This is a genomic window from Streptomyces sp. NPDC048337 (genome assembly GCF_043201175.1).
Lineage (GTDB): Bacteria > Actinomycetota > Actinomycetes > Streptomycetales > Streptomycetaceae > Streptomyces.
The window spans coordinates 1-111,990 of sequence record NZ_JBICYR010000021.1 but is presented as its reverse complement, the minus strand read 5'-3'; the positions used below and the strand labels follow the sequence as shown (position 1 = coordinate 111,990).

Below are 111,990 nucleotides of genomic sequence, written 5' to 3'. Positions count from 1 at the left end.
GTCCTTGGCCAGGGTTTCGTCGTGCATGACGCGTCCGGTGCAGTCGGCCAGGGTGTAGTCGGACTGGAAGTCCTTGTAGCAACCCGTGGTCAGATCCCGCGGGATCAAGCGGGCCGCCTGGGCCCGCCAGGCGTTCGTCCCCAGGGTGCTGTAGCGGCGGATGTCGAAGAAGGGGGCCACGGCGGTGCGGTGCAACCCAACGGGGTTGGTCACGCCGACGGGCCGGGTCGGGTCGTGTTCGTCGGCGTAGTTGCTGTGCGAGTAGAAGTCCTCGATGGGATGCCATCCCCGGCCGAGGTGTTCGAGGACGTTGCACTTGGCCGTGCCCCGATCGCTGTCGTCGAAGTCACACGGCGCGAACAGGTCCACCTGGTTGGCCCGGACGCGGCCGTCCGGGTCGACGAGGCCGTCGGCGAGGGACAGGGCCCTTTTGAACCGGGCGACGGAGCTCCCAACGCACGCCAGGAGCTCGTCGGTGGCCTGCTCGCGGGTACGCGGGTAGGGCGCGGCACCCGGGGGGCTCTGGAGGAAGTCGGCGTTGTCGCAGTGCATGGGACCCAGGTCGAAGTAGGGGCCCTGATCGTCGGCGACGATCGCACCGCTCTTGGCGTTGGCGAGCAAGTCCAGCGACACCGGCTCGAAGCCGTCGAGCGCCTCGCGCGTGATGCGCTCGTGGTTCCCACCGGTGAACGCGTACGCGGGCGGCGCCATCGGAGCCAGGCCGAGGAGCGCAGATGCAAGGACGGCGCCCGCCGCCCAGGCGAGGTAGCGGCAGCGGAACGAGGGAGTCCTGGTAGTCAATGCCATGCGAGCGGTATCGCTCATGGTGTGCCTCCGAACACGAACGGGCGCGCCGCCGGACACGGTGGCGCGCGAACCTGACTGTGATGCGACCGGCGCTCACCGCGCCACGCGTGGGTTGTAGCGGTGCCGAGGTCCCCGCGCACAGGCCCCGGGAGCGCAACTCACCCGGCTGAGGCTCAGCATTCACCGCAGAAACGATCAGTAGATGGGCCAACCGGCGGTGCGGCACGTGTGGTGCACGACGCGCTCGTTCGGGTGCACCGCGTCTCCTGAACCGTGCCGTCGGCCGGAGAGCCGGAACAGGTGCGCTACCCATGAAGGGACGGAGCCTTCGGCTTCGTCGCAGCCACCGGGTCAACGGGCTGGAGGCCCGATGGGTAGCAAAAAAAAGACACGTACCACTACGCCCTGATCGAAACGACCGAGGGCAGAAAGCTCTACGTGCGGTTTTCGAAGGCGGACGAGGCTTCGGTAGCAGCGTCAACTCGGCCCTAGTGATCTGGTTGTGAGTTCGCTGGGCACCACGTGAGTCGCTTTGTGTACCAGTTCGCAGGTTTGCCTGACGGGTGCCGGTTGGCTTCGGTCTGCTGTCGGTTGTGGGTGACAGCAGGCTGGAGCCGCTGGTCCTGAGTGAGACCGAGCGGCAGGTGTTGAGCAACTGGGTCAAGCGCCGCACGACCGCGCAGGGTCTGGCCCTGCGGGCGAGGGTCGTGCTGGCGTGCGCGGAGGGCGGCCCCAACCTGGCGGTCGCCGCCCGGCTGGGGATCAGCCGGGGCACCGTCGCGAAATGGCGCACGAGGTTCCTGCGGGACCGCCTCGACGGGCTCGCGGACGAACCGCGGCCCGGGGTGCCGCGGACCATCACCGACGCCCAGGTGGAAGAGGTGGTGGTCCGCACCCTGGAGGAGACACCTCCCGGCGGGACACACTGGTCCAAGCGGGAGCTGGCCAAGGTCGTGGGCATCTCCCCGGCGAGTGTGCTGCGGATCTGGCACGCCTTCGGCCTCCAGCGGTGGCGGACCGAGACCTTCAAGATCTCCCCGGACCCGTTCCTCATCGACAAGATCCGCGACGTCGTCGGCCTCTACTTCGCCCCGCCGGCGAACGCCGTCGTATTCGCCGTGGACGAGAAACCGCAGATCCAGGCCCTTCAGCGGACCGCCCCGGTACTGCCCATGATCCCGGGAGTGCCCGAGCGGCGGAGCTTCGACTACGTCCGGCACGGCACCGTCGACCTGTTCGCCGCCCTGAACACCGCGACCGGCAAGGTGATCACGAAACTGTCCGCGCAGCAATGGGCCGTGGACTTCCGCGACTTCCTCGACGAGATCGACCGCCAGACCGACAAGGCCCTGGCGGTCCACGTCATCTGCGACAACCTCTCCGCCCACAAGGCACCCGTGGTGCACAAGTGGTTCCTCGCGCACCCCCGCTTCCAGCTCCACTTCACCCCCACCTACTCGTCCTGGATCAACCAGGTCGAGCGGTGGTCCGCCGAGCTGCAACGACGCTGCCTCGAACGCGGAGTGTTCTGCTCCCTCGACGACCTCAAGACCGCACTCGAAAACTGGATCAAGGTCTGGAACGACGACGCCCGGCGCTTCAAGTGGACCAAGACCGCCGACCAGATCCTCGATCGCATCTGCCGCTACTGCTCACGTATCTCCGAACCAGATCACTAGCCGTGGAGCGACAGGCGACTACTGTTGGTAACGCATAGTCAGGACGCGGCCGAGGGGCACTGCGGAGGCTCCTCGAGGGCGAGGCCGGCGGATTCAACGCCGACCCGAACCAGAGTGTCGACGACTATCTGAGCACCTGGCTGGCCGCCAAGGCGCTCGTGCTCAAGCCGACCATCCTGGCGCGTTACCCGCCGACATCTACAGCCACCTCACCCAACAGGCCGCCCGCGAAGCCGTCGACACCATCGACCGCACCTCCCAGAAGCGAAACGACCGACGGGCATGGCTGGAACGGCTGCGACCACCAGCACTCCGGGCATGGAAAAAGCCGTCCTCCCATGTGTGAGAGAACGGCCTCCGACTGCGTAAACGCTGTCGGGACGAAAGGATTTGAACCTGCGCGACGAGGAACGGGAGTGGTACGACCGCGCCCGAAATCTCCGCTCCGGACGCCATGAGCACTGGCGCCGACTGCACTCCTACCTGACACGGAGCAACGAGGCCGTAGCCGAGTACCCGTTCCTCGCCCCGTGGGCCGACGGTCTGCAGAGCCGCCTCACCGCCATCCTCGAGGCAGAGACTCCCGCCCCCTCGACCACGTGGTCCCGTACGCCGCCGCCACATAGTTGCCTGCCTGGTTCTGGCACAGCCGGCCGTCCGGGGCGACACCGAAGCACTCGCGGGGCGGTGTCGTCTGGTTATGACTGTTCTCGGTCCCGACTGTCCCGCTTACGAGCGAGGGTCAGCCCATCGGCGACGGGCAGCATGACGGCCTCTACCCGGTCATCGGCCTGAACGCGTTGGTTGAAGGCCCGGATGGAGGCTGCGTTCCCGGTGGCCTGCGAATGGGCTGCTTCGCCCGCGTACAGGACGTTGTCGGCGAGCAGAAGCCCACCAGGGCGCACGCGCGGGACGAGCTGCTCCCAATAGTCGACGTAGGAAGGCTTGTCGGCATCGATGAAGACGAGGTCGAACACGGGCTCGTCGGGCAAGGCGCGCAATGTTTCGGCGGCGTCGCCCAGGCGGAGATCCACACGGTCCGCAACGCCGGCCGCCGCCCAGGCTTCCTTGGCGATGTCGGTCCATTCCGAGGACAGATCACAGGTGATCACCCGGCCGTCAGGCGTGGTGCCCAGGGCGAGGGCGAGGGTGGAGTATCCGGTGAAGGTGCCCACTTCGAGAATGCGTCGGGCTCCGATCAGGCGGGCGAGCAGGGTGAGCAGGACTCCTTGCTCGTGTGGGATCTGCATTTGGGCGTGGCCGCCGAGGGCGCGGGTGCGTTCGATCAGGTCGAGCTGGACCGTGGTCGGAGGTTCGGCTTGCTCTTGCATGTAGCGGTGGAGCACGGGGGCGAGCAGGACGGTCTTGGGGGTGTCCGCGAGGGCGGTCATCGGTACTCCGTTCACAGGGCGTGCGGGGATGGAGAGGGCAGGAGGGGATGGCCGCCGTACTCGGTGGCCGTATCGGCAAGGTGGAGGAGCAGTTCGGTCGCCTCGTCGTGCAGCCCGCGGATGGCGGGGTGCTGCGGGGCGGCGATCGGGCTCTCCGAGTTCAGGCCGTGGGCGGCGATGTCGCACCTGATCTGAGCGAGCCGAAGCACGATCTGGGCAGCAAATCCGTCGCGGCAAAGGGGGCGCCGGCGTACGCGAAAGTAGTCGTCGGACAATTCGCGCTCGGCTTCGGTGGGCTTCTGGGCCGCGTCGCGGCCGGTCTGCTGGAGAAGGGAGACCCCGTCGGGCACCAGCAGTTCGGCGACGGTCATGTGCACGCGGTGGTTGAGCCGGGCCGCTCGGGTGAGGAGGGCGACGGAGGCCGCCGGGAAGGCTCGGCGCACCTCCCGCTGCAGTTCGAGCACCGGTGTGTGGTCGCGGGTCCACTGCCCGCTGAAGGCGGGGTCGAGGGCGGCCATGTCGGCCCGCACCGTGGCGGCGTAGCGCTGGGCCGAGCAGCTTCCCGCGTAGAGGAGCAGGAGCGAGTACGTGTCGTACAGCCGAGCGGCCCGGCGGATCAGCCGGGGCCGGGGCGTGCGGCCCTCCAGGAGCGCCCGCAGTACGTCGGCCAGCAGCCGCCAGACGGCAAAGGCAACCTGGTGTCCCACGAGCCACCGGTGGCGGGTGCGCTGGTCCGGGTCTGCCGGGGCCCGTAGCAGGGCTGGGGGGTGCGGGTGCCCCGCCTGCTCCAGCAGCCGCTGGTGCTCTTGGAGCGACCGGGCGCAGTCTGCCGGGTTGCGGGAGGCGGTGGAGCAGGAGACGAAACCGGCTCCGGGCATGGGCAGCACGAGCTCATCGGCCGCACCGGCAACCGGGAGGTCGGGGCTCCCCTCGGCTTCGCCACGGAGGGTCGGCGGAGCAGTCGGCATGAGTGGGGTCCTCCTGGCGGGGTGGTTTCAATTGGCCGGAGAGGGTGTCGATGTGGTGGCGGTCCGCCGGCCTGGCATCACTCGGGGGCGACGGGCAGCGTGTGCAGGGAAGGAGCGACCCAGCCGTGGCGCCACTGTGGCGCGCCCGCGAGGGTGAGAGGGGGGTGTCTGGAGAGGGCGGTGAGGACAGCAGCGAGGATGGCGCGGGCGAGGTGGCTGCCGGGGCAGTAGTGGATGCCGTGCCCGAAGGCGAGGAGCGGGCCCGCGGGCCGGGTGAAGTCGAGTCGTTCGGGGTCCGGATGGACCAACGGGTCGTGGTCGGCGGCGTACGAGGAGACGACGACCGTGTCGTCGGCGGGGATGCGCACTCCGGCGATGCGGGTGTCACCGGTCGCGACGCGAGGGGCCAGGTCACTGGGGTACTTCTCGTGACGCAGGAGTTCCTGTACGGCCCGGGCGATCAGTGACGGGTCACTGCGCAGTAGGCGGTACTGGTCGGGGTGGCTCAGGAGGGTGTGGATGCCGGTGGCGATACGGCGGGCGGTTTCGTGCCAACCGACGATCACGAGGTCGCGGACGAGGCCCGCCAGCTGGGTGTCGGGCAGGCCACCGTCGTCGGAGATGGTGATGAGCCGGTCGAGGAGAGTGCTCTGGGGGCTCCGTCGGCGCTGCTCGATGAGTTCGATCACCCGGGACGTGATGCGTGCCAAGGCGGCGGCGATCTCCTGGGTGGTCGCCCGCTCGGTAGCGGAGATGTCGGCATCGGCCGCGATCCGGGGAAGGAGGTCTGGGTCGAGGCCGAGCAGCCTGCTGACGGCTGCCATGGGCAGGGGCCGGGCGAGCCCAGCGACGACGTCGGCGTGGGGCCGGGCGACGCAGAGGTCTGCCACCATGCGATGCGCGGTCTGCTCCAGCCACGGTGACAGAGTCCGTGCTTGGCGTGCGGTGAACGCCGGGGCGAGGGCGCGGCGCAAGACCAGGTGCGTTTCGGAGTCGTGGGGCTGTCCTCCGCGGCGGGCGAGCTGAGCCGGGGTCGCTGCGACGGAGCGCTTGGCGGCGACGGCCCGCGACAGCAGGGGATCCGCCATGGCTTGGAGCGCCTCCGAGTGGCCGCAGACCAGCCACATGCGCTCGCCGGTCGGCACCACGACCGGTGCCACCCGTTGCCGGGCCAGGCGCAGGGCGGTCTCCGCCGGATCCAGCCAGGGATAGAAGTCCGGCGCAGCCGGACAGCCGTTGCTCGGGACCGGTGCCGCATGGTCGGTGAGTTCAAAGGCCTGGAGGGTGTCAGGCATGTCGGGTGCCTGTCCTTCGCTTCGGCTGGGGGTGGTGGGTGCCGGTGCCGGGCTTCTCGTGGTGGCGTTGGCAGAGCTTCTGGCTGCGCGCGTCGGCGACGATGACGCAGCCGAGGACGAGTTGGGTGAGGCTTCGGGTGAGGTTCTCCCAGTCGTCGCGGATCCGCATCAGCCGCAGGACGCCTGTCGGGCGCGGCGAGGCGGGGGTGCGGAGCGTCAGGACGCAGGGGGCGCGGTTGGGCATGGAGCGGGTGTGGCCGGCGCTGGAGTACAGCGCGAAACGCGGCAAGATCTCGGCGGTGACCGCACGCAGGAACGTGGTGGACAGTGCGCGGGCGGGACAGGGCCGGTTCCCGACGACGCCGAAGGGGATGAAGGTCGCGTCCCTCGGTGACAGGCTGAGCCACCGGTCCGGGTCGAAGCGGTCGGGATCCTCGAATCCGGAGCGTTGGTACGCCTCGTAGTCGAAGACGAGTACGGATCCTGCGGGGAGGGTGTCGCTGCCGATGTCGATGGGGCCGGTGGTGATGCGCTGGGAGATGCCGAAGAGGGGGTACATGCGCAGCGACTCGTTGATCGCACGATCGTAGAAGGCAGTGTCCCCGGGCTCGTCCGCCATCCGCTGCTGGATCTCCGGGTGGTGCGCGAGGGCGAGCAGCAAATGGCTCACGCCCTCGGCGAGTTGTGCGACACCGGTGGTGAAGAAGTTGCTCTGGAGGTACAGGGCGCGGTGTTCGTCGTCGAGCGATGGCGGCAGGTCACAGTTCACCCCGCCCACCCGGATCCGTTCCATCAGGTAGTCGGTCAGGGCCGCCCGCCGGTCCAAGTGACGCAGCGTGCTGAATTTGAGCGTTCCCAGCAGGTCATCGGTGTTGGCAGTGATCAGTTTCCGGGCCCCGGGTGGGCAGGGGGTTCGGAAGACGAGCTCGTGGAAGAACTCGGCGGCCATCTGCATCGCCAGGTCCCGCAAGCGCAACGTCCTGGAGGTTGTGAGGTTCATCCCCTCCATCACCCGACGGGCGCAGGCGCGGGCCAGGGCGTCGACGTCCTGCCCTGCAAGGGCGAGGATGCCTCGTGTGCACCGTGCGAGCTCACTGTGGAACGGACCGGACGACGCTTGCTCCTGGTGCACCTGGGAGCCGGGGTGGAACCAATACCAGATGAGGTCGGAGAGTTTTGAACCCGGGCCGCGCCCATGGGCATGCGGGTGTGCGTAGACCTCCGGCAGCCGGGAGGCGTCGACACGAGGGCCCGGGATGGCGACGCTGTCGTCGCCGTTGATTGCCGAGAACACACGGTTGCGTGCGGTGACGACCATGCGGGGCAGGCGGCCCCGCTGCGGGGCGACGCCCACGGAGGTGTCGGTCGTGCCGAACTCGGTCAGACCGGATCCCGCGTCGGATCCCCTGGACTCACGGGTGTCAGGCATGCCGGGTGCCTGTCTTTCGCTTCGGCTGCGCGTGGTGGGTGCCGACGCCGGGCTTCTCGTGGTGGCGTTGGCAGAGCTTCTGGCTGCGCGCTTCGGCGACGATGACGCAGCCGAGGACCAGTTGGGTGAGGCTTCGGGCGACGTTCTCCCAGTCGTCGCGAACCCGCATGAGCTTGAGAGCGGCAGTGGGGCGTGGCGAGGCGGGGGTGCGGGGGAGCATGATGCATGGGGCTCGGTTGGGCATGGAGCGGGTGTGGCCGGCACTGGAGTGCAGTGCGAAACGGGGCAGGACGTCGGCAGTGACCGCGCGCAAGAACACGGTGGACAGCCCGCGGGCGGGACAGGGCCGGTTCCCGACGACGCCGAAAGGGATGAAGGTGGCGTCCTTCGGAGACAAGGTGAGCCATCGGTCGGGGTCGAAACGGTCCGGGTCCGTGAACCCTGACCGGTGATATGCCTCGTAGTCGAAGAACAGTACGGATCCTGCGGGAAGGGATTCGCTGCCGATGTCGACGGGGCCGGTGGTGATGCGCTGGGAGATGCCGAACAGGGGGTACATGCGCAGCGACTCGTTGATCGCACGATCATAGAAGGCAGTGTCCCCGGGCTCGTCCGCCATCCGCTGCTGAACCTCCGGATGGTGCGCGAGGACCAGGAGGAGGTGGGTCAGCCCCTCGGCGAGCTGCGCGACACCGGTCCCAAAGATGTTGCCGTGCAGGTACAGCGCTCGCTGTTCGTCGTCGAGGGACGCCGGGAGGTCGCTGGAGATCGCACCCACTCGGATCCGTTCCAGCAGGTAGGCGGTCAGTGCGGCCCGCCGGTCCAGGTGACGGAGCCTGGTGAACTTGGTCGCGCCCAGGGCATCGTCGGCGTTGGCGGTGATCAGTCCCCGTGCCCCGGGTGGGCAGGGGGTTCGGAAGACGAGTTCGTGGAAGAACTCGGCCGTCATCTCCATCGCCAGGTCCCGCAGGCGTACGCCTCTCAGGCGCGCGGGATCCGTCCCGTCCAGTACCCGGCGGGCACACCGCCGGGCGAGGTCTTCTACGTCCGCCCCGGAGCCCGCGAGGATTCCCCGGGTGCAGGCCGCGAGCTCGCTGTGGAACGGCCCGGAGGACATGTGCTCCTGGTGGACGTGGCCGACCGGATGGATCAGGTACCAGATCAGGTCGGAGAGCTGCGAACCAGGGCCGCGCCCGTGGGCGTGGGGATGGGTGTAGACATCCTTCAGCCGGTCGGCACCGATGCGCGGTCCGGGGATGGTGACGCCTTCCGTGCTCCCCGCAGCCGCGAGGACGCGGTTGCGTGCGGTGATGACCAGGCGCGGCAGCCAGCTCGGCAGGCTGGCGGCGACGGCCGTGCCCGCGGCGATCAAGACGATGCGCTTCATCATCGGAGTTCCGCGAGTGCGTTGATCGCAGCGGTGATGTGCTCGGGGCCGTTCATGAGCCCCGCGCACAGTCGTGCGGCCGGATCGTGCATCTCCGGGGTGATGGTTCCGTATACCTTGCGCTCCGCCAGGAAGCGCAGCACCTCACGGGCAGGGAGGTCTCGGTGGCGGAAGCACACCAGTTGGGACGCCACGGACTGTTCCAGGGGGCTGACCAGTTCGAGATCGGGGAGCGAGTGCACTTGCAGTCGCAGTGAGGAGTTCAGCTCGGCGATCCTCGTCGAGACACGGTCGCGTCCGAGGGATTGGTGGAAGGCCACGGCATCGGCCACGGCGAACCGGTTCTCGAATGCCTGGAATCCCCCTGGCGACATCCATGCGGCCCTGGTCGGTGGCAGTTCGGCATCGGTCTTGAGGGCCTGCCAGTAGTCGCGGTCGAGGATGATTGCCGGGAAGACCGGTTCCAGCTGGGCCCACGCGTCCTCAGTACCCCACACGAATCCGGTGCCACGCGGGCCGAGAATCCACTTGTGCGTCCCGGACGCGAAGAAGTCGATGCCGGTGCGCGCGACATCGACGTCCTCCACTCCGAGCCCGTGCACGCCGTCGATGACCAGTAGGCAGCGGTCCTCGTCCGCCCGGCCTTCGTTGGCGACGGCGACGGCCTCCGCGAGGAGGGGGAGGGAGGCCTTCACCCCGGTGCACGAGTGCACCCATGGGAGACCGACCACTCGTGTTCGCGGTCCGATGGCCGCCGCAACGCGTTCTGCGATCTCGTGCTGGGTGACGTGTGCGGGATCGTCGTAGAGCCGGATGGACCGCATGGTGGCACCGTGCCGCCGGGTGGCGAATCGCGCCGCCTCTTCGTGAACCAGGTGGTCGTGGACGCTGAGCACGATCTCCTGGTCCGGGCGCAGCCTCAGACCGCTGTACACGACCCCGAGTCCGGTGGTGGTGTTCGCGGTCAGCGCGATGTCCTCCGGCCTGCCGCCAATGTACTCGGCGAGGGCTCGTACGACATCGCCCTGCAGCCCGTTGTGGATGCCGTACAGGTCCTTCTCGGCCCACAGCACGTTGCGCTCGAAGGCGCGGCGGTGGCGTTCCACCGCTTCCCTGACCGGCAGCGGGAGCGGCGCGAGGAAGCAACACGTCAGATGTGCCTCCGCCGGGTCGAGCGCGAATTGCGCACGCACCTCGTCCCAATCGGGGCCGGCCTCCCGGCCACCCCGCGCACCGGCCTCGACAGGCGGCGCCATGGTCGTCGTGCCACCGACGGACATCATCACCATTCCTCTCCCTCGTCATGTGTGGGCGGACGCCACCCGGCGTCCCGCCATGTCTCCTCGCAGGCTCGCGCGACCGACAGGAGCGCGCTGTCCGTGCCGGGCGGGAACTGCAGGTCGATACCGAAAGGAAGCCCTTCGTCGTCCCGTCCCGCAGGAAGGCTGACGGCGGGCCAGCCCAGCAGACTGGACGCGTGGGTATTACGGGCCAAAGTCCGAAACGTGGCCCAGTAACGGTCGGCCGACTCGTCGAAGACCGCGGGCCGGGGGGCGGGGATCGGGCTGGTGGGCACGATGATGCCGTCCAGCCGCTGATCCTCGAGGAATCCGCGCAGCAGACAGCCGAGGTGTGCCCGCTGGTCGAGCGCTGCCGCGTACGCGTCCTCGATGTCCCCGCCTGAAAGGCCGCGCACCAGCCCCGCGACATCGGGGGCGGCCACGCGCGCGGCGACATCGTGGAACCGCAGCGAGGTGGCGTGTGCCGCCAGGTAGCGGTCGACACCGCGGGAGGTCTCGTACAGCAGGATCGGCAGCCCGCATTCACCCGAGACCTCCCACGCGCCTGCGGGCAGGTCGCTCTCGACGATCCGGGCACCTGCCTCTTCCAAGGCGGTGAGCCGGGCTTCGAACACAGCTCGCAGCGCCGTCGTCATGCCCTGCCGAAACGTCGTCCGGGGGGAGGCCAGGCGTAGTCCCCGCAGGCCCGGATGCCGACTGACTTCCGGTGTGCCGGCTGACGAACGGATGACGCGGTCCAGGACTCGTACGTCATCGACGCTGCGCGCCAGCACGCCGATGGTGTCGCGCGTCCAGGACACGGTCACGACGCCCTCCACCCGGTAGGCGCCCACGGTGGGCCGGAACCCGACCAAGCCGCACAGCGCGGCCGGTAACCTCACAGAGCAGCCCGTTTCGGTTCCCAGGGCCGCGGTCACCACCCCCGCGGCCACCGCGGCCGCGGAACCCCCGCTGCTGCCACCGGCGATCCGGTCCGGCCGCACGGGATTGCGTACCAGCCCGAAGGTCGCGTTGTCGCTGGTCACTCCCAGCGCCAGCTCGTGCATGTTGGTCTTGCCCAGCACAACCGCCCCCGCCTCGCGCAGGACCCGTACGGCCGGGGCGTCGAGCAGGGGCCGGTGCTCGCGGAGGGCCGGTGTTCCCGCCGTCGTGGCGAACCCCGCGGTGTCGATGTTGTCCTTCACCGCCAGCACCACGCCCCGCAGCGGCAGCTCCGGGCTGTCACCCTGGTCGTCGAGCCGAGCAGCTGCATCGAGCGCCGCTGCCGTGTCGAGCTGCGTGAAGGCGCTCAGGCGGCGGTGCCGGAGCTCGGCCCCTGCGGACCGGCGGACCTGTTCCACCACCGTGGAGCTGCCCCGTGCCACCGCCTCGATCGCCTCAGAGACCGTGCGTGTGCCCGCGCGCCCCCTAGAAGACATGGGGGTGCCGGAGGACGACTGCGGCGTTGTGCCCACCGAACCCGAAGGAGGTGCTGACCGCGGTGTCGATGCGGCGCTCGCGAGGTGTCTTGGTGACGAGGTCGATGTCGAAGGCGGGGTCAGCCTGATCGGTGTGCGCGGTGGGGGGTACGAGGCCACGTTCGAGGGTGAGGACGGTCAACGCAGCCTCGATCGCGCCTGCTGCACCCAGCGCGTGGCCGAGACTGCCCTTGACGGAGGTGACGGGAGGCCGGTGGGGGAAGAGGCGGCCGATCATGAGGGCTTCGGCGGCATCACCGAGCCGGGTACCAGTGGCATGGGCGTTGACGTGCCCGATCGCCTCGGGAGCCAGACGGGCGTGCCGGAGCGCGGCCTCGACGGCCTGCTGGGCTCCGGCGGCGTCCGGGCGGGGAGAAGTGGGGTGATGGGCGTCGGTGCTCTGTCCGCAGCCGGCCAGAACCGCTCGGACGGGTGCGTTGCGGGCCCTGGCGGTCTCGGCGCGTTCCAGTACGAGGACGCCCGCGCCCTCGGCGACCACCAGGCCCGAGCGGTCAGGGGCGAAGGGGCGTGATGCGGTGGCAGGGTCGTCGTTGCTCGCGGCCAGAGCCCCGCACCGGTGGAACGCGGTGACGACGAGCGGGGTGGTCCCCGCTTCGGCGCCGCCGGCAAGGACGATGTCGCACTGACCGGTGACGAGCAGGTCGTGCGCCACGGCGAGGGCAGTGGTACCGGTGGCGCAGGCGGTGACAGGGGCGAGGCTGGGACCGCGGGCGCCGATGGCCAGTGCGACCTCACCGCAGGGGGTGTTGGTCAGGAGCATCGGAAGGCAGGCTGCAGAGATCCGGCCGGGACCGTGGGTGCTGAGCTTGCCCAGCTGGTCGTGCCAGACCGCAGCGCCACCGAGACTGGACCCGATGACGACTCCGATGCGCGGACCGTCCCACGTGTCGGGGTCGAGGCCGGCCTCGGCAATCGCTTCACGAGCGGCGGCCAGGGCGAGTTGCGAGCTGCGGTCCAGGCGCCACAGGGCCATGGGATCGACGGCGTGCTCGACGGCGGGTGCACGGCAGCTGAAGGTGACGGGCATTCCGGACAGTGCCGGGTCGGTGGCGGCCGTGGAATCACCCCGGCACACTGCCTCCCAGGTCGCTTCCATGCCGAAGCCGGCAGGGGTCACCGCCCCCAGGCCGGTGACGACCACGTGCGTCATGAGATTCCTTCGGTGGAGAGTTCTGATCCGGCGGTCGTACCAGCCCGGTGCCCGGGCCGGGGACGCTTGTCAGCAAGCCGCAGCGGCGGAGGCCAGCGACATGCCCGGGAGGAGCTCGGTGTCCCGCTCCGTGTGCTCGCTCACGATGACCGAGAGTTCGGCGACGGCGAGCGATTCCAGGCCCAGGTCGGTGAAGGTCGCCTCCGGGCACATCCTGTCCCGCGCCACCCCGAACTTGGTCGCCAGCATGTCGGTGAGCTCGTAGTACGTCATGGTGACCCGTTTCCTGCCGTCAGCGGGGGAGAAGGAAGAAGAGAACAGGTTTCGCCCCCCAGATTCAAGAGGGCATCCGAAAATACAAATGAATAACCGATCCGCTCGCCCCTTCTCGCATGTTCAAGGCGCGCGGGTCGCAACATAGTGGATCTCAAGCACCCCGCGCCAACGCACTAATCCAGCCCCCACGGCAGACATGCCGGGCAGTCATGTCAACAGCTCTGCGCCGTGATGCCACAGACGGGTGACCATTGCGCTTCAGGGGCGAACCTGGGCGGAGAATGGTGCATGATCGAACAACGAGCATCGCTGCACGGCTTCCACACCCACGACGAACCAACGGATGTATCGAATGGATTCCCGACTGGACCCCCAGTTGACCCAGGAATACCTCGACCGGATCGGCGTGACGACACTCCGCAGTCCGGGGCCGGAATTCCTCAGCGAGCTGCAGGAACAACACCTGATGTCGGTGCCGTACGAGAACCTCGGCATGCATCTGGGAGAGCCCGCACTACTGGGTGACGGCGCCATCGACAAGGTGGTACGGCAACGCCGCGGCGGCGGCTGCCAGGAGCTGAACGGCTCGGCTCTGTCCTCCCTCCTGCGCGAACTCGGATTCCGCATCACATTGTTGAGCGCCTACATGTTCAACGGGGGGCGTCCGAGTTTCGCGCTCTGCCACCCCCTGATCGTCGTCGACTGCACGTACCCGTGGTTCGTCGACGTCGGGTTGGGCGTATTCGGCCCTCGCTATCCCCTGCGGATGGATCTGGCCGGCCCGCAGCACGATCCACAGGGCACCTTCGAATTCGTTGCCGGCCCCGACGGTGACACTGATCTCCTGCGCAACGGCTCGCCGATCCTCCGCATCGAGCCACGCCCCCGGGCCGAAAAGGATTTCATGCCCGGATTTTGGTGGGTCTGGAGTTCACCCGAGTCCTACCACCGCACCCACGTGTACTGCACGCGATTGACCGAGAACGGATCACTCGCCTTGCGAGGTGACGTACTGACCCGCATCGAGGGCACACAAAAGGAATGGGCCGCACTGGCGGAATCCGAGCTCGCGCCGGCCTACGAAAAGTACTTCGGTATTACGTTGGAACGGCTTCCACCCCTTTACCGGCAGGACTGAAGACCACGCCGAGCCGTGTCCATGCGCTCGGCCCGCCCCTGCCCGGTGCCAACGTCATGCGGCTCCATGGGGACGGAGCCGTTCCCTCCCTCCCCCGCCCAGAAACAGGATCGTCCGTCATGACCTACGACGAGCTCACAGAAGTGCTGGCCACCACGTTCCGAGTGAAGCGGGAGCGGATGAACCCCGCGGCGACCTTTGCCGACCTGGGCCTTGAGTCTCTCGCGTTGGCCGAGCTCTCGGCCATCATCGGCGCTCGCGCGGCCCGGGACATCGAGCTCCATCCGACCATGCCCTTGCTGTCCGCGACCGGCAGCTCCTGAACCGACGTCGAGAGCCGGGGAATTTCATGGGTACGATCGCCACCGTCGACCTGGGGGCCCATGGCCCCGTCGTCGGCGTCCAGGGGCTCGGCTGCATGTCCATGAGCGGCTGCTACGGCAGCACTGATGCCGCCGAGGCGACGGCCACCCTGAAGCGGGCCCTGGAGCTGGGCGTCACGTTCCTCGACACCGCCGACATGTACGGCTTCGGAGGCAACGAGGAACTCATCGGCCCGTTCGTCCGGGCGCAGCGCCATGACATCGTGCTCGCCACGAAGTTCGGCGTCGAGCGAAGCAACGGCGACCATCTGCGCTATGTGCTCCGCAACGACCCGTCATACATCCGCCGGGCCGCGGACGCGAGTCTTCGCCGTCTCGGCGTGGAACACATCGACGTGTACTACATGCACCGCCGCGACTCGCGGATCCCGCTGGCGGAGTCTGTGGGTGCCATGGCAGAGCTGGTCCAGGCCGGCAAGGTGCGACACCTGGGCCTGTCCGAGGTCAGCGGCGACGAACTGCGCGAGGCACACGCGGTTCACCCGATCGCGGCACTCCAGTCGGAATGGTCCGTGTTCTCGCGAGACGTCGAGCAGAGTGCCGTACCGACCGCGGCCGAGCTGGGCGTGGCACTCGTCCCGTACTCGACACTTGCGCGAGGCTTCCTGGCCGGGACGTTCAGCCGCGCCGACGGCCTTCCGGTGAGCGACCCCCGGCGCTACCAGCCGCGCCTCACGGGCGACAACGCCGCACACAATGAAGCACTGCTGTGGCCCATCAGGGAGATCGCCTCGACGCACGGAGCAACCCCGGCGCAGGTGGCGTTGGCCTGGGTGCATCAGCAGGCGCACGTACACGGGTTGACCGTGGTGCCGATCCCCGGCACCCGCAAGCCCAGTCGCCTGGAGGAGAACACTTCGGCCTTGGCGCTGACGCTGAGCGCGGAGGAACTGGCCGACCTGGACTCGATCTCAGACCAGGTAGCGGGCGACCGCTATGCGGACATGAGCAGCGTCTCGCGCTGACCGCCTCCCGGACGCAAGCAAGTCGAGGCTGGCATACAACTGCTGCCTTCGGCAGTCTGGACGCGAGCGACACCCGTATTGCGGCCTGCACGTGACACGCCTCGCTGCTGCGCGTCAGACCCGGCCGACAAGGAAGGTGATGCGCTCCTCACCGGAGGCCGGCTTCACAAACCCGGTAATTTTGGTGACCCGTGTTCCGGCCGTGCACTGCACAGTCAATCCGTAGGCTCGCCCCCACGGGGTGTCGAAGGCGATGGCGCTCTGTCCGGAGGTGCGGGTGACCACGGCGAAGTCATACGTAATGGTGCTGTGGTCGCTGGGGCCACCATCGATCGTCGTGGAGAGAAGATTCTCGCCCGCGGCCACAGGCGTGACAGTCATCGGCCTGTCGCCCGTGCCGCCACGGTTGACCGTTCCGGTGAACGCCGCATCCAGGGCCCTGGCACCGACATAGTCGGCCACCCGGCCACCACACAGACCCGTGTTCGCCTTCTCGGCGGCCGCAGCCGGGACAGCACCCAGTACAAGGGCCCCGACCACCGCCCCGGCCACGAACCACATACGAGAGCAAGAAGACATCGAGCCTCCAAGAAGAGAGCCAGGGACCCTACGGCCCACAGTCCCCGCACTCTGCCCCCTCACCGCCGCGGAGCACTGCACGCCGTGCCGGGCAGCCGAAAACGGCACCCATTCCGCATAGTCCGCTACCGCTTTCAACCCACTCACACACGCACCCGCTTCAGCAACGGATCACACACCTCGGACGAACCTACCGAGAAGGTCGTAGCAACCAGCTGCACAACGACTGCCGCCGATGTTCACCACAGGCACGGCGCCAGCACCGAACGCAGCCTAGATCCACAGAAAACAGCAGGTCAACGAACCCTTCCCTTACCATCGCGACCCCTTCATCCAGTCTTCGCGGGCCAGCGACGCCATCCCCGCCTGAGGCCGACCCGGATCCGCCTTCGCCCACGCCGACGACTCTCCGCACACACCCACCGGCCCGCCCCCAACGCACTGCGCGCCGGGGCGCACTCGTTCGTGGACCCCAAGCCGGGGAGACGTTGCGAGGCCCTTGCCCGCCGCCTCGCAACAGCACGTCAATGAGGCATCCCTGCCTGGTGCGAGCCTGACGGCACTCACTCCCACTGCAGCCGAAGCATCACCTGAGCCGACACCGCCACACCAAGATCCGGACCATGTCCGGACCAACCCCCACCATATGGCCACGCCAACTAACATTTGGCCTGGTCAGCACGGGTGCAGCTGCTATACCACCAGGAGACGAAGGATCTGCTGCCACGCTCCCGGATAGGCCCCTTGGCGCTCAGACAAGGGAAACGCGCTGTTCACGGCGCCTCCACTGGGCGTGGTGGTCGCCTGTGGTCGCAGGCTGGAAGCACCCACCCGCTCCCCTCCGCTATCTGGAGGCGATCCCCATGCTCACCAGCGTCGGCCGCGGCCGGATCTACCGCCGCTGCGGCTGCAGGGACACCCACCGGCACCAGCTCGGTGCTCGTTGTCCTCACCTGGTCACTGACAGCAAGCACGGCACCTGCAGCTTCGCCGTCGACGTCCCCACCCCGGATCACCGCCGCATCACCGTGCGCCGGGGCGGCTTCCCCAGCCAGGACAGCGCCGAGCAGGCCCTGGGCCGATTCCTTGAGGGCGAGGCCGGCGGATACAACGCGGACCCGAACCAGACCGTCGCCGCCTACCTGAACGCCTGGCTGGCCGCGAAGGCCCTTGTGCTGAAGCCGACCACGATGGCCCGCTACCGCGACTATGTCCGCAACGACCTCATTCCGGCCTTCGGCACCCTCAAGCTCGACCAGCTCGCGCACCGGCACATCTCGGCCTACGTCACCTGCCAGCTCTCCGCCGGCCGCGGCGAGACCACCCTCTACCGCTGCCTGGCCACCCTCTCCAGCGCCCTCAGCGACGCAGTCCGCCAACACCGCCTCCCCCACAACCCGGCCAGTCCACCCGTCCTACGGCGACCGCCGGTGCCGGAACGACGGATCTGGACGGCGGAGGAGGCCGCCCGCTTCCTCGCGTACTGCCACCGGGCCGACCCCGAGATGGCTGACCTGTTCGAGTTCCTCATCGGCACCGGCATGCGCAAGGGCGAAGCCCTCGGACTCCACTGGAACGATGTCCACCTGACGGAAGGCGTCCTCTACGTTGCGCTGCACCCTCTCCGCGATCGACAACAACCGCCTGGTCATCACCACGCCGAAGACCCGGGCCAGCCGCGGCTGGGTCGCCATCTCACCCCGCGTCGACGCCGCCCTACGGCACCGTGCACTAACGATGCCCCGAACACGCGGCGACCCTGACGATCCGTTCGCCGGACTCGTCTTCTGCCGACCCGACGGCCGACCGCTCGGACCACACCAGGTTCTCGACCGGCTCCGCCGGCTCTCCGCCGAAGCCGGGGTCCCCCGGATCACGGTCCACGACCTGCGCCACCTGGCCGCCACCATCACCATCGCCGCTGGCGTGCCGCTGACCGTCGTCTCCAAGACCCTGCGGCACTCCACCCTGTCGACCACCGCCAACATCTACAGCCACCTCACCCGGCAGGCGGCCCGAGAAGCCGTCGACACCATCGACCGCACCCTCACCGGAGCCGAGAAGGCCAACCGCCAAACGGGCCGTGCGACGTGGCTGCGACCACCACGCGACCACATCCACCGGCTCCGCGAGACCTTCCGGCGGCTCCGCTCCCCCGCGCCGCCGGCCTTCAGCGCCACGGCCGACCGGCCACGGACTGGACGTGCGACCACATTGCGACCACCATGGCCCCGGACACACCAAAGGCCGCCCTCCCATGGATGAGAGAACGGCCTCCGACCTGCGTAAACGCTGGTCGGGACGACAGGATTTGAACCTGCGACCCCTTGACCCCCAGTCAAGTGCGCTACCAAGCTGCGCCACGTCCCGATGCCCGCTGACCTGGGGTTTCCCCTGGTTGAACGCGCAGGAGAACAATACCGCACTTCCCAGGGTGGTCGCGCGCACCTTTCCGTCACCGCTCCGGGAGGCGGCAGCTCAGGCCCGGTTCGGGGCCAGCTCGGGGTGGGCGGCGGCCAGGCGTTTCGGGGCCGCCTGGAGCCAGGAGTCAATCAGGATCGCGCGCAGCTCGGCCTCGTCCTGGACGGCGGCCAGGCGGACCCGGAGCCAGGCGTAGTTGTCGTCGTGGCCCTCGCGCAGGAAGAACTTCTCCGGCTCGGCGGCGATCAGCTCGGCCCGGTCCTCCTTCGGACATTTCACTCCGATCGAGGTGTCGTCGTCGGAAAGGGCGACGAAGATCTTCCCGCCGACCCGGAAGGTGGGCATGCCCCAGGCGAGCTTTTCGCTGCTGTCCGGGAGCGACAGCGCGATCGTGCGGACGTCCTGTGCGGTTGCGGCCATCCCGCGACTCCTCTTCGGCCGGCGGTGAACCTCTCCAGTCGACCGTAGACCCCGCCACCGACAATCTCAGCCCCGCCGGTCCTCCCGCTCGTGGAGCAGGGCCACCAGCTCCGCCGCCAGTGCCTTGACGGTGGCGAGTCCCGCCGTCCCCCACCGGCGCGGCACCACGTCCACCGCGCACACCGTGCCCAGGACGATCCCGCGCCGGTCCGTGAGCGGCGCGCCCACGTACGAGCGCGCCCCGCTCTCGTCCACCACCGCGTTGCCCGCGAAGCGCGCGAAGTCCCGTACGTCCTCCAGCACCAGTGCCCGGCGGCGCACCACCACGTGCGGGCACCAGCCGTGGTCGCGGGCCAGCACCCGGGCCGGGTAGCCACTGGCCGGGGCGTCGGCCGCGTGGTGCAGGCCGGCGAAGAACTGCCGTTCCTCGCCGATGAAGTTGACCCCCGCGTACGGCGCGGCCAGCTCGTCCGCGACGCGCCGGGCGAAGGCGTCGAGTTCGGTGTCCACCCGCTCCCCCAGGCCGAGTTCGCGCAGCCGGACGACGCGGGCCGGCGCCTCCCGGTCCACGGGCGTGAGCAGCAGGTGTCCGGTCGATTCGTAGTACGTCATGACGGTTCCCCCGGAGGACTGGCTATGGATGCGGACATGCACAGGAGGTGGCGGACGAGGGCGGCCAGCGCCCCCGTTCCCGAGCTGGCCAGGCGCGCGTCGCACCGTACGACGGGCACCTCGGGCCCGAGCCCCATCGCTTCGCGGACCTCCTCGGGCGGGTAGCGGTGACCGTCGTCGAACTCGTTGACGGCGACGATGAAGCCGATGCCGCGCCGCTCGAAGAAGTCCACGGCGGGGAAGCAGTCGGCCAGGCGGCGGGTGTCGGCGAGGACCACCGCCCCGAGCGCGCCCGCGCACAGTTCCTCCCACAGGAACCAGAAGCGGTGCTGCCCGGGCGTGCCGAAGAGGTAGAGCACGTTGCGCCGGTCGAGCGTGATCCGGCCGAAGTCCAGCGCGACGGTCGTCGTGGTCTTCGCCTCGATGCCGTCGAGCGGGTCGGCGGCCTCGCCGATGTCGCTCAGCAGCTCCTCCGTGCTCAGCGGGTCGATCTCGCTCACCGCGCCCACGAAGGTGGTCTTGCCCGCCCCGAAGCCCCCCGCCACCAGGATCTTCAGGGTCGCGGGAGCCGCGGGGGCGTCACAGTCGTTTGCGTAGGCCATCGAGCACCGCCTGGAGCAGGGACTGGTCGTCGGCGGCGAACGAGCCGCCGCCCGGGAACCGCGGCGCCTGCGCCATGACGGCCCCGTGTTCCATCAGATCGGACAGCAGCACCTTCACCACCACGGCGGGCAGGCGCAGCTGTCCGGCCACCTCGGCGACGGTGACCGCCGCGGCGCCGGCGCACAGCCGGAGCGCGAGGGTGTGTTCCGCCCCCAGCGGCACGCGCGGGCGTACGCCGGTCGCCGTCATCAGGGAGAGCAGATCGAGGGCGACGCCGGGCCGGGTCCGCCCGCCGCTGGCGGTGTACGGGCGCATCACCCGGCCGGCCGAGTCGTCGAGCCAGGGTGTGTCCCGGCCCCTCGGGTACGCCCCCGTCGCGCGGGTCCGCATCACTCCGGGTCGGCGGCGGGCCGCCGGGGCGGGGCCGCCAGGTACGGTCGGACGCTCTTGACCAGCATCGCCATCTCGTAGCCGAGCACCCCGGCGTCGGCCTCGCGGTCGGCGAGCACGGCCAGGCAGGTGCCGGATCCGGCGGCGGAGACGAAGACGAGCGCGGTGTCGAGCTCGACGACGACCTGCCGCACCTCGGCTCCGTCGCCGAAGCGGGAGCCGGCGCTGCGGCCCAGCGAGTACAGGCCGGAGGCCAGCGCCGCCATGTGGTCGGCGCTGTCCGGGTCGAGACCGTGCACGCAGGTCACGAGGCCGTCGGCGGTGAGGAGTACGGCGCTGCGGGTGTACGGCACGCGCTGCACCAGGCCGCTGAGCAGCCAGTCGAGATCCGAGAGCCGACTGCCGGTCTTCGTCGCCACTTCGCCGCTCATGGGGTGCGCTCCTTGCTGAGGTGGGGGGTCGGGGTCATACCTGGTTCTCCGACTGCGCGAGGCCGAAGCCCCGCTGGAAGGCGGCCATCAGGCCCGGGTCGTGCACGGGTTGCTCCATGTCCGGGGAGCGCCGGGGTGCGGGGGCCTCGCGCAGCTGCGGTGCGAGGTGGGTCTGCGCCCGCCGCTTGGGCAGCGGCGGCCTGGTCCCGCTCGGGGTCGCGGCCGGCGGCGCCGCCTCGGGCGCGGGGTACGGGGACTCGGGCCGCGCCCCGTACCGCTCGGCCGCGGGCCCGGCCGCCTGCCCGGGCAGCGCCACGGCCGCGGGCCCGGGACCGGCCTCCGGACCGGCGTGCCGGCCGGGCGCCGGTGGGGGCGGATTCGCGGGTGCGGGAGCGACCGGCTCCGGGGTCGGGGCCGGGGCCTGCGCCCGGACCCCGTACGGGTTCCCGGCCCGTGCCGCGCCACCCGGCACCGGCTCGGCCGTGGACGCGGAGCGGCGGTCGGGCCCCGGCCCGGCGACCGGCCCGGAAGCCGGGGCCGGGGCCGGGGCCGGGGCCGGCCAGGTCTCCGCGGCGGGCTCCCGCAGCGGGTGCGGTACGGGCTCCAGCGGCGGCAGCGGCGTGCCGCCCTGGCCGGTGCCCCAGGACGTGGCCCGGGAGCCGCCCGCCGCGTCGGCGCCGCTCGGGGCCTCCGCGCCCAGCAGCTCCTGCGGGAGCACCAGCACGGCGAGGACGCCGCCGTAGATGTTGGACTTGAGCTCGACGGCGATCCCGTGCCGCCGCGCCAGCGCCGAAACCACGAACAGGCCGATCCGCCCGTCGGCCAGCAGGTGCCGGACGCTGATCTGGTCGGGGTCGCCGAGCAGGGCGTTCATCCGGTGCTGTTCCTCGGGCGGCATGCCCAGCCCGCGGTCCTCCACCTCGACCGCGATGCCCGCGGTGACCCGTTCGGCGCGCAGCACCACGTCCGTGTCGGGGGCGGAGAACACGGTGGCGTTCTCCACCAGTTCGGCCAGCAGGTGCACCACGTCGGCCACGGCGTGTCCGCGCACGCTGCCGCCCGCCGGGGGCACGACCTTGACCCGCGTGTACTGCTCCACCTCCGCCACCGAGGAGCGGAGGACCTCGCTGAGGTCGATGGGCCGGGTCCACTGGCGGCGGGAGGCGGCGCCGCCGAGCACCGCGAGGTTCTCGGCGTGGCGGCGGATGCGGGTGGCGAGGTGGTCGACGTGGAAGAGCTCCTTGAGCAGGTCCGGGTCCTCGACCGTGTCCTCCAGATCGTCCAGGAGCGAGATCTCCCGGTGGACGAGGGATTGCAGCCGGCGCGCGAGGTTGACGAAGACCTCGACCTTGCGCTCGCTGTCGGAGGGGGCGGCCGGACCCGCCAGCCGTACGAGGGTGGCGTGGGCCTGTTCGCGGGCGCCGCGCAGCTCCTGCGAGAGCAGCCAGAACTCGTCCACCCCGGCCGGATCCGCCCCGAGCGGCGGCGCGCCGGGGCCGCCGCGCACCGGGCGGGGCGGGGTCTCGCCCCGCTCCAGCCGGTCGGCGGCGGTGCGCAGCTCCTGGCGGCCGCGCACGCTGGAGCGGCGCAGCGCCTCGCACCGGTCCCGGACGGCCTTGGCCGAGCGCTGGGCTCCGAGGAGGGCCGCCGCGAGGGCGCCGACGACGAGGAGCGCGCAGCCGGTGAGGACCGGCCAGAGCCGGGCGTCCCGCTCGCCCGCTCCGCCGCCGAGCTGGAGGGTGAAGATGACCGCGGCGGCGCCGCTGAGCCCGGCGGCGAGCGTGGGCAGTACGCCGGCGCGGAGCAGCTGGGGGCGTATCTGCCGGCCCGGACCGGTGACGGCGTGTCTCGACGAGGTGTGCCTCGTCGGGGCGTGGCGGGCGGCGCGGAGTCCGGACATCGGCGTCCTCGGTACGTGGGGCCCGGTGTTGATCACCGGGTACCCACGCTAGACCGCACCGTCCCGCCCCGGACTGCCAGTTGGGGAAGTTCGCGGGGCTGCTTCCCGCTCCCGGTGGAGCGCTCGTACGGGCGCCCGAATCCGCCGGGTCGCCTGCGGCGTGCTCGGCGGATCACGGGCGGTTCCGGCGGCGCCGGGCGCGCGCCGGGGCACCTCCTCGGACGGCGTCGGCGCCCTCGGGCTACGAGCCGACGGCCTCCGCCTCCTCTCGGATGACCGGGCGGGGGTGTTCCGCGGCGATCGGGCGCGGGGGCGCCGGCGGCGGGGTCGGGGGGCCGGCCACGAACGGGCGCCACCACGGGCTCGCCGGGGCGTCCGCGGTGCCCGGCTCGAACGGCTGGCCCGGGATCGGCAGGGCGACCTGGAGGTCGAGGTGGGCGCGCATGCCCTCCTCGGGCGTCATGTGGATGTCGGGTCACAACCCGTTACTCAAAGATCACCCGAGTGATCGGCATCGCGAAGCCGCTGAAGAGGTCAAGGTCAAACAGTCTGAAGCGCTCGCGGAGCACGCCGATGCCACTCATCGGCGTCTTCCATCCCACCACGCCGGTACGCGGGTCGTGACGAGCCACGGCTACGCCTGACGGGATGGATGATCGTGGAGATTTACCGTCCAGGACGCGCTGGGTGCGGCATAACCTGGGCCTGCATCCACTCTGGGTACGTTCGGCCCATGGTACCGGGCCGCGACCATGGAATAATCGATGCTTCCCGAGCACATGAACTGGCAAATGCGAACGTACTCCGCCATGCGGCTTCCAGCACCGAACTCCTCGCCGATCCAGCAGCCGAATTCGGCTAGCCGCCGTTCCGCATCTTCGACTGTAGAAGCGGTCAGATTAATTCCCTGCTGGCGACTCAGCCCCATGAGCATGTACTTGTGCACGAAATTGTTCTCGTGATCCCCATGAGCATATTCTTTGCCATATGAGTACAGGCCATTGGCTGCCAGGAAGTGGTCAGAGACCAGATCGCGAAGAATACTACAGAGGGTCGGGTGGCGGCGCATGTCATCACTTGCGTCGAGCGCAGAGCAGTATTCGGCCAGCATCATGCACAGCGACGTGCCCATGGAACGCGTACGCAGTTCTTGATAGGCGCCAGCGCTTGGCGTGAGGGCGCCGTACGAGTTCCGCTGGAACGCGTCCACCTCACTGCGATGCCCGTGCGTGTATTCGGCGAAGCCGAGGATGATCCTGCCTCTGAACCGTGCGGTCATCCTGGCGGACATCCCTTGCCACGCATCAGCCAAAAGCAGCGGCGCTGGAAATTCCGGATCGGCGGCCGGTTGCCCGCCTTCAAGGATCAAGGGCAGGCCCTCGATCGTTTCGATCCTGTGTGACGAGTCGTGATAGTGGATGTCATCGAAAAGGAAGAGTCCTGCAGAAATTCGCCCCACGTCGAGCAGTCGTTCGACACTTGCCTCAGGAAAGGCGGCGCACGCCCACAGGACGCCATCCTTGGCGGTGATCATCCTGTGGTCGCCAGATCCGAATCCAGTGAGGCTTCCCAGCCAGTCCTGCACTTCGTCGATGATTTCACGCGTATCGGCGTGCCAGGCTGCCGGAAGTACCCTGTCGACGGCAGGAATCGTGTACCGCATGTCCGGCGTATTCATGTCTGGTTCCTCGGCGTCAAGGCGGGAGTCACTGGGATCGCGGTCTCTGGGTGCGGGCGGTAGCGCGCATGTGCAGACCGCGAGGGTGCAGGACGGCTGCCCTGGCGGGACGGACGTTTCCGCCGGAGAAGGTGCGTAGGTGCCATCGGGCGGAGATGGTGGCCAGGGAGAGGGTGGCCTCTGTGACGGCGAAAACGTCGCCGATGCATTTGCGGGCGCCGCCGCCGAACGGGATGAGCGCGGTGCGGGCCGGCTGCGCCCGGCCGGGGTCCCATCGATCGGGATCGAAACAGTCGGGGTCTCTGTAGAGGTCGCCACGGCGATGGAGGGCGTAGGCACTGTAGGCCAGGTTGGTGCCTGCGCGCAGATGGCGCCCACCAAGTTCGGTGTCTTCGCTGACCACGCGCGTGAGAAGCCAGGCTGGCGGGTACAGCCGCATGACTTCGGTGATGATTCGGCCGGTCAACGTCAGGTGCGGCATGTCGGCGTGGCGGGCGGGGCGCCCGGCCAGGACGGTGTCGACCTCGTGGTGCAGCCGGTCGGCGATGCGGGGGTGCCGGTCGAGCAGGTACAGCGCCCACGCCAAGGCGCTTGCCGTGGTCTCGGTGCCGGCGCCGAAGAAGGTGATGATCTGGTCCGCGATGTCGGAGTCGCTCAGACCGCGACCGTCGGTGTCGCGGGCGGCCAGCAGCGCCGAGAGCAGGTCGCCGCGGTCGGTGATGTCGCGGCGGCGATCGGCGATGATCCCGTCGAGCGTGGCGTGCAGGCGGGCTCGGGCGTGGCCGAAGGCGCGGTTACCGGGTGTGGGCAGCCGGTCCAGCGGCGGTGGCATCAACATTCGCCGGAAGATGCCGCCAGTGAGGGTGTTGACGTCGTCGCCCGCGTGACGCCCAGTGGTGTCGTCGACCATGTCGGAAAACAGCGTGGTGGTCGTGACGGTCGAGGTGTGCCGCAGCAACTCGGAGTAGACGTCGAGGATCTGCCCGTCGCGCCACGTGTCGGTGAGCGCGGAGATCTGCTGGGTCATCACCTCCGCATAGCCGGGCATGCGCTCGCGGGCGAAGGACGGTTGCAGCAGTCGGCGCTGGCGGCGGTGCACGGAGTACGGGCAGGTGCCCATGCCGTTGCCGAGCACTTCCCGGGCGCGCTCGAAGAACGGTCCGCCCTTGTCGAAGATCCGGTCGTGGCGTAGGACGTGATCCGTCAGGTCGGCGTCGCACACCACCACGACCGGGACCGGACCCAGACCGATGCGGACCAGATCGCCATGGGCGGGCAGGCGGGTGAGGAAACGCAGAGGATCACGCAACAAGGGCAGGGCATGCCCGAGAACGGGGAGCGCCCCCGGCGCCACAGGAATGGAGTCCGACGGTTGTCGGGTGGTCTGCGTGTTCATTGGGTCCTCACCGTGCAGGTGTGGGCGAGGTGGCGCAGCGTCGTGGTGGCCGGAGGCGGGAACGGTGCCTGGTCGAGGGCATGTTCGGCCTGTCGGCGGCAGGCTTGGATGTGGTCTTCGACCTCTGCGTGGGCGCCGGTGGCGTCCAGGACGGCGCGGATGCGGGCGGCGCCGGTTTCGGTGAGGCGGGGGCTCCCGATAAGGGTGGCCAGGGTGTGCAGTTGGGTTGGGGTCGCGCGGTGCATGGCGAGGGCTGCGAGCAGGGTGTGCTTGCCGTCGCGCAGGTCGTCGAGGTGGGATTTGCCGGTCTGCTCGGGATTGCCGTAGACGCCAAGGAGGTCGTCGACGAGTTGGAAGGCCTCGCCGACCGGGTGGGCGTAGGCGTCCAGGGCGCTGAGTGTGGTCGTGTTGGCGCCGCCGAGGGTGGCGCCGATGGCCAGGGGGTGGCGGAGGGTGTAGCGGATGATGTTGCGGCACCGTTCGATGTCGTTTGTCGGGTGTCCAGCGGCGCAGAGGTCGAGGTATTGGCCGTACACCAGCTCGGTGCGCATGGTGTCGACGATGTCGAAGGTGGCGGCCAGTTGGCCGGGGACGAGGCCGGCGGTATGGAGAAGTTCGTCGGACCAGGCCAGGGCGAGATCGCCGAGAAGGATCGCACTGTGCATGCCCAGTTGCGCGGCATCCGGGCGGCCGGAGTGGCAGTCCGCCAGGGTGCGGTGGGCAGTCGGTCTGCCGCGACGAGTGGAACTGTTGTCCATGATGTCGTCGTGGATGAGGGCGAAGGCATGGAACATCTCCAAAGCGGCCGCAACCCGCAGGACTGGGTCCGGGGCGGGGCTTGGGCCTCCGGCCGCGTACCAGCCGATCACACACAGCACTGGGCGCAGCCGTTTGCCACCGGCTAGCAGGAAGTCGCCCAGGGTGGCGGTGATCTCTTCCGGCCATGCGCGTACCGCTGCGTACTGCGTCTTGGCCTGGATGAACTCGCCAAGGATCGTGTCGACTTGGGCACGTATGCGGGTCAGGTCGATGGAGGCGTTCTCCGTTGGCAGGGCGGTCAACGGAGGCCACCTGCCTTCGCTGAATCGTCCTCGTCCTGGTCGGTCAGGCACCGGGCCTCGTCGAGCGATACGTCGACGCTCTTGGATTCGGGGAGGTGTTCGATGACTTGGCCGTGGCCGTGGATCTGGCCTTTGCCGTTGCAGCAGGACACGCCGAGGTCGGCTTCGCGGGATTCTCCGGGGCTGTTGGCGACACGGCCCATGACTGCGATGCGCGGAGGGTGAGGGAAGCCGTCCAACACGGCATCGATCCGGTTGGCGAACGGGCGGATGCCAACTCCGAGGCGGCCGCAGCCGAGACAGGGGAAGATCTCCGAGTCGGCAATCACTGCCATCGTCGACTTCGCCACCATGGCAGGCAGGGCGCCGGCGTCCTCCGCGGAAGGGACGGCGGCACGGACGATGTCGCAGCCTGTGGCAGTGATCCTGGCGAGCTGGCGGAGGATGGCATCCGCGTCGCCGGTGAGGGTGGTGGTACTGGCCTGCACCCTGACGGATGCGCCGCCGCCCACGGGTACCGATTCGACGCGCAGTTGGCTGGTGAGACGGCGCCGCGACCGAACCCGCAGTGAGGGCAGGGTGGGCGGGCCGGGATCGATCGTGGTCACCGGACACCTCCTTCCCGCCCCGCGAGAGGCCCAGCCCGGCGTCGGCGAGCCCCGCGTGCGCTATGCACAAACGTCACCCTTTGCGCTCTGTCCGGCAAGCCCCTGTGCCGGTGTGGGTTGAAGCACCCGAGCGCACGGGCACTTTGACGTACGACAAGCGCACAATTCACGCACCCGCGCACGTCGGCATCGACTGACGCCGATGCGGTGCCGTGGATGCCGGTCGAGCGCCCCTTCCACGTCGTCTGCCTACTTCGCCGCCCGGCACGTCCGCCACACAGAGAGTCTGATCCGGTACTGATATCTGGGAGCCGTAGCGCTCACCGCACCACACCGGGGCGAGTGCCGCAGACGCCCGTCATGTGCTCTCTGTCCGCAGGCCCTTCGCGGGAGCGGAGAAGAGCCGCTGTGCCGGGGCGTTGAGCGCCGCGAATCCCTCGACGATCTGCGCTGCCACGCACCAGCGCCCGTCCTGAGGGAGCCGGCGCAGACGCCAGCGGTGGAACGCCTCTCCTGTGTACTCCTGGCTTCTGGCAGCACCGGTTTCGCGTCCGCGGAGGAAGAAGCGCAACCGGGTCCTTGCGGTGAGGGATCCGGGCGCCTCCCGGTGGATGTCGAGAATCTGCAGGATCTCGTGGGACTCGTCGAAGAAGACCGAGCGTTCCCGCAGGAAGTCGCGCAGTCCTTCCTCCCCTCGCCACATGTGCCCACCCTCGAATCCGGTCTCGAAGTCCCCGGTGAGGATGCCGGTGAGCATCTCCTCCGCCGGGACGTGGGCCTGCAGCAAGGTGAAGTACTGCTCGACCGTGTCGATGAAGACGGGCTCGAGGGCATCGTCGTAATCGGGCATCCGGACTCCTTTCAGGAAGGCGCGGACGGACGGCCGTGCTGCCACCACAGCAGCATCAGCAGACCCGCCGCTCCGAGGAACGCCAGCACCGCGGTCCCGCGCAGTACGGCTTCGATCGCGGGGCCGTCGGTAGCCGCCGTGGCGGCGGAGCCGCTGGCGGCCTCCAGCACGGTGGCCGCCACCGTGACAGCCACGGCTCCCATCAGGACGAGCGAGGTCAGGACCACGCCGGAGGCGGCCCCGCGGCGCCTCTCGGGAACGTACGACTGCGTGGCCACATTGGTCAGCGCCCACCCGAGACCGACCCCGATCCCGCACACGGCGAAGACCACGGCGAACCAGCCCAGCGGCTCCACCCAGGTCAGGGCCAGCAGGGCGGCCCCGCTGGTGAGCATGCCGCCCGCCATCAGCGCCTCGGCCCGCCACCGCTGGGCGAGGGGACCAGCCCAGTAACTGGCCAGTCCTGACCCCCCGGAGAGGGCAAGGAAGACCACACCCGCCAGCAACGGGGACAGCCCCCGCACCTGCTGGAGATACATCGCGACCAGGACCGCGATCAGGGCGTAGACGACGTTCGAAAGAGACCCCGCGAAGGTGACGACGTCGAACGGCGCGTTACGGAAGAGCTGCAGATCGATCAGCGGCTCCCGTACTCGCCTCTCCACGGCCACGAAGAGTACGAGCAGCGCCCCGCCCCCCAGCAGCAGGGTGAGAGTCGGCGCCGAACCCCAGCCCCATGAGCGTCCCTGGTCGACCCCCAGCATGATGCAGGTCAGGCCCCCGGCGACGGACACCACACCCGCTATGTCCAGGCCGCGGGAGGCGCTGGTGTCCCGCGTCTCCGACACGAAACGCAGCAGCAACACCACCGCCGCCGCGCACAGCGGAACGTTGAGCAGGAACACCGCCCGCCAGGTGACGTGTTCGGCGAAGGCCCCACCGACAAACGGCCCCAGAGCCGTACCGATCGCGCTGAACGCGAGTACGGTACTCACCGCCCGCCCTTGGCGGGCATCCGGGAAGTATGCTGCCGCCAACGCCACGGCCACGGGGAAAATCAGCGCTGCCGCGGCGCCCTGCACCACCCGGGCGGTGATCAGCCAGCCCGGGTTCTGCGCCGCGGCACACACGGACGACACCACGGCGAAACTCACCAGGCCGGTGACGAGGACGCGGCGCCGGCCCCGGACATCGGCCGCGCGACCGCCGACGATCATCAGCGCTCCGAGCGCCAGCATGTAGCCGCTGACCAGCCACTGCAGATCGGTCGAGGACGTGTCGAATTCTCGCCCGATGACGGGCAGCATGAGATTGAGGGCGAACCAGTCCATCTGCACGATGAACATCGAAAGCGCTGCGGCCGCGATGACCGCGCGTTCGCTGCGTGAGAAGCGGACCGGCGCCAACTGCTCTCCGGTGCTGCGCGAAGCCATCTTTCAAGGCTGACACGGCAGGGAATCCCTCGCATCCGGGCAGGGTGCGCGGTCTGATCCTGTGCGGCTTTGTCCATCGCGCGTCGTCACCAGCCCAGGAGAGATCGCAACGCCAGGTACCGCGGGCGCCGGGTCGGGTGGCCGCGCGTCACCGCTGCCCGGCACCAATTCCCGTACATCATCACGGCCGAGAGGGGCATGGCAGCAGACGAGCCGGTCGTCATCGTTCCGTACGACACGGCCGGCTGGGAGTACGTCTACCAGCAGAACCGTGACGCCATTGAGGACCCGCCCTGTTTCTCCGCCACCGGCTGCACCGTCCACGAGCGCCCCGGCTTCTGAGCCGGTTCGTCCGGTCCATGCGTCCGCCGACAGCCAACCCCATACACCGCAGGGGGACAGAATGGCCGGGCCTCGCCGCTCACCGATCCACCGCATCAACGCCGACATCGCACTTCACCCCGACCTCAGCCCGCTGGCCCGCCTCCTCTACGTCGCGGCCGCCATCAGCGTCACCTTGCCGCTCTCCCGGGCCCGGCTCCTGGAGATCCTCGGACTCCACGATGACGCCGACCTCGCCCCGCTGTTCGCCGAACTCAAGGCGCTCGGAGTCGTACCTGAGCATCTCCGCCAGGCCCACCCCCGAGATGCCCGAGAACGAGCGCAAGCTCCGCGAACTCCTCTCGTCCATCCACGAGGCCCACAAGGCGTACTCCCCAGGGGAGCCACAGCCCATCCGCTACGCGATCGTCGCCTTGGACGGCACCCTCACCTTCGGCAACGCGCCCCTCCACCGTGGGCTGCCTGCCTCAGCTCCGCATCCGGCGTCACCGCTCGCCCGCCAGGTCCAGATCACCAGCCAGGGGCTCACTCGGCACCGGTTCCACCAGCTTCGGGCGACGCCACGGGTGCGCGATCGGACGGGCGATCGGCCGCCACCAGGGATCCACAGGCAGCGTTCCCGCGGGCTCGAAAGGCTCGCCCGGGCGCGGCAGCGCCACCGGCTGGCCCGCCTCCTCCGCGGCGTCCACCGTCCACTCCCCCGGCTCCGCCCAGGCATGGAGGGACAGGTTGAAGGTGCCCCAGTGGATCGGGAGCATCACACCGTGCGGCTTGGATCCTTGCAGGTCAAGGTGGGCTTGGACGCCCTGCTGGGGGGTCATGTGGATGTCCGGCCAGCCGCCGGGCAGAGGGGAATAGTCCGTGTGGTTCTTGGGCCAGTACTCCGAGTACGCGCCGATCTGGATCATCGTCGCGTCGAAGGGCCCGTGCTCGGCGCCGATCTCCTTGAAGCCGGGGAAGTATCCGGTGTCCCCGCTGTGGAAGATCCGGTGCTCATCGCCCGCGACCGCCCAGGAGGCCCACAGGGTGTGCTGCTGGTTGCGCAGCCCGCGTCCGCAGAAGTGCCGGGCGGGGGTCGCGGTGAGCGAGAGGCCCGCGACCTTGGTGCCCTCGTTCCAGTCCAGCTCGCGCAGCCGGTCGGCCGACACGCCCCAGCGCTCCAGGTGCGCGCCGACTCCCAGCGGGACGGCGAAGACCGTGTCCGTACCGGCCAGGGCCTTGATCGTGGGGAGGTCGAGGTGGTCGTAGTGGTCGTGCGAGATGACCACGACGTCGACCGGCCCCAGCGAGGCCAGGGGCACGGGTACGGGGTGCAGCCGCTTGGGGCCGGCGAAGGGGAAGGGGGAGCACCGCTCGCCCCACACGGGGTCGAAGAGCACCCGGCGCCCGTCGATCTCCGCGAGCACGCTGGAGTGGCCCATCCAGGTCAGCCGCAGTCCGCTCGCGGGCGGCTTCGCCAGCTCCGCGAGGGTGGTCGGGTAGACGGGGATCGGCGCGCCGGGGCTGCGCCGCAGGCGCTGTTCCTTGTGGAAGTAGATCTTGGCGAACTCCCGCATCGACCCGGAGGGGCGGGTCCGGGCGCCGACCGGGTTCTGGAAGACGCCGTCGGCGAAGTTCGGCGAGCGGCGGATCCGCTCGAGCCGGGCGCCGGACGGGTCCGCGCCGAAGGCTTCGGGCCGCAGGGCACGCAGCCGAGGACGCAGGGGACTGGAGCCGGTCAAGGCGCCTCCTGGGAGGAAGGGGTCGGGATGGCCGTCGGTCTACGACCATCCCAACGCACACGTACCCCCAAGGATTCCGCTTGCGGCCCCCGCTCCCCTCCCGCCCCGCCTACAGCGGCAGCAGATCCGGCCGCTTCGCCTCGACGTGGTCCCCGGAGGACTCCCCGCGCAGGCGCCGGCCGATCCACGGCACCAGGTGCTCGCGCGCCCACTGGATGTTGTCCCGGGTCACGTCCACCGAGCCGCGCGGCCGCTGCGGCGGCCACGGCTGATCGGGGTCGGTGGGCACCTCCAGCCCGAGCACCTGCGCGGCGCGCAGCGCGACCCGCGTGTGCCCCTCGGGCGACAGGTGCAGCCGGTCCGCGTCCCAGGCCCGCCGGTCCTGTACGGACTTCAGCGACCAGAGGTCGAGCACGGGGCAGTCGTAGCGGTCGGCGATGGCGCGGACGTGCGCGCTGTACGTCGCCACCTTGCCCCGCAGGTGCTTGAGGACCGGCACGCCCCGGGTGTCGAAGCCGGTGGTGATCATGACCTGGCCGACGGCCCCGGTGAGGTCGGCGACGGCGGCTTCGAACCGCTCCGCCACGTCGTCGGGGTCGCTGCCGGGTCGGATGATGTCGTTGCCGCCCGCGCAGAAGCTCACGAGGTCCGGGGCGAGCTCCTTGGCCCGCGGGACCTGCTCGGCCACGATCTGGTCGAGGAGCCGGCCGCGCACGGCCAGGTTCGCATAACGGAAGTCGTGCTCTTCGCGCTGATCTGCCAGGAGCACGGCGAGGCGGTCGGCCCAGCCGAGATAGGAGTCCCCCGGCCCCGGGTCCCCCACGCCTTCGGTGAAGCTGTCCCCGATCGCCGCGTACGAGCCGATGGTCTTGAGTGTCGTCGTCGTCGCTGCCACGACGCCATCCTTCACTCCCGTTACCAACCTACGCCAACGTAATGAGGGGTTGACGGACCGTGATCTATACCACCCGGGGGATAAGGAATAAGTACACGTGAGGCCGGGACCCCCCTCGGGTCCCGGCCTGACGTGTGTCCGTGCTCCGACGGCGGGTGCCGTCAGATGGTGACGCCCTTGGAGCGGAGGTAGGCGATCGGGTCGATGTCCGAGCCGTAGGACGGGCCCGTGCGGATCTCGAAGTGCAGGTGCGGGCCGGTGGAGTTGCCCGTGGAGCCGGAGAGGCCGAGGGTCTGGCCGGCCGTGACGCTCTGGCCCACCGAGACGGAGAGCGAGGACAGGTGGCCGTACTGCGAGTACTTGCCGTCCTCGTGGCGGATGACGACCTCGTTGCCGTACGAGCCGCCCCATCCGGCGGAGACCACGGTGCCCGCGCCGACGGCCTTGACGGTGGTGCCGGAGCTGGCGATGAAGTCCACGCCGGTGTGGTAGCCGGAGGACCACATGGCACCGGGGGTCTTGTACTGGGTGGAGATCCCGCCGCCCACCGGGGCCACGAAGCCCGCGGCGCTCGGGGCCTTGGCCTCGGTGGAGGTGCCGGTGCTCTTCGGCTTCTGCGCCTGCTTCGGCTGCTGGGCGGGGGCCGGTGCGGGGGCGTCCTGCTCCTCGCCGGAGGCCTCGTCGGAGGAGGCCTCGGCCGGAGCGGGGGCCTCGGCCGGAGCGGACTGGGCGGCCGGGGCGGCCTCGCCCTTGGCGCCCAGCGTCAGCTTCAGGCCGGGGTGGATGAGGGAGGGGTCGCTGCCGACGGCCTCGCGGTTGTCGGCGTACAGCTGCTCCCAGCCGCCGGACAGGTGGCGCTCGGCGGCGATCTCGGAGAGGCAGTCGCCGGGGACGACCGTGTACACGGTCGGCGCGGCCTGGAGCGCGGCCGGAACCTGCGGGGCGGCGACCGGGGCGACGGCCGGGGCCACCGCGGGGGCCGTGGCCGGGGCGCCGGCCGCGTGGGCGCCGGCGGCGCCCAGCAGCGGCAGCGCGAGGGCGGCGCCACCGGTGCCGGCGGCGGCGAAGCCGCGGGATATCGAAAGGGACTTGGGGCGGCGGTGCTTACCCTTTGCAGGCATGGCGAATTCCTCTCCGGCGCCTGCGAGGTGAGCTGTCGGGTTCGGACTGGAGATGTCCGGCCGTTCATGTGCGGAACATGTACGGCTTCACCCCTAGCCGGGCCGGAACCAAAGATCCGGATCGGCGGCCTACCTGGTTCCCCCGCTCCTGCCGCGCGCGTGAATAGTCGGGTGCGGTTCCCGGGCGGCGGCAGGATTCGGCGGTCCACCCGGATCGATCGCGAAGGTAATCGAGTTCGGCCACACCTAACAAGCCATGAATTTCCTGACGGAATCACAGGGATGGGGAATCAATGGAATTCCGGTCACCCTCCGTCCATTCCCCACCGCCAACAACCGCCCCGGCCCGGCGATTCGGCTTTAGCGATCAGGCACTCACGGTCACCGTATGATCTGGCTCACGGGGACGTGCCCGATCTCGCCTCCGCTCACGGCAAGTTGGCGCCAAGTAGTGTAATTCGGACACCCTACGACGAAGCGGAGGAGTTCCTTGACCCAGCAGATACCCCCGGCCCCGCCGGCGCGCCCGGAGCCCGACCCGGAGCTGACCGGAGTGCGCAATTTCCGCGATGTGGGCGGATTGCCGACATCCGGCGGACGAAGGGTCAGGTCGGGACGACTGTTCCGAAGCGGACATCTCGCACATGCCACCGAAACCGATGCGGAGTTCCTCGGTTCGCTCGGCCTGCACACCGTCTTCGACTTCCGCAACGCGGCCGACCACGCCCTGGAGGGGCCCGACGTCGCGCTGCCCGGCGTGCGCAACGTCAACATCCCGCTGTCGGATCCGGCCGACGGCCGGGAGTTCTGGAAGATGGTCCGCGACGGCGACCTGGAGCAGCTCCGCTCGCTGCTCGGCGACGGCAAGGGCGCCGCCCGGATGTCGAACTCGTACCGCGGGATCATCAGGCACCGCACCGCGGAGCACAGCCGGGTGGTGCACGCCCTCGCCGAGGACAGCGTCCCGGCCCTGCTGCACTGCGCGGCCGGCAAGGACCGGGCGGGCCTGTCCATCGCCGTCACCCTGCTCGCGCTCGGCGTCTCGCGCGAGGCGATCGTGGCGGACTACCTGGAGTCGAACGCCCCGCACAACCGCTACCGGGTGCGCCGCAGCAGCGATTCCGCCGAGGCCCGCTCCCCCGAGGTGATGGAGCTGCTCGCACCGCTCTTCGACGCCCGCACCGAGTACCTGGTCGCGGCCTTCGAGACCATGGAGGAGACCTGGGGCGGAGTGGACGCCTACCTGTCGCGGGGGCTCGGGCTCGCCCCCGAGACGCTCGACCGACTCCGCGAGCGGCTGCTCGACTGAGCCCGGGCCGGAGGGGCGCCCGAAGCGCCCCTCCGGCCCGTCGTGCCCCGCGGGAGGCGGTCAGCGGTTGCCGACGGCCTGCTTCACCAGCGTTCTGCCGAAGTCCCACATCAGCCCCGAGCCGCCGTGCGCCTCGTCCATGACCTCGCGGAAGGCTCCGACGAACCGGTCGACGTCCCGCTCGTCCACGATCAGCGGCGGAATGAGCTTGATGACCTCCAGGTGGTCTCCGGACACCTGGGTGAGGATGCGGTGCTTCTGCAGCAGCGGCACCACGACCATCTGGGCGAAGAGTCCCTTGCGGGCGGCCTGGAGCATCGTCCAGCGGCTGCGCAGCCCCAGCGAGGACGGCCGGCCGAACTCGATGCCGATCATCAGCCCGCGCCCCCGCACCTCGTGCAGCAGCTCGTACTCGTCCACCAGGGCCGCGAGCCGACCGCGCAGCAGGTCGCCCATCGCCCGGGCGTTGGCCACGACCTCCTCGTCCTCCATGACGGACAGCACCGCCAGCCCGGCCGCCATCGCCTGCGCGTTGGAGCCGAAGCTCGCGGAGTGCACGAGCACCCGGTCCATGGACGAGTAGACCTTCTTGAAGATCCAGTCCTTGCCCAGGGTCGCGCCGACCGGCACGTAGCCGCCCGACAGGGCCTTGGCCACGCACACCAGGTCCGGTTCCACGCCCGGCTCGTGCTGGTACGCGTAGAAGTCGCCGGTACGTCCGAGGCCGGTCTGCACCTCGTCCGCGATCAGCAGCGCCTTGTGGCGGCGCAGCAGCTCCTGCGCGGCGGGCAGGAATCCGGGCGGGGCGGCGAGGACGCCCTTGCCCTGGATCGGTTCGACGACGAAGGCTGCCACGTCCCCGCGCCGCAGCTCCCGCTCCAGGGCGGTGAGGTCGCCGAGCGCGATCCTCGTGTCGGGGAGCAGGGGCGCGAAGCCGTCCCGGAAACCGCCTTCCCCGTTGACCGACAGGGAGCCCGTGGTGAGCCCGTGGAAGGCGTGGTCGCAGTAGAGGATCCTGGGCCGCCCGGTGGCGTACCGGGCGAACTTCAGGGCGGTCTCGACCGCCTCGGTGCCGCTGTTGCCGAAGAAGACCCGGTCCAGGTGCGGGCTGTACGGGAGCAGCTTCTCGGCCAGCAGTCCGGGCAGCGGCTGGCAGTCGAAGCGGGTGAGGTCGGCGAGCTGGGCGTCGAGGACGTCGTGCAGGGCGCGGCGGACCACCGGGTGGTGCCGGCCCAGGCCCATCACTCCGAAACCGGCGAGCATGTCGAGGTAGTCGTTGCCCTCGGCGTCCCAGAAGTGGGCGCCCTCGGCCCGTTCGTAGACCTTGTCGAAACCGATGGTGTGGAGCATCCGGGGCAGCTGGTGGTTGAGGTACCTGGCGTGCAGCTCGTAGCGTTCCGCGCCCCGCTTGTCGAGCAGGGCGCGGAGGTCGAAGCCGGTCACTGCTTGTCCCGGTTCCCGGAGACGGTCTCCCGGGCCGCGCGCAGGGATTCCTTGAGGGAGCCCATGGTGGCGAGGACGGCGGTGGGCTCGTAGCCGCAGTGCGCCATGCAGTTCGCGCAGCGCGGGTCCTTGCCGCGGCCGTACTTGCTCCAGTCGGTGTCCTCGATCAGTTCCCGGTACGTGGGCACGTAGCCGTCGCTCATCAGATAGCAGGGGCGCTGCCAGCCGAAGAGGGAGTAATTCGGAATGGCCCAGGCCGTGCAGGGGAAATCGGCCTTTCCTTCCAGGAAGTCGAGGAAGAGGGGCGAGTGGTTGAGCCGCCAGCGCCGCCGGTTGCCGCCCGCGAAGGCCTTCTTGAAGAGTTCCCGGGTCTGTTCGACGCCGAGGAAGTGTTCCTGGTCGGGGGCCTTTTCGTAGGCGTAGGCAGGCGAGATCATCATCTCGTCCACCTGGAGGTCGTCATTGAGGTAGTTGAGTACCTCGATGATGGTCTGTGGGGTGTCCGTGTTGAAGAAGGTGGAGTTGGTGGTCACCCGGAAACCGCGCCGCTTCGCCTCCTTGATGGCCGCGACCGCCTCGTCGAAGACGCCTTCCTTGGCGACCGACTCGTCGTGGCGTTCGCGCAGGCCGTCGATGTGCACGGCGAAGGCGAAATAGGGGGAAGGGGTGAATTTCTCGATCTTCTTGCGCAGGAGCATCGCGTTGGTGCAGAGGAAGACATACTTCCGCTTGGCCACCAACTGGCGCACGATCTCGTGGATCTGCGGGTGCATCAAGGGCTCGCCGCCCGCGATGGACACCATGGGCGCACCGGACTCCAGCACGGCGCCGACCGCCTGGGCGACCGGCATGCGCTGCTTGAGCACCCCGGCCGGATGCTGGATCTTCCCGCACCCCTCACAGGCCAGGTTGCAGGCGTAGAGCGGTTCCAGCTCGACGATCAGCGGGAACTTCTCACGCTTGCGGAGCTTCTGTTCGAGCAGATAGGTCCCGACCCTGATGGTCTGGCGCAGCGGCATGGCCATCTGGCTCACCTCCTGGGGAGCAGCAAAGAACGGTGCCAGTCATAGAACGCGGGCAGTACGGCACGCAGGACACGGAAGGCCGATATTCCTCCGCGGACCGTGCCGATACGGACGAGCTCATGCTCCGGAGCGTCCACGATCACCCGGACGGCCGCAACCGGACGTCCTCCACCCGATGCGGGGCAAAAACCGCGGGTGGCGGTCCAGAGCGTGGCCGCGGACTCCATGTCGACCGCGATGGCCCCGGTGGCGCGCAGCTGGGCGCGCTCCTCCTGGCCGCGGACGACGTGGTCGGATCCGGTCAGTGCGCCGAGGTGCACGGTGCGGCCGGGGGCGGCCCGGGCCAGTGCCTCGGCGAGCAGGGCGGTGCCGGTGCAGGGGACGGTGCCGTGCGGGTCCCGGGTCTCCTCGGCGACGACCAGGTCGCCGGGGTGCATGCCGGGGACCAGCCCGGCGCAGAATCCGGTGGCGAGGACCGCGGCCCGGTCCATCCCCGGCCGCTCCAGGGCCCGGCCGACGGCCCGCTCGGCCGCGCGCGGGCCCATCCCGGTGCGCAGGAGCCCGTACGCCTCCGGTGCGCCGCGGGCCGCGCTGCGCAGGGCCGCCTGCTCGATGCGCAGGGCGCAGGCGACCAGCAGCGGGTCCGGGTTCCCGGCTCTGTCGCCTCTGGAGGCCGACATCAGGACTCCCCGGCGGAGGCGAACGGTTCCCCGTACAGGTAGCGGCCGAGCGCGGTGAGCGGGAACACCTGACGGTACAGGTGGTAATTGATGGAGAAGTCCCAGGGGAAGCCGGTCCCGGTGAACCAGGGCTCGTCCCAGGATCCGTCCCGGCCTTGCGTCCGAACGAGGTAGTCGATGCCCCGTTCGACCGCCTTGCCGTCCCGCTCGCCGGCCGAGAGCAGGGCCATCAGCGCCCACGCGGTCTGCGAGGCGGTGGATGCGCCCTTCCCGGCCCACGAGCGGTCCTGGTAGGAGCGCTGGTCCTCGCCCCACCCGCCGTCCTCGTTCTGTACGGTTTCCAGCCAGTGCACGGCCCGCCGGATCGCGGGATGCGAGGGGGCGATGCCGGCTGCGGTCAGGGCCGGCACCACCGACCCCGTGCCGTAGACGTAGTTGGTGCCCCAGCGGCCGAACCAGGCGCCGTCCGGCTCCTGTTCGGAGAGCAGCCAGGCGATGCCGCGGCGGGTGCGGGCGTCTCCGGTCCGGCCTTCGAAGGCGAGCATCTCGACCACGTGGGCGGTGACGTCGGCCGAGGGCGGGTCGATGACCTCGCCGAAGTCGCAGAAGGGCAGCCGGTTCGGGAAGGGGCTGGTGTTGTCGGCGTCGAAGGCGGCCCACGCGCCGTTCTTCGACTGCATGCCGAGGTTCCAGGAGACGCCCCGGGCGATGGCGGCCTCGACCCGGGCCGGGTCGGGGTGCTTGATGCGGCGCAGGGCGAGGACGACCTCGGCGGTGTCGTCGATGTCGGGGTAGGTGTCGTTGTGGAACTCGAACGCCCAGCCGCCGGGGGCGAGCCCGGGCCGCCGGACCGCCCAGTCCCCCCGGCGGACGATCTCCTCGCCGAGCATCCAGTCGGCGGCCTTGACCAGCGCCGGGTGGTCGGGGCGCAGGCCCGCGTCGGCGAGCGCGATCGCGGCGAGGCAGGTGTCCCAGACCGGGGACTGGCAGGCCTCGATCATGCGGGCGCCGTCCTCGCGCCACACCGCGAACCGGTCCAGGGATTCCAGGCCGGCCCGCATGACCGGATGCCCGAGGTCGTAGCCGAGCAGGTGAAGGGCGATCACGGAGTACACGGCGGGTGGCTGGATCCCGCCCCAGCAGCCGTCGTTCTCCTGGCGTTCGACGATCCAGCGGGCGGCGGTGGCCATCGCGGCCTTGCGGAGCCTGCGCGGGGCGAACCGGCGGTAGACGTGCAGGGCCTTGTCCATCCGCTGGAAGGCGCCGTCCCAACTGGCCATCGGCGCGAGCGGTTTGGCGGGGTACGGGGCCCGGGCGTCGGTGTGCAGCTCGTCCAGGGCGAAGGGCGCCGGGCGGACGGGGCGCAGCGCGGACACCACGGTGAGCGGGACGATGGTCTGCCGGGCCCAGCAGCCGAAGTCGTAGATGTTCAGGGGCACCCAGGAGGGCAGGAAGACCAGCTCGGGCGGGAGTTCGGGCAGGTGGTCCCAGCTCCACCAGCCGAAGAGGGCCAGCCAGATCCGGGTGAAGACCCGGGCGGCGGCGATCCCGCCGTTGGCCCGGATCCAGACGGACGCGCGGGCCATGTGCGGGGCGTCCGGGGCGTCCCCGGCGAGTCGCAGGGCCACGTACGCCTCGATGGTGGCGGACAGTTCGGGCGGCCCGCCGTGGAAGGTGGCCCAGGTTCCGTCTTCGCGCTGCTCCCCGCGGATGAACAGGGCGGCGGCCCGCGTGGTGGCCTCGTCGCGGATCCCGAGGAACTGCCGCAGCAGCAGGTCCTCGGCGTCCATGGTGACGTTGGTCTCCAGGTCGCCCTTCCACCACCCCGCGGCGTCCTGCCGCTCCAACAGGTACCGGGTCGCGCGCGCGGCGGCCTCCTGAACGCCGTCCAGCGGGTCGCCGTCGGGTGGTTCGGGCAGGTCCGCGGCAGCCCGCCGCGCGCCGGGGTCGCACCCGGCCGGCGATCCGGCCTCCCGGCCGGGGTCGGGCGCCGTCGCGGCGCGCCGCGCGCCGCGCTCGGCCCGCGGGCCGGTGGGCGTGCGGGCTGGGCGCCCCGGCTCGGCTGTCCGGCCGGGCGGCGGGGCGCTCCCCTGGGCGGTTTCGCTGCCAGCGCCAGCGCCCTCGGCGCTGCCGTCGGTCGTCGCTGTCATGGCTTCCCCTTCGTGCAGTCTGTCCTCTGCTGTGCTGGGGTCTGCCGTCGGTCGGCGCCGCGCCCTTCAGTCCGAAGACTCCGAGGAGTCCGAAGAGGCGGCGCCGGCCGGCGACTCGCGATTCATATCCGCTTGTGCGCGGCGTTCACCTCTTGCGTACGACGACGAAGTCGGCGAGCGCGACGAGCTGCTCGCGGACCCGCTGCGGCATCTCGACGTCGTCCAGGGCCTTGATCGCGACGGCGTGCTGCCGACGCGCCTCGTCGGCGGTCCACTGGCGGCCGCCCGCCGCCTCGATGAGCGCCGCACGGGCCGCGAACTCCTCCTCGGAGAAGTTCTCGAAGTCGTTGCTCTTGGCGTCGGCGGCGAGCAGCTGGGCCAGCTCGACCGAGGCCGGGCCGCCGGCCGCGAGGGCGGCGACGACGGGCAGGGACTTCTTGCGCTGGCGCAGGTCGCTCCAGGTCTGCTTGCCGGTGGACTCCGGGTCGCCCCAGATGCCGAGCAGGTCGTCGATGGCCTGGAAGGCGAGGCCCAGGTGGTAGCCGTACTCCTCCAGCTTGTCGGCCGTACGGTCGTCCGCACCGCCGAGCACCGCGCCGATGGAGACCGCGCAGGCGAGCAGGGCGCCGGTCTTGTTGCCCTCCATCTCCAGGCACTCCTCGACGCTGACGCGCTCGCGGTGCTCGTAGGAGATGTCCTGGGCCTGGCCGTCGATGAGCTTGCGGGTGGCGGTGGTCAGGCGGCGCGTGGCGCGGCCCGCCTCGACGGTGCCGAGTTCCAGGAGCAGCTCGTTGGCCAGGGCGAACAGCGCGTCGCCGACCAGGATGGCCTGCGCCGGGCCGTGGACCTTCCACACCGTGTCGCGGTGGCGGCGCTGCTCGTCGCCGTCCATCAGGTCGTCGTGGAGCAGCGAGAAGTTGTGGACGAGCTCGACGGCTACCGCGCCGGGGACGCCGACCTCCGCGGCGACGCCGGCGGCCTCGGCGGAGAGCAGCGCGAGGGCGGGGCGGACGGCCTTGCCGCTGTCGGCGTCCGTCGGGTTGCCCTGGGCGTCGATCCAGCCGAAGTGGTAGGCGGCGACGGTGTCCATGGGCGGCGCGAGGCGGGCCACCGCCGCGCGGAGCACGGGCGTCGACAGCGTGCGGCCGCGCTCCAGGAGGGCGAGCGTGTCCGCCTTCTCCACTCCCCCGCCGGCTGTGCCCACACTGGCATCCGTGTTCTCGACAGCCGGATTCCCCGGGTTCACTGGCTCTCCTCTGGTTCCTGTACGTGCTGTGCCGGTCGTGCTGGTGGTGATCGTCGTCATGCCGCCTCCTGCAGAGGGTGTTCGCGGGGGCGGCCGAGCGAGGCGAGTGCGGCGTGCGCCGCGCTCAGTCCGCTGCGGACGGCGCTCTCCATGGTCGCGGGCCAACCGGTGGCAGTCCACGCACCGGCCAGGTAGAGCCCCGGCGTGTCGGTCCGCGCGCCGGGGCGCAGCCGGCCGACGCCGGGGGTGGGGGCGAAGGTTGCCGTCCGCTCCCGGGTGACGAAGAAGTCCCGTACCTTGGCGCCGCGCGCGGCCGGCAGCAGCCGCTCCAGCTCGGGCAGGTACTTGGCGCGCAGGACGGAGACGGGTTCGTCGATGTCGTCCTGGGCGACGGACTGCGAGAGCGCGAGGTACTGGCCGCCGTCGGGGAGTCCGGAGGAGTCGGTGCGGTCGAAGACCCACTGCACCGGGGAGCCGAGCGCCGCGAAGAAGGGCTGCTTGAGTACCTTGCGGTCGTAGACGACGTGGACGTTGAGGATCGGCGCGGTGCCGATGTCGAGGAGCTTGTCCGGATCGGCCAGTGCCCCGGCGGGGAGCAGTCCGTGCGCCTCGCGCTGCGGGACGGCGAGGACGACGGTGCCGGCGTCGAGGGACTCGTCCTCGGTGTCGACCCGCCAGTTCCCTTCGGGCGTACGGGAGATGGCGGTGACCCGGGTGCGCAGCCCGGTCCGTACGCCGGCCGCGTCGAGGGCCTTGCGGGCGAGGGTGTCGTGCAGGTCGCCGAGCGGTACGCGGGCCCAGCCGATGTCGGCGGCGCCGTTCTCGGAGAGCAGGCCGGTCTTGAAGACCATGGCGGCCAGGCCCAGGGAGGACTGCTCGGCGGTGGCGTTGAGCGTGGCGATGCCGACGAGGTCCCACAGGGCCTCGATGGTGCGCGGGGACTGGCCGTAGCGGCCGAGCCAGGTGGCGAAGTCCAGGCCGTCGAGGGCCGGGTCGGCGGGGTCGAGGCGGCGCAGCGCGAGGGCGGCGCGGCCGACGCTCACGCGCTCGGCGAGGGACAGGTGCGGGTAGCGGGCGAGGGAGCCTGCCAGGTGCAGGGGCACGGGCAGGGCGCTGCGGCGCAGCCGGCCGAGGCGGGGGCCCGCGGGGTGCGCGACGTCGAGGACGGGTACGTCGAGCCGGTCCTGGAGGGGGGCGAGGGCGGCGCCCCCGACGCGGTCGAGGAACCAGCGGTAGGCGGTGCAGCAGCGCAGGTAGACGTGCTGGCCGTTGTCGACGGTGAGGTCGCCCCGCTTGAAGGAGAAGGCGAGCCCGCCGAGCCGCGGGCGCCCTTCGAGCAGGGTGACGCGCAGTCCGGCGTCGGCGAGTTCGAGCGCCGCGGTGACCCCGGCGAGTCCGCCGCCCACCACGACGGCGCGGTTTTCGCTGCCGCTCATGAACCCTCCCCCGTGGTGCCGTGGCTCTGCGGGCCGGTCGGTCGCCGGTGCGCGGGCGCGGCCCCCGCCTGCCCGGCGCGGCCGGAGCCCGCCGGAAGAGACGCGCCCGCCGGCGCGCTGGTTGCCCGGGCGCGGCCCGGGGCGGTCCGGCCCGCCGGGCCCGGGTGCGGCGCGGCGGACGCGCACGCCCGGAGCACGCCCGCGGCGCCGCAGGTGCCTGCGATGTCGCCCGCGCGGCGCGGGGTGGCGGCCGCGGAGGCGCCGGTCGGGGCCGGGGACAGGATGGTCGGGGGCATCAGATCCGCCTCCGGGTGGTCTGGCGGGAGATGGTTCGGGCGTCGAGGCCGGAGAGCCCGCGTACGGCGACGTACGCCTTCTCGTGCGGCGGCAGCGAGACGCGGCCCCGCAGCACGGCCTCGGGCTCCCGCTCGATGCGGTCGAGGAGGCGGCGGTAGATGCCGGCCATGGCGGCCACGCAGGCTCCGCTGCGCCGGTCGAGCATCGGCAGCAGCCGGTAGCCCTCGACGAACAGGGCCCGGGCGCGCCGGACTTCGTGGTGGACCAGCCCGGCGAAGTCGGAGCCTTCGGGGGCCCGGTCGCTGTGGAAGCCTTCCGAGCAGCCGAACTTGGCGAGGTCCTCGGCGGGCAGGTAGGTGCGCCCGTTGCCCGCGTCCTCGCGAACGTCCCGGAGGATGTTGGTGAGTTGCAGGGCGAGGCCGAGGGTGTCGGCGTACTCCCCGGCGCGGTCGGCGTCCCGCGCGCCCGCAGTGGTGCCGAACACGCCGAGCGAGAGCCGCCCGATGGCCCCTGCCACGCAGCGGCAGTAGACCTTGAGGTCGTCCCAGGTCTCGTAGGTCTCGCCGCGCACGTCCATCAGGACGCCGTCGATGAGCTCGTCGAGGCCCCCGAGCGGGATGGGGAACCGGCGCGCGGCGTGCGCGAGGGCGACGGCGACCGGGTCGGTGTCGTCCTCGTCGATCTCCTCGGCCCGGATCCGCCCGAGCAGCGCACGGGTCTCCTCCAGCCGGGCCAGCTTGGCGTCGGGTGCCAGCGTGCCGTCGCCGATGTCGTCGACGCGCCGGGAGAAGGCGTACAGCGCGGACATCGCCTGCCGCTTCTCGGTGGGCAGCAGCCGGATCCCGTAGGCGAAGTTGCGTGCCTGCGATCCGGTGACGGCCTCGCAGTAGCCGTACGCCGCCAGGACCGGTGCGGACACGTGTGTGGGGCCCTCCACCGGGCTCACCCCTTTCTCGGCGCTGTGCGCAGGACGGCGGCCACCTCGCGGAGCAGGCCGCTCCTGGTGGGCTTGGGCGGGCCGGGAAGTACGTCGAAGCCGGCGGCGGTGACGGCTCGCAGGGCTGCGCGCCCCCCTCCCACGAAGCCCGCGAGGAGCAACCGGAGTCTGCCGTGCACGCTACCCACGAGCGGGGTGCCTTCATTCAGGAGCTCGCGTGCGCGTTCGGCTTCGAAGGCGACCAGGGCGCGTACGGACGCGCCGGCGCTCGGCGCCTTGAGGTCGGCCTCGGCCACATGGAAGCGCCGCATGTCCTCGGCGGGCAGGTAGATCCGGTCGCGGCCGAGGTCCTCGGCGACGTCCTGGAGGTGTTCGGCGATCTGCAGGGCGGTGCAGACGGCGTCGGAGCGGCGGATCCGCTCGGGGGTGCTGGTGCCGGTGAGCGACAGCACGAGCCGGCCCACGGGGTTGGCGGAGAGCTCGCAGTAGGCGAGGAGGTCCGCGTACGTCCCGTAGCGCGCGACCCGCTGGTCCTGGCGGTTGGCCTCGATCAGTCCGAGGAACGGCTCGGGGGTCAGCCCGTGGTCGCGGACGACGGGCTGCAGGGCGAGGAGCAGGGGGTGGCGCGGCGGGCCGTCGGTGCCGCCGAACACGCGCAGCAGGTCGGCCTCGAAGGCGTCGAGCATGGCGAGCCGGTCGTCGACGGCGGCCGGGTCGAGGCCGAGGAGGACGGCGTCGCGGCCGCCGGGGGCGAGGTCGCCGTCGCCGATGTCGTCGACGAGGCGGGCGTAGCCGTAGACCGCCGTCAGGCCGTCCCGCCAGGCGCGGGGCAGGAAGGCGGGGGCGACGGGGAAGTTCTCCGCCGCGGCCTTGTCGAGGGTGGCGCGCGCGTGGGCCGTGTCGGACTGGGGACGGATGCCGTGCCCCGGGGTCACCGCCCGCCGCCCGGGGCGGGGACGGCCGTAATGCCTGGGGGCCGGAGAATTCCCGTAGCCATTGCCGTCACATCTCCCGTTCTACACTGCTGACCCAATACATCCTATTTCGGACACGCCGCCGGGCTTTTGCCGGGGTGCTCCCAGGGCCGTTCACCTGCGGGGAATCGTCCCCTCTTGCCGCGATTCAGGACCGCTTCAGCTTACGCTGTACAACGCCGCGGAGGCCTCTCGGGTATTCGCTCCGCCACCTCATGTCGCCGGGCATGTCGCCGGGCATGTCGCCGGCGGAAGCGGCGGGGACACGCCGAGGCCCCCGCCGCGCGGAGCGGCGGGGGCCTCGGGCGGTCCGCCCGGGCACGGCCCGGGGACGGCGCGGCGGCTGTCAGCCGTTGGTCGCCTTCTCGTATGCCGAGACGACTTCCTCCGTGGGCCCGTCCATCAGGAGCTCGCCCTTCTCCAGCCACAGCACCCGGTCGCAGGTGTCGCGGATGGACTTGTTGTTGTGGCTCACCAGGAAGACCGTGCCGGCCTTCTCCCGCAGTTCGCGGATGCGGTTCTCCGAGCGCACCTGGAAGCTGCGGTCGCCGGTGGCCAGGGCCTCGTCGATCATCAGGACGTCGTGGTCCTTGGCCGCCGCGATGGAGAAGCGCAGGCGCGCCGCCATGCCGGAGGAGTAGGTCCGCATCGGCAGGGAGATGAAGTCGCCCTTCTCGTTGATGCCGGAGAAGTCGACGATGTCCTGGTAGCGCTCCTTGATCTGCTCGCGGCTCATGCCCATCGCGAGACCGCCCAGGACGATGTTGCGCTCACCGGTGAGGTCGTTCATGAGCGCCGCGTTCACACCGAGCAGCGAGGGCTGGCCGTCGGTGTAGACCTTGCCCTCCTCGCAGGGCAGCAGGCCGGCGATGGCGCGCAGCAGGGTGGACTTGCCGGAGCCGTTGGAGCCGATGAGGCCGATGGCCTCGCCGCGGTACGCCGTGAAGGAGACCCCGCGCACGGCGTGGACCCGGCGGACGCCGGGGGCGTCGCCCTTGCCCCGGCGGATTATCTTGCTCAGCGCCGCGGTGGCGCTGCCCTTGCCGGAGCTGCCGGTGTTGACGCGGTAGACGATGTGCACGTCGTCGGCGATGACGGTGGGGACGCGCCCCTGGGTGTTCTCAGCCACGGCCGTAACGCTCCTCAGCCTTCCAGAAGTACACGAAACCGCCGAAGCCGAACAGGACGGCCCAGCCGACGGCGAAGGCCCACACGTGCGGCGGAAGGTTGCTCGCACCGTAGTTGTCGATCAGCGCGAACCGGATCAGGTCCATGTAGATCGACGCGGGGTTCCACTGGAGCACGTCGGCGATCCACGCGGGCTTGTCCTTGAGCATCTCGCTGATCGAGAACATGACGCCCGAGGCGTACATCCACGTACGCGTGACGAAGGGCATCAGCTGCGCGAGGTCGGGGGTCTTGGAGCCCATCCGCGCGAAGATCAGCGCGAGGCCGGTGTTGAAGAGGAACTGCAGCACCAGGCAGGGGAGCACCAGCAGCCACGACAGCCGCGGGTAGTTCCCGAAGGACACCACGACGATGACGACGACGATCATCGAGTAGAGCAGCTGCTGGAGCTGCTGCATCGAGAAGGAGATCGGCAGCGACGCCCGCGGGAAGTGCAGGGCGCGGACCAGTCCGAGGTTGGCCGGAATGGCCCGGACGCCCGCCATCAGCGAGCTCTGGGTGAAGGTGAAGACGAAGATGCCGACCACCAGGAAGGGGATGTAGACCCCCTTCTCCATGCCCCGGCCCGCGTTCAGGATCAGGCCGAAGATCAGGTAGTACACGAGGGCGTTCAGCAGCGGCGTCGCCACCTGCCAGACCTGGCCGAGCTTGGCCTGGCTGTACTGCGCGACCAGCTTGGCCCGGGAGAAGGCCATGATGAAGTGGCGCCGGCCCCAGAGCTGCCGCACGTACTCGCCCAGACCGGGCCGCGCGCCGCTCACGGAGAGGCCGTACTTCCTGGCGAGCTCCGGGGCGCTCAGCCCGGCGTCTGCGGACGGCGGCCTGCTCGTGGCAAGTGCGCCATCGTGGGTTGTGTCACTCACAAGTTGAAACTTTCGTCTTCAAGATGCGGCAGGAAGGGCATCAGGCTGGTGGCGCGAGGCCCGTGATCGCGCCATGTTGCCAGACGCGGGCTCGTCAGATGACAGGTGGTCGGCCCAGTCGGGTCAACCGCCAGACCGTACGCCATCTCATCGGGCGGCGGGGACCGCAGGGAGTGGTCCATCCCTCCCTGAATCCGCCGAACCAGGCCTTGAGCGCCGGTACGGAAGGCCTGCGCAGGAGCGTCAGCAGGAGCCAGACGCCCAGGTAGACCGGCACCAGCGGAGCGGGCAGGTTGCGGCGGGCGAGCCACACCCGGTTACGGGCCACCATACGGTGGTAGACCGCGTGCCGGGAGGGGGCGGTCGTCGGGTGCAGCAGCACCATGTCCGCCCGGTAGTCAATCGACCACCCGGCGTCGAGCGCCCGCCAGGCCAGGTCGGTCTCCTCGTGGGCGTAGAAGAACTCCGCCGGCAAGGCTCCGACCTGCTCGAACACCGTCGTGCGGACGGCGTTGGCGCCGCCCAGGAAGGTGGTCACGCGGGAGGAGCGCATCGGGTCCGAGGCGCGCAGCCGCGGCACGTGCCGGCGCTGGGTCTCGCCGGTCTCCGGATCCGCGATCCGGAAGCTGATGATCCCCAGCCCCGGGTCCTCGGTGAAGGCCTGGCGGCACAGCTCGGCGGTGTCGGTGCGCTCCAGCAGCCCGTCGTCGTCCAGGAAGAGCAGGACGTCCACCTCGCGGCCGCCGGGGCCGAAGGCCTCGAGGCCGACGTTGCGGCCGCCCGGGATGCCCAGGTTCTCGGGCAGCGACACGGTGCGTACGCCCTCGGGGAGTCCGGTGACCTCGACGCCCTGGCCCACGACGACCACCTCGACGGGGTCGCCCTGCTGGCGGGCGACCGAGTCGAGGAGCGCCTTGAGGTCGTCGGGCCGGTTGCCCATGGTGATGATCACGGCGCCCAGCCGCATCGGGGCGGTCACTTGAGCCTGCTGGAGGCCAGGACCGACACCAGGTGCAGCAGCGTCTGGAGCAGCGCGATGCCCGCCAGCACGGCGACGCCGAGCCGGGAGAAGTACAGGTCGCCGCGGAGCTGGTCCAGGACGGCCAGCACCAGGATGAGCAGGGAGGCCTCGATGCCGAGGATCAGGCGGTGGAACTTCAGCGCGGCGGCGGCCCGGCGGGCGAGCGCCATGCCGGACGAGCGCGGCTCGGACGCGGACTCCTTGACCGGCTCCTTGCCGACCTGGTGCCGGGCGACGCCGACCAGGTCGGTCTCGGCCTTGATCAGGATCGCGCCGAGCGCCGCGAGGGTGCCCAGGAAGGCCCACAGCCAGTCGATCCGGCCGCCGCCCCACAGGTCGGCGGCGCGCAGGCCGAAGCCGACCAGGACCGCCGCGTCGCACAGGTACGCGCCGACCCGGTCCAGGTACACACCGGAAAGCGAGAACTGCTTCTTCCAGCGGGCGACCTCCCCGTCGACGCAGTCGAGCAGCAGGTACATCTGCACCGCCACCACGCCGAGGACGGCGCCCCAGACGCCCGGCACCAGCAGGGCCGGGGCGGCGAGCACGCCGGCGAGGGTCATCACGTAGGTCAGCTGGTTCGGCGTGACCTTGGTGGTGACCAGGAGGCGGGTGATGCGCAGGGAGATCTCGCGCATGTAGAGGCGCCCGCCCCAGTGCTCGCCGCTGCGCCGGTCCTTGACGCCCGGCGGGTGGACGACGGGCCGGAGTTCAGCTACGGATGGTCTGGGCATAGTCGGCGTATGCGTCCCTGATCTCGGCGGCGGACAGGTTGAGGTGCTCCAGGATCGTGAAGCGTCCCGGGCGGGTCTGCGGGGCGTACTCGACGGCCGTGACGAACTCGTCGACGCTGAACCCGATCTCCTCGGGCAGCACCGGCAGGCCGTGCCGGCGCAGCACCTCGGCGAAGAGCCCGGCCTGCTGCTCGGCCCCCCGCAGGTGCATCGCGAAGGCGGCGCCGATGCCGACCTGCTCGCCGTGGAGCGCGGAGCGCCCGGGGTAGAGCAGGTCGAAGGCGTGGCTGATCTCGTGGCAGGCGCCGGACGAGGGCCGGGTGTCACCGCTGATCGACATGGCGATGCCGGAGAGCACCAGGCCCTCGGACAGCACGGTGAGGAACTCGTCATCGCCGCAGCCGCCGGGGTGGCGCAGCACGGACTCGCCCGCCGTACGGGCCATGGCGGCGGCCAGGCCGTCGACGGGCTCGCCGTTGATCTGGTGGGAGAGCTCCCAGTCGGCGATGGCCGAGATGTTGGAGATCGCGTCGCCGATGCCGGCGCGGACGAACCGCACCGGGGCTTCCTTGATCACGTCGAGGTCGATGACCATGGCGATCGGCGTCGGGACGCCGTAGGAGCCGCGTCCGTTGTCGTTGTCCAGGATGGACACCGGCGAACAGATGCCGTCGTGCGAGAGGTTGGTGGCGACGGCCACTATGGGCAGTCCGACCCGCGCCGCGGCGTACTTCGCCACGTCGATGATCTTGCCGCCGCCCAGGCCCACGACGGCGTCGTAGCGGCGGCCCTTTATGTCGTCGGCCAGCTTGACCGCGGAGTCGATGGTGCCGTCGACGACCGGGTACCAGTCGGCGTTCGGCAGTACGGGCTCCAGCTTGGCGCGCAGCGCGACGCCGGAGCCGCCGCTGATCGCGATCGCGAGCGTGCCGGACGCGGAGATCCGCTGGTCGGCGAGGATGCCGTCCAGCTTGTCCATCGCCCCGCAGCTGATGTCGACGACGACCGGCGAGGGGATGAGCCTCGTCAGTACTGGCATGCGATCGTCCGGCCCTTGGCGAGGTCGTCGTGGTTGTCGATCTCGACCCACCTGACGTCGCCGATGGGGGCCACGTCGATGGTGAAGCCGTCGTTGACGAGCTGCTGGTAGCCGTCCTCGTAGTAGAGGTCGGGGTCGCGCTCGAAGGTGGTCTTCAGGGCCTCGGCGAGCTGCTCGGCCGCCTCGGGCTCGATGAGGGTGACACCGATGTACTCGCCGGTGGCGTCGGCCGGGTCCATCAGCTTGGTGATCTTCCGGACACCCTGTCCGTCGGCGGTGACGACCTTCATCTCCTCGTCGGCCAGGTTCTTGACCGTGTCGAGGGCGAGGATGATCTTCTGGCCGTTGCCGCGGGCGGCGAGCAGGGTCTTCTCGACGGAGACCGGGTGGACGGTGTCGCCGTTGGCGAGGATCACACCCTGCCCCAGGACGTCACGCGCGCACCACAGGGAGTAGGCGTTGTTCCACTCCTCGGCCTTGTCGTTGTCGATCAGGGTGATCTTGACGCCGTACTTGGCCTCCAGCGCCTCGCGGCGCTCGTACACGGCCTCCTTGCGGTAGCCGACGACGATGGCGACCTCGGTGAGGCCGACCTCGGCGAAGTTGCCGAGCGTCAGGTCGAGGACCGTGAGGCTCTCCTCCTGGCCCTCGGGACCGACGGGCACGAGGGCCTTGGGCAGGGTGTCGGTGTAGGGACGCAGACGGCGTCCGGCACCGGCCGCGAGTACAAGGCCGATCATGCTGGTTCTCCTTCGTCATGTACGGCGGGTGCTCCGGAGGAGACCCAGAAGCGGATGCTCTCCACGAGCACCACCAGTGCCACGAACACGGCCATGGCCGTGAGCGCGACGGGGAACGCGTCCCGGGGGAGGACAACGGCCAGGACCACGGTCAGCAGGACCCTGCCCTCGTGGCCGCCGATCGTCCGCACCAGCCAGTGCGGGGGCGCGCCCGAGCCACCGCGGATGCGGTAGACCGTGTCGTAGTGATGGTAGGCGACGGCCGCGACCAGTCCGAATGCCGCGGGAAGGGCCCTTGCGGCGTCCGCCTTGGCAGCGAGGATCAGTACGGTGCCGTACTCGGCGGCGCGGAACAGCGGCGGCAGCAGCCAGTCCAGGGGAGCCTTCAGCGGCTGCGCCACGGCAGCCCCGGCGGCCAGCGCGTACAGGCCTGCGAAGGCGATCAGCCAAGAGGCGGCGAACGGCATCGTGTAGGCGGCGGCCAGCAGCATGACGGTGGCGCCCACCCCACTCGCCATGAACGTGGGCGCGGTGTACGTGGGCAGCCTGCGCAGCGCCCCGGCGATCAGCTCGCCCACCGGGCCGGTGTCGGCCAGGTCTGCGAGCGCTCGGGCGGCCCTGTCGGTGCGCTTGGCCTTGCGGGTGAGCGAGCGCAGGACGCGGCCCGCGGTGGTGTAGAGCGCGCCGAAGGCGCAGCCGATCAGGAGGGCGTAGAAGACGATCCGGGGGGTGGTCGCGGCGGTGAGCACCGCGATCATGGCCCAGCGCTCGCCGATCGGGAGGATGATCATGCGCCGGACCCATACCGTCCAGCCGACGCTGTCGAGCCGGTCGGACAGGGCGGCCGTGGGGCTCGTGTTCGCAGTGGCGTCGTGGTTGGCCTCGTTGAACGAGAAGTCGACGACGTGCCGGCAGGTCATGAGGATCATCGCGCCGAGCGCGAGGGCCCACACGTCGTCGCCGCCCCGGGCGGCGCCGAGCGCGAGGCCCGCGTAGAAGGAGTACTCCTTCGCGCGGTCGAAGGTCGCGTCGAGCCAGGCGCCCATCGTCGAGTACTGGAGCGAGTAGCGGGCCAGCTGCCCGTCGGTGCAGTCCAGCACGAAGGAGACGAGGAGCAGCACGCCCGCGGCGACGTAGCCCCAGCGCTCGCCGGTGGCGGCGCAGCCGGCCGCGATCAGCGCGGTGATCAGCGAGGCGGTGGTGACCTGGTTCGGGGTCAGGCCGCGGCGCGCGCACCAGCGGGCGATGTAGCGCGAGTACGGGCTGATGAAGAAGGTCGTGAAGAAGCCGTCGCGGGACTTCACGGCGGTCCGCAGGCGTACGGCCTCGTCGTCGACGGCGGCGACGGCGGCGGTCGCCGCGCGGTGCTCCGCGTCGGTGGCCGGGACGGCGGCGACGAGCGTGCCGAGCTCCGGCCGCTGGACGGCGGTCCCGGCGGCCTCCACCTCGGCGGCGAGCAGGTCGGGGTACGGCAGCGGGCCGTGGCCGACGGTCGCGGCGGCCTTGTCCAGGGCGGCCCGGGCGGCCGGCTGCACGGTGACGGCGCCGGTGACGGCGCAGGCGTCGAAGCGGGGGTCGGTCAGCGCGAGGCGCAGGGCGTGCCGGTGTCCGACGAAGGCGCTGTCCACGACGGCCACCCGCTGGTCCGCGGGTACGGCGCCCAGCACGGCGGCGACGTCCTCGGGGGCCGCGGCGGGGCGGACCTCGAAGCCGAGGGAGCGCAGCTCGTCCGCGAGCGGTGATCCGGGGACCGGCAGGCCGGTGAGGATGACGGTCGGCAGACGAACTCACTCCTTGTAACGGGCGCCTCGGGGGGCGGCGGCACGTCGGCAGAGGCTATCGGATGAATGGAAGCGGGGGTTCACCGCCCGTTTACACCCCGATAAGCCGTACGTCCCGGGGCTCCGGGCCCTGCCGGGTCATCATTGACGATCACCGCGCGGTACCACAAACGGCGTCGGTGTTACGGTGGACACGCCCCTGATCGAGTCGAGTGGAAAGAGGTGGGTTGATGACCGTCGCAGTGGTCGCGGCCATGCGCAGCGAACTCCGGTGCATCCCCCCTCTCCTCCGGGCATCCGGCCAGGCCTGATCATCCGCTGATCCGCCTTGTCGGCCGGGGCCCCCGTTCTCAAGGGTTCACGTTGACCGACACCACCCACACCACCACCGACACCGGCACCATCACCGACGCCGCCTTCCGGGAGGCATTCTTCGAGCTGCACCGCGGCCTGCCCCGGCAGGCTCCCGGTTCCGACGCGAGCACCCGCCACCTGCTGTCCCTGTGCGGACCGCTCCCCGAGCGGCCGCGCGTCCTCGACCTGGGCTGCGGTCCGGGCCGCAGCACCCTGCTCCTCGCCGCCGAGGCGGGCGGGGCCGGCGGGGCCGGCGGGGCCGAGGTGACCGCCGTCGACCTCCACCGCCCCTTCCTCGATGAGCTCCGTACGGCCGCCGGGGCCCGCGGGCTCGCCGACCGCGTCCACCCCGTAGAGGGGGACATGGGCGCGCTCCCCTTCGAGGACGGCTCCTTCGACCTCGTCTGGGCGGAGGGCTCCGCCTACTGCATCGGCTTCGACACCGCCCTCGCGCGGTGGAAGCGGCTGCTGGCCCCGGGCGGCACCCTCGTGCTGACCGAATGCCAGTGGACCGTCGCGGAGCCGTCCGCCGGGGCGCGTGGCTTCTGGGACGGGGAGTACCCGCTGCGCTCCACCGCGCGGAACCTCGCGGCCGCCCGGGCCGCCGGGTACGGGGTGCTCGGCGTACACCAGCTGCCCGACTCCGACTGGGCCGAGTACTACGGCCCGCTCGCCGAGCGGGCCCGGGCCGCCGAGCCCTCGACCCCCGCGATGGCGGCCGCGCTGGCCGCCACGCGCGAGGAGCTCGACGTACGGGCGCGCCACGGGCACGAGTACGGGTACATGGGCTACGTCCTGCGTCCGTTCGGGGTCTGACGCCGGAGTCGGAGGACTCGATGTGATCTGCCCCTCGCCGCTTACCACGCGGCGGGGGGGCAGACATGCGCGGAACTCGTAAGTGCGGGCAAGCCTCTTTTGTACGGCAGACTGAAGGCCGAAGTCCGAAGCGAAGGATGGGTATGCCGACCACACCAGCCACCGCCGCGAACAGCGCGTCCACCGGCACCGGGACCCAAGAATCGATCATGCTCGAACTGGTCGACGAGTCCGGGAACACCATCGGCACGGCGGAGAAGCTCTCCGCCCATCAGGCGCCCGGGCAGCTGCACCGGGCGTTCTCCGTGTTCCTCTTCGACGAGCAGGGGCGCCTGCTGCTCCAGCAGCGGGCGCTCGGGAAGTACCACTCCCCCGGCGTCTGGTCGAACACGTGCTGCGGTCACCCCTATCCCGGGGAGTCCCCGTTCGCGGCCGCGGCCCGGCGGACCTACGAGGAGTTGGGGCTGTCCCCCTCGCTGCTGGCGGAGGCGGGGACCGTGCGCTACAACCACCCGGACCCCGCGTCGGGTCTCGTGGAGCAGGAGTTCAACCACCTTTTCGTGGGACTCGCGCAGGCGGCTCTGCGGCCGGATCCGGAGGAGATCGCGGACACCGCCTTCGTCACCGCCGAGGAGCTGGCGAAGCGGCACGCCGAAGCGCCCTTCTCCGCCTGGTTCATGACCGTGCTCGACGCGGCGCGGCCCGCGATCCGCGAGCTGACGGGTGACGCGGCCGGCTGGTAGCCGTTGTCGTCGCCGTCCCCCCGCGTCGTTCAGAGCGCGGGGGTGGCGGGGGCCGGTGCGGTGAGCGGCAGCGCCGCCCAGATGACCTTGCCGCCCGTCGAGGTGTGCTCGACGTCGCAGACCCCGCCGGCCTCCAGCGTGACCTCCCGTACGAGGAGCAGCCCGCGGCCGCCGGTCTGGCCGAAATCGGCCTCCAGCGCCTTGGGGCGGTACGGATGGTTGTCCTCGACGGCCACCCGTACCCACTCGCGGCCGATCGCGACCTCGACGGCGACCTCCGGCGAGAGCAGGGCGGCGTGCCGGACGGAGTTCGTCACCAGTTCGGAGACGATCAGCAGCAGGGAGTACACGAGGTCCTGGTGGGCCGGCACCCCCTGACGCCCGAGCAGGTCCCGGACCGCGCGACGCGCCTGCGGAACGGATTCTTCTACCGCGGGAGCGGTGAACCGCCACACTCCCTCGTACGCGAGGGGGTCGGCCGGAGCCTGCGGCTCCCCCTCCCTGGCTGGCGGGACGCTCCCGCTGACATCCATCTTCCGTCCCCCGTCTTCACGCTCGATCGTCTCCACGCCTCCAGAGTGGGGAACAGGCTGGTCCGGACCGAACCGCTGACCAGAAGTCAGCGTCAATCGGACACTTTCTGACCACTGGCGTATGACAGAGTCAGTTGTTCGACTGTTCCTGATCTTCCGTGGGGCGCTTCCCGGCCGCCTGGCGCACATCGTCCGCCGCCCCCGGAACAGGCTCCGCCTCGTCGTCCCTGACCAACCCCAGGATGCGCCGGGCGCCCATGCCCAGGGCCACCAGGCTCAGCCCGTCGAACAGGAGGGCGAGGGAGAAGAAGGTTCCGATCACGTACAGGCTGCTGCCGGGCCAGCTCGCCAGGATGAGTATGCCCAGCAGGATGCCGAAGGCGCCCTGGACGAGCGAGATCCCGAAGTTCGGGCCGCGCACCACCAGGGAGCCGGCCAGCCGGAACACCCCTCCGGTCAGGAAGAGCAGCGCGGCGAACATGGTCAGGGCCTCGGCGCTCGCCTCCGGGCGGCGCAGGATCACGAAACCGGCCGCCAGATTGATCGCGGCGACGATGACGGCGAGCCAGAAGTAGTTGCTCTTGCGGGACTGCACGGCGTGCAGCAGACCCACGACGCCGCCGACCAGCAGCAGCCAGCCGAAGAGGAACATCGAGGTCAGAGTGGCCACGCCGGCGTAGACCAGGCCGACCAGTCCCGCCAGTACGAGAATCACCCCGAGCAGGGCCAGCAGCCCGAAACTGCGGCTGAGCTGCTTCTTCTCCCGCTGCGGTTCGCGGCCCTTGGCGTCCTTCGGGTCGGTACGGTCCGCACCCATGAGCGTGCCACCTCCTCGCACCCCCCGGACGTACTCGCCTCGGTCCCTCTTGATCATAGGATCGGCTGCCCGGGATAGCATCCGGCGCATGGACGCAGCCCGGGACGCAGCCCTCCTGCACACGGTCTCCGACGGGGTCGCCACCGTCGTCATCTCGCACCCCGCCAAGCGCAACGCCATGACGGCCGCCATGTGGCGCTCGCTCCCCGGGCTGCTGGCGGGCCTGGCGGACGATCCCGCCGTACGGGTGCTCGTGCTGACCGGGGCGGGACCGACCTTCTGCGCGGGGGCCGACATCTCCTCCATCGGCGGTGACGACGACCCCCAGGCACTGGCCGTGGCGGCGGAGGAGGCGCTGGCCGCCTTCCCCAAGCCGACGCTGGCGGCGATCCGGGGCTTCTGCGTGGGCGGCGGCAGCCAGCTGGCGGCCGCGTGCGATCTGCGGTTCGCGGAGGAGGGGGCGTCGTTCGGGGTGACCCCGGCGAAGCTGGGCATCGTCTACCCGGCGTCCTCCACCCGGCGGCTGGCCTCGGTGGTCGGCCCGGCATGGGCCAAGTACCTGCTGTTCTCCGCCGAGTTGATCGGGACGGACGCGGCGCTGCGCGCCGGGTTCCTGAACGAGCTGCTGCCGGCCGGCCAACTGGACAAGCGGGTGGCCGAGTTCGTACGCGTACTCGTATCCCGGTCGCAGCTCACCCAGGCGGCGGCGAAGGAGTTCGCGGACGGCCGGACGGACCGGGACGCGTACTGGACGGCCCAGGCGGCCGGAAGCGGCGACACCGCGGAGGGGGTCGCCGCCTTCCTGGAACACCGGGCGCCCGCGTTCACCTGGACCCTGCCTACTGGAGGATGAACCGGCTCTTGCCGCGCCACTCCTCGACGATGTCGGCCGGGGCCTTGGCGGGCGAGCCCGCGTCGTAGGGCGGCTGGGGGTCGTACTCGGTCAGCAGCTGAACGGACTGGGCCAGCCGGTCCCCGCCGATCCGGCCGAGCAGGGTCAAGCCCATGTCGATGCCGGAGGACACCCCGGCGGCGGTCACGTACTTGCCGTCGGTGACGACCCGCTCCCCGGTGGGTTCGGCCCCGTACTTCGGGAGCTGGTCGAGGGCCAGCCAGTGGGAGGTGGCCCGCCTCCCGCGGAGCAGGCCGGCTGCGGCCAGCAGCAGCGAGCCGGTGCACACGGAGGTGGTCCAGGTGCTGGTGGTGTCGGCGGTCCGCAGCCAGTCGAGGAGGACCTCGTTCTCCATCTGGTCGCTCTGCCCGGGGCCGCCGGGCACCAGGATGACGTCGGGGTTCGGCACGTCGCCGAGCGCCTTGTCCGCGACGAGCGCGAGCGACCCGGAGTCGTTGCGCACGGGCCCGGGCCGCTCGGCGACGAAGACGGTCTCCGCCCCGGGCAGCCGGCCGAGGGTGTCGTAGGGCCCGACGGCGTCGAGCGCGGTGAAACGGTCGTAGAGCAGTACGGCGATCTGCATGACTCCTCCTGCGGAGCGTCTTGCCTCCCGGCGGGGGGGCGGATGGTCTGGGGCGAAGCCCGGGTCTTTCGGGCGCAGCCCGAGGGGCGGGCGGCGGGGTAATCCAGCCCCGCCGGCGTTTGAGGCGCGGGGTCTGGGGCGGAGCCCCAGGAAGCGGCGCCGCACCCAGCAGGCGGCGGACCGGACCGGCGGTCAGGGGCCGAAGCGACGGCGGTATTCGGCCGGGGATTGGCCCAGGGTTTTGACGAAGGCGCGGCGGAGGGCCTCCGGGGTGCCGTAGCCGCAGGCACGGGAGATCTGCGCGACCCCCTCGCCGCTGTCCTCCAGAAGGCGCCGGGCGTGCTCCACGCGGACCCGCTCCACGTAGCGGCCCGGCGTCACCCCCGTCTCCGACTGGAAGGCACGGGCGAAGTGCCGCGGGGAGAGCCGCGCCCGCGCGGCCAGGGCCTCCACGCTGAGGTCCCCGTCCGGGTGCTCCGTGATCCACTGCTGCACGTCCCGCAGCGGCTCCCGCCGCGCGGTCTGCGCCTCCAGCTGCGCGCTGAACTGCGCCTGGTTTCCGGGCCGCCGCAGGAACACCACCAGGTGCCGGGCGATCGTCAGCGCCACGTCCCGCCCGTGGTCCTCCTCCACCAGCGCCAGCGCGAGGTCGATCCCCGCCGTGACCCCGGCCGAGGTGGAGACCCGCCCGTCCCGCACGTAGATCGGGTCCGGCTCGACCACCACCGCCGGGTAGTCCCGCGCCATCCGCTCGCACGCGTTCCAGTGCGTCGTCGCCCGCCGCCCGTCCAGTAGCCCGGCCTCCGCCAGCAGCAGCCCTCCCGTGCACACGGACACCAACCGCTCCGCCCCACCCCCGTGGGCGCGCAGCCAGTCGACGAGCCGGGGCTCGAAGTCGGCCGTGTACCGGCCCCCGGGCACCAGCAGCGTGGTCCCGGCCCCGGGTCGGGCACTCTCCAGGTCCCCGTCCGGCATCAGCGTGAGCCCGCTGTTCGTCCGGACCGGCGCGCCCCCGAGGGACACCGTCCGGATCTCGTACCCCGACACCCCGGGGAACCGGGCCGCTCCGGCGAACACCTCCACCGGCCCGGTCACGTCCAGGCTCTGCACCCCGTCGTAGAGGACGACGAGCACGTTTCGCAACGACATGGCCTCATGGTGTGACGCGGACCCCGATGGCTGCAATGACGTGCTTCCCACCTTTACGGCCATGCCCCCCGGCGCGGATAGGATCGGCGGACCATGACTGCAACCCTCGTCGCCAAAAAGCTCACCGCCGCGCACGGTGAGCGCACGCTGTTCGCCGATCTCGACCTCGTCGTCGCTCCCGGCGACGTCATCGGCCTCGTCGGCGTCAACGGCGCCGGGAAGTCCACCCTGCTGCGCCTGCTGGCCGGGCTGGACACCCCCGAGACCGGTGAGCTGCGGCTCTCCCCGCCCACCGCCGCCGTCGGCCACCTCCCGCAGGAGCCGGAGCGCCGGCCCGCCGAGTCGGTACGGGAGTTCCTGGCCCGGCGTACGGGCGTGGCGGCCGCGCAGGCGGCCCTCGACGAGGCGACGCAGGGCCTGGTGGACGGCACGCCGGGCGCGGACGACGCGTACGCGACGGCGCTGGACCAGTGGCTGAACCTCGGCGGCGCCGACCTCGACGAGCGGGCCGAGGAGGTGGCCGCCGAGCTCGGCCTCACCGTCGGCCTGGACCTCCCCATGACGGCGCTCTCCGGCGGCCAGGCGGCACGCGCGGGCCTCGCCTCGCTGCTCCTGTCCCGCTACGACGTCTTCCTGCTCGACGAGCCCACCAACGACCTGGACCTGGACGGTCTGGAGCGGCTGGAGCAGTTCGTCAAGGGGCTGCGCGCGGGCACGGTCGTGATCAGCCACGACCGCGAGTTCCTGACCAGGACGGTCACCAAGGTCCTCGAACTGGACCTGGCCCAGCAGCAGATCAACCTCTACGGCGGCGGCTACGACTCCTACCTGGAGGAGCGGGCCCGGGCCCGCAGCCACGCCCGCGAGGAGTACGAGGAGTACGCGGACAAGAAGGCCGCCCTCGAAGGCCGGGCGCAGATGCAGCGCAACTGGATGGACAAGGGCGTCCGCAACGCCCGCCGCAAGGCGAGCGACAACGACAAGATCGGCAAGGCGCTGCGCGGCGAGTCGAGCGAGAAGCAGGCCGCGAAGGCCCGCCAGACGCAGCGGGCGATCGAGCGGCTGGAGGTCGTCGACGAGCCGCGCAAGGAGTGGGAACTGCGCATGGAGATCGCGGCGGCCCCGCGCTCCGGCTCGGTGGTCGCCACCCTGCGCGAGGCGGCGGTCAAGCGCGGGGACTTCGTGTTCGGCCCGGCCGGCCTGCAGATCGACTGGGCCGACCGGGTGGCGATCACCGGGGCCAACGGCGCCGGCAAGTCGACTCTCCTGGCAGTCCTGCTCGGCCGGCTGCAGCCGGACTCCGGCTCCGCCACCCTCGGCTCCGGGGTCCTGATCGGCGAGGTGGACCAGGCCCGCGGCCTCTTCCTCGGCGACGAACCGCTGCTGGAGGCCTTCTGCGCGGCGGTCCCGGACACCGAACCGGCCGAGGTCCGCACCCTGCTGGCCAAGTTCGGCCTCAAGGCGGCCCACGTCCTGCGCCCGGCGGCCACGCTCTCCCCCGGCGAGCGCACCCGCGCCGCCCTGGCGCTGCTCCAGGGCCGCGGGGTGAACCTGCTGGTCCTGGACGAGCCCACGAACCACCTGGACCTCCCGGCCATCGAACAGCTGGAGTCCGCCCTGGACGCGTACGAGGGCACGCTGCTCCTGGTCACCCACGACCGCCGCATGCTGGACGCCGTCTCGGTGACCCGCCGCCTCCGGGTCGCGGACGGCAAGGTGACCGAGCTCTAGGTGTATTGGCCACGGGGGCACGTCTCAAGGTGCCACAGGGCTCGAACGCGACTAGCCTTGGTGATTGAGAGCCGCAACCGCGGAGCACGCCCCCCATGGTCGGAGTTCCGCGCCGCCAGGGTGGACCCCCTGACGCGTGCCTGCTTCTGAACCGTGTGGCGGCCTGAGGCCCCCTGTGGCCGGACATCGTGCTCCCGCATTTCCCGCGGCCCTGTATCCGATCCGCGCTGCGCATTTTGATTCTGCGGCTGCGGTTCCGCCCCTCTCATGCCTCGAAGAGGTGCGAGCGGGTGGAAGGAAAGGGAATTTCTCATGCGTGCACTGAGAGCGAAGCGCCTCTTCGTGGTCTCCGCCGCCGGTCTCCTGATGGCCGGTGGAGCCGCGCTCGGCACCGCGGGGACCGCCTCCGCGGCGACCCCGACCCAATCCGTCAGTTACGTCACCGGCGGTGGCTGGGACGACGATGACGACGACGGCGGCTGGCACAACAGCGGTTGGCGTCACGGCGGCTGGGACGACGATGACGACAACGGTTACGGAGGACACGGTTGGGGCGGTCACGGCTACGGCCGAGGAGGACACGGAGGATACGGAGGGCACGGCGACTGCTGATCCGTCCCCTTCACAGCACACCGTGCGCGGACCGGTCACCGGGCCGCGCATCGGTCTGCCGCGGTGATGTCAGCGCTCCTGCGGCCCCTCTGCCGGGGCGCGCCGGGTGCGCGCCATCTTCCGGGCGACGAAGGCGCGCGGGAGGTGGCGGGCCGCCAGGGCGTAGGCCCGGTAGCGGCGGCCGGTGATGCTGAGCGGGCGGCGCAGGGCGAGGTCGCGCAGGGCGCGGGCGACCACGGCCTCCGGTTCCAGCCAGACCGCCTCGCGCAGGGAGCTGACGTCCATCCCGGCTCGCTCCTGGAATTCGGTGCGCGTGAAGCCGGGGACCACCGCCAACACCCGGACCCCGTACGGTTCCATGTCCACCCGTAGGGACTCGCTGAAGGCGGTGACCCAGGCCTTGGCGGCCCCGTAGGTGCCGGTCGGCAGGAGTCCGGCCACCGAGGAGACGTTGAGGACGGCGCCCCGGCGGCGTTCGCGCAGACCCGGCAGCAGGGCGTGGGTGAGCCGGAGTGGGACCTTGACCAGCAGGTCGAGCATCCGCTCCTCGTCCTCGACCGGGCTGTACGGGAAGGGCGCGGGCAGCCCGAAGCCTGCGTTGTTGACCAGGATGTCCACGGGCCTGGTCCGGTCGGCGAGCCGCTCGGCGACGGCCGCGCACTCCCCCGCGTCCAGCAGGTCGGCCGGCAGCACCTCGGACACCGTGCCGAACTCGCGGCCCAGTTCCGCCGCCACGGCCTCCAGCCGGTCCTTGTCGCGGGCGACCAGGACCAGGTCGCAGCCCTTGGCGGCGAAGCCCCGGGCGAAGGCCGCGCCCAGTCCCGCGCTGGCCCCGGTGATCAGTACGGTGGTGCTCACTACACCTTCACTTCCTCTTGTTCGCTGCCGCCCGCCGAGGTGTACGCCTGCGCGACGTCGACGAGGAAGCGCGCCTCGTCCGCCAGGTCACCGCCCTCGTGCGGGCTCTGGATCGCGGCGGGCAGTTCCAGCCCTGCCGACTCCCCCGCGTGCCCTGGCAGTCCGGCGAGCTTCGCCTGCCGGGCCTCCTTCAGTACGGAGGCCAGCGCGGCCGCGGTGCGCCGCTGCTCGGGGATCCCCTGCCCGGCGACCTGGCCGCGGGCCAGCTCCAGGGCGCCCGGAGCCACGTACTCCCCCAGGATCAGGATCGCGTCGCGCGTTTCGATGACCTTGCGGTACACGAGCATGTCGCGCGGGACCGGCGGCCACAGCAGCTCCACGATCCTCGCGGCCCGGGGCTTGTTGAGGGCCACGTGCGGGACGGCCTGGACCAGATCGCGCCACAGCGGCCACAGCCGCCACGCGGTGGCGATGTCGGCGGCGGTGCGGCGGAAGGTGAACAGGACCGGCACGAGGATCGCGGCGGCGCGCAGCAGGCCGTGCAGGTTCATCATCAGCGGCAGGGCGGGCATCGCCCAGGTGCTGCCGAAGAGGGCCTTGAGCAGGTACGCGAACCAGAAGAGGCCGGCGAGCAGGGTGCCGAGGCCGAACAGCCGCAGCCCTGCGGCCAGTCCGCGGCTCTCGCTGCGGCGGCTGTAACGCCAGCACAGGGAGACGCAGATGGTGTTGGCGACCACGTGCGCGGAGATCAGCACCAGCCAGTACGCGAGCGAGGGCACCGGATCGCCGACGGGCGGCATGGTGTGGGTGCCGTGCTCGGGCGCCGCCAGGTCCAGGGCGATCAGCGCGGCGAGCCAGCCCACCGTGGCGATCCACGAGGCGAGTTGGAGCCTGCGCCCGCGGGTGGTGGCGGCCACGAAGTAGATGACGGCGCCGGCGGACAGCACGCCGATGAGGTTGCGGACGAGGCCGATGGTGTGGGCGTAGCCGGCGCCCCGGCTCATGGCGTACGCGACGACGTCCGGAAGGTTCAGGGTCATCGCCGCGGCGGCGGTGGCGACGGCCAGCCACAGGCCGCGCTGCTGCGGGGAGCGCAGGGCTCCGGGGGCGCGGAGCAGCACCGCGGTCCACAGGATCACGACGCTCGGGACGGCGAGCGAGTTGCCGAATTCGGTCAGGTCGGCGGCGGTCATCTCTCTCCCCGCTCGTAGCCCATGGCGGACTCCAGCCGGGCCAGGGTGCCGTGGGCCCCGGCGGCCGTGTGCGGGCCGGAGTTCGCGGTGCGGATGCGGATCATGCTGGCGAGCATCTCCGCCTCCTGCTCCTGGCGGGTGGTGTAGTTGGTGCGCCCGAGCACGGTCGGGGCGCCGCTGTCGGACTCCTCGCCCTCCAGCGAGTTGTGGCCGAAGAGGATGTGGCCGAGCTCGTGGAGCACGATGTGCTCGCGGTGGAGCGGGGTGGTCTGGGCCTCGTAGAAGACGTAGTCGACGGTGGCGGTGCCCACCCACAGCCCGCAGACCCCGGATTCCGCCGCCTCCTTGGGGAGCGGGTGCAGCCGGATGGGGCGGCCGCGCTGCTCGGCTATTCGATTGCACAGCGCGTCGAGGGAGAACGGATGGGTCAGGTCCAGATGGCCGAGAATGTTCTCGCACCGTTTGCGGAGGCTGAGTTGCCGGTAGGGCATGTGATCCCTCTTCGGACCCTTTCTCGGGCAGCGTCGGTAGGCGTGCGTGGGCATGGGCATGGTGTCCTGTGCCTTCAAGGCGGCCTCGGGGAGTGCGGTCCTGAGGGGAAACGCGGAGGCCCGTCCGCCGGGTGACGAACGGGCGTTCCACCATGCCTACAGATCTTGTACGCGAGTTGGCAAGGCACCCCCACATCCGGGGAACCTATTCGGCCATTCCGCGGGAAGACCTCGCGCACCTGCGCTGACTAGCGCTTTCGCCGCTCCTCGGGGCCGGTCAGACCGGCCCGGCGCAGGGCGTCGGCCATGGCGCTGTTGGCCGGGGCGGGGGCGCTGCCCCCGCCCTGTCGGCGGTCCTGGCCCTGCCCGCGCTGGCCCTGGCCCCGCTGGCCCTGGCCCTGGCCCTGGTTCCGGCCGCCTTCGCGGGCGCCCGTACCGCCGCGCTGCTGGGGCGGACGGCCGCCGCCGCGCCGCTCCTGGCGTTCCTCGCGCTGCCTGGGCGCGCCGGCGGTGCGGTCCGCCTCGTCCTCCAGCCGCAGGGTGAGCGAGATCCGCTTGCGCGGGATGTCCACGTCCATGACCTTCACGCGGACGATGTCGCCCGGCTTGACCACGTCGCGGGGGTCCTTGACGAAGGTCTTCGACAGCGCCGAGACGTGCGCCAGGCCGTCCTGGTGGACGCCGATGTCGATGAAGGCGCCGAAGGCGGCCACGTTCGTGACGACGCCTTCCAGGATCATCCCCGGGGCCAGGTCGCCGATCTTCTCCACGCCCTCCTTGAAGGTGGCCGTCTTGAAGGCGGGGCGCGGGTCGCGGCCCGGCTTCTCCAGCTCGCGCAGGATGTCGGTGACCGTGGGCAGGCCGAAGGCCTCGGTGACGAACTGCTCGGGCCGCAGGGAGCGCAGGACTCCGGTGTTGCCGATCAGGGCCGCCACCTCGCCGCCGGCCGTCTTGCCCATGGCCCGGACCACCGGGTAGGCCTCGGGGTGCACGGCGGAGGCGTCCAGCGGGTCGTCCCCGCCGCGGATCCGCAGGAAGCCCGCGCACTGCTCGTACGCCTTCGGGCCGAGCCGGGCCACGTCCTTGAGCCCCTTGCGGCTGCGGAACGGGCCGTTGGCGTCGCGGTGGGCCACGATGTTCTCGGCGAGCCCGCCGCTGATGCCCGACACCCGGGAGAGCAGCGGCGCGGAGGCGGTGTTGACGTCCACGCCGACGCCGTTCACGCAGTCCTCGACGACCGCGTCGAGGGAGCGGGAGAGCTTCACCTCGGACAGGTCGTGCTGGTACTGGCCGACGCCGATCGACTTGGGGTCGATCTTGACGAGCTCGGCGAGCGGGTCCTGGAGGCGGCGGGCGATGGAGACGGCCCCGCGCAGGGACACGTCCATGTCGGGAAGTTCCTGCGAGGCGAAGGCGGAGGCCGAGTACACGGAGGCGCCGGCCTCCGAGACCATCACCTTGGTGAGCTTCAGCTCGGGGTGGCGGGTGATGAGGTCCCCGGCGAGCTTGTCGGTCTCGCGGGAGGCCGTGCCGTTGCCGATGGCGATGAGCTCGACCGCGTGCTCCTTCGCGAGGCGGGCCAGCTTCGCGAGGGACTCGTCCCACCGGTTGGCGGGGACGTGGGGGTGGATCACGTCGGTGGCCACGACCTTGCCGGTGGCGTCGACGACGGCGACCTTCACGCCGGTACGGAAGCCGGGGTCGAGGCCGAGCGTGGCGCGGGTGCCGGCGGGCGCGGCGAGCAGCAGGTCGCGCAGGTTGGCCGCGAAGACCCGTACGGCCTCGTCCTCGGCGGCGGAGCGCAGCCGCATGCGCAGGTCGATGCCGAGGTGCACCTGGATCTTCGTACGCCAGGCCCAGCGGACGGTGTCGGCGAGCCACTTGTCGCCGGGGCGGCCGCGATCGCCGATCCCGAAGCGGCGGGCGACGATGCCCTCGTACGTGGAGGGGCCGCCGGGCGTGTCGCTCGGCTCCTCCGGCTCCAGGGTGAGGTCGAGTACGTCCTCCTTCTCACCGCGCAGCATGGCGAGGACGCGGTGCGAGGGCAGCGCGGTGAACGGCTCGGCGAAGTCGAAGTAGTCGGCGAACTTGGCGCCCGCCTCCTCCTTGCCCTCGCGGACCTTCGCGGCGAGCCGGCCGCGGCCCCACATGCGCTCGCGCAGTTCGCCGATGAGGTCGGCGTCCTCGGCGAACCGCTCGGTGAGGATGGCGCGGGCGCCCTCCAGGGCGGCGGCCGGGTCGGCGACGCCCTTGTCGGCGTCGACGAACGCGGCCGCCACGGCGGCCGGTTCCACCGAGGGGTCGGCGAGCAGGCCCTCTGCGAGCGGCTCCAGGCCGGCCTCGCGGGCGATCTGGGCCTTGGTGCGGCGCTTGGGCTTGAAGGGGAGGTAGATGTCCTCCAGCCGGGCCTTGGTGTCGGCCGCGTTGATCCGCGCCTCCAGCTCGGCGTCGAGCTTGCCCTGCTCCCGTACGGAGTCCAGGATCGCGGCGCGCCGGTCCTCCAGCTCGCGCAGATAGCGCAGCCGCTCCTCGAGGGTGCGCAGCTGGGCGTCGTCGAGCATCTCGGTCGCTTCCTTGCGGTAGCGCGCGATGAACGGCACGGTGGAGCCGCCGTCGAGCAGCTCGACGGCGGCCTTGACCTGCCGCTCCCGTACGCCGAGCTCCTCGGCGATCCTGCCTTCGATGGACATCGTCACGATCGGGTCCCGCCTGCCTTCGTTTGCACTGGAAGGCTGCCAATTGTGGCAGGTGGCGGCGGCGGTCGGCGGGACCCCTGCCGATCGGCCTGTGGCGGTCAGCCCTTGCCGCGGAGGTCGGCGGGGAAGGCGCCGGCCGCGACGGCCTTCAGCACGAAGCCGCCGCCCAGCTCCGCCAGGCGGGCCAGGCCGGCCGCGCCGAGGTGCTCGTACGGGGCGGCGTCCAGCCGGTCGGTCTCGTTCTCCAGCCGTTCGCGCAGGGCCTTGCCCTCCTCGGTCAGCTCCCCGGCCCCGTCGAGCACGCCGCGCTCGCGCAGGCGCTCGGCGGCGGCGTCCAGGTCGGCCTGCTCCCAGCCGCGGGTGGCCTTGACCCACTTGGAGGTCATGCCCTTGCCGGTGGCGCCGTGGCTGACGAGGGCCTCCACCGGGTCGAGCCCGACGATGAGCAGGGCCGCGAGGTGGCCGTCGCCGCGGTGCTCGCGGAGGAGGGTGGTGGCGTGCCAGAGCCGCAGGTGCGGCTGCTCGGGGACCGGGAGGTCGGCGTGGGCCGCGTAGAGGGTGCGGGCGTGGCGGGTACAGCCCTCGGTGGCGCGCAGGGCCAGCTCGGCGGCCTCCGCCAGCTCGGGGGACTCGACGGTCTCGTCGCCGAGCAGCCGGCGCAGGGTGCTGTCCGCTGCGCGGTAGCGGGCGGCGATGACCTCCTCGGGGGAGACCCGCTCCCAGACGGCGGGCAGGTACCGGGCGAGGCGTTCGTAGCGGTAGTTGTAGAACGTGGCGGCCACGACACCGGGCCCCACGGCCCCCAAGGCGGCTACGCGGCCGGCCAGATGGGCGGCGCCGGGGTCGTCGATGCCGAGGGCGGCGAGCTCCTTGAAGTAGTCCGGGGAGAAGTAGACCGTGGAGTGGAGCGGGTTGATGGCACCGTGCCAGGCATGGCGGGCGGCGAGCGCGGGAATCGTCATGCCGAGCACGTTACCGACTGCTCAGTATGCCGGGAAGGCCCCGGCGGCGCCGCTGCCAGAGGGGGTCAGGGGGTGAAGGCCGATCAGGCCGTGGTGAGGCGGGTGGTCAGGGTCGCCAGGCGGGTGGGCGGGCCGGGACAGGAGCACGCGCCCCCGGTACGCCTCGGTCGCGCCTACCTCGACGGCGCCGTGGTCAACCTCCTCAACCCGAAGGTGACCCTGTTCTTTCTGGCCTTTCTTCCGCAGTTCCTCGACCCCTCCGAAGGCCATCCGCGGGCGCGGATGTGGCTGCTCGGCGCGGTCTTCCTCGTCCTCGGCGCCCTCTTCGACATCGGCTACGCGTGCGCCGGCGCGGCCGTGAGCCGCTGGCTGCGCCGCCGCCCGGCGGCACTGGCCCACCAGAACCGGGCGGTCGGCGCCGTGTACCTGGCGCTCGGCGCGCTCGCCGCCCTGCCCACCGGCCTGTGAGCAGGTCGGCGGGAGTGTGACGGCCGAATGCCGATCGTGTGACAGGGGGAGCCATGGACATGACCTGGGACGCACGGGTGAATACGGTCGAACGCAACTGACTCCCCTACCACTTGGAGCCCTTCGTGCACCGCAAAGTCATCGCCCCGAGCGTGCTCGCCGCCTCCCTTCTGCTGGCGATCCCGGCGTCGGCGGCGAGTTCCGGTCCGGGCGCCCCGGGTATCGGCGACCCCTACTACCCGGCCAGCGGCAACGGCGGATACGACGTGTCCCACTACGACCTGCGGCTGAAGTACGAGCCGAAGACGGACCTGCTCGAAGGCACCGCCACCCTCCTCGCCACCGCCAAGCAGGACCTGTCCCGGTTCAACCTCGACTTCGGCCTCCAGGTCAGCGAGATCCGGGTCAACGGCGCCAAGGCCAAGTTCGCCGCCTCCGGCACGCAGGAGCTGGAGGTCACGCCGGCGAAGCCCCTCGCCCGCAACACCCCGCTGACCGTCGTCGTCAAGTACGCGGGCAAGCCCTCCGAGTTCAAGGTGGACGGCTGGACGGCCTGGCAGCGTACGCCCGACGGCGGGGTGGCGGCGCAGGAGCCCGACTCGGCGGTCTGGTGGTTCCCGAGCAACGACCACCCGCTCGACAAGGCCACCTTCGACGTCTCGGTGAGCGTCCCGGACGGCACCCAGGCCATCAGCAACGGCGTGCTCCAGTCGCAGAGTTCCCGCCTCGGCTGGACCCGGTACAACTGGCGCTCCAACAAGCCGCAGGCCACCTACCTCGCCACCCTCGCGATCGGCAAGTTCGACATCACCACCGACAAGACGGCGAGCGGGCTGCCGATCCTCAACGCGTACAGCAAGGACCTCGGCGACAACGCCGGGGCGGCCCGCGCGAGCGTGGAGCGGACGGGTGAGGTCGCCGAGTGGCTGGAGGGGGTCTTCGGCCCGTACCCCTTCAACGCGCTGGGCGGATACGTGCCGAACGTGACGGCCGGCTACGCGCTGGAGACGCAGACGCGCCCGTTCTACGGCCCGCGCCAGTTCTCGAACGGCGCCAACGTCTCGGTGGTCGTGCACGAGCTCGCCCACCAGTGGTACGGCGACAGCGTGTCCGTCGAGGGCTGGAAGGACATCTGGATCAACGAGGGCTTCGCCCGCTACAGCCAGTGGCTGTGGTCGGAGAAGGAAGGCGAGGGCACCGCGCAGGAGCTCGCCGACTGGGCGTACGCCCTGCGCCCGGCCGAGGACCCGTTCTGGCAGGTCAAGCCGGGTGACCCGGGCCCGGAGAACCAGTTCCACGGAGCCGTCTACGACCGCGGCGCGATCGCCCTCCAAGCGCTGCGCAACGAGATCGGCGACGAGAAGTTCTTCCAGATCCTGAAGGGCTGGCCGACCGAGCGGGCCTACGGCAACGCCAAGGTCGGTGACTTCGTCCGCTACGCGGAGAAAGTGTCGAACAAGCCGCTGGCGCAGCTATTCGAGACCTGGCTCTACACCCCCGGCAAGCCGGACGCCTCGGCGCTGAACGGGACGGCGAAGGCCCCTACCGCCCGCTCCTTCCAGGCGGCCCCGGTCAGGCCGGCGGCGGAGCCGAAGTCCTGGAAGAAGATCGCGGAGACGAACACGATCCACGAGCAGGAGCACGGGCACCGGAACTGATTCCCGGTCCCGGTCCCGGCCATACGCCGCCTCGCGCGCCGGCGCCCCTCAGCGGGCGCCGGCGCGCCACTCGGCCCGGGCCCGACGGGCGATCGGCAGGTACCGCAGCCGCTCCGGCAGCAGCGGTACGAGGAGCCGTACGGCCGTGCTGAACCGCCGGAGCCTGCGCTCCTGGGCCTTCGTCCAGGCGAGGCCGAGCGCCGCACGTGCCTCGGGCGGCATGTAGCCGACGGTGACGAAGGCCCGGAAGTGCAGGAACGCCGGCCGCAGCACCGGCCAGGCGAGCCGCAGCAGCAGCCGCACGGCCGGGCGGCTGCTCCCGGGCGGAGGCAGCGGGATGTCGGTGGCCATCAGCTCCCGGGCGACCTTGGTGGGCTCGACCTCCTCGGCCAGCATCCGGCCCCAGTACTCCCGGTACTCCTCGACGGTCTGCGGCATGTCCCGGTCGCGGATGCCCAGGATCCGGCCCACCTGGAGCCATTCCCTGTACATCTGCCGCTCCTGGGCGGGGGTGAAGCGGCGCATCAGGTACCGGCCGGCGTACAGGTAGACCGGGTAGCCGGTGGCGTGCACCCACGTGTAGCAGCCGGGGTCGAGGGAGTGGTAGCGCCGGCCTCGGGTGTCGATGCCCTGGATTCCCTTGTGCAGCCGCCGGACCCGGCGGCCTTCCTCGGCGGCCTCATCCCCGCCGTACACCCACAGCTGCACGGAGCGCAGGGAGCGCTCACCACGGCCCCAGGGGTCGGTGCGGAAGACGGAGAACTGGTCGACGCCGGCCCCGATGGCGGGGTGCGCGACCTGGAGGGTGAAGGCGGCGGGGAGCATCAACAGCGCCCGGATGTCTCCCGCGATGCTCCACAGCACCCCGCCGGGCGGGGGCGGCTCGGGGTCGGTACGGGGCCGGACGGGGCGGCCTTTCGATGTGTCGGCTGCCGTGGTGGTGCTCATGTGACCAGTATGCGAGAAGGAGATGTCCCGGGCCCGACAGAAAGTCTTGTCCCGGGTGTTACCCAGAGGTAACCGCGGCTGCTTGGATGGCGAAGCCGATCTTCCCCACAGGAACGATGGAGACCTCATGCTGCACACCTCGCACCGCCGTCACCGGGCCGCCGCCGCGGCCGTCGCCGCGGTCGCCGCCGGCACGCTGGCCGTCACCACCGCGCCCGCCGCCACGGCCGCGGAGTCGAACGCCACGCCCCGGCTCAGCGTCCTGTCGTACAACGTGTTCCTGATGAGCAAGAACCTGTACCCGAACTGGGGCCAGGACCACCGGGCCGCGGAGATCCCCAAGGCCTCCTTCTACCAGGGCCACGACGTGGTCGTGCTCCAGGAGGCCTTCGACAACGGCGCCTCCGACGCGCTGCGGGCCAACTCCGCTGCGCAGTACCCGTACGCCACGCCCGTCGTGGGCCGCAGCAAGAGCGGCTGGGACGCCACCGGCGGCTCCTACTCCTCCACCACCCCGGAGGACGGCGGCGTCATGGTCCTGAGCAAGTGGCCGATCGTCCGCAAGGAGCAGGTGGTCTACAAGGACGCCTGCGGCGCCGACTGGTGGTCCAACAAGGGCTTCGCCTACGTCGTGCTGAACGTGAACGGCACCAAGGTGCACGTGGTCGGCACCCACGCCCAGTCCACCGACCCGGGCTGCGACGCGGGCGAGGCGGCGGAGATGCGCGCCCGCCAGTTCCGCGCGATAGACGCCTTCCTCGACGGGAAGAACATCCCGGCGAACGAGCAGGTGATCGTGGCGGGCGACATGAACGTCGACTCGCGCACCCCCGAGTACGCCTCGATGCTCGCCAACGCCGACCTGGCCGGCTCCGACACGCGCACGGGCCACCCGTACTCCTTCGACACCGCGCTGAACTCGATCGCGAACTACCGCTACCCGACGGACCCGCGCGAGGACCTGGACTACGTCCTCTACCGCAAGGGCAACGCCCGTCCGGCGGGCTGGGAGAACAACGTGGTCAAGGAGGAGTCGGCGCCCTGGACGGTCTCCAGCTGGGGCACCTCCTACACCTACACCAACCTCTCCGACCACTACCCGCTGATCGGCCGCTAGTCCGGCCCCCTCACACCGCGCAGCGCACCCGGTCCGTCCACCGGGTGCGGTGCGCCTCGGTCAGCCGGTGGCCCTGGCGCGCTCCCACTCGCTCGCGTAGTCCTGGAAGATCTCCCGCAGGTGGTGCCCGATCTTCAGGTAGTCCAGGTCGTCGAGGTTGGCCAGGGAGACGCGCACGGACCACTCCGGGCCGTCGAAGCCGCCGCCGTTCAGCAGCACCACCGAGGTCTGCTCGGCGAGCCGGAACAGCGGGTCGACGGGCTCGTAGTTCTTCTCCAGGAAGTCCGCGAAGTCCTTGCCGTGGACCCGCTCCGCCTCGGCCAGCAGGTCGAGTTCGATGTAGTACCCGGCCCGCTTGTCGTCCCCGGAGATCTTCATCTGGGCGCCCTCCAGCAGGAGGTCGAGCCGCCGGTGGACGATCTGCCGGATGCGCTCCTTGTACGCCTGCCCCTCCTCCAGCATGTCGAAGAGGGAGAAGAGGCACATCATCACCTGCTGCGGGAGCGAGAGCCCGGCGGTGTGGTTGAGGGCGACCGAGCGGGAGTCGGCGACCATCCGGTCGATGAAGCGGATCTTCTCCGGCTCCAGGGTCAGGGTGCCGTACCGCTTGGCCAGGCGGTCCTTCTGCTCCTGCGGGAAGTTCGCGATCATCTCGTCGATGACGTTGTCGTCGTGCAGGCCGATGACGCCGAGCCGCCAGCCGGTGCAGCCGTAGTGCTTGGAGTACGAGTACACGAGCAGGGTGTTGCGGGGCAGTTCGGCCGCGATCGAGCGGAAGCCGGGCACGAAGGTGCCGTACACGTCGTCCGTGACGATCAGCAGGTTCGGGTTGGCGGTGGCGACGATGTCCTTGATCTGGTTCGCCACGCGCTCACTGAGGGCCAGCGACGGCGGGTTGCTGGGATTCACCAGGCAGACCAGCTTGACCGACGGGTCGGCGAGCTTGGCGACCTCCTCCTCGGGGTAACGCCACTGGCGTACGCCGGTCTCGGCGAAGAGGCTCGCCGAGACGTTGACCACCTCGAACTCGAAGGTGTCGAGCTCGGGGATCTCGATGTACGGGGTGAACACCGGGGTCATCAGGGCGATCTTGTCGCCCTTGTGGAGGATCCCGTTCTTCATCAGGGAGTCGAAGATGTAGCACATGGCGGCCGTGCCGCCCTCGGTGGCGAAGAGCGACAGATCGCCCTGCGGCGGCCGCTTGTCGAACATCTCGTCGCCGAGGTAGCCGCGCACGATCTGCTCGGCGTGCACCAGCATCCGGTCCGGCACCGGGTAGTTGTCGCCGGTGATCGAGTCGGTCAGCTCGTGGACGAAGGCGTCCTTGTCGAACGTCCAGCGGGTCAGGGCGTACCGGACGCAGGCGGAGAGCAGTTCCACGCCGGGCAGGTCGGGGTGGCGGCGGACCCACGAGTCGAACCGTTCCCCGATGCCCTTCTTCTCCGGCATGCCGCCGAGGTTGTCGGCGGTCCACACGCGCCGGGACTCGTCGAGCGCGAAGTAGCCGAGGGCGTGGAAGGCCTCGCGGGGGCCGGTGGCGATCCAGTTGGGGTTGCCGCGGCCCGCGTTGAGCATCGCGCGGGCCGCGGTGCCCTTCTGCCCCGGCTTGTCGGCCTGGGCGGCGGTGGCGAGCTGGATGAACTTGTCCTTCAGCTCGAAGGGGCTGAGCTGGGCGAAGGACTGGATCTCCTCGCGGCTGAAAGTGGTCTCGGGCACGGTGGTTCCCTACCTTCGCGGATCAGTGGTGTCAGTGGTGTCAGTGGTGGAGCAGGACGATGACGGCGCCCCAGATCGTCAGCAGTACGTTGCTGACGGCGTAGGGGATCGTGTAACCGAGCACCGGTACCTGGGATTTGGACTGTTCGTTGACGGCTCCGATCGCGGCGGTGGTGGTCTGTCCGCCGGCGAGGACGCCCATCAGGATCGGGAAGCGGATCTTCTGGACGTGATGGCCGACGAGGAAGCCCACGAGGAGCGGGATCAGCGTGGCGACGGCCCCGAAGAGCAGCAGTCCCCAGCCGGCCGAGGCCAGCCCGCTGGTGAAACTGGGCCCGGCGTTGAGGCCGACGACCGCGACGAAGAGGCAGAGCCCGAGGGTGTCCATGAACCACTGGGCGCCGGGCGGGACGTTGCCGTACGTCGGGTACTTGCCCCGGATCCAGCCGAAGACCAGGCCCATGATCAGGGCGCCGCCCGAGGTGGACAGGGAGATCGGGACCCCGCCGGCCTTGAGCGCCGGGATGCCGATGCAGCCGCCGAGGAAGATGCCCAGGCCCACCCAGATCATGTCGGTGGCGAAGCTGGTCGGCACCGGCTTGCCCAGTGCCCGGCCGGCCGGGTCGACGAGCCGCTTGGGCCCGGACAGGACGACGGTGTCGCCGCGCTCCAGCCGCGTGGAGAGCCGGTAGGGGAACTCGGCGCCGGAACGGTAGAGCTTGTCGACGTAGACGCCCACCATGAAGGGTTCCTGGCGCAGTTCGGCGATCGTCTTGCCGAGCTGCGCCTTTTCCGAGGCCACCACGTGCAGGGTCTCGGTCCGGTAGCCGAGGAGCTCCACGTCGTCGGTCTCGGCCCCGATGTTGGCGCGCGGGTCGAATTCGACGAGGGAGCCGCGCAGGGCGCTGACGGCGACGGTGTCGCCCTCCAGGAGGACGGTCTGCTGGGTGTGGTCGAGGATCTTGCCCTCCCGGCGGAGGCGGGTGAGGTAGATCCGGCGGCCCAGTGCCTGCTGCTGTCGCTCGAACTCCTCGATGGTGCGGCCGGCGAGGTGGTCGAGCCCCTGGAGCTTGTAGGCGCGCAGGACGACCTCGTAGTAGCCGTCGTGGAGGTCGGGGTTGTCGCCGGGGGCGTCCAGCTCCTTGGCGAGCCGGGCGCTCTCGGCGGCGAGGTCGCGGCGGTAGAGCCGGGGCAGGACGTTGGCCAGGAGCATCGCGCAGAAGATGGTGCCGAGCGGGTAGGTGACCGCGTACGCGACGGCGACGAGGTTCTCCTGCTCCTTGATCTGGTCTGCGGAGAGGCCGGGGAGGTTGCCGATGGCGTCCTGGGCGACGCCGATGACGGCCGACTGGGTGAGCGCGCCGCCGAGCAGGCCCGCGCTGAGGCCGGGTCCGTAGCCGAGGAACGCGGCGAATCCCCAGCAGACGAGCAGGCCGGTGACACAGACGACGACCGCGTTGAGGACCTGCGGGAGGCCGTCCTTCTTCAGGCCGCGGAAGAACTGCGGGCCCACCTTGTAGCCCAGCGCGAAGAGGAACATCGTGAAGAAGAGGTTCTTCACGGTCCCGTCGATGGTGATCTTGAATTGGGCGCCGAGCAGCAGTCCGGCGATCAGGCAGCCGGTGACCGCGCCGAGCGCGATGGCCTTCCAGCGGAGCTTCCCGAAGAGGAAGCCGAGCGCGACGGTGAGGAAGACGAGCAGTTCGGGGTGGGGCTGGAAGATGTTCCGGTTGAGGAAGTCGATCATTTGGGGGCCGTCCGTGTGCGGGGTGGTCAGGCGCCGAGGACGCCGACGAGGATCGGACCGGTGAGCGGGAGCAGGAAGTTGGAGAGGGCGTAGGTGATCGTGTAGCCGAGCATCGGGACGGAGCTCTGGGCCGTCTGGGTCACGGAGGTGATGGCCGGGGTGGAGCACTGCTGGCCCGCGATGGCGCCGATCAGCAGCGGCTTCTCGATCCCCAGCAGCTTGCGGCCGACGAGGAGCGAGAGAGTCGCCGGTACGAGGACCATGGCGATCCCGGCGAACGGCAGCAGGGCCCCGTACTCCTTGAGCAGCGGCCAGGCCTGCGGGCCCGAGGTCAGGCCGGTGCAGGCGATGAACACCGCGAGGCCCATGTCCTTGATGGTCATGGCGGCCTGCGGGGGAAAGGCCCCGAAGGTCTGCCGGCGGGAGCGGAACCAGCCGAAGAGCAGGCCGGCGATCAGGCAGCCGCCGCCGGTGCCCAGGGAGAGCGGGACCCCGCCGAAGCGGACCACGATCTGGCCGATGAGCGAGCCGAGCGCGATGCCGAGCCCCAGGTAGATGAAGTCGGTGGCGTCGTTCTTCGCGACCGTACCGATCTTGGCGACGACCCGGTCGAGGCCGGAGCGGGCGCCGACGAGGGTGACGACGTCCCCGCGCTGGACGACGGTCTCCGGGGTGGCGGGCAGGCTCTGGTCGCCACGGAGCACGTCGGTGACGTACACCCCGTCGCGCAACTCGGGGTGGTCCCGCTGGATCCGGTCGAGGGTCCGGCCGGACACGGAGCGGTCGGTCACGGCGATCTGGCGGGTGCCGAGGGGGGTGTCGACCCCGGGGATTCCGGGGGTCTCGGGCCCGATGGCACGGCCCGCCTCGATGGTGTTGGCCCGGCGTCCGACGACCAGGACCAGGTCGGAGAGGGTGAGTTCGAGGCCGGGCTCGGGGGTGAGGCTCTTGGAGCCGCGTTTGACGGCCTCCACCGTGACCCGCCCGCCGGAGCCCGACTCCACGTCGCCGACGGTGCGGCCGTCGGCGTGGGTGACCAGGTAGGTGCGGCCGACGAGGCCGGGCAGCGCCTCGCGCTCGTCGCTCTCCAGGGAGCCGCCGCCCCCGCGCATCCGCTCCCACAGCTCGCGCGAGGCGTCCCGCAGGTTGATCCGCAGCAGCATCGGCATGATCTGGCTGGTGTAGATGACGATGGTGATCAGGCCGAAGAGGTAGCAGACGGTGTAGGCGGTGGCCACGTGGCCCTGGTACGTCGTCACCTGCTCCGGGGTCAGGTCGGAGAGCTTGGCGATGGATTCGGTGGCGGTGCCGACGACGGCGGATTCGGTGGCGGCGCCGGCCAGGATGCCCGAGGCGGTGCCGACGTCCAGGTCGAAGACCTTGGCCAGCAGGTAGGCGAGGCCCAGCACGCTGACCAGCTCGATGAAGCAGAGGGTGAAAAGCGCAGGCTCCCGCGGTTGAGGTGGGCGAAGAACTGCGGTCCCGCCATGTAGCCGAGGGCGAAGATGAAGAGCGCGAAGAAGATCGTCTTGACGTCCGCGTCGATCTGGATCTTCGCCCAGGCGCCGAGCAGCAGGGAGACGATCAGCGTCCCGCAGATGCCGCCGAGGGTGATGGGGCCGACGCGCAGTTTGCCGAGCAGGTAGCCGGCGGCCAGGCAGAGGAAGAGGGCGAGCTCGGGGTGGTCACGCAGCACGCCCTCGGCGGTCACCCGGCCCCGGCCGGGACCTCGCGAGGGCGGATCGGTGGATATCGGCATGCCCCCACCCTTGCCCGGTGAGCGGCCGTCCGCTCACCGGACAGGGCCATCCGGGCTACGGAGCTTCGTACGAATCCGCGTAGAGTCCGTCGATCAGCTCGCCGTACTTCTCGCGGATCACCCTGCGGCGGAGCTTGAGCGAGGGGGTGAGCTCGCCCGTCTCGGGCCCCCACTCCTCGGTCAGCAGCCGGTACCGCTTGATCTGCTCGGTCCGGTTGAGCCGCGCGTTGGCGCTCTCGACGGCGCGGGCTATCTCCGCCCGGACGGCGGGGTCCTCGGCGAGCTCGGCCGGGGAGGCGGCCTCGATGCCCCGGGCGGCGGCCCAGGCCGGGGCCAGCTCCGGGTCCAGGACCAGCAGGGCGACGAGGTAAGAGCGGCCGTCGCCGTGGACCAGGGCCTGGCCGATCAGCGGGTGCTCCTTGACCGTGTTCTCCACGAGCGCCGGGGAGACGTTCTTGCCGTTCGAGGTGATGATCAGTTCCTTCTTGCGGTCGGTCAGCCAGAGGAACCCGTCCTCGTCGAGCCGGCCGACGTCCCCGGTCGGGAACCAGCCCTCCGCGTCGGACGCGCTCTCCACCGAGCCGTCCGACCGCAGGTAGCCGCCGAAGACGGTCGCGCCGCGCGCGAGGATCTCGCCGTCCTCGGCGAGCCGCAGCTCCAGCCCCTCGATCGGGCGGCCCACCGAGCCGAGCCGGAAGCAGTCCGGGCTGTTGACCGTACACACGCCGGAGGTCTCGGTCAGCCCCCAGGCGTCCATGATGGTGATCCCCCAGCCCGCCCAGAAGCGGACCACGTCGATCGGCATGGGCGCGGTCGCGCTGGCGGTCCACATGAGCCGGTCCAGGCCCGCCAGCCCCAGCAGCGGGTCGAGCACCTGCTCCTTCGCCCGGGCGTACGAGGCTTCGAGCGAGGGCGGAACCGCCTGCCCGCGTTCCCGGTGGCCGGCCCGCGCACGGGCGAGGTCGTTCGCGGCCTCGATGGCCTCCCGCTGCTCGCGCGGGAGCTGCGCGAGGACCGCCCGTACGGAGGCGGCCAGCTTCTCCCACACCCGGGGCACGCCGAAGAACTGCACCGGGTGCAGCTCGCGGACCGCGCCGGACACGGCGGTGGGGTCGGCGCACAGCCGCACGTGCGCGGCGCGCAGCAGGGGCAGGTAGATGCCCAGCACCCGCTCGGCGATGTGCGCGAAGGGCAGGTAGCAGATGTGCTCGGCGTGCTCGGGGAGGTCCACGTTCCGGTCGAGGCGGACGGCCTGGAGCAGGATGTTGCGGTGGGTCAGCCGGACGCCCTTGGGGTCGCCGGTGGTGCCCGAGGTGTAGACGACGGTCAGCGGGTCCTCCGGGTGGGACTCCTGCCACGCCTTCTCGAAGGCGTCGGGGCGGTGCAGGCGGGCGCCGGTCGCGTGCAGGGAGCCGTAGGTGCGGTGCGGGCCGGCCTCCGCGGCCTCGGCCACGACCAGCCGCTCCAGGGGCACCCCGGCGTCGGCCAGCAGCGGCTCCCAGCGGGCGAGTTCGCGGGCGCCCTCGACGACGGCGACCCTGGCCCGGCTGTGGCGGGCGATGTGGGCGATCTGCTGGGGCGCGGAGGTCCCGTACACGGTGACGGGGACGGCGCCGAGGTGGACGAGGGCGAGGTCGCTGAGCCAGTGCTCGGGGCGGTTGCCCATCATCAGCAGGACGTGGTCGCCGCGCTCGACGCCGAGCGCGGCGTAGCCGGAGGCGAGGACGGCGACCTTGCGGCGCACCTCGCTCCAGCCGATGGTCTCCCAGCCGTCGGCCGTGCGCCACGAGAGGGCGGGCAGTTCCCCGTACTCGGCGGCGTTGCGGGCCAGTAATGCGGGGAGGGTGATCTCTTCCGGGCGTCCGGGCAGTCGCAGTTTCGTGGTCATGGGCAGCTCCTGGCCGTTTCACATCGTTGGTGCGACAGCAATACTGTTGAACCCAAGCTGTGGAGCAGAGAGCGAGGCGCAGACGATGGCCGACCAGGCACCCGAGCCGATGCTCACCGTCGACGAGCTGGCGGCCAGGGCGGGCGTCACCGTCCGTACCGTACGGTTCTACAGCACGCGCGGGCTTTTGCCCCCTCCCGTGATCGGCCCTCGTCGGGTGGGCCACTACGGCCCGGAGCACCTCTCCCGGCTGGCCCTGATCGAGGAGTTGCAGCACCAGGGCATGACCCTGTCTGCTTGTCAGCGCTACCTGGACGCGCTGCCGGACGACCTGAGCGCGCACGATCTGGCGATCCACCGGGCGCTGGTGGCCAGTTGGGCCCCGGATGCGGCGCAGGAGGTGTCGCGGGCCGAGCTGGAGAAGCGGGCGGGCCGGGGCCTGTCGGACTCCGATGTGCGGCGGCTGACGGCGATGAACGTGCTCGCGGCCTCGGGGGACGGGTTCCGGGTGGACGTGGGGCTGCTGCGGCTGGGGGTGGCCCTGCTCGACGTGCCGATCGCGCACGGGACGATCCTGGCGGCGCGCAAGGTGCTGGTGGAGCACACCAGGTCGGCGGCGCACGAGCTGACGGCGCTGTTCCGGGACGAGGTGTGGGGGCCGTTCACGGAGGGCGAGAGCGATCCTGAGCGGGTGGAGTCGATGAAGGCGCTGTCGGCGCACATGCAGCCGATGGTGGTGCAGGCCCTGGTGACGGCCTTCCAGCGGTCGTTGAAGGAGGAGCTGCGGGCGGCCTTCGTCTCCGGCGGGCCGGGCGGCGAGACGGCCGGCGAGCGCGGCGAGTAGCCCGGCGGACGCTCCGGTGAGCGACCCGACGGGCCGGCCGGCGGGCCATTCGGCAAGGGAAGCCCCCCGGGCTGTCACATTCCGACGGCGGCACGGGTCACAGGAGCATGAACACCAAGCAGATCGCTCTCGCAGTCCCCTTCGCCGCCGCCCTTCTGGCCGTGACCGCCACCACGCCGGCCGTCGCCCGCACCGCCCCCTGGAACAGCGACTGGCACAGCGCCTGGGCCGCCTCCCCGCAGGCGCCCACCCACACCCCCTGGTACGCCAACTGGTCCGAGCAGGGCTTCGCGGACCAGTCCGTACGCCAGGTGGTCCGCGTCACCGCCGAGGGCTCGGAGGTGCGGATCCGGCTGTCCAACGCCTACGGGAAGACGCCGCTCCGGCTCACCGGCGCCACGGTCGCAAGGAGCGCCGGCGGCGCGGCCGTACGGCAGGACACGGTGCGCGCGCTGCGGTTCCGGGGAGCGGGCGGCGTGACGGTACCGGCGGGCGGGGAGCTGTCGAGCGACCCGGTGGCCCTGCCGGTCCGGGCTTTCGAGGAACTCACCGTCACCTTCTTCTTCCAGGGCCCCACCGGTCCGGCCACCTTCCACAACGTCGCCATGGCCACGAGCTACCGGGCGGCCGGGGACCACCGGCGCGACGCGGCGGCGGACGCCTTCACCGACCAGAGCCGGTCCTGGTACTACCTGGCCGGTGTAGATGTGAAGAACCGCGACCGCGGCGGCGACCGCGGGGCCGTGGTCACCTTCGGCGACTCCCTCACGGACGGCTTCGGCTCGACCCCGGGCGCCAACGGCCGCTACCCGGACCGGCTCGCCGAGCGCCTCGCGGCGAACGGCACCGCCCGTCCCGTCCTCAACGCGGGCATCGGCGGCAACAAGGTGCTGACCGACTCGGAGTGCTTCGGCGAGAGCGCCCTCTCCCGCTTCCGGCGCGACGCGCTGGGCCGTCCCGACGTGCGCACGGTGATCGTCCTCGAGGGCACGAACGACATCGTCCAGCCCGACGTGCCCGCCGACCACTGCACGGCGGGCAGCCCCCGGGTGAGCGCCGAGCAGATCATCGCCGGTCACCTGCGGCTCATCCGCGAGGCCCACGCCCGCGGGGTCAGGATCGTCGGCGCCACCATTCCGCCGTACCGGGGCTTCCCCGCCTGGAACAAGCCCGCCGACGACGTGCGGATCGCCGTCAACACCTGGATCCGTACGGGCGGCGCGTACGACGGCGTCGCCGACTTCGACCGGGTGCTCGCGGACGGCGCCGACCCGGCCGGCGACTCCATCAAGGACGAGTACGTACTGGAGATGGACCACCTCCACCTCAAGGACGCCGGGTACAAGGCCATGGCCGACGCGGTGGACCTGAACTCGCTCTGAGCCGCGGACGCGGGCGCGGCCGGCCCCTGACCGAGCAGGGCCGGCCCGTCCTGAGTACGCTGGAGGGGAATCTCCGCGCCCGCCGGTCCTGCCCCGATCGGTTCACGATCACCGTCGTGAGGGAGAGATTCCCGTGGACCTCAACACCATCACCGAAGTCGTCCGGCTGCCGTCCGAGCGGCCCGGCGCCGACTGGCGCGAGGGCGACGCCTGGCTCGCGGGCGGCACCTGGCTGTTCTCCGCGGAGCAGCCGCACCTGCGCCGCCTGGTCGACCTGACGGCCCTGCCCTGGGATCCGCTCGTCCCGAGCGACGCCGGCCTCGAAATCGGTGCCACCTGCACCATCCGCGACCTGTACGCCTTCGCGCCGCCGGCCGAGTGGATCGCGGGCCCCCTCATCCGGACGTCCTGCGAGGCGTTCCTGTCCTCCTTCAAGGTCTGGAACGCGGCGACCGTCGGCGGGAACATCTGCATGTCGCTGCCGGCCGGCCCGATGATCACCCTCACGGTCGCGCTGGAGGCACGCTACGAGCTCTGGGCCCCCGACGGGTCCGTGCGCACCGTCGACGCCCTCGACTTCGTGACCGGGAACAACCGCAACGTCCTCGCGCCGGGGGAGATACTGCGCCGCGTCGACGTTCCGGCGCACGCCCTGAGCAAACGCGCCGCGCACCGCCGCTTCACACTGACCCACCTCGGCCGTTCGACCGTCTTCCTCATCGGTACGCACACGCCCGGAACGAGCAACCTGCTGCTGACCGTCACCGCCGGCACCACCCGGCCGGTGCGGTTCGCCTTCGACACCATGCCCGATGCCCTCACCCTGCGGCAGAGCGTCGACGCCATCCCCGCCGACGTCTGGTTCGACGACCCCAACGGGACCCCGGACCACCGTCGTCACCTGACGGAGTACTTCGCCGAGGAGATCCGCCGCGAACTCATGGCCGGAGGTCCGGCATGACGTACACCGTGAACGGCAAGAGCTTCGCCGAGGAACCGGCCCCCGGCCAGTGCCTGCGTACGTTCCTGCGCGCGCTCGGCCACTTCGGCGTCAAGAAGGGCTGCGACGCGGGGGACTGCGGTGCGTGCACGGTGTGGCTGGACGGCGCTCCGGTGCACAGCTGCATCACCCCCGCCTTCCGCGCGGACGGCCGCGAGGTGACCACCATCGAGGGACTCGGCTCACCGGGCGAACTGCATCCGGTGCAGCGGCGGTTCCGTGACGCCCCCGGGTTCCAGTGCGGTTTCTGCACCGCGGGGATGATCATGACCTCGGCGACCTTCACCGAGGACCAGAAGGCCGACCTGCCGAGGGCGTTGAAGGGGAACCTCTGCCGCTGTACCGGCTACCGGTCGATCGAGGACGCCGTCAGGGGCCTCTCCTCCGTACAGACGGCGGCACCGGGAAAGGCCGTCGGGACGAGCGTCGGCGCGCCCGCGGCCGAGGAAGTGGTCACCGGACGGGCCGAGTTCACGATGGACACCCGCATGGAGGGCATGCTGCACCTCAAGGTGCTGCACTCGCCCCACGCCCACGCCCGCATCGTCTCGATCGACAAGTCCGCCGCGCTCGCGGTCCCCGGCGTGCATCGCGTCTACACCTGGGAGGACGTGCCGCGCAGGCGTTTCACCACGGCGATCCACACCGACCACCTGGTCGATCCGGACGACACCTACATCCTCGACGACACGGTCCGCTTCGTCGGCCAGCGCGTGGCCGTCGTCCTCGCCGACACGGTCGGGGCCGCGGAGGAGGGCTGCCGGAAACTGGCCGTCGAGTACGAGGTGCTGCCCGCGGTCTTCGACCCCGAGGAGGCCATGGCCGACGGAGCACCGCAACTGCACGGCTCGGAGGACCCGTTCGTCCGCGACTGCGTCCACAACCTCCTGCTGGAGATCCACTCCCACATCGGCGACGTCGACGCGGGCTTCGCCGCGGCCGACGTGGTCCACGAGGCCACCTACGTCTCACCGCGCGTGCAGCACGCGCACCTGGAGACCCACGGCTCGATCGCCTGGATGGAGGACGGCCGGCTGAACGTGCGCACCAGTTCGCAGTCCCCGTCGATCGCGAAGGTCAAACTGGCCTACCTCTTCGCGCTGCGCCCGGACCAGCTCCGCGTCTTCTGCATGCGCGTCGGCGGCGGCTTCGGCGGGAAGCAGGAGGTCATCTCGGAGGACCTGGTCGCGCTCGCCACCCTGGACACCGGGCGGCCCGTCTGCCTCGAGTACACGCGCGAGGAGGAGTTCACCACGGCCTCGCCCCGGCATCCGATGAAGCTGACGGTGAAGCTCGGCGCGAAGGCGGACGGCACCCTCACGGCCTTCCAGGTCCGCAACGTTTCCAACACCGGCGCCTACGGCAACCACGGCGGCGAGACGCTCTACGCGGGCGGGGCCGCCGTCATGATCTACCGCTGCCCCAACAAGAAGTACGACGCCTACTCCGTCTACACCAACACCGTTCCGAGCGGCGCGCTGCGCGGCTACGGGATGACCCAGCCGGCCTTCGCCGTGGAGTCCGCGATGGACGAGCTGGCCCTCGCCCTGCACATGGATCCGCTCGAACTGCGCCGCCGCAACATCGTGCGCCCCGGCGATCAGCTGGTCGCGATGCACGAGGGCCCCGATGACGTGATGTTCAACGAGGACGGGCTCGCCAAGTGCATCGACCTCGTGGCCGGCGCCCTGGCCCGTACGGCCGATCAGCCCTCCCCCGGCCCGGGGTGGCTCGTCGGGGTCGGCGTCGCGAGTTCCCTGCACGAGACCGCGCCCCCCACCGAGCACATATCGGAGGCCTGGATCACGCTGGGCGACGACCTCGTGTACGAACTGGCCGTCGGTACCGTCGAATTCGGGGAGGGCACCTCGACGGCGCACGTCCAGATCGCGGCGAACCAGCTGGGTACGACCCCGTCGCGGATCCGCCTGGTGCAGGCCGACACCGACCGCACGGGATTCGACACCGGCGCCTTCGCCAGCGCGGGCCTCTTCGTGGCCGGCAACGCGGTGCTGCGCGCCGCCAACGCGGTGCGCGACCGCATCCTGGAGTTCGCCGCCGCGCACACGGGCGTCCATCCGGTGATGTGCTCGATGGACGACGAGGACGTCGTCTGCGGGGACGAACGCGTCCCGCTGGCCGAGCTCGTCGCCCTGGCCCGGGCCCGCGGCATCCGCTTCACCGCCGCCCGCAAGGCCTACGGTTCGCCCCGCAGCGTCACCTCCAACACCCAGGGCTTCCGGATCGCCGTCCACCGGGTGACCGGTGAGATCCGTATCCTGCACAGCGTCCACGCCGCCGACGCCGGTGTGCTCATCAACCCGGAGCAGGTACGGGGGCAGGTGGACGGCGGGGTCGCCCAGGGCATCGGATTCGCGCTGACCGAGAACTTCCGGATCGACGCGAACGGCGTCATGGTCAATCCGAACCTGCGCAACTACCGGATCCCCACCTACGCCGACGTCCCCCGCACCGAGCTGCTCCTGGTGGGTTCGTCCGACTCCGTCGGGGCCATGCACTCGAAGGGCATGGCGGAATGCTGCATCAACCCGGTCGCCCCCGCGCTGGCGAACGCGCTCCGCGATGCCACGGGCATCCGCTACCGCGAGCTGCCCTTCACTCCGGAGCGGATCTACAGCCGGCTGGGTGAGAGCCGGTCGGCGGCGACGGGCCCGAGACGATGACCACCGACGAGCAGGCGGAAGCGGCGGCGACCGTCATCATCGGCCACAGGGTCCGCCCCGGCATGGAGCTGGAGTACGAGAAGTGGCAGGAGAGCGTCACGGCCGCCGCCGCCCGGTACGCCGGGCACCTGGGCGCCGAGGTCTCCCCGCCGACGGACCTCCAGCCGGACTGGGTCGTCGTCTACCGCTTCGACTCGGTGGCCCATCTGCAGGCGTGGATCAACGGCGCGACCCGGCAACGGCTCCTCGACATCGGACAGAAGTTCTTCGACGGTCCCGGGACCCAGCAGGTGATCAGCGGCGGCACCCAGCCCACGGACCCGCTCGTGACCGTGGTGGTGACCCACCGCGTCCACCCGGACCAGGTCGAGGACTTCCTCGCCTGGCAGCGCCGCATGAGCGAGGAGGAGGGCAAGTTCGACGGGTTCCGCGGGACCGAGCTCTTCCGCCCCATCGAGGGCCTCCAGGACGAATGGACCACCCTGTACCGCTACGACAACGCCGAACACCTCGACGCCTGGCTGACGTCGGCGAAACGGCGGGAGGTCCTCGCCGAGGGCGAGAAGTTCAACGACTTCAAACTGCGCACGATCGACAACTCGTTCGGCAGCTGGTTCGCCTTCGAGGAGAACGGCAGGGAGGCGCCCCCGCCCTCGGACACCAAGACCGCCATCGCCGTCTGGGTCGGCCTGTACCCGACCGTCGTGCTGCTGGCGCTCGCCCTGTCGCCGCTCAAGTGGCCGATCTGGCTCGGGCTGCTCGTGGGCAACCTGCTGTCGAGCCTCGCCATGACCTTCTTCACCATGCCGTACTACGTGAACCGCCTGCTCAAGCGGTGGCTGTGGCCCCCTCCGGGCGAACCGGCGGCGCGGACCCATCTCCTGGGCCTCGGCCTCGTCTTCGGGGCGCTCGCGTTCTGGGTCGTCGTCTTCTACCTCGTCACACGGCAGTTCTGGACGCTGCCCTGAGGGCGGGGAGGGCGGCCGGCCTCCCCGCCCCGCCGGGTCAGTCGCTGTAGGTCTCGCCCCGCTCGGCCTTCTCCACCAGGGAGGCGGGCGGGGTGAAGCGCTCCCCGTACGCGTCGGCGAGCTCGCGGGCGCGGGCGACGAAGCCGGGCAGGCCGCCCTCGTAGCCGTTGATGTACTGGATCACACCGCCGGTCCAGGCCGGGAAGCCGATGCCCATGATGGAGCCGATGTTGGCGTCGGCGATCGAGGTCAGCACGCCCTCGTCCAGGCAGCGGACGGTGTCCAGCGCCTCGGAGAAGAGCATCCGCTCCTTCATGTCGGCGAACGGGATCTCGGCGTCCGGCTTGGCGAAGTGCTCGCGCAGGCCGGGCCAGATGCGCGAGCGCTTGCCGGCCTCGTCGTACTCGTAGAAGCCGGCCCCGCCGCTGCGGCCGGGGCGGCCGAACTCGTCGACCATGCGGTCGATGACCCGGTCGGCCGGGTGCTCGGCCCACGCCCGGCCCTCGGCTTCGAAGGCCTTGCGCGTCTCGTTGCGGATCTTGCGCGGGAGGGTGAGGGTCAGCTCGTCCATCAGGGAGAGCACCTTCGCCGGGTACCCGGCCTGGGCGGCGGCCTGCTCGATGGAGGCGGGCTCGATGCCCTCGCCGACCATGGCCACGCCCTCGTTGATGAACTGGCCGATGACGCGCGAGGTGAAGAATCCGCGCGAGTCGTTGACCACGATCGGGGTCTTGTTGATCTGGCGGACCAGGTCGAAGGCGCGGGCGATGGCCTCGTCGCCGGTCTGCTCGCCCTTGATGATCTCGACCAGCGGCATCTTGTCGACGGGCGAGAAGAAGTGCAGCCCGATGAAGTCGGCGGGCCGCTTCACGCCCTCCGCGAGCCCGGAGATCGGCAGGGTGGAGGTGTTGGAGCAGAGCAGCGCGTCGGGCGCGATGACGTCCTGGATCTCCTGGAACACCTTGTGCTTGAGGGCGGTGTCCTCGAAGACGGCCTCGATGACGGCGTCGCAGCCCGCCAGGTCGGCAGCCTCGGCGGTGGGCGTGATCCGGGCGAGCAGCTCGTCGCGCTGGGCCTCGGTGCTGCGGCCGCGGGAGACGGCCTTGTCGAGCAGCTTCTGCGAGTACGCCTTGCCCTTGGCGGCGGCTTCGGCGGAGACGTCCTTGAGGACCACCTCGATGCCCGCGCGGGCGCAGGAGTAGGCGATGCCCGCGCCCATCATGCCCGCCCCCAGGACGGCGACCTTGCGGACCGTGCGCGGCTCGACGCCCTGGGGGCGGCTGCGGCCCGCGTTGACGGCCTGGAGGTCGAAGAAGAACGCCTGGATCATGTTCTTGGCGGTCTGGCCGGTGACCAGCTCGGTGAAGTAGCGGGCCTCGATGGTCAGCGCGGTCTCGAAGTCCACCTGGGAGCCCTCGACGGCGCAGGCCAGGATGTTGCGCGGAGCCGGGTACGGCGCGCCGTTCAGCTGCTTCTTCAGGTTCGCGGGGAAGGCCGGGAGGTTGGCGGCGAACTTGGGGTTCGCCGGGGTGCCGCCGGGGATCCGGTAGCCTGGGACGTCCCAGGGCTGCTGCGACTCGGGGTGCGCGTCGATGAAGGCGCGGGCCTTGGCGAGCATCTCCTCGGGGGTGGCGGCCAGTTCGTGGACCAGGCCGTTCTCCAGGGCGCGCTTCGGGTTGTACTGGGTCCCCTGCAGCAGCACCTTGAGCAGCGCGTCGGCGATGCCCATCAGCCGTACGGTACGGGTGACACCGCCGCCGGCCGGGAGCAGGCCGAGGGTGACCTCGGGCAGGCCGATCTTGGAGCCGGGCGCGTCGAGGGCGACGCGGTGGTGGGAGGCGAGGCAGATCTCGTAACCGCCGCCCAGGGCGGCGCCGTTGATGGCGGCGACCACGGGCTTGCCGAGGGTCTCGATGCGGCGCAGCGAGCGCTTGATGGCGGTGCCGGTGTCGAAGGCGAGACCGGCGTCCTCGGGGCGGAGCCGGATCATGTCCTTGAGGTCGCCGCCGGCGAAGAAGGTCTTCTTGGCGGAGGTGTAGATGATGCCCCGGATGGAGTCCTTCTCGGCCTCGGCGCGGTCGGCGATGGCCGCGATGGAGTCCTTGAAGGCCTGGTTCATCGTGTTGGCGGACTGGCCGGGGTCGTCGAGGACAAGGGTGACGACGCCGGTCTCGTCCTGTTCCCAGCGAATGGTGCGGGTCTCGGTCATGGGGTGGGTCTCCGTGGAAGTCTGGTTCAGCAGGGCCGGAAGGGGGCCGGGGTGTCCCGGCTCGGGCGCTGCGCGGCAGTCGGGCCTGCGCGGCGCCGCACGGCTAGAGGCGTTCGACGATGGTGGCGACGCCCATGCCGCCGCCGACGCAGAGGGTGACGAGCCCGTAGCGCTTGTCCTGGCGCTCCAGTTCGTCGACTACGGTGCCGAGCAGCATCGCGCCGGTGGCGCCGAGCGGGTGGCCGAGCGCGATGGCGCCGCCGTTGACGTTGACCTTGTCCAGGGAGACGCCCATGTCCTTGACGAAGCGCAGGACGACGCCGGCGAAGGCCTCGTTCATCTCGATGAGGTCGATGTCGTCGATGGTCAGGCCGGCCTTGGCGAGGGCCTTGCGGGTGGCGGGGGCGGGGCCGGTGAGCATGATGGTGGGCTCGGAGCCGGAGACGGCCGCCGAGACGATCCGGGCGCGCGGCGTCAGGCCGCCCCGCTCACCGGCCTCGCGGGAGCCGATGGCGACGAGCGCGGAGCCGTCGACGATGCCGGAGGAGTTGCCCGCGTGGTGGACGTGGTCGATCTTCTCGATCCAGTGGTACTTCTGCAGGGCGACGGCGTCGAAGCCGCCGAGGTCGCCGATGTCGGCGAAGGAGGGCTTGAGCTTGGCGAGGGTGTCGGCCGTCGTGCCGGGGCGGACGAACTCCTCGTGGTCCAGGACGACCAGGCCGTTGCGGTCGGTGACCGGGACCACGGACTTCGCGAAGCGGCCCTCCTTGATGGCGGTGGCGGCCCGCTCCTGGGAGAGGGCGGCGTACTCGTCCACGTCGCGCCGGGAGAATCCCTCGATGGTGGCGATGAGGTCGGCGCCGATGCCCTGCGGTACGAAGCCGGTGTCCCAGTTGGTCATCGGGTCGGCGAACCAGGCGCCGCCGTCGGAGGCCATGGGGACGCGGGACATGGACTCGACGCCGCCCGCGAGGACCAGGTCCTCCCAGCCGGAACGCACCTTGGCGGCCGCCAGGTTGACGGCCTCCAGGCCCGACGCGCAGAAGCGGTTCTCCTGGACGCCGGCCACGGTGTCCGGCAGCCCGGCCGCGATGGCCGCGATCCGGGCGATATCGGAGCCCTGGTCGCCCACCGGGCCGACGACGCCGAGCACGATGTCGTCGATGGCGGCGGGGTCCAGGCCGGGGTTGCGCTCGCGCAGGGCGTGGATGAGGCCGACGACCAGGTCGATCGGCTTGGTGCCGTGCAGGGCGCCGTTGGCCTTGCCGCGGCCGCGCGGGGTGCGGATCGCGTCGTATACGTAAGCTTCGGTGCTCACTGGTCAAGCCTTTCGGGGAGGTCCGGTGCGGTCGTTAGCCGAGGAGGGAGCGGCCGATGATCTCTTTCATGATCTCGGTCGTGCCGCCGTAGATGGTCTGGATGCGGCCGTCGGTGAAGGCCCGCGCGACCCGGTATTCGGTCATGTATCCGTACCCGCCGTGCAGTTGCAGGCAGCGGTCGGCGACACGCTTCTGGAGTTCGGTGGCCCACCACTTGGCCATCGAGGCGTGGACGTGGTCCAGTTCGCCGTTGGAGTGGTCGGTGATGCAGCGGTCGAGGAAGGTGCGGGTGACCGCGCACTCGGTGGCCATCTCGGCGATCTCGAAGCGGATGTGCTGGAGCTTGGAGAGCGGCCGGCCGAAGGCCTCCCGCTCCTTGACGTACTGGGTGGTGATCTCCAGAAGGTACTCGGCGGCGGCGATGCCGGCCATCGCGATGCCCATCCGCTCCTGCGCCAGGTTGGTCATCAGGTGGACGAAGGCGCCGTTCAGCTCGCCGAGCAGGTTCTCCTTGGGGACGCGTACGTCGTGGAAGAACAGCTCGGCGGTGTCCTGGGCCTTCTGGCCGATCTTGTCGAGGTTGCGGCCGCGCTCGAAACCCTCCGTGCCGCGCTCGACGACCAGCAGCGACAGGCCGTGTGCGCCGCCCTCGGGCGTGGTCTTCGCGACGACGATCACCAGGTCGGCGAGGATGCCGTTGGAGATGAAGGTCTTGGAGCCGTTGAGCACCCAGTGGTCCCCGCGGTCCTCCGCGGTGCTGCGGATCCCCTGGAGGTCGGAGCCCGCGCCGGGCTCGGTCATCGCGATGGCGGTGACGGTCTCCCCGGAGCAGAATCCGGGCAGCCAGCGGCGCTTCTGCTCCTCGGTGGCGAGCGAGGTCAGGTAGGGGCCGATGATGTCGTTGTGCAGGCCGATGGCGAGGCCGGCGGCCCCGGCCCGGGTGAACTCCTCGGCGATCACGGCGGCGTAGCGGAAGTCGGTGTTCCCGCCGCCCCCGTACTCCTCCGGGACCGCGAGGCCGAGCAGCCCCTGCCGGCCGGCGGCCCGCCAGGCCTCGCGGCTGACGATGCCGTCCTTCTCCCACTGCTCGTAGTGCGGCAGCACCTCCTTGTTCAGGAAGGTGCGGACGGTCTCGCGGAACGCCTCGTGGTCGGCGTCGAAGATCTGGCGCTTCATCGGTCGGCTCCCTAAAGCCAGTTCTTGACGGTTTCGATCAGCCGGGCCGGGTCGGCGCCGACGGGCGTGACGTTGAGCATGGTGACGCCCGCCTCGCGGAAGGCCTCGACACGCTCGCGTACGTAGCCCTCGGGCCCGCACAGCGTCATCAGCTCGCAGAATTCGTCCGGGACGGCGGCCGCGGCGTCGCGCTTGCGGCCGGCGAGGTACAGCTCCTGGATCCTGCGGGCTTCCTCCTCGTAGCCGTAGGCCACGGCGAGGTCGTTGTAGAAGTTCTTGCCGACCGCGCCCATGCCGCCCACGTACAGGGCGATCTGCGGGCGCGCGAGGTCCCGTACGGCGGCCGCGTCCTCGCCGATGGCGAGCAGGCCGCCCGCCACGGTCTGCAGCGGGCCGAGCTCCGCCGGCCTCTTGGCCGCGCCTTCGGCGAGGGCGCTCCCCCACACCGCGTGGGCCTTCTCGGGGATGAAGAGGGTCGGCAGCCAGCCGTCGGCGATCTCGGCGGTCAGCCGTACGTTGGCCGGGCCGAGCGAGGCGATGTACACGGGGACGGCGTCGCGGACCGGCCGGGTCAGGATCTTCAGCGGCTTGCCGTGCCGGCCGCCCTTCTCGGGCGGCAGCGGCATGTCGGTGATGCCGTGGTGGTCGATCGTCTCGCGGCGCCAGATGCGGCGGCACAACTCGACGGTCTCGCGGGTGCGGCCGAGCGGTCTGTCGTACGGCTTCCCGTGCCAGCCCTCCACCACCTGCGGGCCGGAGGCGCCGAGGCCGAGCAGCGCGCGGCCGCCGGAGACCGCGTCCAGGCCGGCGGCGGTCTGGGCGATGAGGCCGGGGGTGCGCGAGTAGACGTTGAGGATGGCCGAGCCGATCCTCATCCGCTCGGTGCGGGCCGCGAGGTAGCCCATGATCGTCGGGGAGTCGAAGCCCCAGGCCTCGGCGACCCACACGGCGTCGAGCCCGGCCGATTCCAGCGCCGCGGCCTGGTCGGCGGCCCGGCGCGGGTCTCCGGCATAGTCGAGCATCATCGACAGTTCCATCAGCCCTCCTTCCCGAGCAGGGCCGGCACGCCCCAGTCGGCGGCGACGGACGCGGTGTCCGCCCCGGGCTGGGCGGGGCCGGAGGTCACGGCCACCGGGGTCGCGGAGAAGCGCGGCGCGGGGGCGGGCTGGGTGATCCCGCCGAAGTCGGTGAAGGTGCCGCGGGCGGCGAGGTGGGGGTGGTGCGGGGCCTCGCGCAGCGAGAGCACGGGCGCCACGCAGGCGTCGGTGCCCTCGAAGACCGCCGTCCACTCCTCGCGCGTACGGGACTTGAAGCGGGCGGCGACGGCCTCGCGGAGTTCGCCCCAGCGGGCGAGGTCCTTGCGGGCCGGGGCCTCGTCCTTGATGCCGAGGAGCTCCACGAAGGTGTCGTAGAACTGCTGCTCCAGCGCCCCGACCGCCATGTACTGGCCGTCGGAGGTCTCGTAGGTGCCGTAGAAGGGGCAGCCGCCGTCGAGGAGGTTGGCCCCGCGCCGGTCCTGCCAGCCGCCGGCCGTCATCATTCCGTGGATCATCGCGGTGAGGTGGGCGGTCCCGTCGACGATGGCCGCGTCGACGACCTGGCCGGCGCCGCCGGGGGTGCGGGCGTGCTGGAGGGCGGCGAGGACGCCGATGACGAGGTAGAGGGAGCCGCCCGCGTAGTCGCCGACGAGGTTGGCGGGCACGGCGGGGGGCTCGCCCGGGTTGCCGATCATGCCGAGGGCCCCGGTGAGGGCGATGTAGGCGATGTCGTGCCCGGCGGTGTGCGCGAGGGGGCCCTCCTGGCCCCAGCCGGTCATGCGTCCGTAGACCAGCCGCGGATTGCGCGCGTGGCAGTCGGCCGGGCCGACGCCGAGCCGCTCGGCGACCCCGGGGCGGAAGCCCTCGATGAGGATGTCGGCCCGCTCGACCAGGTCGAGCACCCGGGCGGGGCCCTCGGCGGCCTTGAGGTCGACCAGTACGGAACGTTTGTTGCGGTTGGTGACGTCATACGCCGGATTGACCGCGAGCCCGCCGCCCCCGGGCCGGTCCACCCGTACGACGTCCGCGCCCAGGTCGGCGAGGAGCATGGCGGCGAACGGGCCGGGGCCGATGCCCGCCAGTTCGACGACGCGCACCCCGGCCAGCGGGCCGTTCCCTGTCACTGCCATCGAGCCCCCAGCGTCGGTAGGACCACCATGTGACACAACTGATGTAACACCAGTGATGCTAGGAACGTGTTCCACCGAGCACAACCCCCCGGGCCGAGCTCGGCGAATCCGGCGATCAAACCCCTCGCGGGCGGGTCGGTGGCCATGTAATCTGATCGAGCTTCAAACCTGAGCATGTTCAAAAACGAAAAATGGGGGGGCCGGTGCGCAATCGCCGACTCATGTTTTCCGCCGCCGCCATCGTCGCGGCCGGCGTCGGTCTCGTCCCGGGTGTCGCCAGCGCGACGGGCCCGGACGGGGCCAAGGGGACGGGCAACCAGGGGGTCTCCGTTCCCGACCTCGACCTGACCAAGGCCAAGGCCAAGGCGTACGGCGAGGAGACCTTCTCCAGCCCGGCGTCCAAGACGGTCCACCCGGCCGCCAAGGGCAAGCAGGCCGCTCCGCAGGCCGAGGGCTCCGCGTCCGTCGATCCGACGGTCGACCTCGTGGCCAAGGCCATGAGCGCCCACGCGGTCCAGCTGGACCTGACCTTCACCAAGGACCCGGAAGCCGCGATCAGCGCGGTCATCGAGTGGGGCGACGGCCAGACCTTGTCGACGCCCGGCTCGGGCGTCCAGGCCCAGAACCACACCTACGCGCATGCCGGTACCTACACGATCAAGGTCAGCCTGTTCGAAGGCACCACCCTCCGGGGCACGAACGAGGTCGTCTTCCGGACCCCGGGCAACGACTTCACCCCGCACGCCCCGACCCGTCTGCTCGACACCCGCGAGGGCATCGGCGCGGCCAAGGCCAAGGTGCCCGCCTTCGGAGTGACCCGCGTCAAGATCGCGGGCGCCGCGCAGATCCCGGTCGGCGCGACCGCGGTGGCCCTGAACGTCACGGTCACCAACCCCACCAAGGCCGGACACGTCCGCGTCTACGCCGACGACGAGGACCAGCCGACCACCTCGAACGTCAACTACGCCCCGGGACAGACCGTCCCGAACCTGGTGATCGCGTCGATCGGCGACAACGGCTACGTGGACATCTACAACCACGGCGACGGGGCGATCGACCTCATCGCGGACGTCACGGGCTACTTCACCAAGACCCCGGCCAGCGGCTACACCCCGCTCGACCCGAGCCGCGTCGTCGACACCCGTGAGGGCCTCGGCACGGGCAAGGGCGCGGTCCCGGGCTTCGGCAGCTTCAGCACCCAGATCCACGGCCGCGCGGGCGTCCCGTCGACGGCGAAGGCCGTAGCGCTCAACGTGACCGTCACCGAGCCGGGGGCGGCCGGTCACCTGACCGTCTACCCCTCCGGCGGCCAGGCCCCGACCTCGTCGAACCTGAACTTCACGACGGGCCAGACCATCGCCAACTCGGTCATCGTCCCGATCGGCCCGGACGGCAAGATCAGCGTCCGGAACGGCGGCGGGGCCGGGGCCCACGTGGTCGTCGACGTCGTCGGCTACTACAGCCCGGACAGCCAGGGCGCGCTCATCCGCATGACCCCCAGGCGCTGGTTCGACACCCGCGAGTGGAACAACCCGCTCGACGGACGCGGCTACATCTACGGCCGGGTCCTCGGCGGCGACCCGAACGTCAGCGCCCTCGTCCTCAACGCCACCGTCACCAACACCGCCGGCACCGGCTTCCTCACCGTCTCCCCGGACCCCAACTCCTGGGAGGCCTACCAGGGCAAGTGGCAGAGCTGGCCGACCCCGCCGAACTCCTCCAACCTCAACTGGACCCCGGGCAAGACCGTCCCGAACCTGGTTCAGGCGAGCGGCGGCGTCAACCACATCGTCGACTTCTGGAACATGGGCTACCAGTCCACCGACCTGGTCGTCGACACCTTCGCCTTCTACGCCACGAACTGATCCACCGGCAGGACCCGCACGACACGGCGCCCCGGGGACGGACCTCAGCGGTCCGGCTCCGGGGCGCCGCCCGTTCCCCTCCGCTCCGGGCCACCTGCCCGCACGGGCACCGCGGGTCCGCGCTAGCCTCAGCCACCGACACCAGCTGGGAGGAGCGGTCATGGACGCACGGGTTCGCAGCTCACAGGTCCGGCAGGACCATCCGGAACGGCCCTACGACGTCGTGCTGTTCGGGGCGACCGGGTTCGTGGGCGCGCTGACCGCCGAGTACCTGGCCGCGCACGCTCCCGCGGGCTGCCGGTGGGCCCTGGCCGGGCGGGACCTGGCCAAGCTGGAGCGGCTGCGCGAGCGGCTGGCCGCGCTCGATCCGGCCTGCGCGGGGCTGGATCTGCTGCGGGCGGACGCCTCCGACCCGGCGGCGGTGCGCGAACTGGCCGCCTCCACACGGGTCCTGGCCACGACCGTGGGACCGTACGTCTGGTACGGCACGGAGCTGGTCGCCGCCTGCGCGGCGACGGGCACGGACTACGTGGACCTCACCGGGGAGCCCGAGTTCGTGGACCGGATGTACGTGGAGCACGACGCGCGGGCCCGGGAGACCGGGGCGCGGATCGTGCACGCCTGCGGCTTCGACTCGATCCCGGCCGACCTGGGGGCGTACTTCACCGTGGGGCAGCTCCCGGAGGGGGTGCCGCTGCGCGTCGACGGGTTCCTGCGGTCCAACGCGCTCTTCTCCGGCGGCACGCTGGCCTCCGCGCTGACCGCGGTCAGCCGCGGCCCACAGACCCTCGCGGCCGCGCACGCCCGCCGACTGCACGAGCCCCGGCTGCTGGGGCGGCGGGCTCGCGGGCCGGTGGGGGCGCCGCGGTTCAGCCGGGAGACCGGCACGTGGGCGCTGCCGCTGCCCGTACTGGACCCGGCGATCGTGGCCCGGTCGGCGGCCGCCCTGGAGCGGTACGGCCCCGACTTCCGCTACCGGCACTACGCCTCGGTCAAGCACCTGCCCTTCGCGGTAGGCGGCGCGGCGGCGGTGGGCGCGACGGTGGCCCTGGCCCAGGTCCCGCCGGCCCGGCGGTGGCTGATGGACCGCTGGGAGGCGGGGCAGGGGCCGGACGCGGAGCGGCGGGCGCGCAGCTGGTTCACGGTGCGGTTCGTGGGCGAGGGCGGCGGCCGCCGCGTGTTCACGGAGGTGTCGGGCGGCGACCCGGGGTACGGGGAGACGGCGAAGATGCTGGCGGAGTCGGCGCTCTGCCTGGCCTACGACGCCCTGCCGGAGGCGGCCGGACAGCTGACGACGGCCGTGGCGATGGGGGACGCGCTGATCGACCGCCTGCGGAAGGCGGGGATCACCTTCCGCGTGGTGGACGTACGGGACGCGGGCTGATTCACCCGACGGCTTCGCGCAGGGCGCGGCGGCACAGGGAGTCGGCGTGCCTGGTCGTCTCCGGGATGCGGAAGCGGGGGCTGAGGGCGAGGGTGTGGGCGCAGGCGTTGTCGAGCGAGACGCGGTTGCCGACGGAGACGTAGACCGGCTTGACACCGTCCCGGGTCCGCAGTGCCCGGCCGACCTCGGTGCCGTCGGCCGCGAGCAGCGGGGCCGCGTCGCCGCGCCGGGCGCCCGGTTCCTGGTACGTGAAGGTGAAGGGGTTCTTCGCGACCCCGATGGCCGGGATGCCGGTGACCACACCGAGGTGGCAGGCGAGCCCGAAGCCGCGGGGGTGGGCGAGCCCGTAGCCGTCGCAGACGACGAGGCCGGGCACGGCGGTGAGGGAGTCGAGGGCGGCCAGTACGGTGGGCAGTTCGCGGAAGGCGAGCAGCCCGGGCACGTAGGGGAAGCTGACGTGCCCGACGGCGGTGGCCTCCTCGACGACCTCCAGGGTGGCGGCATCGAGCACCACGGCCGCGGCGGCGACCAGGTCGCGCTCGTCGTCGTAGGCCACGTCGACTCCCGCGACCAGTCCGCGGCCGGGTGGCGGGCCGGGCTCGGTGAACACGAGCCGATGGCGTAGTTCGTCCTGTATCGCCCGGGCCTCGGCCTCGTCGGCGGGGGTCTTCACACTCGTCATGATGGTGCGAGAGTAGCCTGGCGATCATGTTCGTCATGGAGCTCACGTACACCGCGCCCGTCGAAGCCGTCGAAGAACAGATGGACGCCCACATCGCCTGGCTGGACGGCTATTACGCCGCGGGCGTCTTCCTCGCGTCGGGGCGCAAGGTCCCGCGCGACGGCGGGATGATCCTGGCCGGCGGGGTCTCCCGCGCGGAGATCGAGAAGATCGCGGCCGAGGACCCCTTCACGGTGGCGGGGGTCTGCGCCTACCGCATCACGGAGTTCATGGCCACGAAGACCTCGGCGGACCTGTCGACGGTCCGGGAGAACCCGGCGCTCTAGTCCGACCGGGGGCCGGGGCCGGGGGCTCACGCTCCCGGCCCGATCCTCATTCTGCTCCCGCCGCCGAGGGCCTGGATCACGTGCCACCTGCCCGGCCCCCGGTGGACGGACCGGGCATGGACCGGATCACCCCCGCGCCCCTCGCGCGTTGATCAGCGGCGCTCCAGCCGGGCCACCCGGCCCTTCTCGCCCGCCGCCCAGCAACCCGCGTCCGGAGCGCAGTCGACCGTGTCGAACGAGCCCGCGTCCAGGCTCCGCCAGGTGCGGCCCCCGTCGAGGGTCACGTCCGTGCCCGTCGGGCCCACCGCGAGGGCGGCGGCGCCGCCGTACGGGTACCAGGCCGCGCCCGACCGGTAGGCCGGCGGCGGGGTGGCCGCCCGGCTCCACGTGCGGCCGCCGTCGGAGGACAGGGCCGCGGCCTGCGGGGAGGCCTGCCCGGTGCGGTAGTCGCCGCCGACCGCGAGGCCCCTCGTACGGTCGCGGAAGGCGAGGGCGAAGACCCCGCGCGCCGGGTCCCCGGCCGGGACGGTGGACTCGGCGGCCCGCCAGGTCAGGCCGCGGTCGGCGGAGTGCAGCACGCGCGCGGTGGCCCCGCCGCCCGTGGCCAGCCAGACGTCGCGCGGGCCGGCGGCCACCAGGCACTGGCCGCTCGCCGCGAAACCGGCCTCGCCGGGCAGCGCGGCCGGCATGCCGTCGGCCGGCAGGACCCGCCAGCTGCGGCCCCCGTCGTCCGTGGACAGGATGCGGAACTTCCCGTCCACCGGGTCGCTCATCGCCAGGCCGTGCCGGGAGTCGAAGAAGGTGAGGCAGTCGTAGAAGGCGCGGGGGTCGGGATTGCGGAAGGTCTCGGTCCAGGTGGCGCCGCCGTCCTCGGTGCGCAGCACCCTGGAGGCCTCGCCCTCGCCGATGGAGAGGGCGACGGCGCGGCGCGCGTCGAAGGCCTCCACATCGCGCAGCTCCAGCCCCTCGGCGACTGCGGCGGGCGGCGAGACGTCCTGCCAGCTGCGCCCGCCGTCCACCGTGCGCAGCACCGTCCCCTTGGAGCCGGCCACCCAGGCCGTGCTCCGGCTGACCGCCGCCAGCCCGCGGAACCGCGCGTCCTTGCCGGTGTCCTTCAGCGCCCAGCCCGCGCCGGCGCCACCCCCGCCCCCGCCGCGCAGGTCCGGTAACTCTCCCCCGGCCCGGGCGGGTGCGGCCGACAGCCCCACCGCCAGCGCCGCCGCGCACAGGCCCACTCCGATTCCCAGAAGTCTCATGGCGCCGGAAGCTAACGCACCCCCGATTCCCCGTCCAGGGTGCGTCCCCCGGAGGGTGCGTTGGGCCTGTGGAGTGAGCGGTAACCAGCCCTTTTGCAGCCCTGCGGAACCGGTGGAACCGACCGGCCCGCCGTCCGCCACACCTCCCCCGCCGGTCACTCTGTGCGATCACACAGGTGGATTCCAGCCAATTCGTGACACAGCTCACGTCAGCCCCCCTGCACGGATTTGCCGATTCCGGCGTCTATCGGGTTGCCGGGTTCCACCCCCCAGCCCGGCAGCAGATCCGCCGCAAGGGAGTGAGCCTTGATCACTGTCATCGAGCAGGCCGTACAGGCCCGTCTGGTCGCCACCGCGCCGAAGGTCGAGACCGTTCCCGTCACCCTCTGCTACGACCGGGCGGATCCGTTCGCCGTGCGGATGGCGTTCCCCGCCCCGGCCACGCTGGAGGGCATCGAGGTCTCCTGGACCTTCGCACGCGAGCTGCTGGAGTCCGGGCTCGACCGCCCGTCGGGCTGGGGCGACGTGCGCGTGCGCCCGTACGACGCCGACCGGACCACGATCGAGTTCCACGCGCCGGAGGGCGTGGCGGTCGTGCTCATGGTGACGGCCGAGCTGCACCGGTTCCTGGAGCGGGCCTCGACCGTGGTCCCGCCCGGCCTGGAGCACCTCTACCTCGACATGGACCACAGCCTGGCCGAGCTGATGCGCGACACCCGCTGAACACCGCCGGTCCGTAATTCGTTTGCGGGCGGCTCCGGCCGCCCGTAGCTTCGTCGATGCCACATCCCCGTCGAACGGAGCAGGACGTTGCTCTTCTGAGGTCCGAGACACCGACCACCGATCCCTGACCACTCACCGATCGCAGGCTCGGCTGTCTCCCCGCGTTGCACGCACCACTCACGCAACCTGGAGGCCTCCATGAGTCATCCCCCTGCTTACGTCACCTGCTCCGAACTGTCCTTCGACTGGCCCGACGGCACCCCCGTCTTCGAGGGGTTCCAACTCGCCGTCGGCCCCGGCCGCACCGGCCTGATCGGACTCAACGGCTGCGGGAAATCCACCCTGCTGAAACTGATCTCCGGTGAACTGACCCCTTCCGATGGCCAGTTGTCCACCGCCGGAACCGTCGGGTACCTCCCGCAGAACCTCACCCTCGACACCGCGCTGCGCGTGGACGAGGCCCTCGGCATCCACACCGTCCGCGCCGCCCTGCACGCCATCGAGGCGGGCGAGGCCACCGAGGCGAACTTCGCCGCCGTCGGCGACGACTGGGACGTCGAGGAACGGGCCCTGGCCACGCTCGACCAGCTCGGGCTCGCCCGCATCGGGCTGGACCGTACCGTCGGCGAGGTGTCGGGAGGTGAGGGCGTCCTGCTGCGGCTGGCCGCCCTGCTGCTCGCACGCCCCGACGTCCTGCTCCTGGACGAGCCCACCAACAACCTCGACCTGCGGGCCCGGGGCCGCCTGTACGCGGCGGTCGAGTCCTGGACCGGCGTGATGGTCCTGGTCAGCCACGACCGGGAGCTGCTGGAGCGGGTCGACCAGATCGCCGATCTGCGCGACGGCGAAGTCCGCTGGTACGGCGGCAACTTCACGGACTACGAGGAGTTGCTCGCCACCGAGCAGGAGGCGGCCGAGCGGATGGTCCGGGTCGCGGAGGCCGACGTGCAGCGCCAGAAGCGCGAACTGATGGACGCGCAGGTCAAATTGGCGCGGCGCAAGCGGTACGGCCAGAAGATGTACGAGAACAAGCGCGAGCCGAAGATCGTGATGGGCGCCCGCAAGCGCGCGGCGCAGGAATCGGCCGGCAAGCACCGCATCATGCACACCGAGAAGCTGGCGCAGGCGAAGGAACGGCTGGACCAGGCGGTGGAGGCGGTCCGCGACGACGACGCCATCCGGATCGAACTGCCGGCCACCCAGGTCCCGCCGGGGCGGCAGGTCCTGACCCTGAGCGATCTGCGCCTGGCCCACGGGGCGCGCGTACCGGGCGAGTGGGAGCTGCGCGGTCCGGAGCGGATCGCACTGGTGGGCCGCAACGGCTCGGGCAAGACCACGCTGCTCCGCACGATCGCGGGGCTGGTCGAGCCGGAGTCGGGATCGACGGTCACGCACGTGGCCGCGCGGTACCTGCCGCAGCGGCTGGACGTGCTCGACGAGAGCCGTTCGGTGGTGGAGAACGTGGCGCGGTTCGTCCCGCAGGCCACGAACAACGTGATCCGGGCGCGGCTCGCGCACTTCCTGTTCCGGGGCGCCCGCGCGGACCGGCCGGCCGGCACCCTGTCGGGCGGCGAGCGATTCCGGGCGGCGCTGGCGGCGCTGCTGCTGGCGGAGCCCGCTCCGCAGCTGCTGATGCTGGACGAGCCGACGAACAATCTGGATCTGGCGAGCGTGCGGCAGTTGACGGACGCGCTCGACGCCTACGAGGGCGCGCTCGTGGTGGCGAGCCATGACGTGCCGTTCCTCGAGTCGATCGGCATCACACGGTGGCTGCTGCTGGACGGCGAACTGAGGCCGACCACGGCCGAGGAGGTCCGGGAGACGCTGTGGCACGGGTGATCGGGCTAATGGGGCAGTAACGCCCACGACTTGGTTCCCCCCAGGGGGGTCAGGACGGGGGTGAGCCCCCAGTCCCCGCCACAGGCCTCGACGGCCGCGGCGAGCAGCCACATCCCGCGGCTGCGCCGGCGCCGGCACTCCTCGCTCGCCTCGGGCGAGGAGTGCGCCGGGTGCTGGTCGTAGACGACGATCCGCAGCGCGTCGAACTGCCAGCGGATCTTCAGCATCATCTCCTTGTCGGGCGTGAACCGGTGTGCGCACGCGACGAGTTCGGAGGCGGCGAGGGCCGCCGTGTCACAGAGGTCCGCCAGGCCGTGCCGGGTGAGCAGGGACCGGACGACGGAGCGGGCACTGCCCGCGCAGTGGGCGCCGCCGGGCAGGCCTATCGAGTAGTTCAGCTTCTCCGCCCCGGGCGGCGGGGGCTGCCGAAGCTCGTGGACCGGCGGCCGCAGGCCACGGAGGGTGCCCGTCATCGTGCTGCTCCAAGGATGGGTGTGATCGGTGTGATCGACAGCAGTGTGATCAAAGACCGGGTGGTCGTGGAGTGGTCATACGGGACCAGGAGGTCGCCCCGTGTGAGACTTGCACTACCGACCGTAGCGTAACCCGGTGCACAGTGCTACTACTTGTACGACCACCTGCTGATTTCTCATGTCATTTCCGGACGGGTACGGGCACGCACGCCCGCCCCGGACCGAGGAAGGGGGAACCGTGCCACCCAGGAGTACGCCCACCGCGCGGCAGCAGCGCCTCGGCTCCGAGCTGCGCAGACTTCGCGAGCAGTCCGGGATGACGGTCCAGCAGGCGGCGGCTCTCCTGGGGGTCGACCGCACCCGTATCCCGAACATCGAATCCGGCCGGATCGGGATCAGCGCCGAGCGTGTCCGCACGCTCGCCTTCAACTACGACTGCCCCGACACGGGGCTCGTGGAGCTGCTCGCGTCGATGGCGCAGGAGCGGGACAAGGGGTGGTGGGAGCAGCACCGGGGGATGCTGCCGCCCGCGCTGCTCGACATCTGCGAGCTGGAGCACCACTCGGTCGCCCTGCACACCGCGGTCACCACGCACATACCCGGCCTGCTCCAGACCGAGGCGCACGCGCAGGCGGTCTTCGACACCGCCGACCCGCCGCTGCCGCAGCCGGACCTGCAGGCGCGGCTCGCCCTGCGGATGAGCCGCCAGCAGGTGTTCGCGCGGGAGCGGCCGCCGCTGTACGAGGTGGTGGTGCACGAGGCCGCGCTGCGGATGCAGTTCGGCGGGCCGAAGGTGGCGCGGGCGCAGCTCGAGCACATAGCGGAGCAGTCGGAGCGGCCCCGTACGACGGTACTGGTCATCCCGTTCACCGCGGGCGGGTTCCCGGGCGCCGGGCAGTCCTTCACGTACGCCGTGGCCGCGACAAGCCAGCTGGACACCGTGCAGCTGGACAGCTCGCACGGCTCGATGCTGCTGGACTCGCACATGAAGCTGCTGCGGTACCGGGGGCTGCTGGAGCGGCTGCGCTCGCTGGCACTGCCGGCCGCCGCCTCCCGCGATTTCATCCACGCCATCGCACAGGGCCTCTGACCGGATCCCACGAGGAGACGAGAGACAACATGAGCACGACCACAGCCACGACCACGACCACGACCGAGACCACCGCGACCGATATCGCCTGGGACGAGGCTTTCTGCAGCGAGGGAGCCAACTGCTTCCGCTTCGGCCGTGACGCCGAGGGGATGGCGTACATCGGAACGACGGAGTCCGCGGCCTACGTCACCGACTCCATCGACGCCCTCCGGGCTCTGATCTCCGCCGTCAAGGCCGGAGCGGCGGATCACCTCCTGGCGTGACGATGGCCCGGCGGCGCCCGACGAGAGTCCACCCTCGGGGCACATTCCCCCTTCCGCTTCCCTCCCACACCCCCCGCAGACTGCACAGATAACTGGATGTAACCGGACATAGGCACGGCAGGGGCTTGGCCTCGTCTTGATGTCGCGCTTAACCTACGACTCCGTAGGCTACGGAACCGTAGGTAATTCGCTTTGCACCCAGGAGTACCCGTGACGATCACCTCTCCCCACCTCGGCAGCTCGGAGGCGTGGACCGACGCCAAGCTGCTGTACGCGCTGGAAGAGGTGGTCGAGAAGGAGCTCAACCGCCACCTGAAGGTCCAGAAGGACTGGATGCCCCACGAGTACGTCCCGTGGAGCGACGGCCGGAACTTCCCGGGCTTCTTCGAGGACGGCGAGGCCTGGCAGCCCGACCAGTCCAAGGTCACCGAGATCGGCAAGATCGCCCTCGTCGTGAACCTGCTGACCGAGGACAACCTCCCCAGCTACCACCACGAGATCGCGACGCTCTTCGGCCGCAACGGCGCCTGGGGCACCTGGGTGCACCGCTGGACGGCCGAGGAGGGCCGCCACGGCATCGTGATGCGCGACTACCTGCTGGCCTCGCGCGCCGTGGACCCGGACAAGCTGGAAGCGTTCCGCATGCAGCACATGTCGGAGGGTTTCGAGTCCGACAACCGCCACTCGATGCTGCACTCCGTGGCGTACGTGGCCTTCCAGGAGCTCGCCACCCGCATCTCGCACCGCAACACCGGCCACCAGTCCGGTGACCCGGTCTGCGACCGCATGCTGGCCCGTATCGCGGCGGACGAGAACCTGCACATGATCTTCTACCGCAACCTGCTGGGCGCGGCCTTCGAGATCGCCCCCGACCTGACGATGCAGGCCGTGCGGGACGTCGTGGTCAACTTCCGGATGCCCGGACACGGCATGCCCGGTTTCGAGCGGATGGCCGCGCAGATGGCGATCGGCGGGGTCTACAACCTGCGGATCCACCACGACGACGTGCTCGCCCCGGTGCTCCGGTTCCTCAAGGTCATGGAGATCGCCGACCTCGGCCCGGACGGCCAGCAGGCCCAGGACGAGCTCGGTCTGTTCATGAACGGCCTCGACGCCGAGGCCAAGAAGTTCGACGAGCGCCTCGCCGCCCGCGCGGCCCGCATGGCGGCCCGCAAGGGCTGACCTGTTTTTGCTCGCTCTGGCGAGTGACGCCGATTGCCCTGGCAGAGCCGTGCTCTGCCAGGGTTTCGCGTCATGACCTCGCTCCGGGTGGACATCGACCAGCTGACCCGCTTGACCCGCGCCCTGGACTCCTCGCTGGTCTCCTTACGGGAGGCCAGGCGGGCGCTGGACCGGGTACGGGCCGACCAGCTGGGCACGGCGGAGCTCGACCGGGCGTGCGACGCGTTCCAGGACCGCTGGGCCTACGGCACTCGGGAGCTGACGAAGCGGGTCAAGACGGTGCGGGAGGGCGTGGACCGCAGCGCCGCGGAGTTCGCGGAGCTGGAGGAGGCCATCCGCGCCGCGTTCCGCCAGGCGGCGGCCCATGGGTGACCTGGGCTTCGACCCCGCGCCCGGGAACCCGGCGGCGGTCCTGGCCCTGACCAGGAAACTCACGGCCTCGGCGGCCTCCCTGGGCGAGGCCTCGCGCGTCGTGAAGGCGCTGGCCTCCCACAGCTCTGCCTGGCAGGGCGAGGCCGCCACCGCCTTCCGCGCCTCCCTCTCGCAGGACCTGCCCCGCTACCTGGGCTCGGCCCACGCCTCTGTGGCGGAGGCCGCGCGCCGGCTCACGGAGTGGCACGACACGCTGGTCGCGCACCGCGCGCTGGCGGCCCGCTACGCCGCCGAGGCCGCCGCGGCCACAACGGAGGAGTCCCTGGCGGACGCCCGCCGCCTGGCCCGCGAACTGGCCGCCGAACACGGTGCCGCTGCCCGCCGGGTCGCCCACACCCTGGACTCGGCGTCGGACCGCCTGACCCCAAAGGAACCGGGCCTCCTGGCCGCGACCTGGCACAAAATCGCCGACGACCCGGGCGACGCCCTGTCCAACGCGTCGGCGGTTCTGGGCGCCGTTGCCGCGGGTGCAGCTCTGCTCTGTCCGCCGGCGGGCCTGGCGATCGGTCTGGTCGCCGGTGGCCTGTCCCTGGCGGCCCTCACGACGCATCTCGCCGACCCGAAGTTCCGCAAACCCCTGACGGACGGCTTCACGAAGGGTGAGTTCGACGCGGACTTCTGGAAGAGCAGCGTGACCCTGCTGGGCGACACCGCGGGGGCAGTCCCGGGCCTCGCGGCGGTCGCCTCGGGCGCGAAGGCCGGCACAGCGGCAGCCCGCGCGGCCATGGTCGCCGCCCCTGAGGCCAGCGCCCTCTCAGGCCTGAGCGCCGGGGCGGGGGCCTTCCGCAGCACGACCTGGTCGACCGGTCTCGCCGTCCAGGAAGTCGAAAACCCGCTGATCACGTGGGCCGTGCGGACGACAGACCCTACGACGAGGAAAGCCGTGGGCCTGGTCGCACCGGTGGCCGGTGGCCTAACAGGCGTGGGCGGCTACCTGTCGGACAGCGACTCGATCGAACAGGCCTCAACCGCTGCCGACGGCGCCCGCGGCGTCTTGGACGACGCTCCGTCCGCCGGGGCAAAGGCGGCCAACGCCTGGGCGGCGATGAGGCCATGATGAACAGCGAAGCCGTACCACCGATCTGGTTCCGCCTTCCGCCGGGCTTCCACGACATCAGCCCGAGCGACCGTTACGCGTTGGACCTCGTTGCCACTGCCCTGGGCAGCCCGGAGGCCCGGCAAGACATCGCCCAACTCATGGACAAGATGGAGACGCTTCCCGCGCACGGTGTCGTGCACACGGCGATCGGCCTTCACCCGGACGGCGTCGTGGGCGTGTCGACTTCGCTGTTCTCCCTGACCATCCGGCAGGCCGAGCACGCCAACCCTCGGGTTTCCGTCTCGCGAACAGCACTGGCGATCGCCCGGTCACCGCTCTGGAACAACTCGACACGCAGGACGATCGAACTGCGCACATCGCTCCCGTGCTTCCTCGTTGCCGGATTCATTTCCTCGCCCGAGACGGGAGACCGTCTGTTTCAAGCCAGAATCGCCACGTCGGATTCGCAAGGACGCCATGTCCTCATCATGGACCTGACCAGCGGGGCGACTCGGCACGCGGATGACTACACCAGCATCCTGGAAGCCGTGGCCCATACAGTCAGCTTCTCCGACCCCGAGCCCAGCAGTCCCCCCGATGCAACAAGGCCCTCACGCATCCTGGAGGTACTGCTGTGACAGTCCAGCTCGGCAAGGTTGCGTGGGATCACCCTCCCACCGCTGCCGCCTACAAGCGACTGGCCCTGCGCCGGACCGTCTGGCTGGGCGCGATGCTTGCTCCTGCAGTGATCGCCGGGGTGTGCACGTGGTCCGGTCTGCTCTTGCAGGCACGAGGGGTCCTCACCTCTGCCGCCATCCTCACCATCCCGTTCCTACCTCTGGTGGTCTTCGCCCAGATGTTCCGGCGACGCGTCGCAACCGTGCTTCAGGCATACCCCTGGCGCGAGTTGCAGGGTCGGCACGTTCCCCAGAGCCCGTCGCTCATCGCCGTCCGCTTCACGGACGAATGCACTGCGACCTTTCGCATGTTCCCCTTCCCGATCCAGCTGACCACCGCGCAGGACGACGACGGCCCGAGGCTCTGGTTCGCGGGGGATCCCCGATACGGCGGTGTCGCCTCAACTATGGGCGGACAAAACCTCGTTCGGTTGCTGCCGGACAACACGCCCCGAGGGGCATGGACCGAAGCGGACGGAGACGACGGACTAGCCCGTCGAGCGGGGCTGGTGCGCTCGAACGGCAAGGGCACATGGACCTGATCAGCGGTGGGTGGGGCGGAGGGCGTGGCGTTCGGATTCCGAGAGGCCGCCCCAGACGCCGAAGCGTTCGTCGTTCGCCAGCGCGTACTCCAGGCACGCCGCCCGCCCCTCGCACGCCCCGCACACCCTCTTCGCGTCCCGCAGTGACGAGCCCGGCTCCGGGAAGAAGAAGCCCGGGCCCGTCTGGGCGCACAGGGCGAGGTCGTACCAGGCGGTGGCGGTGGCGGTTTCTGTGGCAGTGGTGTTCATCGACATGCCGGAGATACTGACCGCCGCCGATGGACGTCCGATCAACGCCTGATCAATGATCCGCAGCGTGTCACGCTCCCGTCGGGGGAGCGCTGGCTATGACCGCGAACCGTGCCCCGAAGGGATCCGCCAGCTTGGCGAAGCGGCCGACTCCCTCCATGAAGACCGGCGTCAACCGGACCTTGCCGCCCGACTCCTCCGCCTTCGCCGCCGTCGCGTCGCAGTCGGCGACCTCGAAGTACGGGGTCCAGTAGGGCCGTTCGGTGTCCTCCACCGGATCCGCCGAGATGGGGACCAGGCCGCCGAAGGCCGCCTCGTCGGTCGTCCCGGCCGGTCGGACCATCGTGTACGTGCCGCCCTCGAACGGCATCTCGCCGATCTCCCAGCCGAAGACCGCGCCGTAGAAGGAGGCCGCCGCCGCCACATCGCCCGTGTACAGCTCCGCCCAGCACAACGAGCCGACCTCCGTCACCGCTCCCAGGCCCTTGTTCTCCCGGGGCTGCCACACCCCGAAGCCCACTCCCGCCGGGTCGGCGAATATCGCCATGCGGCCGAAGTCCATGACGTCCATCGGCTCGAACAGCACCGTCCCGCCCGCCTTGGTCACGGCCGCGGCCGTGGCGTCCGCGTCGGAGGTCTGGAAGTACACCGTCCAGGCCGCGGGGCCCTGCTCCGCCGTGACGGTCATGCCGCCGGCGACCGTCTTGCCGCCGAGGTGGAACATCCCGTACCCGCCGACCTCCTCGCCGCCCGCCAGGAAGTCCCAGCCGAACAGTCCCCCGTAGAACCCGGCGGCGCCGTCGATGTCCGGTGCGCCGACGTCCACCCAGTTCGGGGAGCCGTCCTTGTAGTCCGTGGTGAGCATGGTCCGCACTCCTTCCCTGCTGTTCTGACCGCTGTCCGCTGTCCTCTCCTTCTCTCCTGCTCCTCTTTGAGCATGGCATTCCCCACTGACAGCGGCCCGGCGCCCGCCCACAGAGTGCACGACCGTGCGTTCGGTAAGATGGTGATATGGCAGACGGACGCGTGGAACGCGGGAACCAGACCCGACGGACCGTTCTCGACCGGACCATGAGCATCGCCTCCGTGGACGGCCTCGAAGGCCTGTCCCTGGGGAAGATCTCCGCGGAGCTGGGCCTGAGCAAGAGCGGTGTGTTCGCGCTCTTCGGCTCCAAGGAGGACCTTCAGCTCGCCACCGTCCGCGCCGCCGTGGACCTGTTCGTCGAGCAGGTGGTCCGGCCCGTACGCCAGGATCCCCCCGGCATCGCCAAGGTGTGGAAGGTGTGCGAGCGCTGGCTCGACTACTCCTGTCGCCGCATCTTCCCCGGCGGCTGCTTCTTCTACTCCGTCTCCGCGGAGTTCGACGCGCGCCCCGGCCCCATCCGCGACGAGGTCGCCAAGGTGCGCGGCGACTGGACGCGCTACATCGAACGGGTCCTGGACGAGGCACGGCTCGCGGGCGCCCTCCGGGACGGGGTCGACGCGGCGGACCTGCCGCAGCTCGCCTTCGAGGTGATCGCCCTGATGGAGCTGGCCAACGCGCATTCCGTCCTGCACGACGACTCCGTGGCATACGAGAGGGCCGGCCGAGGCATCCTCGACCGGCTGCGGGCGGTGGCGGCCGCCCCGGAGGAACTCCCGGAACGGCCGCCCGCCGTCAACTCCCCTTCCTGACCCCGCTCCGTACGCGCATCGAGCAGCCTGCGACCGCCGCGCCCAGTGCGGCGAGCGCCGCCAGCAGGAAGACCGCGCGCCAGTGGTCGCCGGCGCCGGTCAGCAGCGCTGCGGTGGCCGCGACGCCAAGTGCGCCGCCGAGTTGACGGGCCGTCATGAGCAGCCCCGTGCCCGCGACCGGGCCCGTGGAGGCCGTGGCCCCAGGGGCGGTGCGGGAGGAGGCCGTGGCCCCGGGGGCGGTGCTCGGGGAGGTCTCGGCCCTGGGGTCGGTGCCCGGGGTGGCCATGGCGCCGGGTGCGGTGTCGGTGGCCTACTGGCCGGGGTGGGTCATCGGGACGCCGCCGGGGTAGCCGTCGGCGATGCCTCGGGGGGCGCGGTTGGCGTGGCGAACTCGGTCGCTGCCGCGATGACTTCCGGGTCGGAGAGGATGCGCCGGTGCCCCAGGCCGCTGGTCTCGATCAGGCGGGCCCGGGAGCCGTACGCCGCGGCGATCGCGCGGGACTGGGCGGGAACCGCGACGTCGTCGTCCGTGTCGTGGAGCAGGAGGACCGGCATCTGCCCGTGGACGGGGCGGTGGCCGGCGTCGAGGCGCCGCCAGATGTCGGGTTCGCCGGCGAAGAGGCGGTGTTCGACGTGGTCGCGCAGGGCGCGCATGGCGGGTTCGCGCAGGCGCAGTCCGGCCCGGAACCGGTCCATGAGGTAGCCGAAGTCGGCGATGCCCCCGATGCCGACGAACCGGTCGGCCCGGATGCCGTCGGCCTCCCGCAGCATGAAGAGGGAGGCGAGCACGCCGATCGAGTGGGCCACGACAGCGGAGAAGTCACCGTGCTCCGTGTGCAGTTGCCGCAGGATGTCCCGGTAGTCGAGCATCGTGGAGGCCCGGCCGCCGGACTCCCCGTGGCCGGGGGCGTCGAAGGCGATCACCGTGTACCCCTTGGCCCGGAGGGGCTCGACGAAGCCGCTGAACCGCGAGGCGCGCGAGGTCCAGCCGTGCACCAGCAGGACGGGCCGTTCGCCGTCGCCCCACTGGTAGGTGGTGACGGGTATGCCGCGCACGGTCAGCCGTCCGGTCCGGGCCCGCCCCATCACCTCCGCCTCGTCGGGGCGGAGCCGGACGCGGCCGAGGGGCCGGACGAACCACGCGAAGACGCGGGGTCCGGCCAGGCCCGGGGCGAGCCGGGCGGTGAGGTTGAGGGTCGTGCTCAGGAGTGAAGCCGTGGGATGCATGCCCGGTTCTCCGGATCTCCTCAGATGGCCGCTGGCCGTTGTGGCCTGCCGGCGCCGGCAGGATGATGAGGAGATATTAGCACGATCGTTCGTGTTGTTTTGTAGGGAGTGCCTGCCCCGGACGGGGAGGGGAGCGGGTTCAGCCGGGTTTCGGGGACGTCGGCTTGTGGCCGGGGTAGATGTGGTCGGGAGTGACGATGCTGGTGATCGCCTTGCCGAAGAGGGCGCTGGGCTCCTGGCCTTCGCTCAGGACATCGGTGTTGAGGAGGACCACCATGGTCGCCTGCGCCTGCGGCAGGTAGACGGTCAGCGTCTCGTACCCGGGCAGTGAGCCGTTGTGGCCGATCCAGCCCTGGACGTTGAAGATGCCCAGCCCGTATCCGGCGCCGGGAATGCCGATCGAAGTGGTCTTGAGGCGCTCGGCCTGGGTCGCCGGGGTCAGCAGCGTGCCGGTGGCGAGTGTGCGCGCCCAACTGCGCAGGTCCTGCAGGTCGGAGATCATCGCTACCGCGGCCCAGGCCCAGGAGGGGTTCCAGTCGGTCGCGTTCTCGATCTTGCCCGAGGCCGTCTGTTCGGTGTAGCCCTGTGCGTGCGGTGCGGGGAATTCCGCCCCGGTCGGGAAGAGGGTCTGCCGTAGGCCGGCCGGCTTCAGGACGTCCTGTTCGATGACCTCGTGGAGCGGTCGGCCGGTTATTTTCTCCACCACCAGACCGAGCAGAACCAGGTTGGTGTTGGAGTACTCCCACTGCGCGTCCGGCGCGAACCGCACCGGGTGCTTGAAGGAGTAGTCGAGCAACTGCTGAGGCGTGAAGGGCTTCGTGGGGTGGGCGAAGAGCGCCTTGGTGAAGTCCTCGTCCTCGGAGTAGTTGAACAGTCCGCTGCGCATCCCGGCGAGTTGGCGCAGCGTGATGCGGTCCCCGTTCGGAACGCCGGTGACGTACTTGCCGATCGGGTCGTCCAGGCCGATCCTGCCCTGGTCGACCAGCCGGAGGAGCGCGGTCACGGTGAAGGTCTTCGTCTCGCTGCCGATGCGGATGTGGAAATCGGTCCGCATGGGCGCGCCGGTGGCCTTGTCCGCGACCCCGAAGGTCTTGACGTAGCTGCCCTTGTCCGGGGCCCACAGCCCGACCGTCACACCCGGCACCCGTGCCTCGCGCAGCACCTGCTGTACGGCGGCGTCCAGTTGTGCGGCGACGGCGGGTGTCAGCCGTGCGAATGCCGAGCTGCCCTCCGGGGAGGGTGGGACGGGGGCGGCCAGGGCGGTCTGTGCCCGGGCAGCCGTCGTTCCGTACGCGGGACCCGCGAGGGCCGGGGTGAGGAGCAGGCCCGCGGCTGCGACCGCCGCGCAGCTCCTGCGCAGCATGGTGTGCGTCGAACTCACGACATGCCTCCCGTCCTGCGGGGACAAAGGCGCCGGAATCAGCCTAGTGATCTGGTTCGGAGATGCGTGAGCAGTAACGGCAGATGCGGTCGAGGATCTGGTCGGCGGTCTTGGTCCACTTGAAGGGCCGGGCGTCGTCGTTCCAGACCTTGATCCAGTTCTCGAGTGCGGTCTTGAGGTCGTCGAGGGAGCAGAACACGCCTCGGGCCAGGCAGCGCCGTTCCAGCTCGGCGAACCACCGTTCGACCTGGTTGATCCACGATGAGTAGGTGGGGGTGAAGTGGAGCTGGAAGCGGGGGTGCGCGAGCAGCCACCTGTGCACCACGGGTGCCTTGTGGGTGGAGAGGTTGTCGCAGATCACGTGGACTGCCAGGCCCTTGTCGGTCTGGCGGTCGATCTCGTCGAGGAAGTCCCGGAAGTCCTCCGCCCGGTGCCGGGCGGACAGCTTGGTGATCACCTTGCCCGTCGCGGTGTTCAGGGCGGCGAACAGGTCGACGGTGCCGTGCCGGACGTAGTCGAAACTCCGCCGTTCGGGAACCCCGGGCACCATGGGCAGCACCGGGGCGGTCCGCTCCAGGGCCTGGATCTGCGGTTTCTCGTCCACCGCGAACACGACCGCGTTCGTCGGCGGGGCCAGGTAGAGGCCGACGACGTCGCGGATCTTGTCGATGAGGAACGGGTCCGGGGAGACCTTGAAGGTCTCGGTCCGCCAGGGCTGGAGGCCGAAGGCGTGCCAGATCCGCAGCACGCTCGCCGGGGAGATCCCCACGGCCTTGGCCAGCTCCCGCTTGGACCAGTGCGTGCCGCCCGGAGGTGTTTCCTCCAGGGTGCGGACCACGACCTCTTCGACCTGGGCGTCGGTGATGGTCCGGGGCACCCCGGGCCTGGGCTCGTCGGCGAGTCCATCGAGCCGGTCGCGCAGGAACCTCGCACGCCACTTGGCGACGGTGCCCCGGTTCACCCCCAGCCGGGCCGCGACCGCCAGGTTGGGACCGCCTTCCGCACACGCCAGCACGATTCTCGCCCGCAGGGCCAGACCCTGCGCGGTCGTCCGGCGCTTGACCCAGTTGCTCAACACCTGCCGCTCGGCCTCACTCAGCACCAGCGGCTCCAGCCTGCTGTCACCCACACCCACAGGATGGTGTCCCGTGGAGTGGTGTAGCTGATCTTGGCTGGGATGTGCGCCGTCCTGGTGCTCCCGCGTGCATCGGCTGTGGGTGAATACTCCTTGA

The 111,990-nt window shown here is 71.0% G+C and carries 106 protein-coding genes, 1 tRNA gene, 2 pseudogenes and 1 riboswitch (1 of these 110 only partly in view); of the genes and pseudogenes, 35 read left to right on the top strand and 74 right to left on the bottom strand.

What is annotated here, in order from left to right; all coding sequences use genetic code 11:
- A protein-coding gene (locus ACGFYU_RS28975; protein WP_393830247.1) for a CinY protein crosses the window boundary here: on the bottom strand, positions 1-825 show its 5' portion. The gene continues 186 nt to the left of window position 1, outside the view; only the first 825 of its 1,011 coding nucleotides appear in the window; the start codon lies at positions 823-825; the stop codon falls past the left edge of the window.
- Between the two features lie 575 nt (positions 826-1,400).
- On the opposite strand from ACGFYU_RS28975, the gene ACGFYU_RS28970 reads away from it, so the two are divergent.
- Positions 1,401-2,486 (top strand): IS630 family transposase, encoded by a 1,086-nt coding sequence (locus tag ACGFYU_RS28970; protein ID WP_393830246.1) that lies wholly within the window; start codon positions 1,401-1,403, stop codon positions 2,484-2,486.
- A 698-nt stretch (positions 2,487-3,184) separates the two neighbouring features.
- Here the strand turns inward: ACGFYU_RS28970 and ACGFYU_RS28965 are convergent.
- The 9 genes from ACGFYU_RS28965 to ACGFYU_RS28925 all read right to left on the bottom strand — a co-directional run bounded on the left by ACGFYU_RS28965 (position 3,185) and on the right by ACGFYU_RS28925 (position 13,158).
- Entirely contained in the window at positions 3,185-3,877 is a 693-nt protein-coding gene (locus ACGFYU_RS28965) for an O-methyltransferase (protein ID WP_393830245.1), read from the bottom strand.
- 11 nt (positions 3,878-3,888) lie between these two features.
- Positions 3,889-4,845, bottom strand: coding sequence for a hypothetical protein (locus ACGFYU_RS28960; RefSeq protein WP_365919190.1), 957 nt, complete (start codon positions 4,843-4,845; stop codon positions 3,889-3,891).
- A 77-nt stretch (positions 4,846-4,922) separates the two neighbouring features.
- Complete coding sequence (locus ACGFYU_RS28955) at positions 4,923-6,140, bottom strand: cytochrome P450 (RefSeq protein WP_393830244.1); 1,218 nt, start codon at positions 6,138-6,140, stop codon at positions 4,923-4,925.
- On the bottom strand, positions 6,133-7,569 hold the full coding sequence (locus ACGFYU_RS28950) for a cytochrome P450 (protein ID WP_365919186.1): 1,437 nt from the start codon (positions 7,567-7,569) through the stop codon (positions 6,133-6,135). Before ACGFYU_RS28950 ends, ACGFYU_RS28955 begins: the two co-directional genes overlap by 8 nt.
- Complete coding sequence (locus tag ACGFYU_RS28945; RefSeq protein WP_393830243.1) at positions 7,562-8,959, bottom strand: cytochrome P450; 1,398 nt, start codon at positions 8,957-8,959, stop codon at positions 7,562-7,564. The genes ACGFYU_RS28950 and ACGFYU_RS28945 overlap by 8 nt, the downstream gene beginning before the upstream one ends.
- A complete protein-coding gene (locus ACGFYU_RS28940) occupies positions 8,956-10,239 on the bottom strand; it encodes an aminotransferase class V-fold PLP-dependent enzyme (protein WP_393830242.1) in 1,284 nt (427 codons plus the stop codon). Before ACGFYU_RS28940 ends, ACGFYU_RS28945 begins: the two co-directional genes overlap by 4 nt.
- Positions 10,239-11,600, bottom strand: a complete 1,362-nt coding sequence (locus ACGFYU_RS28935; RefSeq protein ID WP_393830241.1) for an amidase family protein — start codon at positions 11,598-11,600, stop codon at positions 10,239-10,241. Before ACGFYU_RS28935 ends, ACGFYU_RS28940 begins: the two co-directional genes overlap by 1 nt.
- A 64-nt stretch (positions 11,601-11,664) precedes the next feature.
- Complete coding sequence (locus ACGFYU_RS28930; RefSeq protein ID WP_365919179.1) at positions 11,665-12,885, bottom strand: beta-ketoacyl-[acyl-carrier-protein] synthase family protein; 1,221 nt, start codon at positions 12,883-12,885, stop codon at positions 11,665-11,667.
- Positions 12,886-12,954: 69 nt separating this feature from the next.
- A complete protein-coding gene (locus ACGFYU_RS28925) occupies positions 12,955-13,158 on the bottom strand; it encodes an acyl carrier protein (RefSeq protein WP_365919177.1) in 204 nt (67 codons plus the stop codon).
- A gap of 355 nt (positions 13,159-13,513) precedes the next feature.
- Here ACGFYU_RS28925 and ACGFYU_RS28920 point away from each other — a divergent pair, with 355 nt between their 5' ends.
- From ACGFYU_RS28920 to ACGFYU_RS28910, 3 genes are all read left to right on the top strand, one after another.
- On the top strand, positions 13,514-14,299 hold the full coding sequence (locus ACGFYU_RS28920) for an arylamine N-acetyltransferase (RefSeq protein WP_365919175.1): 786 nt from the start codon (positions 13,514-13,516) through the stop codon (positions 14,297-14,299).
- 119 nt (positions 14,300-14,418) lie between these two features.
- Positions 14,419-14,622, top strand: coding sequence for an acyl carrier protein (locus ACGFYU_RS28915; RefSeq protein ID WP_365919173.1), 204 nt, complete (start codon positions 14,419-14,421; stop codon positions 14,620-14,622).
- A gap of 26 nt (positions 14,623-14,648) precedes the next feature.
- A complete protein-coding gene (locus ACGFYU_RS28910) occupies positions 14,649-15,647 on the top strand; it encodes an aldo/keto reductase (protein WP_393830240.1) in 999 nt (332 codons plus the stop codon).
- Positions 15,648-15,761: 114 nt separating this feature from the next.
- Here the strand turns inward: ACGFYU_RS28910 and ACGFYU_RS28905 are convergent, their stop codons facing one another.
- Positions 15,762-16,109 carry a hypothetical protein gene (locus ACGFYU_RS28905; protein ID WP_365919171.1) on the bottom strand — a complete coding sequence of 116 codons (348 nt, stop codon included), beginning with the start codon at positions 16,107-16,109 and terminating at the stop codon, positions 15,762-15,764.
- Between the two features lie 980 nt (positions 16,110-17,089).
- On the opposite strand from ACGFYU_RS28905, the gene ACGFYU_RS28900 reads away from it, so the two are divergent.
- Positions 17,090-17,989, top strand: a complete 900-nt coding sequence (locus ACGFYU_RS28900; protein WP_365919169.1) for a site-specific integrase — start codon at positions 17,090-17,092, stop codon at positions 17,987-17,989.
- A complete protein-coding gene (gene xerC / locus ACGFYU_RS28895; protein ID WP_365919226.1) occupies positions 17,871-18,491 on the top strand; it encodes a tyrosine-type recombinase/integrase in 621 nt (206 codons plus the stop codon). The genes ACGFYU_RS28900 and xerC overlap by 119 nt, the downstream gene beginning before the upstream one ends.
- 28 nt (positions 18,492-18,519) lie before the next feature.
- On the opposite strand, the gene ACGFYU_RS28890 is transcribed toward xerC, so the two are convergent.
- The 15 genes from ACGFYU_RS28890 to ACGFYU_RS28820 form a co-directional block, all read right to left on the bottom strand.
- Positions 18,520-18,596 (bottom strand) — tRNA-Pro (locus ACGFYU_RS28890).
- 108 nt (positions 18,597-18,704) lie between these two features.
- Positions 18,705-19,067, bottom strand: coding sequence for an MmcQ/YjbR family DNA-binding protein (locus ACGFYU_RS28885; RefSeq protein WP_393830239.1), 363 nt, complete (start codon positions 19,065-19,067; stop codon positions 18,705-18,707).
- Between the two features lie 66 nt (positions 19,068-19,133).
- Positions 19,134-19,679, bottom strand: a complete 546-nt coding sequence (locus tag ACGFYU_RS28880) for a GAF domain-containing protein (protein WP_393830238.1) — start codon at positions 19,677-19,679, stop codon at positions 19,134-19,136.
- Positions 19,676-20,281: an ATP/GTP-binding protein gene (locus tag ACGFYU_RS28875; protein ID WP_393830237.1), complete on the bottom strand. Its 606-nt coding sequence runs from the start codon at positions 20,279-20,281 to the stop codon at positions 19,676-19,678. The genes ACGFYU_RS28880 and ACGFYU_RS28875 overlap by 4 nt, the downstream gene beginning before the upstream one ends.
- Positions 20,259-20,672, bottom strand: a complete 414-nt coding sequence (locus ACGFYU_RS28870; protein WP_393830236.1) for a DUF742 domain-containing protein — start codon at positions 20,670-20,672, stop codon at positions 20,259-20,261. The genes ACGFYU_RS28875 and ACGFYU_RS28870 overlap by 23 nt, the downstream gene beginning before the upstream one ends.
- Entirely contained in the window at positions 20,672-21,103 is a 432-nt protein-coding gene (locus tag ACGFYU_RS28865) for a roadblock/LC7 domain-containing protein (RefSeq protein WP_215020095.1), read from the bottom strand. The genes ACGFYU_RS28870 and ACGFYU_RS28865 overlap by 1 nt, the downstream gene beginning before the upstream one ends.
- Before the next feature lie 34 nt (positions 21,104-21,137).
- Positions 21,138-23,003 carry an ATP-binding protein gene (locus tag ACGFYU_RS28860; protein WP_393830235.1) on the bottom strand — a complete coding sequence of 622 codons (1,866 nt, stop codon included), beginning with the start codon at positions 23,001-23,003 and terminating at the stop codon, positions 21,138-21,140.
- A gap of 241 nt (positions 23,004-23,244) precedes the next feature.
- The gene (locus tag ACGFYU_RS28855) at positions 23,245-23,466 is read right to left on the bottom strand and encodes a hypothetical protein (RefSeq protein ID WP_393830234.1); all 222 of its coding nucleotides are present in this window, start codon (positions 23,464-23,466) and stop codon (positions 23,245-23,247) included.
- A gap of 22 nt (positions 23,467-23,488) precedes the next feature.
- Positions 23,489-23,635, bottom strand: a complete 147-nt coding sequence (locus tag ACGFYU_RS28850) for a hypothetical protein (protein ID WP_393830233.1) — start codon at positions 23,633-23,635, stop codon at positions 23,489-23,491.
- A gap of 2 nt (positions 23,636-23,637) precedes the next feature.
- Positions 23,638-24,681 carry a hypothetical protein gene (locus ACGFYU_RS28845; protein ID WP_393830232.1) on the bottom strand — a complete coding sequence of 348 codons (1,044 nt, stop codon included), beginning with the start codon at positions 24,679-24,681 and terminating at the stop codon, positions 23,638-23,640.
- 28 nt (positions 24,682-24,709) lie between these two features.
- Positions 24,710-26,077 (bottom strand): cytochrome P450, encoded by a 1,368-nt coding sequence (locus ACGFYU_RS28840; RefSeq protein ID WP_393830231.1) that lies wholly within the window; start codon positions 26,075-26,077, stop codon positions 24,710-24,712.
- Positions 26,074-27,138: a polyprenyl synthetase family protein gene (locus tag ACGFYU_RS28835; RefSeq protein WP_393830230.1), complete on the bottom strand. Its 1,065-nt coding sequence runs from the start codon at positions 27,136-27,138 to the stop codon at positions 26,074-26,076. Before ACGFYU_RS28835 ends, ACGFYU_RS28840 begins: the two co-directional genes overlap by 4 nt.
- Complete coding sequence (locus ACGFYU_RS28830; RefSeq protein WP_393830229.1) at positions 27,135-27,746, bottom strand: flavodoxin-dependent (E)-4-hydroxy-3-methylbut-2-enyl-diphosphate synthase; 612 nt, start codon at positions 27,744-27,746, stop codon at positions 27,135-27,137. The genes ACGFYU_RS28835 and ACGFYU_RS28830 overlap by 4 nt, the downstream gene beginning before the upstream one ends.
- 358 nt (positions 27,747-28,104) lie before the next feature.
- Positions 28,105-28,596, bottom strand: a complete 492-nt coding sequence (locus ACGFYU_RS28825) for a hypothetical protein (RefSeq protein WP_393830228.1) — start codon at positions 28,594-28,596, stop codon at positions 28,105-28,107.
- Between the two features lie 11 nt (positions 28,597-28,607).
- Positions 28,608-30,029: an MFS transporter gene (locus tag ACGFYU_RS28820; protein ID WP_393830227.1), complete on the bottom strand. Its 1,422-nt coding sequence runs from the start codon at positions 30,027-30,029 to the stop codon at positions 28,608-28,610.
- A gap of 198 nt (positions 30,030-30,227) precedes the next feature.
- On the opposite strand from ACGFYU_RS28820, the gene ACGFYU_RS28815 reads away from it, so the two are divergent.
- Positions 30,228-30,371, top strand: coding sequence for a hypothetical protein (locus ACGFYU_RS28815; RefSeq protein WP_393830226.1), 144 nt, complete (start codon positions 30,228-30,230; stop codon positions 30,369-30,371).
- Positions 30,372-30,450: 79 nt separating this feature from the next.
- Here the strand turns inward: ACGFYU_RS28815 and ACGFYU_RS28810 are convergent, their stop codons facing one another.
- The 4 genes from ACGFYU_RS28810 to ACGFYU_RS28795 form a co-directional block, all read right to left on the bottom strand.
- Positions 30,451-30,696: a hypothetical protein gene (locus ACGFYU_RS28810; RefSeq protein WP_393830225.1), complete on the bottom strand. Its 246-nt coding sequence runs from the start codon at positions 30,694-30,696 to the stop codon at positions 30,451-30,453.
- A gap of 160 nt (positions 30,697-30,856) precedes the next feature.
- Positions 30,857-32,092 carry an MBL fold metallo-hydrolase gene (locus ACGFYU_RS28805; protein ID WP_393830224.1) on the bottom strand — a complete coding sequence of 412 codons (1,236 nt, stop codon included), beginning with the start codon at positions 32,090-32,092 and terminating at the stop codon, positions 30,857-30,859.
- Positions 32,093-32,201: 109 nt separating this feature from the next.
- A complete protein-coding gene (locus ACGFYU_RS28800) occupies positions 32,202-32,987 on the bottom strand; it encodes an SGNH/GDSL hydrolase family protein (protein WP_393830223.1) in 786 nt (261 codons plus the stop codon).
- A 161-nt stretch (positions 32,988-33,148) separates the two neighbouring features.
- Positions 33,149-34,108 (bottom strand): peptidoglycan DD-metalloendopeptidase family protein, encoded by a 960-nt coding sequence (locus ACGFYU_RS28795; RefSeq protein ID WP_393830222.1) that lies wholly within the window; start codon positions 34,106-34,108, stop codon positions 33,149-33,151.
- Between the two features lie 4 nt (positions 34,109-34,112).
- Positions 34,113-34,288: riboswitch (cyclic di-AMP (ydaO/yuaA leader) on the bottom strand.
- A 310-nt stretch (positions 34,289-34,598) separates the two neighbouring features.
- Here ACGFYU_RS28795 and ACGFYU_RS28790 point away from each other — a divergent pair.
- Positions 34,599-35,417 carry a tyrosine-protein phosphatase gene (locus ACGFYU_RS28790; protein ID WP_393830221.1) on the top strand — a complete coding sequence of 273 codons (819 nt, stop codon included), beginning with the start codon at positions 34,599-34,601 and terminating at the stop codon, positions 35,415-35,417.
- Positions 35,418-35,477: 60 nt separating this feature from the next.
- On the opposite strand, the gene ACGFYU_RS28785 is transcribed toward ACGFYU_RS28790, so the two are convergent.
- The 16 genes from ACGFYU_RS28785 to ACGFYU_RS28710 form a co-directional block, all read right to left on the bottom strand.
- The gene (locus ACGFYU_RS28785) at positions 35,478-36,860 is read right to left on the bottom strand and encodes an aspartate aminotransferase family protein (protein WP_393830220.1); all 1,383 of its coding nucleotides are present in this window, start codon (positions 36,858-36,860) and stop codon (positions 35,478-35,480) included.
- On the bottom strand, positions 36,857-37,885 hold the full coding sequence (gene hpnH / locus ACGFYU_RS28780) for an adenosyl-hopene transferase HpnH (protein ID WP_393830219.1): 1,029 nt from the start codon (positions 37,883-37,885) through the stop codon (positions 36,857-36,859). The genes ACGFYU_RS28785 and hpnH overlap by 4 nt, the downstream gene beginning before the upstream one ends.
- 5 nt (positions 37,886-37,890) lie before the next feature.
- On the bottom strand, positions 37,891-38,565 hold the full coding sequence (locus tag ACGFYU_RS28775; protein WP_393830218.1) for a 1-hydroxy-2-methyl-2-butenyl 4-diphosphate reductase: 675 nt from the start codon (positions 38,563-38,565) through the stop codon (positions 37,891-37,893).
- On the bottom strand, positions 38,565-40,715 hold the full coding sequence (gene shc, locus ACGFYU_RS28770) for a squalene--hopene cyclase (protein WP_393830217.1): 2,151 nt from the start codon (positions 40,713-40,715) through the stop codon (positions 38,565-38,567). Before shc ends, ACGFYU_RS28775 begins: the two co-directional genes overlap by 1 nt.
- 145 nt (positions 40,716-40,860) lie before the next feature.
- Positions 40,861-41,961, bottom strand: a complete 1,101-nt coding sequence (locus ACGFYU_RS28765) for a polyprenyl synthetase family protein (RefSeq protein WP_393830216.1) — start codon at positions 41,959-41,961, stop codon at positions 40,861-40,863.
- A 56-nt stretch (positions 41,962-42,017) separates the two neighbouring features.
- On the bottom strand, positions 42,018-43,397 hold the full coding sequence (gene hpnE / locus ACGFYU_RS28760) for a hydroxysqualene dehydroxylase HpnE (protein ID WP_393830215.1): 1,380 nt from the start codon (positions 43,395-43,397) through the stop codon (positions 42,018-42,020).
- A complete protein-coding gene (locus ACGFYU_RS28755) occupies positions 43,394-43,693 on the bottom strand; it encodes a hypothetical protein (protein ID WP_393830214.1) in 300 nt (99 codons plus the stop codon). The genes hpnE and ACGFYU_RS28755 overlap by 4 nt, the downstream gene beginning before the upstream one ends.
- Positions 43,693-44,640, bottom strand: a complete 948-nt coding sequence (gene hpnD / locus ACGFYU_RS28750; protein WP_393830213.1) for a presqualene diphosphate synthase HpnD — start codon at positions 44,638-44,640, stop codon at positions 43,693-43,695. Before hpnD ends, ACGFYU_RS28755 begins: the two co-directional genes overlap by 1 nt.
- Positions 44,637-45,566 (bottom strand): squalene synthase HpnC, encoded by a 930-nt coding sequence (hpnC, locus tag ACGFYU_RS28745; RefSeq protein WP_393830212.1) that lies wholly within the window; start codon positions 45,564-45,566, stop codon positions 44,637-44,639. Before hpnC ends, hpnD begins: the two co-directional genes overlap by 4 nt.
- A gap of 385 nt (positions 45,567-45,951) precedes the next feature.
- Positions 45,952-46,734: an ABC transporter ATP-binding protein gene (locus ACGFYU_RS28740; RefSeq protein WP_393830211.1), complete on the bottom strand. Its 783-nt coding sequence runs from the start codon at positions 46,732-46,734 to the stop codon at positions 45,952-45,954.
- Entirely contained in the window at positions 46,727-47,656 is a 930-nt protein-coding gene (locus tag ACGFYU_RS28735) for an ABC transporter permease (RefSeq protein WP_393830210.1), read from the bottom strand. The genes ACGFYU_RS28740 and ACGFYU_RS28735 overlap by 8 nt, the downstream gene beginning before the upstream one ends.
- A gap of 94 nt (positions 47,657-47,750) precedes the next feature.
- Entirely contained in the window at positions 47,751-48,623 is an 873-nt protein-coding gene (locus ACGFYU_RS28730) for a glycosyltransferase family 2 protein (protein ID WP_393830298.1), read from the bottom strand.
- A gap of 8 nt (positions 48,624-48,631) precedes the next feature.
- On the bottom strand, positions 48,632-49,411 hold the full coding sequence (locus ACGFYU_RS28725) for a CDP-alcohol phosphatidyltransferase family protein (protein ID WP_393830209.1): 780 nt from the start codon (positions 49,409-49,411) through the stop codon (positions 48,632-48,634).
- A complete protein-coding gene (locus tag ACGFYU_RS28720; protein WP_393830208.1) occupies positions 49,389-50,450 on the bottom strand; it encodes an iron-containing alcohol dehydrogenase family protein in 1,062 nt (353 codons plus the stop codon). The genes ACGFYU_RS28725 and ACGFYU_RS28720 overlap by 23 nt, the downstream gene beginning before the upstream one ends.
- Positions 50,438-51,190, bottom strand: a complete 753-nt coding sequence (locus tag ACGFYU_RS28715) for a sugar phosphate nucleotidyltransferase (protein ID WP_393830207.1) — start codon at positions 51,188-51,190, stop codon at positions 50,438-50,440. Before ACGFYU_RS28715 ends, ACGFYU_RS28720 begins: the two co-directional genes overlap by 13 nt.
- Positions 51,187-52,971, bottom strand: a complete 1,785-nt coding sequence (locus tag ACGFYU_RS28710; protein WP_393830297.1) for a DUF5941 domain-containing protein — start codon at positions 52,969-52,971, stop codon at positions 51,187-51,189. Before ACGFYU_RS28710 ends, ACGFYU_RS28715 begins: the two co-directional genes overlap by 4 nt.
- A gap of 402 nt (positions 52,972-53,373) precedes the next feature.
- Between ACGFYU_RS28710 and ACGFYU_RS28705 the strand changes: the two are divergent.
- Positions 53,374-54,129, top strand: a pseudogene (locus ACGFYU_RS28705) (class I SAM-dependent methyltransferase); the annotation flags it as partial.
- 155 nt (positions 54,130-54,284) lie between these two features.
- Positions 54,285-54,884 (top strand): isopentenyl-diphosphate Delta-isomerase, encoded by a 600-nt coding sequence (gene idi / locus ACGFYU_RS28700; protein WP_393830206.1) that lies wholly within the window; start codon positions 54,285-54,287, stop codon positions 54,882-54,884.
- A gap of 29 nt (positions 54,885-54,913) precedes the next feature.
- Here the strand turns inward: idi and ACGFYU_RS28695 are convergent, their stop codons facing one another.
- Positions 54,914-55,417, bottom strand: coding sequence for an ATP-binding protein (locus tag ACGFYU_RS28695; RefSeq protein WP_393830296.1), 504 nt, complete (start codon positions 55,415-55,417; stop codon positions 54,914-54,916).
- Positions 55,418-55,547: 130 nt separating this feature from the next.
- Positions 55,548-56,234: an HdeD family acid-resistance protein gene (locus ACGFYU_RS28690; protein ID WP_393830205.1), complete on the bottom strand. Its 687-nt coding sequence runs from the start codon at positions 56,232-56,234 to the stop codon at positions 55,548-55,550.
- 88 nt (positions 56,235-56,322) lie between these two features.
- On the opposite strand from ACGFYU_RS28690, the gene ACGFYU_RS28685 reads away from it, so the two are divergent.
- Entirely contained in the window at positions 56,323-57,087 is a 765-nt protein-coding gene (locus ACGFYU_RS28685) for an enoyl-CoA hydratase/isomerase family protein (RefSeq protein ID WP_393830204.1), read from the top strand.
- Here ACGFYU_RS28685 and ACGFYU_RS28680 read toward each other — a convergent pair.
- Positions 57,074-57,709: a DJ-1/PfpI family protein gene (locus tag ACGFYU_RS28680; protein WP_393830203.1), complete on the bottom strand. Its 636-nt coding sequence runs from the start codon at positions 57,707-57,709 to the stop codon at positions 57,074-57,076. The two genes, ACGFYU_RS28685 and ACGFYU_RS28680, sit on opposite strands and share 14 nt — an antisense overlap.
- Positions 57,710-57,901: 192 nt before the next feature.
- Positions 57,902-58,858 carry a GlxA family transcriptional regulator gene (locus ACGFYU_RS28675; RefSeq protein WP_393830202.1) on the bottom strand — a complete coding sequence of 319 codons (957 nt, stop codon included), beginning with the start codon at positions 58,856-58,858 and terminating at the stop codon, positions 57,902-57,904.
- Between the two features lie 93 nt (positions 58,859-58,951).
- Between ACGFYU_RS28675 and abc-f the strand changes: the two genes are divergently transcribed.
- Entirely contained in the window at positions 58,952-60,589 is a 1,638-nt protein-coding gene (gene abc-f / locus ACGFYU_RS28670) for a ribosomal protection-like ABC-F family protein (RefSeq protein WP_393830201.1), read from the top strand.
- Between the two features lie 312 nt (positions 60,590-60,901).
- Positions 60,902-61,201: a hypothetical protein gene (locus ACGFYU_RS28665; RefSeq protein ID WP_393830200.1), complete on the top strand. Its 300-nt coding sequence runs from the start codon at positions 60,902-60,904 to the stop codon at positions 61,199-61,201.
- A 69-nt stretch (positions 61,202-61,270) separates the two neighbouring features.
- Here ACGFYU_RS28665 and ACGFYU_RS28660 read toward each other — a convergent pair whose 3' ends face one another.
- The 5 genes from ACGFYU_RS28660 to ACGFYU_RS28640 form a co-directional block, all read right to left on the bottom strand.
- Positions 61,271-62,059 carry an SDR family NAD(P)-dependent oxidoreductase gene (locus ACGFYU_RS28660; RefSeq protein WP_393830199.1) on the bottom strand — a complete coding sequence of 263 codons (789 nt, stop codon included), beginning with the start codon at positions 62,057-62,059 and terminating at the stop codon, positions 61,271-61,273.
- Complete coding sequence (locus ACGFYU_RS28655) at positions 62,059-63,252, bottom strand: MAB_1171c family putative transporter (protein ID WP_393830198.1); 1,194 nt, start codon at positions 63,250-63,252, stop codon at positions 62,059-62,061. Before ACGFYU_RS28655 ends, ACGFYU_RS28660 begins: the two co-directional genes overlap by 1 nt.
- Positions 63,249-63,743 carry a hypothetical protein gene (locus tag ACGFYU_RS28650; protein ID WP_393830197.1) on the bottom strand — a complete coding sequence of 165 codons (495 nt, stop codon included), beginning with the start codon at positions 63,741-63,743 and terminating at the stop codon, positions 63,249-63,251. Before ACGFYU_RS28650 ends, ACGFYU_RS28655 begins: the two co-directional genes overlap by 4 nt.
- Positions 63,744-63,991: 248 nt before the next feature.
- On the bottom strand, positions 63,992-66,439 hold the full coding sequence (locus ACGFYU_RS28645) for a Tex family protein (RefSeq protein WP_393830196.1): 2,448 nt from the start codon (positions 66,437-66,439) through the stop codon (positions 63,992-63,994).
- Between the two features lie 98 nt (positions 66,440-66,537).
- Positions 66,538-67,401, bottom strand: coding sequence for a hypothetical protein (locus tag ACGFYU_RS28640; protein WP_393830195.1), 864 nt, complete (start codon positions 67,399-67,401; stop codon positions 66,538-66,540).
- Between the two features lie 72 nt (positions 67,402-67,473).
- On the opposite strand from ACGFYU_RS28640, the gene ACGFYU_RS28635 reads away from it, so the two are divergent.
- Complete coding sequence (locus tag ACGFYU_RS28635; RefSeq protein WP_393830194.1) at positions 67,474-67,869, top strand: LysE family translocator; 396 nt, start codon at positions 67,474-67,476, stop codon at positions 67,867-67,869.
- Positions 67,870-67,994: 125 nt separating this feature from the next.
- Positions 67,995-69,527 carry a M1 family metallopeptidase gene (locus ACGFYU_RS28630; RefSeq protein ID WP_393830193.1) on the top strand — a complete coding sequence of 511 codons (1,533 nt, stop codon included), beginning with the start codon at positions 67,995-67,997 and terminating at the stop codon, positions 69,525-69,527.
- Positions 69,528-69,575: 48 nt separating this feature from the next.
- On the opposite strand, the gene ACGFYU_RS28625 is transcribed toward ACGFYU_RS28630, so the two are convergent.
- A complete protein-coding gene (locus ACGFYU_RS28625; protein WP_393830192.1) occupies positions 69,576-70,475 on the bottom strand; it encodes an oxygenase MpaB family protein in 900 nt (299 codons plus the stop codon).
- A 127-nt stretch (positions 70,476-70,602) separates the two neighbouring features.
- Here ACGFYU_RS28625 and sph point away from each other — a divergent pair, with 127 nt between their 5' ends.
- A complete protein-coding gene (gene sph / locus ACGFYU_RS28620) occupies positions 70,603-71,592 on the top strand; it encodes a sphingomyelin phosphodiesterase (protein WP_393830191.1) in 990 nt (329 codons plus the stop codon).
- Between the two features lie 60 nt (positions 71,593-71,652).
- On the opposite strand, the gene ACGFYU_RS28615 is transcribed toward sph, so the two are convergent.
- The 4 genes and pseudogenes from ACGFYU_RS28615 to ACGFYU_RS28600 all read right to left on the bottom strand — a co-directional run bounded on the left by ACGFYU_RS28615 (position 71,653) and on the right by ACGFYU_RS28600 (position 78,702).
- Positions 71,653-73,308 (bottom strand): bifunctional aspartate transaminase/aspartate 4-decarboxylase, encoded by a 1,656-nt coding sequence (locus ACGFYU_RS28615; protein ID WP_393830190.1) that lies wholly within the window; start codon positions 73,306-73,308, stop codon positions 71,653-71,655.
- 40 nt (positions 73,309-73,348) lie between these two features.
- Positions 73,349-75,055, bottom strand: coding sequence for an aspartate-alanine antiporter (aspT, locus tag ACGFYU_RS28610; protein ID WP_393830189.1), 1,707 nt, complete (start codon positions 75,053-75,055; stop codon positions 73,349-73,351).
- 26 nt (positions 75,056-75,081) lie between these two features.
- Positions 75,082-76,814: pseudogene (gene aspT, locus ACGFYU_RS28605) on the bottom strand (aspartate-alanine antiporter).
- 55 nt (positions 76,815-76,869) lie between these two features.
- Positions 76,870-78,702, bottom strand: coding sequence for an AMP-dependent synthetase/ligase (locus ACGFYU_RS28600; protein WP_393830188.1), 1,833 nt, complete (start codon positions 78,700-78,702; stop codon positions 76,870-76,872).
- A gap of 85 nt (positions 78,703-78,787) precedes the next feature.
- Here ACGFYU_RS28600 and ACGFYU_RS28595 point away from each other — a divergent pair, with 85 nt between their 5' ends.
- The 5 genes from ACGFYU_RS28595 to ACGFYU_RS28575 all read left to right on the top strand — a co-directional run bounded on the left by ACGFYU_RS28595 (position 78,788) and on the right by ACGFYU_RS28575 (position 85,580).
- A complete protein-coding gene (locus ACGFYU_RS28595; protein ID WP_393830187.1) occupies positions 78,788-79,546 on the top strand; it encodes a MerR family transcriptional regulator in 759 nt (252 codons plus the stop codon).
- A 107-nt stretch (positions 79,547-79,653) separates the two neighbouring features.
- The gene (locus tag ACGFYU_RS28590; RefSeq protein WP_393830186.1) at positions 79,654-80,928 is read left to right on the top strand and encodes an SGNH/GDSL hydrolase family protein; all 1,275 of its coding nucleotides are present in this window, start codon (positions 79,654-79,656) and stop codon (positions 80,926-80,928) included.
- A gap of 133 nt (positions 80,929-81,061) precedes the next feature.
- The gene (locus tag ACGFYU_RS28585; RefSeq protein ID WP_393830185.1) at positions 81,062-81,889 is read left to right on the top strand and encodes an FAD binding domain-containing protein; all 828 of its coding nucleotides are present in this window, start codon (positions 81,062-81,064) and stop codon (positions 81,887-81,889) included.
- Entirely contained in the window at positions 81,886-84,612 is a 2,727-nt protein-coding gene (locus tag ACGFYU_RS28580) for a molybdopterin-dependent oxidoreductase (protein ID WP_393830184.1), read from the top strand. The genes ACGFYU_RS28585 and ACGFYU_RS28580 overlap by 4 nt, the downstream gene beginning before the upstream one ends.
- A complete protein-coding gene (locus ACGFYU_RS28575; protein WP_393830183.1) occupies positions 84,609-85,580 on the top strand; it encodes an antibiotic biosynthesis monooxygenase in 972 nt (323 codons plus the stop codon). The genes ACGFYU_RS28580 and ACGFYU_RS28575 overlap by 4 nt, the downstream gene beginning before the upstream one ends.
- Before the next feature lie 37 nt (positions 85,581-85,617).
- Here the strand turns inward: ACGFYU_RS28575 and ACGFYU_RS28570 are convergent, their stop codons facing one another.
- From ACGFYU_RS28570 to ACGFYU_RS28550, 5 genes are all read right to left on the bottom strand, one after another.
- Positions 85,618-87,789 (bottom strand): 3-hydroxyacyl-CoA dehydrogenase NAD-binding domain-containing protein, encoded by a 2,172-nt coding sequence (locus tag ACGFYU_RS28570; protein ID WP_393830182.1) that lies wholly within the window; start codon positions 87,787-87,789, stop codon positions 85,618-85,620.
- A 103-nt stretch (positions 87,790-87,892) separates the two neighbouring features.
- Positions 87,893-89,107 carry an acetyl-CoA C-acetyltransferase gene (locus ACGFYU_RS28565; protein WP_393830181.1) on the bottom strand — a complete coding sequence of 405 codons (1,215 nt, stop codon included), beginning with the start codon at positions 89,105-89,107 and terminating at the stop codon, positions 87,893-87,895.
- 34 nt (positions 89,108-89,141) lie between these two features.
- Positions 89,142-90,284, bottom strand: coding sequence for an acyl-CoA dehydrogenase family protein (locus tag ACGFYU_RS28560; protein ID WP_393830180.1), 1,143 nt, complete (start codon positions 90,282-90,284; stop codon positions 89,142-89,144).
- Positions 90,285-90,295: 11 nt separating this feature from the next.
- Positions 90,296-91,321 (bottom strand): LLM class F420-dependent oxidoreductase, encoded by a 1,026-nt coding sequence (locus ACGFYU_RS28555; RefSeq protein ID WP_393830179.1) that lies wholly within the window; start codon positions 91,319-91,321, stop codon positions 90,296-90,298.
- On the bottom strand, positions 91,321-92,451 hold the full coding sequence (locus ACGFYU_RS28550; protein WP_393830178.1) for a CaiB/BaiF CoA transferase family protein: 1,131 nt from the start codon (positions 92,449-92,451) through the stop codon (positions 91,321-91,323). The genes ACGFYU_RS28555 and ACGFYU_RS28550 overlap by 1 nt, the downstream gene beginning before the upstream one ends.
- Before the next feature lie 221 nt (positions 92,452-92,672).
- Between ACGFYU_RS28550 and ACGFYU_RS28545 the strand changes: the two genes are divergently transcribed.
- Both ACGFYU_RS28545 and ACGFYU_RS28540 read left to right on the top strand, forming a co-directional pair.
- Positions 92,673-94,316: a hypothetical protein gene (locus tag ACGFYU_RS28545; protein ID WP_393830177.1), complete on the top strand. Its 1,644-nt coding sequence runs from the start codon at positions 92,673-92,675 to the stop codon at positions 94,314-94,316.
- Between the two features lie 160 nt (positions 94,317-94,476).
- Positions 94,477-95,700, top strand: coding sequence for a saccharopine dehydrogenase family protein (locus tag ACGFYU_RS28540; RefSeq protein WP_393830176.1), 1,224 nt, complete (start codon positions 94,477-94,479; stop codon positions 95,698-95,700).
- Between the two features lies 1 nt (position 95,701).
- Here the strand turns inward: ACGFYU_RS28540 and ACGFYU_RS28535 are convergent, their stop codons facing one another.
- Positions 95,702-96,382 carry an endonuclease V gene (locus ACGFYU_RS28535; protein ID WP_393830175.1) on the bottom strand — a complete coding sequence of 227 codons (681 nt, stop codon included), beginning with the start codon at positions 96,380-96,382 and terminating at the stop codon, positions 95,702-95,704.
- A gap of 26 nt (positions 96,383-96,408) precedes the next feature.
- Between ACGFYU_RS28535 and ACGFYU_RS28530 the strand changes: the two genes are divergently transcribed.
- Positions 96,409-96,708, top strand: coding sequence for a YciI family protein (locus tag ACGFYU_RS28530; RefSeq protein WP_393830174.1), 300 nt, complete (start codon positions 96,409-96,411; stop codon positions 96,706-96,708).
- Between the two features lie 152 nt (positions 96,709-96,860).
- On the opposite strand, the gene ACGFYU_RS28525 is transcribed toward ACGFYU_RS28530, so the two are convergent.
- Positions 96,861-97,964: a WD40/YVTN/BNR-like repeat-containing protein gene (locus tag ACGFYU_RS28525; protein WP_393830173.1), complete on the bottom strand. Its 1,104-nt coding sequence runs from the start codon at positions 97,962-97,964 to the stop codon at positions 96,861-96,863.
- 306 nt (positions 97,965-98,270) lie between these two features.
- On the opposite strand from ACGFYU_RS28525, the gene ACGFYU_RS28520 reads away from it, so the two are divergent.
- Together ACGFYU_RS28520 and ACGFYU_RS28515 are read left to right on the top strand one after the other, a co-directional pair.
- On the top strand, positions 98,271-98,687 hold the full coding sequence (locus ACGFYU_RS28520; RefSeq protein ID WP_393830172.1) for an SsgA family sporulation/cell division regulator: 417 nt from the start codon (positions 98,271-98,273) through the stop codon (positions 98,685-98,687).
- A gap of 198 nt (positions 98,688-98,885) precedes the next feature.
- Positions 98,886-100,526: an ABC-F family ATP-binding cassette domain-containing protein gene (locus ACGFYU_RS28515; RefSeq protein ID WP_393830171.1), complete on the top strand. Its 1,641-nt coding sequence runs from the start codon at positions 98,886-98,888 to the stop codon at positions 100,524-100,526.
- Positions 100,527-100,531: 5 nt separating this feature from the next.
- Here the strand turns inward: ACGFYU_RS28515 and ACGFYU_RS28510 are convergent, their stop codons facing one another.
- Positions 100,532-100,999: an ATP-binding protein gene (locus tag ACGFYU_RS28510; RefSeq protein ID WP_393830170.1), complete on the bottom strand. Its 468-nt coding sequence runs from the start codon at positions 100,997-100,999 to the stop codon at positions 100,532-100,534.
- Between the two features lie 238 nt (positions 101,000-101,237).
- Here ACGFYU_RS28510 and ACGFYU_RS28505 point away from each other — a divergent pair, with 238 nt between their 5' ends.
- The 7 genes from ACGFYU_RS28505 to ACGFYU_RS28475 all read left to right on the top strand — a co-directional run bounded on the left by ACGFYU_RS28505 (position 101,238) and on the right by ACGFYU_RS28475 (position 106,227).
- Positions 101,238-102,089 (top strand): helix-turn-helix domain-containing protein, encoded by an 852-nt coding sequence (locus ACGFYU_RS28505; RefSeq protein WP_393830169.1) that lies wholly within the window; start codon positions 101,238-101,240, stop codon positions 102,087-102,089.
- 29 nt (positions 102,090-102,118) lie between these two features.
- Positions 102,119-102,355, top strand: coding sequence for a hypothetical protein (locus tag ACGFYU_RS28500; protein ID WP_393830168.1), 237 nt, complete (start codon positions 102,119-102,121; stop codon positions 102,353-102,355).
- A gap of 210 nt (positions 102,356-102,565) precedes the next feature.
- A complete protein-coding gene (locus tag ACGFYU_RS28495) occupies positions 102,566-103,537 on the top strand; it encodes an acyl-ACP desaturase (protein WP_393830167.1) in 972 nt (323 codons plus the stop codon).
- Positions 103,538-103,609: 72 nt separating this feature from the next.
- On the top strand, positions 103,610-103,909 hold the full coding sequence (locus tag ACGFYU_RS28490; protein WP_393830166.1) for a hypothetical protein: 300 nt from the start codon (positions 103,610-103,612) through the stop codon (positions 103,907-103,909).
- Entirely contained in the window at positions 103,902-105,026 is a 1,125-nt protein-coding gene (locus ACGFYU_RS28485) for a hypothetical protein (protein ID WP_393830165.1), read from the top strand. The genes ACGFYU_RS28490 and ACGFYU_RS28485 overlap by 8 nt, the downstream gene beginning before the upstream one ends.
- Positions 105,023-105,646 (top strand): hypothetical protein, encoded by a 624-nt coding sequence (locus ACGFYU_RS28480; protein WP_393830164.1) that lies wholly within the window; start codon positions 105,023-105,025, stop codon positions 105,644-105,646. Before ACGFYU_RS28485 ends, ACGFYU_RS28480 begins: the two co-directional genes overlap by 4 nt.
- The gene (locus ACGFYU_RS28475) at positions 105,643-106,227 is read left to right on the top strand and encodes a hypothetical protein (RefSeq protein WP_393830163.1); all 585 of its coding nucleotides are present in this window, start codon (positions 105,643-105,645) and stop codon (positions 106,225-106,227) included. The genes ACGFYU_RS28480 and ACGFYU_RS28475 overlap by 4 nt, the downstream gene beginning before the upstream one ends.
- Here the strand turns inward: ACGFYU_RS28475 and ACGFYU_RS28470 are convergent, their stop codons facing one another.
- Together ACGFYU_RS28470 and ACGFYU_RS28465 are read right to left on the bottom strand one after the other, a co-directional pair.
- On the bottom strand, positions 106,228-106,482 hold the full coding sequence (locus tag ACGFYU_RS28470) for a WhiB family transcriptional regulator (RefSeq protein WP_393830162.1): 255 nt from the start codon (positions 106,480-106,482) through the stop codon (positions 106,228-106,230). It abuts the gene before it with no gap.
- Between the two features lie 64 nt (positions 106,483-106,546).
- The gene (locus tag ACGFYU_RS28465; RefSeq protein ID WP_393830161.1) at positions 106,547-107,341 is read right to left on the bottom strand and encodes a VOC family protein; all 795 of its coding nucleotides are present in this window, start codon (positions 107,339-107,341) and stop codon (positions 106,547-106,549) included.
- Positions 107,342-107,487: 146 nt separating this feature from the next.
- Here ACGFYU_RS28465 and ACGFYU_RS28460 point away from each other — a divergent pair, with 146 nt between their 5' ends.
- Positions 107,488-108,150: a TetR/AcrR family transcriptional regulator gene (locus ACGFYU_RS28460; RefSeq protein WP_393830160.1), complete on the top strand. Its 663-nt coding sequence runs from the start codon at positions 107,488-107,490 to the stop codon at positions 108,148-108,150.
- On the opposite strand, the gene ACGFYU_RS28455 is transcribed toward ACGFYU_RS28460, so the two are convergent.
- Positions 108,134-108,307: a hypothetical protein gene (locus tag ACGFYU_RS28455; RefSeq protein ID WP_393830159.1), complete on the bottom strand. Its 174-nt coding sequence runs from the start codon at positions 108,305-108,307 to the stop codon at positions 108,134-108,136. The genes ACGFYU_RS28460 and ACGFYU_RS28455 overlap by 17 nt on opposite strands.
- Here ACGFYU_RS28455 and ACGFYU_RS28450 point away from each other — a divergent pair.
- Entirely contained in the window at positions 108,306-108,500 is a 195-nt protein-coding gene (locus ACGFYU_RS28450) for a hypothetical protein (RefSeq protein ID WP_393830158.1), read from the top strand. The genes ACGFYU_RS28455 and ACGFYU_RS28450 overlap by 2 nt on opposite strands.
- Here ACGFYU_RS28450 and ACGFYU_RS28445 read toward each other — a convergent pair.
- The 3 genes from ACGFYU_RS28445 to ACGFYU_RS28435 form a co-directional block, all read right to left on the bottom strand.
- Positions 108,478-109,377 carry an alpha/beta fold hydrolase gene (locus tag ACGFYU_RS28445; protein WP_393830157.1) on the bottom strand — a complete coding sequence of 300 codons (900 nt, stop codon included), beginning with the start codon at positions 109,375-109,377 and terminating at the stop codon, positions 108,478-108,480. The genes ACGFYU_RS28450 and ACGFYU_RS28445 overlap by 23 nt on opposite strands.
- Before the next feature lie 139 nt (positions 109,378-109,516).
- Complete coding sequence (locus ACGFYU_RS28440) at positions 109,517-110,740, bottom strand: serine hydrolase domain-containing protein (protein WP_393830295.1); 1,224 nt, start codon at positions 110,738-110,740, stop codon at positions 109,517-109,519.
- Positions 110,741-110,801: 61 nt separating this feature from the next.
- A complete protein-coding gene (locus ACGFYU_RS28435; protein WP_393830156.1) occupies positions 110,802-111,893 on the bottom strand; it encodes an IS630 family transposase in 1,092 nt (363 codons plus the stop codon).
- Positions 111,894-111,990: the final 97 nt, after the last annotated feature.

Excerpts from the sequence above, each read along its gene's own strand:
- ACGFYU_RS28885 (WP_393830239.1), bottom strand. The coding sequence starts at position 19,067 with ATGGCCGCAACCGCACAGGACGTCCGCACGATCGCGCTGTCGCTCCCG.
- ACGFYU_RS28725 (WP_393830209.1), bottom strand. The coding sequence starts at position 49,411 with ATGCCCAGACCATCCGTAGCTGAACTCCGGCCCGTCGTCCACCCGCCG.
- hpnE (WP_393830215.1), bottom strand. The coding sequence starts at position 43,397 with ATGAGCGGCAGCGAAAACCGCGCCGTCGTGGTGGGCGGCGGACTCGCC.
- ACGFYU_RS28755 (WP_393830214.1), bottom strand. The coding sequence starts at position 43,693 with ATGCCCCCGACCATCCTGTCCCCGGCCCCGACCGGCGCCTCCGCGGCC.
- ACGFYU_RS28930 (WP_365919179.1), bottom strand. The coding sequence starts at position 12,885 with ATGACGCACGTGGTCGTCACCGGCCTGGGGGCGGTGACCCCTGCCGGC.
- ACGFYU_RS28515 (WP_393830171.1), top strand. The coding sequence starts at position 98,886 with ATGAGTCATCCCCCTGCTTACGTCACCTGCTCCGAACTGTCCTTCGAC.
- ACGFYU_RS28695 (WP_393830296.1), bottom strand. The coding sequence starts at position 55,417 with ATGGATGTCAGCGGGAGCGTCCCGCCAGCCAGGGAGGGGGAGCCGCAG.
- ACGFYU_RS28715 (WP_393830207.1), bottom strand. The coding sequence starts at position 51,190 with ATGATCGGCCTTGTACTCGCGGCCGGTGCCGGACGCCGTCTGCGTCCC.
- ACGFYU_RS28795 (WP_393830222.1), bottom strand. The coding sequence starts at position 34,108 with ATGCCTGCAAAGGGTAAGCACCGCCGCCCCAAGTCCCTTTCGATATCC.
- ACGFYU_RS28965 (WP_393830245.1), bottom strand. The coding sequence starts at position 3,877 with ATGACCGCCCTCGCGGACACCCCCAAGACCGTCCTGCTCGCCCCCGTG.
- ACGFYU_RS28440 (WP_393830295.1), bottom strand. The coding sequence starts at position 110,740 with ATGCTGCGCAGGAGCTGCGCGGCGGTCGCAGCCGCGGGCCTGCTCCTC.
- ACGFYU_RS28485 (WP_393830165.1), top strand. The coding sequence starts at position 103,902 with ATGGGTGACCTGGGCTTCGACCCCGCGCCCGGGAACCCGGCGGCGGTC.
- ACGFYU_RS28500 (WP_393830168.1), top strand. The coding sequence starts at position 102,119 with ATGAGCACGACCACAGCCACGACCACGACCACGACCGAGACCACCGCG.
- ACGFYU_RS28730 (WP_393830298.1), bottom strand. The coding sequence starts at position 48,623 with ATGCGGCTGGGCGCCGTGATCATCACCATGGGCAACCGGCCCGACGAC.
- ACGFYU_RS28825 (WP_393830228.1), bottom strand. The coding sequence starts at position 28,596 with ATGCCCGATTACGACGATGCCCTCGAGCCCGTCTTCATCGACACGGTC.
- ACGFYU_RS28915 (WP_365919173.1), top strand. The coding sequence starts at position 14,419 with ATGACCTACGACGAGCTCACAGAAGTGCTGGCCACCACGTTCCGAGTG.
- ACGFYU_RS28865 (WP_215020095.1), bottom strand. The coding sequence starts at position 21,103 with ATGAGCGGCGAAGTGGCGACGAAGACCGGCAGTCGGCTCTCGGATCTC.
- ACGFYU_RS28690 (WP_393830205.1), bottom strand. The coding sequence starts at position 56,234 with ATGGGTGCGGACCGTACCGACCCGAAGGACGCCAAGGGCCGCGAACCG.
- ACGFYU_RS28570 (WP_393830182.1), bottom strand. The coding sequence starts at position 87,789 with ATGACCGAGACCCGCACCATTCGCTGGGAACAGGACGAGACCGGCGTC.
- ACGFYU_RS28855 (WP_393830234.1), bottom strand. The coding sequence starts at position 23,466 with ATGACGCCCGAGGAGGGCATGCGCGCCCACCTCGACCTCCAGGTCGCC.
- ACGFYU_RS28510 (WP_393830170.1), bottom strand. The coding sequence starts at position 100,999 with ATGACGGGCACCCTCCGTGGCCTGCGGCCGCCGGTCCACGAGCTTCGG.
- aspT (WP_393830189.1), bottom strand. The coding sequence starts at position 75,055 with ATGATCGACTTCCTCAACCGGAACATCTTCCAGCCCCACCCCGAACTG.
- ACGFYU_RS28550 (WP_393830178.1), bottom strand. The coding sequence starts at position 92,451 with ATGGCAGTGACAGGGAACGGCCCGCTGGCCGGGGTGCGCGTCGTCGAA.
- ACGFYU_RS28815 (WP_393830226.1), top strand. The coding sequence starts at position 30,228 with ATGGCAGCAGACGAGCCGGTCGTCATCGTTCCGTACGACACGGCCGGC.
- ACGFYU_RS28720 (WP_393830208.1), bottom strand. The coding sequence starts at position 50,450 with ATGCCAGTACTGACGAGGCTCATCCCCTCGCCGGTCGTCGTCGACATC.
- ACGFYU_RS28820 (WP_393830227.1), bottom strand. The coding sequence starts at position 30,029 with ATGGCTTCGCGCAGCACCGGAGAGCAGTTGGCGCCGGTCCGCTTCTCA.
- ACGFYU_RS28455 (WP_393830159.1), bottom strand. The coding sequence starts at position 108,307 with ATGACGGCCCGTCAACTCGGCGGCGCACTTGGCGTCGCGGCCACCGCA.
- ACGFYU_RS28900 (WP_365919169.1), top strand. The coding sequence starts at position 17,090 with ATGCTCACCAGCGTCGGCCGCGGCCGGATCTACCGCCGCTGCGGCTGC.
- ACGFYU_RS28955 (WP_393830244.1), bottom strand. The coding sequence starts at position 6,140 with ATGCCTGACACCCTCCAGGCCTTTGAACTCACCGACCATGCGGCACCG.
- ACGFYU_RS28960 (WP_365919190.1), bottom strand. The coding sequence starts at position 4,845 with ATGCCGACTGCTCCGCCGACCCTCCGTGGCGAAGCCGAGGGGAGCCCC.
- ACGFYU_RS28640 (WP_393830195.1), bottom strand. The coding sequence starts at position 67,401 with ATGACGATTCCCGCGCTCGCCGCCCGCCATGCCTGGCACGGTGCCATC.
- ACGFYU_RS28945 (WP_393830243.1), bottom strand. The coding sequence starts at position 8,959 with ATGATGAAGCGCATCGTCTTGATCGCCGCGGGCACGGCCGTCGCCGCC.
- ACGFYU_RS28665 (WP_393830200.1), top strand. The coding sequence starts at position 60,902 with ATGCGTGCACTGAGAGCGAAGCGCCTCTTCGTGGTCTCCGCCGCCGGT.
- ACGFYU_RS28950 (WP_365919186.1), bottom strand. The coding sequence starts at position 7,569 with ATGCCTGACACCCGTGAGTCCAGGGGATCCGACGCGGGATCCGGTCTG.
- ACGFYU_RS28490 (WP_393830166.1), top strand. The coding sequence starts at position 103,610 with ATGACCTCGCTCCGGGTGGACATCGACCAGCTGACCCGCTTGACCCGC.
- ACGFYU_RS28880 (WP_393830238.1), bottom strand. The coding sequence starts at position 19,679 with ATGACGTACTACGAATCGACCGGACACCTGCTGCTCACGCCCGTGGAC.
- ACGFYU_RS28925 (WP_365919177.1), bottom strand. The coding sequence starts at position 13,158 with ATGACGTACTACGAGCTCACCGACATGCTGGCGACCAAGTTCGGGGTG.
- ACGFYU_RS28595 (WP_393830187.1), top strand. The coding sequence starts at position 78,788 with ATGGCCGACCAGGCACCCGAGCCGATGCTCACCGTCGACGAGCTGGCG.
- shc (WP_393830217.1), bottom strand. The coding sequence starts at position 40,715 with ATGACAGCGACGACCGACGGCAGCGCCGAGGGCGCTGGCGCTGGCAGC.
- ACGFYU_RS28600 (WP_393830188.1), bottom strand. The coding sequence starts at position 78,702 with ATGACCACGAAACTGCGACTGCCCGGACGCCCGGAAGAGATCACCCTC.
- hpnH (WP_393830219.1), bottom strand. The coding sequence starts at position 37,885 with ATGGCCATGCCGCTGCGCCAGACCATCAGGGTCGGGACCTATCTGCTC.
- ACGFYU_RS28560 (WP_393830180.1), bottom strand. The coding sequence starts at position 90,284 with ATGAAGCGCCAGATCTTCGACGCCGACCACGAGGCGTTCCGCGAGACC.
- ACGFYU_RS28530 (WP_393830174.1), top strand. The coding sequence starts at position 96,409 with ATGTTCGTCATGGAGCTCACGTACACCGCGCCCGTCGAAGCCGTCGAA.
- ACGFYU_RS28675 (WP_393830202.1), bottom strand. The coding sequence starts at position 58,858 with ATGTCGTTGCGAAACGTGCTCGTCGTCCTCTACGACGGGGTGCAGAGC.
- ACGFYU_RS28875 (WP_393830237.1), bottom strand. The coding sequence starts at position 20,281 with ATGGCCTACGCAAACGACTGTGACGCCCCCGCGGCTCCCGCGACCCTG.
- ACGFYU_RS28860 (WP_393830235.1), bottom strand. The coding sequence starts at position 23,003 with ATGTCCGGACTCCGCGCCGCCCGCCACGCCCCGACGAGGCACACCTCG.
- ACGFYU_RS28625 (WP_393830192.1), bottom strand. The coding sequence starts at position 70,475 with ATGAGCACCACCACGGCAGCCGACACATCGAAAGGCCGCCCCGTCCGG.
- ACGFYU_RS28480 (WP_393830164.1), top strand. The coding sequence starts at position 105,023 with ATGATGAACAGCGAAGCCGTACCACCGATCTGGTTCCGCCTTCCGCCG.
- ACGFYU_RS28525 (WP_393830173.1), bottom strand. The coding sequence starts at position 97,964 with ATGAGACTTCTGGGAATCGGAGTGGGCCTGTGCGCGGCGGCGCTGGCG.
- ACGFYU_RS28555 (WP_393830179.1), bottom strand. The coding sequence starts at position 91,321 with ATGGAACTGTCGATGATGCTCGACTATGCCGGAGACCCGCGCCGGGCC.
- ACGFYU_RS28465 (WP_393830161.1), bottom strand. The coding sequence starts at position 107,341 with ATGCTCACCACGGACTACAAGGACGGCTCCCCGAACTGGGTGGACGTC.
- ACGFYU_RS28470 (WP_393830162.1), bottom strand. The coding sequence starts at position 106,482 with ATGTCGATGAACACCACTGCCACAGAAACCGCCACCGCCACCGCCTGG.
- ACGFYU_RS28650 (WP_393830197.1), bottom strand. The coding sequence starts at position 63,743 with ATGCCCTACCGGCAACTCAGCCTCCGCAAACGGTGCGAGAACATTCTC.
- ACGFYU_RS28580 (WP_393830184.1), top strand. The coding sequence starts at position 81,886 with ATGACGTACACCGTGAACGGCAAGAGCTTCGCCGAGGAACCGGCCCCC.
- ACGFYU_RS28870 (WP_393830236.1), bottom strand. The coding sequence starts at position 20,672 with ATGCGGACCCGCGCGACGGGGGCGTACCCGAGGGGCCGGGACACACCC.
- ACGFYU_RS28450 (WP_393830158.1), top strand. The coding sequence starts at position 108,306 with ATGAGCAGCCCCGTGCCCGCGACCGGGCCCGTGGAGGCCGTGGCCCCA.
- ACGFYU_RS28445 (WP_393830157.1), bottom strand. The coding sequence starts at position 109,377 with ATGCATCCCACGGCTTCACTCCTGAGCACGACCCTCAACCTCACCGCC.
- abc-f (WP_393830201.1), top strand. The coding sequence starts at position 58,952 with ATGACTGCAACCCTCGTCGCCAAAAAGCTCACCGCCGCGCACGGTGAG.
- ACGFYU_RS28575 (WP_393830183.1), top strand. The coding sequence starts at position 84,609 with ATGACCACCGACGAGCAGGCGGAAGCGGCGGCGACCGTCATCATCGGC.
- ACGFYU_RS28775 (WP_393830218.1), bottom strand. The coding sequence starts at position 38,565 with ATGTCGGCCTCCAGAGGCGACAGAGCCGGGAACCCGGACCCGCTGCTG.
- ACGFYU_RS28910 (WP_393830240.1), top strand. The coding sequence starts at position 14,649 with ATGGGTACGATCGCCACCGTCGACCTGGGGGCCCATGGCCCCGTCGTC.
- idi (WP_393830206.1), top strand. The coding sequence starts at position 54,285 with ATGCCGACCACACCAGCCACCGCCGCGAACAGCGCGTCCACCGGCACC.
- ACGFYU_RS28535 (WP_393830175.1), bottom strand. The coding sequence starts at position 96,382 with ATGACGAGTGTGAAGACCCCCGCCGACGAGGCCGAGGCCCGGGCGATA.
- sph (WP_393830191.1), top strand. The coding sequence starts at position 70,603 with ATGCTGCACACCTCGCACCGCCGTCACCGGGCCGCCGCCGCGGCCGTC.
- ACGFYU_RS28540 (WP_393830176.1), top strand. The coding sequence starts at position 94,477 with ATGGACGCACGGGTTCGCAGCTCACAGGTCCGGCAGGACCATCCGGAA.
- ACGFYU_RS28920 (WP_365919175.1), top strand. The coding sequence starts at position 13,514 with ATGGATTCCCGACTGGACCCCCAGTTGACCCAGGAATACCTCGACCGG.
- ACGFYU_RS28940 (WP_393830242.1), bottom strand. The coding sequence starts at position 10,239 with ATGATGTCCGTCGGTGGCACGACGACCATGGCGCCGCCTGTCGAGGCC.
- ACGFYU_RS28840 (WP_393830231.1), bottom strand. The coding sequence starts at position 26,077 with ATGAACACGCAGACCACCCGACAACCGTCGGACTCCATTCCTGTGGCG.
- ACGFYU_RS28685 (WP_393830204.1), top strand. The coding sequence starts at position 56,323 with ATGGACGCAGCCCGGGACGCAGCCCTCCTGCACACGGTCTCCGACGGG.
- ACGFYU_RS28680 (WP_393830203.1), bottom strand. The coding sequence starts at position 57,709 with ATGCAGATCGCCGTACTGCTCTACGACCGTTTCACCGCGCTCGACGCC.
- ACGFYU_RS28590 (WP_393830186.1), top strand. The coding sequence starts at position 79,654 with ATGAACACCAAGCAGATCGCTCTCGCAGTCCCCTTCGCCGCCGCCCTT.
- ACGFYU_RS28845 (WP_393830232.1), bottom strand. The coding sequence starts at position 24,681 with ATGAATACGCCGGACATGCGGTACACGATTCCTGCCGTCGACAGGGTA.
- ACGFYU_RS28545 (WP_393830177.1), top strand. The coding sequence starts at position 92,673 with ATGTTTTCCGCCGCCGCCATCGTCGCGGCCGGCGTCGGTCTCGTCCCG.
- ACGFYU_RS28655 (WP_393830198.1), bottom strand. The coding sequence starts at position 63,252 with ATGACCGCCGCCGACCTGACCGAATTCGGCAACTCGCTCGCCGTCCCG.
- ACGFYU_RS28460 (WP_393830160.1), top strand. The coding sequence starts at position 107,488 with ATGGCAGACGGACGCGTGGAACGCGGGAACCAGACCCGACGGACCGTT.